Annotated in this window: 101 protein-coding genes and 1 tRNA gene (2 of these 102 cut by a window edge); 96 read left to right on the top strand and 6 right to left on the bottom strand. The window is 41.4% G+C overall.

The window, feature by feature from the left end; all coding sequences use genetic code 11:
- Positions 1 to 702, top strand: partial view of a cysteine desulfurase family protein gene (locus BLP87_RS05610; RefSeq protein WP_074461813.1) — the 3' portion only. The gene continues 456 nt to the left of window position 1, outside the view; only the last 702 of its 1,158 coding nucleotides appear in the window; its start codon lies off the left edge, out of view; its stop codon occupies positions 700 to 702.
- A gap of 25 nt (positions 703 to 727) precedes the next feature.
- Positions 728 to 1,930 (top strand): tRNA uracil 4-sulfurtransferase ThiI, encoded by a 1,203-nt coding sequence (gene thiI / locus BLP87_RS05605; protein WP_074461812.1) that lies wholly within the window; start codon positions 728 to 730, stop codon positions 1,928 to 1,930.
- A 72-nt stretch (positions 1,931 to 2,002) separates the two neighbouring features.
- Here the strand turns inward: thiI and BLP87_RS05600 are convergent, their stop codons facing one another.
- Complete coding sequence (locus BLP87_RS05600; RefSeq protein ID WP_026656571.1) at positions 2,003 to 2,233, bottom strand: HPr family phosphocarrier protein; 231 nt, start codon at positions 2,231 to 2,233, stop codon at positions 2,003 to 2,005.
- Positions 2,234 to 2,287: 54 nt separating this feature from the next.
- On the opposite strand from BLP87_RS05600, the gene mtaB reads away from it, so the two are divergent.
- The 13 genes from mtaB to BLP87_RS05535 all read left to right on the top strand — a co-directional run bounded on the left by mtaB (position 2,288) and on the right by BLP87_RS05535 (position 14,068).
- Complete coding sequence (gene mtaB, locus BLP87_RS05595; protein WP_074461811.1) at positions 2,288 to 3,640, top strand: tRNA (N(6)-L-threonylcarbamoyladenosine(37)-C(2))-methylthiotransferase MtaB; 1,353 nt, start codon at positions 2,288 to 2,290, stop codon at positions 3,638 to 3,640.
- A gap of 107 nt (positions 3,641 to 3,747) precedes the next feature.
- Positions 3,748 to 4,023, top strand: a complete 276-nt coding sequence (locus tag BLP87_RS05590; protein WP_026668302.1) for an IreB family regulatory phosphoprotein — start codon at positions 3,748 to 3,750, stop codon at positions 4,021 to 4,023.
- Between the two features lie 16 nt (positions 4,024 to 4,039).
- On the top strand, positions 4,040 to 4,462 hold the full coding sequence (gene ruvX / locus BLP87_RS05585; RefSeq protein WP_026656575.1) for a Holliday junction resolvase RuvX: 423 nt from the start codon (positions 4,040 to 4,042) through the stop codon (positions 4,460 to 4,462).
- A gap of 12 nt (positions 4,463 to 4,474) precedes the next feature.
- Positions 4,475 to 4,738, top strand: a complete 264-nt coding sequence (locus BLP87_RS05580) for a DUF1292 domain-containing protein (protein ID WP_026514412.1) — start codon at positions 4,475 to 4,477, stop codon at positions 4,736 to 4,738.
- 58 nt (positions 4,739 to 4,796) lie between these two features.
- Positions 4,797 to 6,476, top strand: a complete 1,680-nt coding sequence (locus tag BLP87_RS05575) for a ribonuclease J (RefSeq protein WP_026656576.1) — start codon at positions 4,797 to 4,799, stop codon at positions 6,474 to 6,476.
- A 43-nt stretch (positions 6,477 to 6,519) separates the two neighbouring features.
- Positions 6,520 to 7,059 (top strand): endolytic transglycosylase MltG, encoded by a 540-nt coding sequence (locus BLP87_RS05570; RefSeq protein ID WP_051199176.1) that lies wholly within the window; start codon positions 6,520 to 6,522, stop codon positions 7,057 to 7,059.
- Positions 7,052 to 7,693 (top strand): O-methyltransferase, encoded by a 642-nt coding sequence (locus BLP87_RS05565; RefSeq protein ID WP_074461810.1) that lies wholly within the window; start codon positions 7,052 to 7,054, stop codon positions 7,691 to 7,693. Before BLP87_RS05570 ends, BLP87_RS05565 begins: the two co-directional genes overlap by 8 nt.
- A 16-nt stretch (positions 7,694 to 7,709) precedes the next feature.
- A complete protein-coding gene (locus tag BLP87_RS05560) occupies positions 7,710 to 8,951 on the top strand; it encodes a peptidase U32 family protein (protein ID WP_074461809.1) in 1,242 nt (413 codons plus the stop codon).
- A 79-nt stretch (positions 8,952 to 9,030) separates the two neighbouring features.
- Complete coding sequence (locus BLP87_RS05555) at positions 9,031 to 11,142, top strand: glutamine synthetase III family protein (protein ID WP_074461808.1); 2,112 nt, start codon at positions 9,031 to 9,033, stop codon at positions 11,140 to 11,142.
- Positions 11,143 to 11,286: 144 nt separating this feature from the next.
- A tRNA-Gln gene (locus tag BLP87_RS05550) sits at positions 11,287 to 11,359 on the top strand.
- 61 nt (positions 11,360 to 11,420) lie between these two features.
- Positions 11,421 to 12,149, top strand: a complete 729-nt coding sequence (locus BLP87_RS05545) for an acyl-[acyl-carrier-protein] thioesterase (protein WP_074461807.1) — start codon at positions 11,421 to 11,423, stop codon at positions 12,147 to 12,149.
- Positions 12,150 to 12,229: 80 nt separating this feature from the next.
- The gene (locus BLP87_RS05540) at positions 12,230 to 13,063 is read left to right on the top strand and encodes a CvfB family protein (RefSeq protein WP_074461806.1); all 834 of its coding nucleotides are present in this window, start codon (positions 12,230 to 12,232) and stop codon (positions 13,061 to 13,063) included.
- Between the two features lie 3 nt (positions 13,064 to 13,066).
- Positions 13,067 to 14,068 carry a CPBP family intramembrane glutamic endopeptidase gene (locus BLP87_RS05535; RefSeq protein WP_074461805.1) on the top strand — a complete coding sequence of 334 codons (1,002 nt, stop codon included), beginning with the start codon at positions 13,067 to 13,069 and terminating at the stop codon, positions 14,066 to 14,068.
- An 81-nt stretch (positions 14,069 to 14,149) separates the two neighbouring features.
- Here the strand turns inward: BLP87_RS05535 and BLP87_RS05530 are convergent, their stop codons facing one another.
- Positions 14,150 to 14,338, bottom strand: a complete 189-nt coding sequence (locus tag BLP87_RS05530; protein ID WP_074461804.1) for a YjfB family protein — start codon at positions 14,336 to 14,338, stop codon at positions 14,150 to 14,152.
- A 248-nt stretch (positions 14,339 to 14,586) separates the two neighbouring features.
- Here BLP87_RS05530 and BLP87_RS05525 point away from each other — a divergent pair, with 248 nt between their 5' ends.
- The 30 genes from BLP87_RS05525 (at position 14,587) to BLP87_RS05380 (ending at position 47,856) form a co-directional block, all read left to right on the top strand.
- Positions 14,587 to 15,669: a PucR family transcriptional regulator gene (locus tag BLP87_RS05525; RefSeq protein ID WP_074461803.1), complete on the top strand. Its 1,083-nt coding sequence runs from the start codon at positions 14,587 to 14,589 to the stop codon at positions 15,667 to 15,669.
- A gap of 51 nt (positions 15,670 to 15,720) precedes the next feature.
- Positions 15,721 to 16,461, top strand: coding sequence for a cell division ATP-binding protein FtsE (gene ftsE, locus BLP87_RS05520; protein ID WP_074461802.1), 741 nt, complete (start codon positions 15,721 to 15,723; stop codon positions 16,459 to 16,461).
- A complete protein-coding gene (gene ftsX / locus BLP87_RS05515) occupies positions 16,451 to 17,347 on the top strand; it encodes a permease-like cell division protein FtsX (RefSeq protein WP_074461801.1) in 897 nt (298 codons plus the stop codon). The genes ftsE and ftsX overlap by 11 nt, the downstream gene beginning before the upstream one ends.
- A 29-nt stretch (positions 17,348 to 17,376) precedes the next feature.
- Positions 17,377 to 18,600 carry a murein hydrolase activator EnvC family protein gene (locus BLP87_RS05510; RefSeq protein WP_242871817.1) on the top strand — a complete coding sequence of 408 codons (1,224 nt, stop codon included), beginning with the start codon at positions 17,377 to 17,379 and terminating at the stop codon, positions 18,598 to 18,600.
- A gap of 23 nt (positions 18,601 to 18,623) precedes the next feature.
- Positions 18,624 to 19,901 (top strand): S41 family peptidase, encoded by a 1,278-nt coding sequence (locus BLP87_RS05505; protein ID WP_083334493.1) that lies wholly within the window; start codon positions 18,624 to 18,626, stop codon positions 19,899 to 19,901.
- A gap of 99 nt (positions 19,902 to 20,000) precedes the next feature.
- Positions 20,001 to 20,789 carry a PP2C family protein-serine/threonine phosphatase gene (locus tag BLP87_RS05500; RefSeq protein WP_074461799.1) on the top strand — a complete coding sequence of 263 codons (789 nt, stop codon included), beginning with the start codon at positions 20,001 to 20,003 and terminating at the stop codon, positions 20,787 to 20,789.
- On the top strand, positions 20,786 to 21,772 hold the full coding sequence (locus BLP87_RS05495) for a serine/threonine protein kinase (protein WP_074461798.1): 987 nt from the start codon (positions 20,786 to 20,788) through the stop codon (positions 21,770 to 21,772). Before BLP87_RS05500 ends, BLP87_RS05495 begins: the two co-directional genes overlap by 4 nt.
- Entirely contained in the window at positions 21,769 to 22,005 is a 237-nt protein-coding gene (locus BLP87_RS05490; protein WP_074461797.1) for a hypothetical protein, read from the top strand. Before BLP87_RS05495 ends, BLP87_RS05490 begins: the two co-directional genes overlap by 4 nt.
- Before the next feature lie 77 nt (positions 22,006 to 22,082).
- Positions 22,083 to 23,015: a glycosyltransferase family 2 protein gene (locus BLP87_RS05485; protein ID WP_074461796.1), complete on the top strand. Its 933-nt coding sequence runs from the start codon at positions 22,083 to 22,085 to the stop codon at positions 23,013 to 23,015.
- A 3-nt stretch (positions 23,016 to 23,018) separates the two neighbouring features.
- The gene (locus BLP87_RS05480) at positions 23,019 to 24,155 is read left to right on the top strand and encodes an ATP-grasp domain-containing protein (protein ID WP_074461795.1); all 1,137 of its coding nucleotides are present in this window, start codon (positions 23,019 to 23,021) and stop codon (positions 24,153 to 24,155) included.
- A 237-nt stretch (positions 24,156 to 24,392) separates the two neighbouring features.
- The gene (uvrB, locus tag BLP87_RS05475; RefSeq protein WP_074461794.1) at positions 24,393 to 26,384 is read left to right on the top strand and encodes an excinuclease ABC subunit UvrB; all 1,992 of its coding nucleotides are present in this window, start codon (positions 24,393 to 24,395) and stop codon (positions 26,382 to 26,384) included.
- Positions 26,385 to 26,408: 24 nt separating this feature from the next.
- Positions 26,409 to 28,175: a DUF6020 family protein gene (locus BLP87_RS05470; RefSeq protein ID WP_074461793.1), complete on the top strand. Its 1,767-nt coding sequence runs from the start codon at positions 26,409 to 26,411 to the stop codon at positions 28,173 to 28,175.
- Positions 28,176 to 28,234: 59 nt separating this feature from the next.
- Positions 28,235 to 31,114 (top strand): excinuclease ABC subunit UvrA, encoded by a 2,880-nt coding sequence (uvrA, locus tag BLP87_RS05465; RefSeq protein WP_074461870.1) that lies wholly within the window; start codon positions 28,235 to 28,237, stop codon positions 31,112 to 31,114.
- 287 nt (positions 31,115 to 31,401) lie between these two features.
- The gene (locus tag BLP87_RS05460) at positions 31,402 to 32,394 is read left to right on the top strand and encodes a rod shape-determining protein (RefSeq protein WP_026656599.1); all 993 of its coding nucleotides are present in this window, start codon (positions 31,402 to 31,404) and stop codon (positions 32,392 to 32,394) included.
- A gap of 84 nt (positions 32,395 to 32,478) precedes the next feature.
- Positions 32,479 to 33,309: a flagellar hook-basal body protein gene (locus BLP87_RS05455; protein WP_074461792.1), complete on the top strand. Its 831-nt coding sequence runs from the start codon at positions 32,479 to 32,481 to the stop codon at positions 33,307 to 33,309.
- An 85-nt stretch (positions 33,310 to 33,394) separates the two neighbouring features.
- Positions 33,395 to 34,225 (top strand): flagellar hook-basal body protein, encoded by an 831-nt coding sequence (locus BLP87_RS05450; RefSeq protein WP_074461791.1) that lies wholly within the window; start codon positions 33,395 to 33,397, stop codon positions 34,223 to 34,225.
- A gap of 16 nt (positions 34,226 to 34,241) precedes the next feature.
- Positions 34,242 to 34,667: a hypothetical protein gene (locus BLP87_RS05445; protein ID WP_074461790.1), complete on the top strand. Its 426-nt coding sequence runs from the start codon at positions 34,242 to 34,244 to the stop codon at positions 34,665 to 34,667.
- A gap of 94 nt (positions 34,668 to 34,761) precedes the next feature.
- The gene (locus tag BLP87_RS05440) at positions 34,762 to 37,023 is read left to right on the top strand and encodes an SF1B family DNA helicase RecD2 (RefSeq protein WP_074461789.1); all 2,262 of its coding nucleotides are present in this window, start codon (positions 34,762 to 34,764) and stop codon (positions 37,021 to 37,023) included.
- Positions 37,007 to 37,774: a ComF family protein gene (locus BLP87_RS05435; protein WP_074461788.1), complete on the top strand. Its 768-nt coding sequence runs from the start codon at positions 37,007 to 37,009 to the stop codon at positions 37,772 to 37,774. Before BLP87_RS05440 ends, BLP87_RS05435 begins: the two co-directional genes overlap by 17 nt.
- A gap of 19 nt (positions 37,775 to 37,793) precedes the next feature.
- Entirely contained in the window at positions 37,794 to 38,201 is a 408-nt protein-coding gene (locus tag BLP87_RS05430) for a flagellar protein (protein WP_074461787.1), read from the top strand.
- A gap of 9 nt (positions 38,202 to 38,210) precedes the next feature.
- Entirely contained in the window at positions 38,211 to 38,606 is a 396-nt protein-coding gene (locus BLP87_RS05425) for a hypothetical protein (RefSeq protein WP_026656605.1), read from the top strand.
- A gap of 1 nt (position 38,607) precedes the next feature.
- Positions 38,608 to 39,549 (top strand): hypothetical protein, encoded by a 942-nt coding sequence (locus tag BLP87_RS05420; protein WP_074461786.1) that lies wholly within the window; start codon positions 38,608 to 38,610, stop codon positions 39,547 to 39,549.
- 16 nt (positions 39,550 to 39,565) lie between these two features.
- Positions 39,566 to 40,426: a diadenylate cyclase CdaA gene (gene cdaA / locus BLP87_RS05415; protein ID WP_074461785.1), complete on the top strand. Its 861-nt coding sequence runs from the start codon at positions 39,566 to 39,568 to the stop codon at positions 40,424 to 40,426.
- Positions 40,423 to 41,748 (top strand): CdaR family protein, encoded by a 1,326-nt coding sequence (locus BLP87_RS05410; RefSeq protein WP_074461784.1) that lies wholly within the window; start codon positions 40,423 to 40,425, stop codon positions 41,746 to 41,748. The genes cdaA and BLP87_RS05410 overlap by 4 nt, the downstream gene beginning before the upstream one ends.
- Positions 41,749 to 41,762: 14 nt before the next feature.
- Positions 41,763 to 43,112: a phosphoglucosamine mutase gene (glmM, locus tag BLP87_RS05405; protein ID WP_026656609.1), complete on the top strand. Its 1,350-nt coding sequence runs from the start codon at positions 41,763 to 41,765 to the stop codon at positions 43,110 to 43,112.
- The gene (locus tag BLP87_RS05400; protein WP_074461783.1) at positions 43,113 to 43,376 is read left to right on the top strand and encodes an HPr family phosphocarrier protein; all 264 of its coding nucleotides are present in this window, start codon (positions 43,113 to 43,115) and stop codon (positions 43,374 to 43,376) included. It begins immediately after the preceding gene.
- A 128-nt stretch (positions 43,377 to 43,504) separates the two neighbouring features.
- Positions 43,505 to 44,380 (top strand): dTDP-4-dehydrorhamnose reductase, encoded by an 876-nt coding sequence (gene rfbD / locus BLP87_RS05395; protein WP_074461782.1) that lies wholly within the window; start codon positions 43,505 to 43,507, stop codon positions 44,378 to 44,380.
- Between the two features lie 24 nt (positions 44,381 to 44,404).
- Entirely contained in the window at positions 44,405 to 44,857 is a 453-nt protein-coding gene (locus tag BLP87_RS05390; protein ID WP_074461781.1) for a divergent PAP2 family protein, read from the top strand.
- A gap of 51 nt (positions 44,858 to 44,908) precedes the next feature.
- On the top strand, positions 44,909 to 46,711 hold the full coding sequence (locus BLP87_RS05385; RefSeq protein ID WP_074461780.1) for an LIC_10190 family membrane protein: 1,803 nt from the start codon (positions 44,909 to 44,911) through the stop codon (positions 46,709 to 46,711).
- 194 nt (positions 46,712 to 46,905) lie between these two features.
- Positions 46,906 to 47,856 carry a hypothetical protein gene (locus tag BLP87_RS05380; RefSeq protein WP_074461779.1) on the top strand — a complete coding sequence of 317 codons (951 nt, stop codon included), beginning with the start codon at positions 46,906 to 46,908 and terminating at the stop codon, positions 47,854 to 47,856.
- 103 nt (positions 47,857 to 47,959) lie between these two features.
- Here BLP87_RS05380 and BLP87_RS05375 read toward each other — a convergent pair whose 3' ends face one another.
- A complete protein-coding gene (locus BLP87_RS05375) occupies positions 47,960 to 48,901 on the bottom strand; it encodes a GDP-L-fucose synthase family protein (RefSeq protein WP_334292649.1) in 942 nt (313 codons plus the stop codon).
- Between the two features lie 24 nt (positions 48,902 to 48,925).
- Positions 48,926 to 50,017: a GDP-mannose 4,6-dehydratase gene (gene gmd, locus BLP87_RS05370; RefSeq protein WP_074461777.1), complete on the bottom strand. Its 1,092-nt coding sequence runs from the start codon at positions 50,015 to 50,017 to the stop codon at positions 48,926 to 48,928.
- A 184-nt stretch (positions 50,018 to 50,201) separates the two neighbouring features.
- Between gmd and BLP87_RS05365 the strand changes: the two genes are divergently transcribed.
- The 13 genes from BLP87_RS05365 to BLP87_RS05305 all read left to right on the top strand — a co-directional run bounded on the left by BLP87_RS05365 (position 50,202) and on the right by BLP87_RS05305 (position 64,975).
- Complete coding sequence (locus BLP87_RS05365; protein WP_074461776.1) at positions 50,202 to 51,134, top strand: glycosyltransferase family 2 protein; 933 nt, start codon at positions 50,202 to 50,204, stop codon at positions 51,132 to 51,134.
- Positions 51,134 to 51,880: a glycosyltransferase family 2 protein gene (locus BLP87_RS05360; protein WP_074461775.1), complete on the top strand. Its 747-nt coding sequence runs from the start codon at positions 51,134 to 51,136 to the stop codon at positions 51,878 to 51,880. The genes BLP87_RS05365 and BLP87_RS05360 overlap by 1 nt, the downstream gene beginning before the upstream one ends.
- A gap of 15 nt (positions 51,881 to 51,895) precedes the next feature.
- Positions 51,896 to 53,302 (top strand): sugar transferase, encoded by a 1,407-nt coding sequence (locus BLP87_RS05355; RefSeq protein WP_027209193.1) that lies wholly within the window; start codon positions 51,896 to 51,898, stop codon positions 53,300 to 53,302.
- Between the two features lie 61 nt (positions 53,303 to 53,363).
- On the top strand, positions 53,364 to 54,545 hold the full coding sequence (locus BLP87_RS05350) for a YveK family protein (protein ID WP_074461774.1): 1,182 nt from the start codon (positions 53,364 to 53,366) through the stop codon (positions 54,543 to 54,545).
- A 60-nt stretch (positions 54,546 to 54,605) separates the two neighbouring features.
- A complete protein-coding gene (locus tag BLP87_RS05345) occupies positions 54,606 to 55,418 on the top strand; it encodes a glycosyltransferase family A protein (protein WP_074461773.1) in 813 nt (270 codons plus the stop codon).
- Positions 55,415 to 56,593 (top strand): EpsG family protein, encoded by a 1,179-nt coding sequence (locus BLP87_RS05340; RefSeq protein ID WP_074461772.1) that lies wholly within the window; start codon positions 55,415 to 55,417, stop codon positions 56,591 to 56,593. Before BLP87_RS05345 ends, BLP87_RS05340 begins: the two co-directional genes overlap by 4 nt.
- A gap of 14 nt (positions 56,594 to 56,607) precedes the next feature.
- Complete coding sequence (locus BLP87_RS05335) at positions 56,608 to 57,516, top strand: glycosyltransferase (RefSeq protein ID WP_074461771.1); 909 nt, start codon at positions 56,608 to 56,610, stop codon at positions 57,514 to 57,516.
- Between the two features lie 2 nt (positions 57,517 to 57,518).
- Positions 57,519 to 58,808, top strand: coding sequence for a glycosyltransferase family 4 protein (locus BLP87_RS05330; RefSeq protein ID WP_074461770.1), 1,290 nt, complete (start codon positions 57,519 to 57,521; stop codon positions 58,806 to 58,808).
- A gap of 11 nt (positions 58,809 to 58,819) precedes the next feature.
- Positions 58,820 to 60,010 carry a glycosyltransferase family 4 protein gene (locus tag BLP87_RS05325; RefSeq protein WP_074461769.1) on the top strand — a complete coding sequence of 397 codons (1,191 nt, stop codon included), beginning with the start codon at positions 58,820 to 58,822 and terminating at the stop codon, positions 60,008 to 60,010.
- Between the two features lie 7 nt (positions 60,011 to 60,017).
- Positions 60,018 to 61,241, top strand: coding sequence for a hypothetical protein (locus BLP87_RS05320; RefSeq protein WP_074461768.1), 1,224 nt, complete (start codon positions 60,018 to 60,020; stop codon positions 61,239 to 61,241).
- Positions 61,234 to 62,241, top strand: coding sequence for a glycosyltransferase family 2 protein (locus BLP87_RS05315; RefSeq protein ID WP_083334491.1), 1,008 nt, complete (start codon positions 61,234 to 61,236; stop codon positions 62,239 to 62,241). The genes BLP87_RS05320 and BLP87_RS05315 overlap by 8 nt, the downstream gene beginning before the upstream one ends.
- A gap of 5 nt (positions 62,242 to 62,246) precedes the next feature.
- Complete coding sequence (locus BLP87_RS05310) at positions 62,247 to 63,857, top strand: hypothetical protein (protein WP_074461767.1); 1,611 nt, start codon at positions 62,247 to 62,249, stop codon at positions 63,855 to 63,857.
- A 161-nt stretch (positions 63,858 to 64,018) separates the two neighbouring features.
- Complete coding sequence (locus tag BLP87_RS05305; RefSeq protein WP_051625398.1) at positions 64,019 to 64,975, top strand: helix-turn-helix domain-containing protein; 957 nt, start codon at positions 64,019 to 64,021, stop codon at positions 64,973 to 64,975.
- A 95-nt stretch (positions 64,976 to 65,070) separates the two neighbouring features.
- Here the strand turns inward: BLP87_RS05305 and BLP87_RS05300 are convergent, their stop codons facing one another.
- The gene (locus tag BLP87_RS05300; RefSeq protein ID WP_074461766.1) at positions 65,071 to 66,537 is read right to left on the bottom strand and encodes a hypothetical protein; all 1,467 of its coding nucleotides are present in this window, start codon (positions 66,535 to 66,537) and stop codon (positions 65,071 to 65,073) included.
- A gap of 207 nt (positions 66,538 to 66,744) precedes the next feature.
- Positions 66,745 to 68,127 (bottom strand): MATE family efflux transporter, encoded by a 1,383-nt coding sequence (locus BLP87_RS05295; RefSeq protein WP_074461765.1) that lies wholly within the window; start codon positions 68,125 to 68,127, stop codon positions 66,745 to 66,747.
- Positions 68,128 to 68,339: 212 nt separating this feature from the next.
- Between BLP87_RS05295 and BLP87_RS05290 the strand changes: the two genes are divergently transcribed.
- The 38 genes from BLP87_RS05290 to BLP87_RS05100 all read left to right on the top strand — a co-directional run.
- Positions 68,340 to 69,548: an ATP-grasp domain-containing protein gene (locus BLP87_RS05290; protein ID WP_074461764.1), complete on the top strand. Its 1,209-nt coding sequence runs from the start codon at positions 68,340 to 68,342 to the stop codon at positions 69,546 to 69,548.
- Positions 69,545 to 71,467, top strand: a complete 1,923-nt coding sequence (gene pseF, locus BLP87_RS15715; protein ID WP_083334490.1) for a pseudaminic acid cytidylyltransferase — start codon at positions 69,545 to 69,547, stop codon at positions 71,465 to 71,467. Before BLP87_RS05290 ends, pseF begins: the two co-directional genes overlap by 4 nt.
- Positions 71,468 to 71,486: 19 nt before the next feature.
- Positions 71,487 to 72,554, top strand: coding sequence for a pseudaminic acid synthase (gene pseI / locus BLP87_RS05275; RefSeq protein ID WP_330389978.1), 1,068 nt, complete (start codon positions 71,487 to 71,489; stop codon positions 72,552 to 72,554).
- Between the two features lie 60 nt (positions 72,555 to 72,614).
- Positions 72,615 to 73,700, top strand: a complete 1,086-nt coding sequence (pseG, locus tag BLP87_RS05270) for a UDP-2,4-diacetamido-2,4,6-trideoxy-beta-L-altropyranose hydrolase (RefSeq protein WP_074461763.1) — start codon at positions 72,615 to 72,617, stop codon at positions 73,698 to 73,700.
- A complete protein-coding gene (locus BLP87_RS05265; protein ID WP_074461762.1) occupies positions 73,697 to 74,758 on the top strand; it encodes a glycosyltransferase in 1,062 nt (353 codons plus the stop codon). Before pseG ends, BLP87_RS05265 begins: the two co-directional genes overlap by 4 nt.
- Positions 74,759 to 74,761: 3 nt before the next feature.
- Positions 74,762 to 75,838, top strand: coding sequence for a glycosyltransferase family 52 (locus BLP87_RS05260; RefSeq protein WP_074461761.1), 1,077 nt, complete (start codon positions 74,762 to 74,764; stop codon positions 75,836 to 75,838).
- Between the two features lie 39 nt (positions 75,839 to 75,877).
- On the top strand, positions 75,878 to 77,656 hold the full coding sequence (locus BLP87_RS05255) for an ABC transporter ATP-binding protein (RefSeq protein ID WP_074461760.1): 1,779 nt from the start codon (positions 75,878 to 75,880) through the stop codon (positions 77,654 to 77,656).
- A 36-nt stretch (positions 77,657 to 77,692) separates the two neighbouring features.
- Positions 77,693 to 78,826: an acyltransferase gene (locus BLP87_RS05250; protein WP_074461759.1), complete on the top strand. Its 1,134-nt coding sequence runs from the start codon at positions 77,693 to 77,695 to the stop codon at positions 78,824 to 78,826.
- Positions 78,820 to 80,592: a hypothetical protein gene (locus tag BLP87_RS05245; RefSeq protein ID WP_074461758.1), complete on the top strand. Its 1,773-nt coding sequence runs from the start codon at positions 78,820 to 78,822 to the stop codon at positions 80,590 to 80,592. Before BLP87_RS05250 ends, BLP87_RS05245 begins: the two co-directional genes overlap by 7 nt.
- 9 nt (positions 80,593 to 80,601) lie before the next feature.
- On the top strand, positions 80,602 to 81,072 hold the full coding sequence (locus tag BLP87_RS05240; protein WP_074461757.1) for a GtrA family protein: 471 nt from the start codon (positions 80,602 to 80,604) through the stop codon (positions 81,070 to 81,072).
- A 34-nt stretch (positions 81,073 to 81,106) separates the two neighbouring features.
- Entirely contained in the window at positions 81,107 to 82,243 is a 1,137-nt protein-coding gene (gene rffA, locus BLP87_RS05235; protein WP_074461756.1) for a dTDP-4-amino-4,6-dideoxygalactose transaminase, read from the top strand.
- A gap of 18 nt (positions 82,244 to 82,261) precedes the next feature.
- Positions 82,262 to 84,046: a hypothetical protein gene (locus BLP87_RS05230; RefSeq protein WP_074461755.1), complete on the top strand. Its 1,785-nt coding sequence runs from the start codon at positions 82,262 to 82,264 to the stop codon at positions 84,044 to 84,046.
- A 2-nt stretch (positions 84,047 to 84,048) separates the two neighbouring features.
- Positions 84,049 to 84,585: a GNAT family N-acetyltransferase gene (locus tag BLP87_RS05225; protein WP_074461754.1), complete on the top strand. Its 537-nt coding sequence runs from the start codon at positions 84,049 to 84,051 to the stop codon at positions 84,583 to 84,585.
- Between the two features lie 48 nt (positions 84,586 to 84,633).
- Positions 84,634 to 85,584, top strand: coding sequence for a glycosyltransferase (locus tag BLP87_RS05220; protein ID WP_074461866.1), 951 nt, complete (start codon positions 84,634 to 84,636; stop codon positions 85,582 to 85,584).
- The gene (locus BLP87_RS05215) at positions 85,571 to 87,226 is read left to right on the top strand and encodes a DUF6020 family protein (protein ID WP_074461753.1); all 1,656 of its coding nucleotides are present in this window, start codon (positions 85,571 to 85,573) and stop codon (positions 87,224 to 87,226) included. The genes BLP87_RS05220 and BLP87_RS05215 overlap by 14 nt, the downstream gene beginning before the upstream one ends.
- A gap of 70 nt (positions 87,227 to 87,296) precedes the next feature.
- Positions 87,297 to 89,969 (top strand): O-antigen ligase family protein, encoded by a 2,673-nt coding sequence (locus tag BLP87_RS05210; RefSeq protein WP_083334489.1) that lies wholly within the window; start codon positions 87,297 to 87,299, stop codon positions 89,967 to 89,969.
- Between the two features lie 23 nt (positions 89,970 to 89,992).
- Positions 89,993 to 91,936 (top strand): polysaccharide biosynthesis protein, encoded by a 1,944-nt coding sequence (locus BLP87_RS05205; protein ID WP_074461751.1) that lies wholly within the window; start codon positions 89,993 to 89,995, stop codon positions 91,934 to 91,936.
- Positions 91,933 to 93,210 (top strand): DegT/DnrJ/EryC1/StrS family aminotransferase, encoded by a 1,278-nt coding sequence (locus tag BLP87_RS05200; RefSeq protein WP_074461750.1) that lies wholly within the window; start codon positions 91,933 to 91,935, stop codon positions 93,208 to 93,210. Before BLP87_RS05205 ends, BLP87_RS05200 begins: the two co-directional genes overlap by 4 nt.
- A gap of 33 nt (positions 93,211 to 93,243) precedes the next feature.
- On the top strand, positions 93,244 to 93,864 hold the full coding sequence (locus BLP87_RS05195; RefSeq protein ID WP_074461749.1) for a sugar transferase: 621 nt from the start codon (positions 93,244 to 93,246) through the stop codon (positions 93,862 to 93,864).
- 1 nt (position 93,865) lies between these two features.
- Entirely contained in the window at positions 93,866 to 94,861 is a 996-nt protein-coding gene (locus BLP87_RS05190) for an ATP-grasp domain-containing protein (RefSeq protein ID WP_074461748.1), read from the top strand.
- Between the two features lie 2 nt (positions 94,862 to 94,863).
- Positions 94,864 to 95,961: a glycosyltransferase family 4 protein gene (locus BLP87_RS05185; RefSeq protein WP_074461747.1), complete on the top strand. Its 1,098-nt coding sequence runs from the start codon at positions 94,864 to 94,866 to the stop codon at positions 95,959 to 95,961.
- Positions 95,962 to 96,087: 126 nt separating this feature from the next.
- Positions 96,088 to 97,404: a nucleotide sugar dehydrogenase gene (locus BLP87_RS05180; RefSeq protein ID WP_074461746.1), complete on the top strand. Its 1,317-nt coding sequence runs from the start codon at positions 96,088 to 96,090 to the stop codon at positions 97,402 to 97,404.
- Positions 97,405 to 97,445: 41 nt separating this feature from the next.
- Positions 97,446 to 98,420, top strand: a complete 975-nt coding sequence (locus tag BLP87_RS05175; protein WP_074461745.1) for an SDR family oxidoreductase — start codon at positions 97,446 to 97,448, stop codon at positions 98,418 to 98,420.
- Positions 98,417 to 99,160, top strand: coding sequence for a DUF2334 domain-containing protein (locus BLP87_RS05170; protein WP_074461744.1), 744 nt, complete (start codon positions 98,417 to 98,419; stop codon positions 99,158 to 99,160). Before BLP87_RS05175 ends, BLP87_RS05170 begins: the two co-directional genes overlap by 4 nt.
- Positions 99,161 to 99,166: 6 nt before the next feature.
- Positions 99,167 to 100,489, top strand: coding sequence for a glycosyltransferase (locus BLP87_RS05165; RefSeq protein WP_074461743.1), 1,323 nt, complete (start codon positions 99,167 to 99,169; stop codon positions 100,487 to 100,489).
- Entirely contained in the window at positions 100,489 to 101,688 is a 1,200-nt protein-coding gene (locus BLP87_RS05160; protein WP_074461742.1) for a glycosyltransferase, read from the top strand. Before BLP87_RS05165 ends, BLP87_RS05160 begins: the two co-directional genes overlap by 1 nt.
- Positions 101,688 to 102,623: a methionyl-tRNA formyltransferase gene (locus BLP87_RS05155; RefSeq protein WP_026656660.1), complete on the top strand. Its 936-nt coding sequence runs from the start codon at positions 101,688 to 101,690 to the stop codon at positions 102,621 to 102,623. Before BLP87_RS05160 ends, BLP87_RS05155 begins: the two co-directional genes overlap by 1 nt.
- 2 nt (positions 102,624 to 102,625) lie before the next feature.
- Positions 102,626 to 103,726 carry a glycosyltransferase gene (locus BLP87_RS05150; protein WP_026656661.1) on the top strand — a complete coding sequence of 367 codons (1,101 nt, stop codon included), beginning with the start codon at positions 102,626 to 102,628 and terminating at the stop codon, positions 103,724 to 103,726.
- Between the two features lie 16 nt (positions 103,727 to 103,742).
- Positions 103,743 to 104,504, top strand: coding sequence for a polysaccharide deacetylase family protein (locus tag BLP87_RS05145; RefSeq protein ID WP_026656662.1), 762 nt, complete (start codon positions 103,743 to 103,745; stop codon positions 104,502 to 104,504).
- A 9-nt stretch (positions 104,505 to 104,513) separates the two neighbouring features.
- Positions 104,514 to 106,457, top strand: coding sequence for an asparagine synthase (glutamine-hydrolyzing) (gene asnB / locus BLP87_RS05140; protein ID WP_026668050.1), 1,944 nt, complete (start codon positions 104,514 to 104,516; stop codon positions 106,455 to 106,457).
- A 24-nt stretch (positions 106,458 to 106,481) separates the two neighbouring features.
- On the top strand, positions 106,482 to 106,727 hold the full coding sequence (locus BLP87_RS05135) for an acyl carrier protein (protein WP_026656664.1): 246 nt from the start codon (positions 106,482 to 106,484) through the stop codon (positions 106,725 to 106,727).
- A 4-nt stretch (positions 106,728 to 106,731) separates the two neighbouring features.
- Positions 106,732 to 107,121, top strand: coding sequence for a VOC family protein (locus tag BLP87_RS05130; protein WP_026656665.1), 390 nt, complete (start codon positions 106,732 to 106,734; stop codon positions 107,119 to 107,121).
- Positions 107,108 to 108,319, top strand: coding sequence for a glycosyltransferase (locus tag BLP87_RS05125; protein ID WP_083334488.1), 1,212 nt, complete (start codon positions 107,108 to 107,110; stop codon positions 108,317 to 108,319). Before BLP87_RS05130 ends, BLP87_RS05125 begins: the two co-directional genes overlap by 14 nt.
- Before the next feature lie 17 nt (positions 108,320 to 108,336).
- On the top strand, positions 108,337 to 110,142 hold the full coding sequence (locus BLP87_RS05120; protein WP_330370452.1) for an HAD-IIIC family phosphatase: 1,806 nt from the start codon (positions 108,337 to 108,339) through the stop codon (positions 110,140 to 110,142).
- A complete protein-coding gene (gene asnB / locus BLP87_RS05115; RefSeq protein ID WP_026656669.1) occupies positions 110,130 to 112,019 on the top strand; it encodes an asparagine synthase (glutamine-hydrolyzing) in 1,890 nt (629 codons plus the stop codon). Before BLP87_RS05120 ends, asnB (BLP87_RS05115) begins: the two co-directional genes overlap by 13 nt.
- Positions 112,020 to 112,184: 165 nt before the next feature.
- Positions 112,185 to 113,642 (top strand): MBOAT family O-acyltransferase, encoded by a 1,458-nt coding sequence (locus tag BLP87_RS05110; RefSeq protein WP_242871816.1) that lies wholly within the window; start codon positions 112,185 to 112,187, stop codon positions 113,640 to 113,642.
- A 78-nt stretch (positions 113,643 to 113,720) separates the two neighbouring features.
- Positions 113,721 to 114,935: a hypothetical protein gene (locus BLP87_RS05105; RefSeq protein ID WP_074461741.1), complete on the top strand. Its 1,215-nt coding sequence runs from the start codon at positions 113,721 to 113,723 to the stop codon at positions 114,933 to 114,935.
- On the top strand, positions 114,932 to 115,343 hold the start of the coding sequence (locus tag BLP87_RS05100; RefSeq protein ID WP_074461740.1) for a hypothetical protein. 737 nt of this gene lie beyond the right edge of the window; 412 of the gene's 1,149 nt are visible here — the first part of the coding sequence; its start codon is at positions 114,932 to 114,934; the stop codon falls past the right edge of the window. The genes BLP87_RS05105 and BLP87_RS05100 overlap by 4 nt, the downstream gene beginning before the upstream one ends.

Here is a 115,343-nt window from a genome sequence, read left to right as displayed (position 1 = left end):
GGGACCATTGAACCTGTTGCAGAAGCGGGACAACTTATAAAGGCAATAAACAAAGACATTGTTTTCCATGTGGATGCGGTTCAGGCATACGGTAAAGTTCAGATCCGTCCAAGAGCAATGAATATAGACCTTATGTCCGTAAGCAGTCATAAGATACATGGACCAAAGGGAGTAGGTTTTTTATATATCAAAAAAGGAACCAAGATCGTGCCTATAAACTACGGCGGAGGTCAGCAGAAAGGCATGAGATCGGGAACCGAGAACGTTCCGGGAATCGCGGGGCTTGCCCTTGCAGCCAAGATGTGCCATGATGATTTTAAAAATCGTATCGGAAAGTTGTATGAACTTAAGAAATATCTCATTGATTCGCTTAATGAGAGAATAACCGATATTAAAATAAACGGACCTTCTTGTGAGGACGGAGCACCGCACATCGTGAGCCTTTCTATAAGAGGACTTGCGGCTGAGACAGTTCTTAACATGCTTAGCAGTAAGAAAATCTATGTTTCTGCGGGAAGCGCATGTTCATCAAACAATCCGCATGTATCGGATACGCTTGTTGCTGTGGGAGTTGAAAGAGAACTTCTTGAATCCACGATAAGGATTAGTATGTCAGTTATGACAACCAAGGAGGAGATTGACTTTTTCCTTGATACACTTTGTTCGCAGGTTGAGAATATGAGAATGTTCTATCGCCACTGACGTCTTTAGAAAATGAGGAGTAGATATGCAGTATCATGCTTTTGTAATTAAATATGCCGAGATCGGCGTTAAGGGAAAAAACAGATATATCTTTGAGGAAGCGCTTGTTAAGCAGATAGAGAGAGTTCTTTCAAAGTGTGACGGTGAATTTGAAGTTTCAAGAGTTGCGGGAAGAATGTACGTTGAAGCAAAGGACTTTGATTTTGACGAGACAGTCGGACAGCTCAAGACCGTGTTTGGTGTTACGGGAATATGCCCTGCAGTTTCAATCGAAAGAGACGGAGAGAACCGTCTTCCCGATGTTGACGGAGTTGCAAAGGCAGTGATTGATTTCGTTGACGGAGTTTATCCTGTAAAGAACAAGACATTCAAGGTTAAAGTAAGAAGAGTAGATAAGAGCTATCCCATGGATTCAATGGAGCTTGCTGCGGAACTCGGAGCAAGGATTCTTGATGCATACAGCGAGATGAAAGTTGATGTGCATAACCCGGATATTCTTATTAATGTTGAGATACGAGAGAAGCTCAACATTTTCTCAGAGGTTATCCCGGGACCCGGCGGAATGCCGATCGGAACTGCCGGAAAGGCAATGCTTCTTTTATCGGGAGGAATTGATTCTCCTGTAGCAGGATATATGATTGCTAAAAGAGGTGTTGATATCGAGGCTGTTTATTTTAATGCTCCTCCATATACAAGTGAGAAGGCTAAACAGAAAGTAATAGACCTTGCAGGTGTCATTGCAAAATATACAGGAAAAGTAAAACTGCATGTCATTAACTTTACAGATATACAGATGTATATTTACAAACAGTGTCCTCATGATGAGCTTACTATAATCATGAGAAGATACATGATGAGAATCGCCGATACGCTTGCTCAGAATTCAGGATGTATGGGACTTGTTACAGGCGAGAGTATCGGGCAGGTTGCATCTCAGACCATGCAGAGTCTTATGTGCACGGGCGAGGTTGTTACCGATATCCCTGTTTACAGACCTCTTATCGCATTTGATAAACAGGATATTGTGGATATCTCTTACAAAATTGATGCATATGAGACATCAATACTTCCTTATGAGGATTGCTGCACGATATTCGTAGCAAAGCATCCGGTTACAAAGCCCAGGGCTGATATTATCAGGAAACATGAAGAGAATCTCAGTGAGAAGATCGATGAACTTGTGAAAACTGCACTTGAGACAGATGAAGTGATTGTGATAGAGAAGTAAGTGCTCTGCGCAAAAAAAGGTCATCCCATGCGGGATGACCTGAATAATCTTTTTTGGGGATCTGATTTTTTATCAGATCAAATAAGGTTTTAAGATGTCGAGAACTTCGTCTGCACCGTCCTCAGCGTGGATATTAAGATCAATCGGCTTAGAAAGGTCGAGTGAAAAAATACCCATAATAGATTTTGCATCGATAACATATCTTCCCGAAACGAGATCGAAGTCATAATCAAACTTTGTGATGTCGTTTACGAAGGATTTTACCTTGTCGATAGAATTGAGTGAAATCTTAACGGTCTTCATTGCGCAAATACCTCCTTCTTTTCTTTATAGTAAACGTAGAAAGTGTAAAAGTCAATGCAAAAAAACATCAGAAACCTAAAGATTGCGTTGCATAATCTTGGGTGCAAAGTAAATAATTATGAGATGGATGTCATGAGCCAGAAAATCAAGGAAGCGGGCGGTATAATTGTGCCGTTTGGAGAGAAGGCAGACGTCTATATTATCAATACATGCACAGTGACAAATATCGCCGACAGGAAATCCAGACAGATGCTTCATAAGGCCAAAAAAGAGAATCCGGATTCCGTTGTTGTAGCAGTCGGATGCTATGTTGAGACCGGCATTGAAGGCGTCAAAAAGGATGAATGTATCGATCTTGCGGTGGGAAATAACAAAAAGGCAGAGATAGTCGAGATCCTTGATGAATTTCTTGAAGTAAGGAACGAGTATGACGACAAGACACTCGGCGGAACATCCATAATAGATATAAATAAGACTTCCGAATATGAAGATATGACACTTAGCGAACTTCCCGGAAGAACAAGAGCTTATATCAAGATTCAGGACGGATGTAACCAGTTCTGTACATATTGTGTCATTCCGTATGCAAGAGGCAGAATTCGCAGTAGGGATATGGATGACATTCTGGCTGAGATTGAAGGGCTTGTGAAGAAGGGCTGTAAGGAAGTTGTCCTTACCGGAATCCACATAAGTTCTTACGGTGTGGATAAGGGAGAGTCCGCGATCATTGATCTTGTGGAAAAGATAAATGGCATAGAAGGACTTGAGCGCGTAAGACTGAGCTCATTAGAGCCGAGAATCATAACAAGAGAAAATGCAAAGAGGCTTGGAGCACTGAAAAAACTTTGTCCTCATTTCCATCTTTCGCTTCAGAGCGGATCGGATTCTGTTCTTAAGAGAATGAACAGACATTATACGTCTGCAGATTTTAAGGCAGGAGTAGAGTATCTTCGTGAAGTGTTCGAAAATCCTGCGATAACAACCGATATTATTGTCGGCTTTCCGGGCGAGACAGAGGAAGAATTTGAAGAGTGCAGAAAATTTGTGGAAGACATTAACTTCTACGAAATACATGTCTTTAAGTATTCGCCGAGAAAAGGCACGGTTGCTGCCGGAATGAAGGAACAGCTCACTGACAGGCAGAAGAGTGAGAGAAGTGATGTACTTCTGGATCTTACAAAAGCACAGTCAAAGAGCTACCGAGAAGGGTTCATTGGCAAAGAACTTTCGGTTCTCTGGGAAGATACCGAAGAGATAAATAAGATTACATATGTTATCGGTCATACTGACAGGTATGTCAGAGTTGCGGTTCCCGAGAGCGAAGCAAACGCTTATGGTGCGATAAGCGGTGAGATTTCCAAGGTGATTCCGAGAAGATTTCTGAATACCGATACATTGCTTATTTGAATACAGTAGTGTAATATTAAGATATATAGTGAAATATCAGAATTTAAGCGGCCGGTTTATGGCAGCTTCAAAATATAAAATTTTTTATGATGAATGGAGATAAAAATATGGCAGAACAGAATTTGGGTAACACTCAGTTTTTTAAAGTCGAAGCTGATCCTGATACGGGTGTTAAAAAAGTTCTTTCGGTTGTTTATGATGCCCTGCTTGAGAAAGGATACAATCCGGTTAATCAGATCGTAGGTTACATTATGTCAGGCGATCCGACTTATATCACAAGCCATAAGGGAGCAAGAAGCCTTATTATGAAGGTTGAGCGTGATGAACTTGTGGAAGAGATGCTTACAGAGTATATCAAGAGCAACGAGTGGGCAAGAAAATAATAAGAGAGTAGTATCAATGCGAATAATGGGTCTTGATTACGGATCTCGAACTGTAGGGGTGGCTTTGAGTGATGAGCTGCTTCTTACTGCGCAGGGAAAAGAAATAATCCGTAGGAAAGAAGAAAACAAACTTAGAAGAACACTGGCACGCATAGAAGAACTCATAACCACTTACGGCGTAGAGAAGATAGTTTTGGGCCTCCCCGTCAATATGGATATGACGCCTTCTGAGCGTTCGCAGTTGTGCCTTGAATTCAAGGATAGAATAGAAAGACGTACCGATGTCCCCGTGATAATGTGGGATGAAAGACTTACAACAGTAGCAGCCGATGAGATTATGGACGAACTCGGAATAAAAGGTCGTGAAAGAAAAGAGTATGTCGATATGATCGCTGCGCAAGTTATCCTTCAGGATTATCTGGATAACAGAAAAGAATAATGGTGATTAATTTTGGAAAAGATTATATTTAGTCCCGACGGTGGTGAAGCTGTAGAGTTTTATTGCCTCGAGCAGACAGTGATAGGTGCAAAGACTTATTTACTTGTCACAGATGAAGAAGATGGTGACGGAGAGGCGCTGATTTTGCGCGACGACTCCGATATAAAAGATGAAGAAGCGGTTTATGTTATTGTAGACGACGACTTGGAACTGGATGCAGTTGCAGGTGTATTTCGTAAGCTGCTTTCTGAGGATGGCATAGATCTCGATATTTAACGGGCAAAAGGTTAATATCCGGTTCTACGCATCCGCCATAGAAGTGGAGGAATAATTATTGAGCAAGAAAAAAACTGAAAACGAGTCCAAACTGCAGATCATACCTTTGGGTGGTCTTGAGCAGATTGGAATGAATATCACTGCCTTCAGATATGAAGACAGTATTATTGTAGTGGATTGCGGTCTGTCTTTCCCTGATGACGATATGTTGGGAATCGACCTTGTAATCCCCGATGTTACTTTTTTACAGGAGAACATCGATAAGGTGAAGGGCTTTGTGATCACTCACGGCCACGAAGATCACATCGGAGCGCTTCCTTACATTTTGCATGAGCTTAATGTCCCTGTGTATGCGACAAGGCTTACAATGGGAATTATCGAGCACAAGCTCGAGGAGCATAATTTACTTAAGAGCACCAGAAGAAAAGTTGTAAAATTCGGACAGTCTATCAATCTCGGCCAGTTTAGAGTCGAGTTCATCAGAACAAATCATTCTATTGTAGATGCAGCGGCGCTTGCAATCTATTCGCCTGCTGGAACCGTGGTTCATACCGGAGATTTCAAGGTTGATTACACACCCGTCTTTGGAGATCCGATCGATCTTCAGAGATTTGCTGAGATTGGTAAAAAAGGCGTTTTGGCAATCATGTGCGATTCTACAAATGCTGAGAGACCGGGATTTACTGCTTCTGAGAAGACTGTCGGAAGAGCTTTTGACAATCTTTTTGAAGAACATGAGAATTCAAGAATAATTATCGCAACATTCGCATCCAACGTTGACAGAGTTCAGCAGATCATAAATACAGCACACAAGTGCGGAAGAAAAGTTGTTATTGAAGGCCGAAGCATGGTCAGCATCATTGATATTGCCCAGAGACTTGAGTGTCTTCAGATTCCGGATGACACACTTGTCGATATCGATAATATCAAGAACTATCCTGACAACAAGACAGTTATCATTACAACCGGAAGTCAGGGAGAGAGTATGGCTGCCCTCAGCAGAATGGCAAGCGGACAGCACAGAAAGATTTCTATCGGTGCCGGAGATACGGTTATTTTCTCATCTCATCCGATTCCGGGAAATGAGAAGGCTGTAACAAATATAATCAATGAACTTCAGATGAAGGGCGCTGATGTAATTTTCCAGGATGTACATGTTTCCGGACACGCGTGTCAGGAAGATATAAAGCTTATCTATACGCTTGTTAAGCCTAAGTATTCTATCCCTGTTCACGGTGAATACAGGCATCTTATCGCACAGAGAAAGATTGCAAAAGAACTTGGAATACCAAAAGAAAATATCTTCATATTGCATTCAGGTGATATACTTGAACTTGATGAAAATAGTGCTAAAGTAAAAGGAAAGGTTTCTGCGGGAGCAATTCTTGTTGACGGACTTGGAGTCGGAGACGTTGGAAATGTTGTCCTCAGAGACAGACAGCACCTTGCCGAGGATGGTATAGTAATAGTAGTATTCGGACTTGATAAGGCTAGCGGCCAGCTTGTTTCCGGACCGAGTATTGTTTCAAGAGGATTTGTATATGTAAGGGAGTCGGACAAGCTGATCGACGATGCAACGGATCTTGTTTTGGACGAAGTTACCGAAGCTCTTGAAAAGGGAGTGACTGACTGGGGCAAGCTTAAGAATATTGTTAAAGAAGTCCTCAGCGATTACATATGGAAGAAGACAAAGAGAAGACCCATGATAATGCCGATAATCATGGACACAAATTTCTGATACGAACGGGTTATTTGTCGTATCACTTAAGGGGAATAGCTATATGAATTCAAGAAAACTGGGATATGGAATTTTTGATTCCACAACAAAGATTGTTTTTGTAGTTGTAGTAGCGCTTATCATAATTGGAGGCGCAAAGACAGCTTATTACTACGGTTATCATCTTTTTAATCAGACAGCAGTGTATGACGGAGACGGTGACGGAGAAACAGTCAGCGTTACCATTGAAGACGGAGACGATGCCGGCGCTATAGCAGAGAAGCTTGCTGATGCAGGTCTTATAAAAGATAAGAGACTCTTTAAGATGCAGGAGAAGTTTTCTGATTGTAAAGGAAAAGAAAAAGCCGGTACATATGAGCTTAATACTAAGATGACTCCCGAAGATATGCTCAAGACAATGTCAGGCCTTGTACTTAGCGAGGATGGCAAGACATGGGTAGAAGCTACAACCGATTCGTCTTCAGGCGGAAACAAGGCATTGGAGGAAGAGGAAGATCTTGCTCCTGAGGAAGAGGAAGAGCCTGTAGAAACAGAAGGCGAAGATACCGAAGAAAGCGAAGGAGAAGAGAAAGAGAGTGATTGATCAGGATAGGATGACAGCGTTTATCAATTCGCTGGACAGAGGTAACACTCCATTTCTTGATGAACTAGAAAGAGAAGCGAAGGCCGGCGATGTCCCCATTATAAGGAAGGACACGCAGGCACTTCTTAAGTTCCTGATGGCGCAGGCCAAACCTAAAAATATTTTGGAAGTTGGCTGCGCTGTAGGTTTTTCGGCGCTTCTGATGGCGGAATATTCAGATGAAGATACCCGGATAACCACCATAGAAAAATACGAGAAAAGAATTCCCGTAGCAAAAGAGAATTTCAAAAAATACGATTCTAACAATAAAATCACACTTTTGGAGGGTGATGCGACTGAGATTTTGAAAACGCTTTCCCAAGGGTATGATTTTATTTTTATGGATGCGGCTAAGGCGCAGTATATCAATTTTTTACCCGAGTGCTTAAGGATACTTAACAAGGGCGGTCTGCTCGTTTCCGATAATGTGCTTCAGGACGGCGATGTTATAGAATCAAGATTTGCCGTTACGAGGCGTGACCGCACGATTCATGCGAGAATGAGAGAGTATCTGTATGAACTTAAACATAATGATTCGTTGAATACGGTTATTTTGACGGTTGGAGACGGGATGGCACTGTCTGTAAAGTTGTAAAGGTATGGAGATTAGAATGAAGAAACCAGAATTACTGATTCCGGCAAGCAGTTTGGAAGTACTCAAAACTGCGGTTATATTTGGAGCAGATGCTGTCTATATAGGCGGTGATGCGTTTGGACTCAGAGCTAAGGCGAAGAACTTTAGCCCCGAAGAGATGAAAGAAGGAATAGAATTTGCCCACGAGCACGGTGTCAAGGTACATGTCACCGTGAATATTTTGGCGCACAACTACGATCTTGACGGTGTAGACAGATATCTGCATGAGTTAAAAGAGCTTAAACCCGATGCTCTTATAATCGCAGATCCCGGAATATTTATGAAGGCGAGAAAGATATGCCCCGAGATAGATATTCACGTTTCAACTCAGGCCAATAACACAAACTACGAGACTTATAAATTCTGGTATGAGCTTGGCGCAAAGAGAGTCGTTGCTGCAAGAGAGCTTTCACTTAATGAGATAAAAGAGATAACCGAGAAAATTCCGGAGGATCTTGAGATGGAGTGCTTCATTCACGGAGCCATGTGCATCTCGTATTCCGGAAGATGTCTTTTGTCCAACTATTTTACGGGAAGAGATGCCAATCATGGAGCTTGTACTCATCCTTGCAGATGGAAATATGCGGTTGTTGAGGAAAAAAGGCCCGGTGAGTACCTTCCGGTTTATGAGAATGACAGAGGTACTTATATTTTCAACTCAAAGGATCTGTGTATGATCGAACATATTCCGGAGCTTGTGAATGCGGGTGTTGACAGCTGTAAGATCGAGGGGAGAATGAAGACGGCCCTCTATGTTGCAACAGTTGCAAGAACATACAGAAAAGCGATTGACGATTTCTTCGAATCGGAAGAAAAGTACAGGGAGAATATGCCCTGGTACAAAGAACAGATATCAAAGTGCACATACAGACAATTTACGACAGGTTTCTATTTTGGAAAGCCAAGCGATGAGACACAGATCTACGATGTCAATACATATGTAAATGAGTATATTTATCTTGGAATCGTAAATGAGATAGATAACAGAGGTTATGCTAAGATTGAGCAGAGAAACAAGTTTTCTGTAGGAGACGATATCGAGATAATGAAGCCTGACGGAACCGATGTGAAAGTTACCGTAAAGGCGATGTATACCGAGGACGGTGAGAGCGTGGAATCGTGCCCTCATCCCAAACAGGTTTTGTATGTGGAACTTTCTGAGCCTGCTGAAAAATATGACATACTCAGAGTCCCTTCAAAAGAAAATGAGAAAAAATAATAATATTTTGGTAGTAGTTTTTTAAAAGTTGATGTAAACTTTTAAACAGTTAAATTTTGCAGTATAGAAAGGGGCACTGATGAGCAATAGGGTGAACGTAGAAGAGATATTCGGACAGAACGTTTTTACTCTTGCAAAGATGAGAGAAAGACTTCCAAAGAATGTTTACAAAGAGGTTGTTAGCGTTACGGAGCATGGCGGAGAATTATCCAAGGAATCTGCCGATGTTGTCGCAAATGCTATGAAAGAGTGGGCTGTTGAGAACGGGGCAACACATTATACGCACTGGTTCCAGCCACTTACAGGTATTACAGCCGAGAAACATGATTCATTTGTTGGAAGCGCTGATAAAGACGGAAGGATGCTTACTTCTTTTTCAGGAAAAGAGCTGATTAAGGGTGAGCCTGATGCTTCATCTTTCCCGTCAGGTGGACTCAGAGCCACATTTGAGGCAAGAGGATATACGACATGGGATATTACTTCACCTGCATTCCTTAAAGAATCCGGAGCAGGCGTTACACTTTGCATTCCCACAGCCTTTTGTTCATATACAGGAGATGCACTTGATAAGAAGACTCCTCTTCTCAGATCGATGGAGGCTATTAACAAGCAGGCACTCAGAATCGTAAAACTTTTTGGAAATACTACAGCTACAAGAGTAAATGTATCTGTAGGACCCGAGCAGGAATATTTCCTTGTTGACTGGGACAAAGCAATGAAGAGAGAGGATCTTCTTTTCACAGGAAGAACCCTTTTCGGTGCCATGCCTCCCAAGGGACAGGAGATGGAAGATCATTACTTCGGAGTTATCAGAGAAAGAGTCGGTGAGTTCATGAACGACCTCAACGTTGAGCTCTGGAAACTCGGAGTTCCCGATAAGACACAGCACAACGAGGTTGCCCCGGGACAGCACGAGCTTGCTCCCGTTTACGAGACAGCCAATATTGCTGTAGATCACAATCAGATTATTATGGAGACGATGAAGCGTGTTGCTGAGCATCATCATATGAGATGCCTTCTTCACGAGAAGCCTTTTGCAGGCGTTAACGGTTCAGGTAAGCACGACAACTGGTCTCTTTGCACAGATGACGGTGTAAACCTTCTCGATCCCGGTGATACACCCAACAAAAACGTACAGTTCCTTTTCGTACTTGCATGTGTCTTAAAGGCTGTTGATACACACGCAGATCTTCTCAGACAGAGTGCGTCAGACGTTGGTAACGATCACAGACTCGGTGCCGATGAGGCCCCTCCGGCTATTATTTCCGTATTCCTCGGAGAACAGCTTGAGGACGTTGTAAGACAGCTGATCGAGACAGGCGTTGCAAAGTCCAGCAAGAAGGGTGGCAAGCTCAAGACCGGTGTTTCAACACTTCCTCAGTTTGAGAAGGATGCTACAGACAGAAACCGTACATCACCTTTCGCATTTACAGGAAACAAATTTGAATTCAGAATGGTTGGATCATCAGATTCAATGGCAAGCTCAAATACTACACTTAATACAATCGTTGCGGAGACATTCTGCGAAGCTGCCGATATCCTTGAGAAGGCTGAAGACTTCGATATGGCAGTACATGATCTTATTAAGGAATATCTCACAGAACACCAGAGAATCATCTTCAATGGTGACGGATACTCAGATGAGTGGGTAAAAGAAGCTGAGAAGCGCGGACTTCCCAATATCAAGTCTACGATTGAAGCAGCAGATACTCTCACAACAGATAAAGCTATCGAACTTTTCAACAGATTCGGCGTATATACTAAGACAGAGCTTGAATCAAGAAGAGAGATCATATTTGAATCATATGCCAAGACAATCAACATCGAGGCTCTTACAATGATCGACATGGCTTCTAAGCAGATCATTCCTGCAGTAATGAAGTATGCCGGAAGAGTTGCGACAGATGTTAATCAGATCAAGGCGGCAGGTGTTGATGCATCTGTTGAAGTTGCTGAGCTTAAGGAAATTCAGGAGCAGCTTGGCAAGATGAAAGAAGCACTTGATAAGCTTAAGGCAAGCGAAGAGAAAGCACGCAAGATCAAAGATCAGCGCGAACTTGCTTTCTTCTACAAGGATAAAGTTCTTCCTATCATGGAGGCACTCAGAACTCCTGCCGATAAGCTTGAGATGCTCGTTGACAAAAAGGATTGGCCTATTCCTACATATGCAGATCTTCTCTTTGAAGGTTGATCATACTTTATATCGGAAATGCTGATTTAATCAGCATTTCCGTAAAATATAGAGCTTTTGAAAAAAATTATGAAAAAAAGAAGAGAAATTTTCAAAAAGCACTTGCTTTTTGAAAAAACATCACGTATAATCATTTCTTGTCGGTGGGCTATCGCCAAGCGGTAAGGCAACGGACTCTGACTCCGTCATTACGTAGGTTCGAATCCTACTAGCCCAGCTATATTGAGAGAAGCGAGATTGGAGACAATCTCGCTTTTACTTTTTATCGGGAGAAACGTATGTATACATTTGAATCGAAGATAAGATACAGCGAAATAGACAGAAGCGGAGAACTCACGCTTGAGTCCCTTATAGATTATTTTCAGGATTGCTCGACATTTCAGACACAGGATGGACCGGCATCAATGGAATACCTCAGGGACAAGGGGATTGTATGGGTTCTTTCGTCATGGCAGATTGTTGTGAACAGATATCCCAAACTGTGTGAGGATGTTGTGATCGGTACGGTTCCGTACGATATGAGAGGCGCTATCGGATACAGAAATTTCTTCATGGACACAAAGGATGGGGAGAGACTTGCCGTAGCAAATTCGATTTGGACACTTGTGGATATAGAAAAAGGTTTTCCCAGTAGAATAACGGATGAAATTTTAAAAGCTTATCCCATTGAACCCAAAATTGAAATGGAGTATGAGGGCAGAAAAATTGAAATTCCGGAAGATGAAGAAAAATTCTGGGGAGAAGAGATACAGGTTAAGAGGCACAACCTTGATACCAACAATCATGTAAATAATGGACAGTATGTCAGGATAGCAATGGACTGTCTTCCCAAAAGAGATCTGAAAGTTGTTGCAATGCGTGCGGAGTACAAAAAGCAGTCAAGACTGGGAGATGTTCTTTGCCCTGTTGTTATTACCGGCAAAAAAGGTCATAATGATAAGTACATAGTAAGTCTTAACGGAGAAGACGGAAAACCCGTATGCGTGGTTGAACTTGTCGTTTCATGATACGGGAATGCATTTTTAGAGAAATAATATGACATTGCAGAAATGAGCACTGCATATACCATGAGGACGGAGGGACATAAATGATAAAACTTGGAGAAAAACAGGAACTTGAAATAATAAAGAAAGTTGATTTTGGCGTATATCTTGCTGAAAAGAGCGGAAGTGACGAAAAAGTTCTTTTGCCCGGAAAGCAGGTACCTGAAGGATGCGATATAGGAAGCAGATTGGAAGTGTTTATTTACAAGGATTCCGATGACAGACTTATCGCAACGACCAAAACACCTAAGATAATGCTTGGCGACGTTCGTATGCTCAAGGTAAAAGAAACGAGCAAAATCGGAGCGTTTATGGACTGGGGACTTGAAAAGGACGTTCTTTTGCCTTTTAAGGAGCAGACAAGAAAGGTAAAAGCCGGTGAAGAAGTCCTTTGTGCAATGTACATAGATAAGAGTAGCAGACTTTGTGTTACTATGAATGTATATAATTATCTTTTGGATAAGAGTCCTTATTCCAAAGATGATAAGGTTATTGGAACGATTTATGAATTAAGTGACAACTTTGGAGCATTTGTTGCGGTTGACGATATTTATTCGGGACTTATTCCAAAGAAGGAATTGTACGGAAATATTGAGATCGGAAGCACCGTAAATGCCAGAGTTGTATCGGTGAGGGAAGACGGAAAACTCAATCTGAGCATTAGGGAAAAGGCTTATCTTCAGATGGATACTGATGCGGAGAAGCTTCTTGATATGCTTGAAAAGGGCGGCGGAAAGATTCTTTTTAATGATAAAGCCGCACCTGCGCTTATTCGCGAAAAGACCGGTATGAGTAAGAACGAGTTCAAAAGAGCTGTAGGCAGACTCCTCAAAGAGGGCAAGATTGAGATTAAACCGGATTCAATTGTGAGGAAATAAAATATGAGGATGGATTACAAAAAAGCAAACGTAGCGTTCTTTTTCATGGTATTGTCAACGTTTGTGATTATGGTTTACATTTCTTTTTGGCAGGCGTTTACTGGAAGGGCGCTTTCACTTCCGGCAAATAACGCTCTTTGTGAGCTGATGATACTCATTCCTGCTGTTTCGGTCATAATGTACAGCGGTGAGGGAATGTGGTCTGTTATACCGTTCAAGAAGGTAAAGATCGGCTCGGCAATATTGTCGGTGCTTTATGTTATTACGTTGTTTCCACTTGTTGCGTTCGTAAATGCGATATCCATGCTGTTTGTGGATAATGCGGTGGCATCCGTAAGCAATCAGATAATTGAACATCCGGTTGTGTTGATGCTTGCTTCAATAGGCTTATTCGGACCGTTTGTTGAAGAGATAGTATTCAGAGGCGTTATCTATCAGAGTTACAGAAGAACAGGCAGAATACTTGCATCAATGATCCTATCGGCTGTTCTCTTTGGAATGATGCATCTTAACTTTAATCAGTTTGCATACGGCGCTGTTATGGGATTTATGTTTTGTCTCATGGTTGAAGCGACAGGTAGCGTCCTACCGTCGTTTATAGCACATGCGGTTTTTAACTCCATTGAAGTTATTTCGATATATGTGGGATCGGGTACAGCAGAGGAAATAGAAGATAGCGAGGGCGTAATGTCACAGTTTTTCCCCAATATGTCGGAAGGCGTGTATCTTGTGATCTTGTTGTGTGTACTGTGCGTGGCGGCTGTTATATCTACCGCAATTGCTATTATCATTGTTAATAAGATGGCGGCTATTGAAGGTAGAAAGAGTTATCTCGATAATTTGAAATTCCGTAAGAAGAATCAGGATCCGAACGTCATGAATGTTGCGGGAGAGGTTAAGGTTGCAGAAAAAAAGCAGTCTCTTTTCACCGCTCCTCTTGTGATCGTCATGATCTTGGCGATATGCTTTATGTTCTACAGCGCTGTGGCTTTGCAGGGCGTTTGATAAAATTCTCAAAAGAAACATGATAAGAAATAAAAGATGCCCGTAGCTCAAAGCCACGGGCAAGTTTTCTGATGGCGTATTTCACAGGCTTATATCGATATTTGAACCGATATTTGGGTTAACGGAAGTCTCCGATACAGATTCGATACCTGCGATCATATTCTGGCCGGCAGCTTCCATTGTGTCCAGATTCTTGGATAGCATTGCTACACCAACATCTGTAAGGACTCGATTTTGAGATAGAGCCATCGATAAGGAAGGTATGTCCATATAGCACCTCCTGTTTTAGTGTATAGAACACTTTTTCTTATTCTGTATATCGATAATATTACATCAAAAATTTAGCATTATTTCAAATAATATGCTACCAAAAAGAGTAATCTTTTTTGGTAATATTGACGAGCAAAACAAAAAAATGTACAAAAAATGGCATGTTAAAGGTAGATTTTATTGTACATATATATTAAAATGGCTATGTATATTATTCAGCGGCCGGAAGGCTGCGGAAAGAGTGGCAAATGATTTCAAATCAAATTCTCCAAAACACAATTGACGGACTAAAGAACATAGCACACGTTGAGCTATATGTTCTGGATATTGATGGAAAGGAAGTTGCGGCTACATCACAGGAAATCGGTAATGTTGCGGCTGTTGCCAGAGATTTTGTGAAGTCTCCGGCAGATTCACAGGAGATACAGGGATATCAGTATTTTAAGATATATGACGAACAGCAGCTTGAATATATTCTGATCTGTACGGGAACCGGCGAAAATATCTATATGCTCGGTAAGATGATCGCGTACCAGATTCAGAGTCTGCTTGTCGCGTACAAAGAGCGTTTTGACAAGGATAACTTTATCAAGAACCTTTTGCTTGATAACCTTCTTCTTGTTGATATATACAGTAGGGCAAAGAAGCTTCATATTCAGTCGGATGCGAAGAGAATCGCAATGATCGTTGAGACATCAAGCGGAAGAGACAGCAATGCGCTTGAACTTGCGAGAACTCATTTCGGAAATGCAAATGACTTTGTGACCGAAGTTGATGAAGACAACATCATAATCGTCAAGGATGTAAACGATTATACGAAACCGTCGGACATTTCTAAGATTGCTGAAGAGATGATAGCAACTCTTACGAAGGACGGGCTCACGGGAGTGAGAATAGCTTACGGTACGGTTGTCGGTGAGATCAAAGAGGTCAGCAGATCGTACAAGGAAGCGAAGATGGCGCTGGATGTAGGCAAGATCTTTTTTGACGAAAGAAAGGTTATCTGCTACAGCGAACTTGGAATCGGAAGACTTATCTATCAGCTTCCCATTCCGCTCTGCAAGATGTTTATCAAAGAAATCTTTGGCGGAAGGAACCCTGATGATTTCGATCAGGAGACACTTACGACCATTGATAAGTTCTTTGAGAACAGTCTTAACGTATCGGAGACTTCAAGACAGCTTTTCATTCACAGAAACACACTCGTTTACAGACTTGATAAGTTGCAGAAGAGTACAGGGCTTGACTTGAGGGTATTTGATGATGCGATAACCTTTAAGATAGCACTTATGGTTGTCAGATACATGAAATACATGGACAGAATTTCATAATCCTATTTTGGGTGATAGGATAATTTTTAACACAAATTTCGGGGAGATGCTATGGAAAAAGGATTTAGAAAGACGAAATCGGGTAGGCAGATACCCGAAGGCGAGGTTATTACCCTCGAACATGTGACAAAGTCGTATTCATCGGGTGCGCCGGCACTTAACGACGTCAGTCTTCACATTAAAAAAGGTGAGTTTGTATTTATTGTGGGAGATAGCGGATCCGGTAAATCTACGCTCATTAAGCTTCTTTTGAGAGAGCTTGTTCCTACAAACGGTGAAATTACAGTTTTGGGTTATAACCTGAATAAGATTAAGCACAGTAAGATTCCAAAGTTTAGGCGTAATCTCGGAATAGTGTTCCAGGATTTCAGACTTCTCAAGGACAGGAATGTATATGAAAATGTAGCATTCGCCCAGAGAATTGTTCAGACATCCACAAGGGAAATAAAAAGAAATGTTCCTTCTATACTTGCGACAGTTAATCTTGCGGGCAAGTATAAGAGCAAGATTAATCAGTTATCCGGAGGAGAGCAGCAGAGAGTTGCTCTTGCAAGAGCGCTTATCAATAAGCCAACGATTCTTTTGGCCGATGAGCCGACCGGAAATCTTGACCCCAATAACTCATGGGAAATAATGAAGCTTATGGAAAAGATCAATGAAAGTGGCACAACTGTTATTGTCGTTACACACAACAGGGAAATAGTAAATGCCATGAAGAAGCGAGTTGTAACCATGAAAAAGGGTGTTATCATAGAAGACGAGGAAGAAGGTACATACATCGATGAGGATTAATAGTTTCTTTTATACCATTGGACAGGGATTTAAGAACTTAGGTAGAAACAAATGGTATACTCTTGCTTCTATTGCAACAATAGGTGCATGTCTATTCCTGTTTGGTCTGGTTTTTTCAATAATCAATAACATTCAATACTTTGTTCATACGGCAGAGGAAGGTGTTTCTGTCACAGTTTTCTTTAACGAGGGAGTGAACGAAGATCAGATCCTTGCTGTAAAGTCGGATCTTGAAAAACGTCCCGAAGTCAGAGAAATTAATTATATAGATCCCGAAGCGGCATGGGAAGATTTCAAGAAGGATTACATCGGTGAGTATACAGACGGATTTACCGAGAATCCTCTTGCAGATTCAGCCAGCCTTGAGATTTATCTTAATGATGTTTCAATGCAGGCGGCGCTTGTTACATACATAGAGCACATTGACGTTGTAAGAACGGTCAACAGATCGGAGATTACCGCTGACACACTTAGCGGACTCAATAAGCTTATGGCATATGTTTCAATGGGAATTATAGTAATTCTCCTGCTTGTTTCAATTTTCCTTATCAGCAATACGGTAACTATGGGTATCGCTGTAAGAAAAGATGAGATAAACATCATGAAATATATCGGAGCGACGGATTTCTTTGTAAGAGCGCCTTTCGTGGTGGAAGGTATCATTATCGGAATCATAGGCTCGCTCATACCTTTGCTGATTCTCTATTATGTTTACGGTAGCGCGATTGATTATGTTCACACCCAGTTTGCAATGCTTTCAAATATCTTGCCGTTCCTGCCTGTTGAAAAGATATACAACGAACTGGTTCCCATATCTATGGCAATAGGAATCGGAATAGGCTTCCTGGGTAGCTTCACGACAGTTAGAAAACACTTACACGTGTGATCAGATGATTAGAAGGAAGATCAGATAAGTTGAAAAGATTACAAAAAGGCACGCTTAAATGGTTATTTCGAGTGCTGGCTTGTATCATGATCTTGATATTTACTTTTGAAGCCAATGGGATTATAGTGTCGGCAGAGGTTACGGAAGAAAGTATTAAAGCAAAAAAAGATCAGATCAAAAAGCAGAAAGAACAGCGCGATAGCCTGAATACAGCGAAGACCGATCTTGAAAAATTAAAACAGGGGCTTGAAAAAAACAAGTCGGACCTAAAAAAATATATTTCAGAACTTGATGCTTCCTTGACAGAAATACAGAAGAAGATAGATGCTCTTAATGACACCATTGGGAAAAAAGAAGCAGAGATTAAGAAAACGGCTGAAGACTTAGAAGAGGCTGAACGTACTCAGGAAGCTCAATATGAAGCCATGAAGAAGCGAATAAAGTTCATGTACGAGCGAGGAGATAAGCTTTATTTTGAGCTTTTTGTAGGCACGGGCAATTTTTCTGATATGCTTAATAAGGCTGAGTATATTGAGATGATCGCAGCTTATGACAGGAAAAAGCTTAACGAGTATGTGGCGACTACTGAGCTTATAGCGCTTAATAAGCAGGCTCTTGAAGAAGAAAAAGAAACTCTCGATCTGGCAAAGTCAAACAAAGAGGAAGAAGAAGGAAAAATGCAGACTCTTATTGACGCCAAGGGAGTTGAGCTCAATAACGTATCTACGGATATTAAGAGCAAGGAGGCTGCCATCGCTGAGTATGAGGCGGAGATAAAGGCCGAGAACGCGACGATTGCCGCTCTTGAAAAAGAAGTGGCTGCGGATGAGGCCGCGTTAAACAGCAGGCATAAGTATGACGGCGGAATGTTTACATTTCCTTGTCCGAATTATACCAGAGTATCCGATGAGTTTGGAATGAGAATACATCCTACGCTTGGGATAAGCAAGATGCATAACGGCGTGGATTTTGCAGCACCTGCAGGCTCGGCCATTTTAGCGGCTTATGCCGGAACGGTGGTTGCCGCCGACTATAACGGAACGATGGGTAATTATATAATGATCAATCATGGTGACGGTCTTTATACAATATACATGCATTGTTCGGCATTGTATGTTTCCAAAGGACAGGATGTCACTGCCGGAGCCAGGATTGCTGCAGTAGGTTCGACCGGAAGATCGACAGGTAACCATCTTCATTTCGGAGTAAGACTTAACGGAGCGTATGTTAGTCCATGGAATTATCTAAAATAAAATCGGACAGGAGATAAAAAACATTGGAAAACGAAAATATCGAGAACAATGTGCCGGTAAGTGAGCCGGCAAGTAAAGACACGGAAGCGGATAAGATGCTCAAAAGAAGATTTATAAGCGGAATGCTTATAGGAGCACTTTGTGCAATGTTTGTATTTTTTGCAGGTGCGATCTTCTTTATCTTAACAAACGGAGTTCATGCCGGCGGACAGAATGAAAACGGAGTCTTGAACAGCGAAACTGTAAAAAAGGTTAAAATGCTTGAGAATCTTGTTGATACCAATTACTACAAGGACGATGTGGATAAGAGCACAGAGGCTGAGGGAATCTACAAGGGACTTATAGAATCTTTGGGAGACCCCTATTCTGTTTATTACACTGCGGATGAACTTGAAGAACTCAAGGCCGTGACTAAGGGTGTTTATTACGGAATCGGTGCATATGTCGGAATGGATCAGGAAAAAAATGTGCCTGTGATAACAGGCATCATGGAAGGAAGCCCGGCTGCCGACTCAGGACTTATGGAAGGTGATATCATCGCTGAAGTCAACAAGGAAAGCATACAGGGACTTACTCTTGATGAAGTTGTTGCAAAGATCAAGGGTGAAAAAGGTACTTCCGTGCATCTTACTCTGATAAGAGACGGATCCGTAGATAACGTTGAAGTCGATGTTATCAGAAATGAGATACAGGTACCGACAGTTACGACCGAACTTCTTAAGGACGGAATCGGATATCTTAAGATTTCTGAGTTTGACGAGATTACAACAGATCAGTTCACAGAGGGTCTTGCTGAGCTTCGCGCAAGCGGTATCAAGGGACTTATGATCGATCTTAGAAGTAATCCCGGAGGAAACCTCGTAACAGTTTGTGATATTGCCAGACAGCTCCTTCCGAAAGGAAATATTGTATATACCGTGGACAGAGAAGGCAATAAGCAGGATTATACCTGTGACGGAACACGTCAGATAGATATTCCGGTTGTTGTTCTTATCAACCAGTATTCGGCAAGTGCTTCAGAGATACTTGCGGGTGCAATCAAGGATTACGGAATCGGTAAACTTGTAGGTGTTAAGACATTCGGAAAAGGAATCGTTCAGAGCGTATTCGATCTTAATGACGGAACCGCTGTTAAACTTACGGTAAGCGATTACTATACTCCAAACGGATATAACATCCACGGAATAGGAATCGAACCTGATGTAGAGGTTGAACTTGATATTGAAAAGGCTCAGAGAGACAAGATTGACAATCAGAAAGAGAAGGCAATCGAAGTCATGAAGGAGCTTATTGACAAATAAAAAAATAAATAGTATTATCTTGACCTGTGCTAATTCTATAGCACAGGTTTTTTCTTACTCATTTCGAGTATTATTTCCATTTTTGAAAGCAGGGAAGTTATGAAAGTCAAAGCGTGTATTTACACCGATGCGGGTAAAAGCCGTAAGGTAAATCAGGATTCGGTGCTGGTAAAAGTTGCAAATTCAGAGAAGCTTGGAAGGATTTCTTTTGTCGCAGTATGTGACGGAATGGGAGGTCTGCCTAAGGGAGAGGTTGCAAGCTGCAAAGTGGTCAGGTCGCTTGAAAACTGGTTTCATGAGGAATTGTCTCTGATGCAGGATCTTGAAACAGAAAGATTATGGGACGTTATAGAAGTGTCGTGGAGAAGACTGATCGCCAAGATAAGCGGTGAGCTTAGGCGATATGCAAGACACAGGAAGATTGATCTAGGGACGACACTCACAGCTCTTTTGCAGATAGGCGACAGGTACATGCTCATGAATATCGGGGATTCCAGAATTTATGTTGCATCAAAGGGAGAAGTTATAAAGCTTACAAAAGATCACAGCGTTTTGCAAAAGAAGCTGGATGAAGGAAAAATAACCGAAAAAGAAGCGTTAAATGACAGGGAAAAGAGCGTTCTATTAAGGTGCCTCGGTTCAATGAAAACTGCCGAGCCCGATATAACGCGGGGAGTTATTAAAAATGACTCGACCGTGATCGCATGCTCTGACGGATTTTGGAGAACAATGGAAAAGACGGAGCTTTACAGCATGCTTTGTCCGCAAATGTGCGTTACATCGGAAGATATGCTTGATGCATGCAAAAAACTTGTAAAGAAAGCATACGACAGGAATGAAACGGACAACATATCCGTCGCGGCACTCTGCATGGAGCTTGGCGCATGAAAGATTTAAAGAGATATAAGATATTAAAGAAAATAGGTGAAGGCGGAACAAGCGAAGTCTATGCGGCTTTTGATAAGCGTACGGGTAAAAAGGTGACGGTTAAGGTGCTTAAAGAAAGTGGAAAAGGCTTTTTTAAGGAAAGAGCATCTATGGAAAACGAGGCGTTGATGCTGAAAAGCCTAAAACACAGCGGAGTGCAGAAACTCATAGACTATGGCGAAGGCTTCATGGTCTTACAGTATATTTCGGGATGCAGTATTTCTGAAAAGCTTAGGGTGAACGGAGTTTTTTCCGAGAAAGAAACAGTTGAGATCGCGATTGAACTTATAAGGATACTTAAGTATCTGCACGGTCTGAAAGAACCTGTGATATACAGGGATCTCAAGCCTGCAAATATAATTATAGGCAGAGACGGCAAGGTATATCTTATCGACTTCGGAGCAGCGAGGATTTACAGAAAGGGCGAAAAGTCTGATACATCATATCTTGGAACGGTGGGATTTGCGGCGCCCGAACAGTACGGAACTCTTGGACAGACAAGCCCAAAGACGGATATATACTGTTTTGGCATGACTCTTTTGCAGATGACAACGGGAATAGATATCAAGAATGAAGCGGCTCTTGAAAACTTTAAGCTAAACGGCGCAACAGGGCTTTCTGAGGAATTTGCGAAGATAATAAATAAATGCATAAAGCCGGGACGCGATGACAGGTTCAGATCTTGCAGCGAGATAGAGAAAGCTCTTTTGGACAGCATTGTAAAAAGAAAACGTGGCATTGTGATCAGATACATGAAGAGAAGTCTTGTCGCAGCTACCTTGTCTGCAATGGTGTCGATGGCAATCATGTATGCGGAACCTGTCAAGAACTACGTTGAGAGTGATGCCAGGGAGCGAGTGCCTGCATTTAAAGGGCGATTATATAATGCAAAAGAGAGAATAGCGGAATTTATTGATAAAGAATTTTTTCAGGAGGGAAAATGATTATTTTTTTATATACATTTGGAGTGATATTCGTTGGAATTATGATGATAATCGGAGTTGCCGGCCTTCTTAAAAAAGGCGTCGCAAAGCCTGAGATTTCTGAAGGGGATGCAACCGCCGCAATGTGCACGACACAGCTTCTGGAACATATAGACAATAAGAGAAACTCCTTGTGCGATGATTTTGTAATAGAGCAGGACATGGTCTATACATATGATTCGTTTAATCTTTGATTGTAATATGATAGAATATACTGTGTTGATTTCATACTTAGGATTATGGAATACTAAAAGAAAACACGAGGATGTTTATGGATATTTCAGTAGTTATTCCTGTATACGGATGCAGGGAGGCAGTACCCGAACTATATAAGAGGCTTGTTGCGACTCTTGAAAAAGCAGGGAAATCTTTTGAGATAATCATGGTGGACGACCATTGTCCGCAAAAATCATGGGAAGAAATCGAGAAAATATGCACCAATGATAAGCGCGTTGTTGGAATCAAACTTTCGAGGAATTTTGGACAGATGCGTGCTATTACAGCAGGACTTGAGAAATCTGTCGGCGATCTTGTTGCGGTTATGGACTGCGACCTTCAGGACAGACCTGAGTTTTTACCGCTTTTTTTGGACAAGATTGACGAAGGTTACGATATCGTATATTCCAAGCGAAAAGACAGAAAGGATACCTTTATAGTAAAGGCATTATCAAGATCTTTTTACGCCGTTTATAATAAACTTTCAGATATGAAGTATGACTTTGAGGTGGGAAACTACAGCATTGCGAAAAGGAAAGTAGTGGACTCTTTTCTTAAGATGAAAGAGCAGAACAGAGACTATATCATGTTTCTTATGTGGCTTGGCTACAATGATACAACTATCGGGCTTGAGTCGGATGAAAGATTTGCGGGAAAGTCATCTTATACTTTCAGTAAAAAAGTTAATCTTGCTATCAGCCTTATTACCGCACAGTCCAATAAGCCGTTGTTTATGGCGGTTAAGCTGGGATTTGCACTTTCATGTGCGGCATTTTTGTATTTGAGCTATCTTGTTATCAGATATTATGTTGTAAAAGATTTTGATATGGGTTGGCCTTCGGTTGTTGCTTCGATATACATGATGGGCGGACTTATGCTGAGCGCATTGGGAATAGTCGGGATATATATCGGAAATATCTTTTCCGAAAGTAAAGGAAGACCTATTTATATTATTGACGAAATGCTAAACCGGCACGAAGAGGAGTAATACATGAAAAAACTGGCGATCATCGGCGCTTCATATCTTCAGAATCCGCTGATTTTAAAGGCAAAAGAAATGGGACTTGAAACTCATGTGTTTGCATGGGGCGTTGGAGATGTAGGAGAAGCTACGGCCGATTTCTTTTATCCGATAAGTATTGTTGAAAAAGAAGCTATCTGTGAGAAGTGCAAAGAGATTGGAATTGACGGAATATGCAGTATTGCATCGGATCTTGCAATGGTGACTGTAAATTATGTTGCCGATAAGATGGGGCTTTCGGGTAATTCGATTTCATGCACGTATAAGTCGACCAATAAGTTTGCAATGAGAAATGCCCTTACGGAAAAGAATGTTCCTTGTCCTAAATATGTTTTGGCCGATGATTCGGTAAATGTTGATGAGCTTGGGCTGGAATATCCGATAATCGTTAAGCCGACGGACAGATCGGGAAGCAGAGCAGTTACAAAGCTTAGCTCAAAGTCGGGAATCATGGCTGCGATAGCATCTGCAAGAGATGTGAGCTTTGAGAAGACTGCGATCATTGAAGAGTTTGTTGAGGGAAAAGAGTATAGCGTAGAATGTATCTCGTATAACGGGAAGCATACGCTTCTTGCTGTGACTGAGAAGTTTACCACGGGAAGCCCGAATTTCATCGAGACAGGACATTTTGAGCCTGCACCTGTCGGCGCCGAGACTTATGAAAATATCAGAAAAGTTATATATAATGCGCTTGATGCGCTCGAGATTGAGAATGGTGCGTCTCATTCCGAGATACTGATCCGCGAAGACGGCGTTATAAAGATTGTCGAGATAGGCGGAAGAATGGGCGGAGACTGCATCGGAAGTTCACTTGTGCATCTGACTACGGGAATTGACTTTGTAAAAGCAGTCATTGATGTTGCGCTTGGAAATGAACCCGATATTACGCCCGGTAGCAAGCACAAAGCCGCAGGGATCAAATTTGTTTTTGGCCGCGAAGATGCTGATTATTGTCAGGAGATTTGTTCAAAATATCAGGATCTTGTTATTGAGAGTAGTGTTGAAGAGATTACCGACAGAAAAGTTGTGGACAGCTCTTCCAGATTTGGATATTTCATTGTTGCGGGCAATGATGCGAAGCTGGTTCGTGACATTGTGTCGAGGTAAGCCAAGGAAGCCAAGGGGACGGTTCATCTGTCTTCTCGCAAAAGCTGAGAAGACAGATGAACCGTCCCCTTGGCTTCTCAACCTTGACTTGGTATGGCTGATACTGAAATTACAGATTAAACGAACATGTGTTTGAAAAAGTTATAGACGCATGATTTATGAGATGGTATACTGAAACAGCAGTATATCATCTCTTTTTTCTTTTTGCGAAAGATGTACTGTTGAGAGGGAAAAATAATGGATTTCAAATTACACTCTGAATTTAAACCTACAGGTGACCAGCCACAAGCCATAGAGGAGCTTGTTAAGGGGTTTAAGGAAGGTAACCAGTTTCAAACACTTCTGGGCGTTACAGGTTCCGGAAAGACGTTTACTATGGCAAACGTTATTGCGGCGCTTAATAAACCTACGCTTATTATAAGTCATAACAAAACTCTTGCAGGTCAGCTCTATGGCGAGATGAAAGAATTCTTTCCGGAAAACGCCGTAGAGTATTTTGTGTCCTACTATGACTATTATCAACCGGAAGCATATGTTCCTCAAACAGATACTTATATTGCAAAAGATTCTTCGATTAATGATGAAATTGATAAGTTGAGACTCTCTGCAACGGCATCACTTTCTGAGAGGAAGGACGTTATTGTTGTTGCCAGTGTATCTTGCATATATGGACTGGGAAGTCCCGATGAATTCAAGGGAATGTCAATCTCACTTAGACCCGGAATGCAGAAGGACAGAGACAAGACGATAGAAGAGCTTGTTGCTATACAGTATACGAGAAACGATCTTGAGCTCGGAAGATGCAATTTCAGGGTAAGGGGCGATACGATAGAGGTTTTTCCTGCAAATGCGGATGATTATCTGATAAGGATTGAGTTTTTTGGCGACGAGATAGACAGGATTACTGAGATTGAGCCTGTTACGGCCAAGGTCAGAAACGAACTTTCACACGTTATGATCTATCCCGCTTCGCACTATGTTGTACCTCAAGAGAAGATAAACATGGCGTGCGTGGAGATAGAGAAGGAACTTGAAGAACAGATCAAGTTCTTTAAGGGTGAGGACAGGCTTATTGAAGCTCAGAGAATATCGGAGAGAACCAATTTTGATATAGAGATGCTGAAGGAAACGGGCTTTTGCTCGGGAATCGAGAATTATTCAAGGCATCTTAATTTTATGGCGCCGGGAGAACCTCCGCTTACACTTTTGGACTTCTTTGACAGGGATTTTTTGATAATAGTGGATGAGTCGCATATGACTATACCGCAGGTCGGTGCCATGTATCATGGAGACAGGAGCAGGAAACTGACTCTTGTTGATTACGGATTCAGACTTCCGTCGGCGCTCGATAACAGACCTCTTAATTTTGAAGAGTTTGAATCACATATAGATCAGATGCTCTTTTGCTCCGCTACTCCCGGTAAATATGAGGAAGAACATGAACTTTTGAGAGCAGAGCAGGTTATAAGACCTACGGGGCTTCTCGATCCGGAGATTTCTGTGCGTCCGGTCGAGGGACAGATTGACAATCTAATCGGTGAGATCCGAAAAGAAATAGACAAGAAAAATAAGGTTCTTGTCACTACACTCACAAAGAGAATGGCTGAGGATCTGACAGAGTACCTTGCAGAGTCCGGAATAAGGGTAAAATACCTTCATTCAGACATAGATACGCTTGAAAGAGCAGAGATAATCAGAGATATGCGTCTTGATGTCTTTGATGTTCTTGTTGGAATCAACCTTTTGAGAGAGGGACTTGATATTCCGGAAATCTCACTTGTTGCGATAATAGATGCGGATAAAGAGGGATTTCTTCGTTCGGAGACATCGCTTATTCAGACAATAGGGCGTGCTGCGCGTAACGCGGAAGGCCACGTCATAATGTACGCCGATAACATGACTGATTCAATGAAGAAAGCCATTGATGAAACGGCGAGAAGACGTAAGATACAGGAAGAATACAATAAGGAACACGGAATAACTCCGCAGACCATAAAGAAGGCGGTAAGAGAACTTATCGCAGTTACAAAGGCTATTGCCAAGGAAGAGGTTAAATTTGAAAAAGATCCTGAGGCAATGGATAAGGATGAACTTGAGAAACTTATCGGACAGGTTCAGAAGAAGATGAAACGTGCCGCTACAGAGTTGGATTTTGAGACTGCGGCGACACTCAGAGATCAAATGATAGAACTTAAGAAGATTTACAACGATCTGACGGAAGGAAAATAACTGACAATAGGTGGGGAGACTTGTATGGAAAAAGATGTTGTAAAAAGAAGCGCAATATGTTTTGCGGTATCAATGCTATGGACAATCGCAGTTGGTTCATATATCAGTAAAACTGATGTTGTGGCAGTGGGAGATATGGTACTGTTTTTTGCATTTTTCATATTGACGATGCAAGAAAAACTGTATTGTAAGATACTGAATCCTAACAAAAGGGATATTGTTATATCCGCATTTTTTTCATTACTTTTATTGGTTGGAAAGACAATATACACAGAGCATGATCTGATGTCATTTTGTACCCATCCGTTTTATAATTTGGTGATTTTTGTTGTGACAGCCCATTTATTGGCAGTGTTTACACCATATGTCTTGGAAACATTGTATTCTTCGTTTTCCGGGAAGCTACCGGAAATAGGGCTGGGAAGAAAGCAACTTATAGTATTTTTCGCAATCGTAACGATTCTTGATGTAGTAGCTTTTCTGGTATTTTTTCCGGGAGTGGGTACGTATGATTACTTTACAATTTATTTTCAGGCAATAGGGGAACGTTCGCTTGATAATCAGCAGCCGATCTTTTATACGATTTTCTGGAAAGCGCTGTTTTATGTGGCAAACCTGCTTCACAACATATATATGGCTAATGTGATCTATTCGATAATCCAGATAGTTGTCGTAAATATCACATTTTGCTATGTACTGACCTGGCTGAGAAAGAAAAAAGCTCCTTCGGTTTTAATTCTGCTTTCGGGGATATACTATATCATCAACCCGATTTTTTGGCTTTTTTCATTTGTTACAACAAAGGATGTATATTTCGGATGCTGCTTAATAGTATTTTTAACATCGCTTTATGATTTGATGACTACGGAGAAAAGGGCATTTACATGCTTTATCAGTTGTTTGCTTGCATGCTTTTTCAGAAACAATATGATATATGCGATGGTTGTCTTATTCTTAATGGTGATTATTATTGCACCTGCACGGATAAAAAAGCTTGAGCTTATCAGTATTTTGCCGGCTCTTATAATATCGATCGTTACACCTGTCGTTGTTTATCCGGCCTTTGACATTCATTATACCGATTCGTCAGAATTTCTTTCAATACCGATTCAGCAGATCGCCGCAGTATATGCCAAGGAGGGATGTTTTAGCGAAGAAGAGAAAGCAACAATTAATGAATATCTTTCTTGTGTTGATGAATATAATTACCGCTTTGCGGATCCGGTAAAAAACTCATTGAATAATGGGCTTTATGACGAAAACAAGGAACCTTTCTGGGATATATATTTTAAGGGATTGAAGCGCAGTCCGATCACATATTTATGCGCTGCACTTGATACAAATGTAGAACTGTGGTACCCCGCATCAACCGGAAATGATGAGTTTGCCCAAAGAGAATATGTTGAAATCGGATTATATCCTGATTATTTCAGCGGTAGTGCAGATGCATATTATACTCATGGCATTTTTGAAATTATTCGCCCTTTTTATTATGCGATGGCAAGACTGGAAAGTAAGCTGAGCAATTTGCCTCTTATAAGTAATTTCCTGTCTTTGTCATTCCCGTTTTACAGCATGGTACTTTGCCTGATCATAATGATAAGAAGAGGAAAAAAATATGAGACTGTAATTCCGGTTGCGCTTTTGATACTGGAAGCAACATATTTACTTGGACCGGTTACTAATTACAGATATTTGCATCCGATGTATATTATGGTTCCGGTGTATTTTGCTATGGCGATAAAAAATAATGATGACAGTCAGGACAATGCAGCTGATAGTGTGAGCTGATTCTTGTGAAGGAAAAAGGATTAATGACAGGAGATAAACAGATGTCGGATAACAGCAGGATGACAAAAAAGAATACGACAGCAAAGAGAATACTTCCCACGGATATCCATGATTATATAAGGGTTCGTGGGGCGGATGAGCATAATCTTAAACATGTAAGCGTGAAGATACCTAGAGATACTTTGACCGTTTTTACGGGGCTTTCGGGATCGGGGAAATCTTCACTTGCTTTTGATACTATTTTTGCGGAAGGACAGAGACGATACATGGAGTCGCTCTCATCTTACGCGAGAATGTTCCTCGGACAGATGGATAAGCCTAATGTTGAGAGAATAGAAGGCCTTTCGCCGACAATTTCGATTGATCAGAAATCAACCAACAAGAACCCGAGATCGACTGTGGGAACGGTTACAGAGATTTATGATCACTTTAGACTTCTGTATGCAAGGATAGGTATACCGCATTGCCCGAACTGCGGACGTGAGATAAGAAGGCAGACCGTTGATGAAATGTGTGACCAGATCATGGCACTTGGTGACGGTACCAAGCTGCAGCTTCTTGCACCTGTAGTAAGAGGAAAAAAAGGTGAACACGCAAAGACTCTCGACAGAGCAAAAAGAGCCGGCTATGTAAGAGTCAGGATAGACGGAAGCCAATATGAGCTCTCGGAAGAAATTAAACTGGATAAGAATATTAAACACAGCATCGAGGTTATAGTTGACAGAATTGTCATAAGAGACGATAACGAGAACCTGAGGAAAAGACTTGCCGATTCAATAGAGAGCGCTTTGCAACTTGCTGACGGACTTCTTACAGTAGACGTAGTGGATGGAAAAGAGCTGAATTTCAGCCAGAATTTTGCGTGCCCTGATTGTGGCATCAGTATTCCTGAGATTGAACCGAGGAGTTTTTCGTTCAATAATCCTTTTGGTGCCTGTCCTGACTGTGCGGGACTCGGATATAAGATGGAATTTGACGAGGATCTTATGATCCCTGATAAGACTCTTTCCATAAATGACGGATGTATCGTTGTTATGGGATGGCAGTCCGCTAATAAGGAAGGAAGCTTTAGTAATGCGACGTTGAAAGCGCTTGCAAAAGCTTATAAGTTCAGCCTTGATACGCCTTTTTGCGACCTTTCGGAAAAGGTAAGGCATATGCTTATACACGGAGCTGACAAGACTGTCAATGTGCATTACAAAGGATCAAGAGGTGAAGGTGATTATCCGATTCTTTTTGACGGACTTATTAAGAATGTTGAGCAGAGATACAGAGAGACATTTTCGGAAACGGCGAAAGCCGAATATCAGGAGTTTATGAGAATTACGCCCTGTCAGCTGTGCGGCGGACAGAGGCTTAAAAAGGAATCGTTGGCGGTTACCATAGATGACAAGAACATCTATGAGATTACATCTATGTCTGTCGATGAACTGCAGAATTACCTTGAGAATCTTAAGCTGAGCGAGCATCAGGAGCTTGTCGGTGCACAGGTATTAAAGGAAATAAGAGCGAGAGTGGGATTCCTTGTGGATGTAGGACTTGGATATCTTTCTCTTTCAAGAGCGACGGGTACGCTTTCCGGAGGAGAGGCACAGCGTATAAGACTTGCAACGCAGATAGGGTCGGGGCTTTGCGGAGTATGCTATATTCTTGATGAGCCTAGTATCGGACTTCATCAGAGGGATAATGATAAGCTTCTAAACACTCTCAAGAATTTAAGAGATTTAGGAAATACTCTTATTGTCGTGGAACACGACGAAGATACTATGAGAGAGGCTGACTATATTGTTGATGTCGGACCGGGAGCAGGTTCCAGAGGTGGTAAGATTGTCGCTACGGGAACGGCTGAAGACATCATGAAAGTCAAAGAGTCTATAACGGGTCAATATCTTGCGGGTAAGCTCAAGATAGAAGTGCCGGAAACAAGAAGAGAACCAAAGGGCTGGCTTAAAGTGCTCGGTGCAAGTGAGAATAACCTTAAGAACATAGATATAGACGTTCCGCTGGGTGTACTTACGATAGTTACGGGCGTTTCGGGTTCCGGAAAGAGTTCTTTTGTCAATGAGATACTTTATAAACATCTTGCAAGAGACCTTAACAGAGCAAGATGCATCCCCGGAAAACACAAGGGGATAGAAGGACTTGATCAGGTTGATAAGGTTATTGCAATTGACCAGTCACCTATCGGAAGGACTCCGAGGTCAAATCCCGCGACGTATACGGGCGTATTTGACATGATAAGAGATCTTTTTGCAGGTACTCCCGACGCAAAAGCAAGAGGATACAAGAAGGGAAGATTTTCGTTTAACGTTAAAGGCGGACGATGCGAAGCCTGTGGCGGAGACGGAATCATCAAGATTGAGATGCATTTCCTTCCGGATGTATATGTTCCTTGTGAAGTCTGCGGAGGAAAGCGATACAACCATGAGACTCTGGAAGTCAGATACAAAGGAAAAAATATCTATGACGTTCTTGATATGACGGTTGAAGAAGCGCTTACTTTCTTTGAAAATGTAAGGACGATCAAAAGAAAGATACAGACACTTTATGATGTCGGACTTGGATATGTCAAACTTGGCCAGCCGAGTACGGAGCTCTCGGGCGGTGAGGCGCAGAGAATAAAACTTGCTACGGAGCTTAGTAAAGTCAGTACGGGAAAAACGGTATATATTCTTGATGAACCTACGACGGGACTTCACTTTGCCGATGTGCAGAAACTTGTAAAGATCATGCATGAGCTCGTTGAACAGGGGAATACGGTCGTTGTTATTGAGCACAACCTGGATGTGATAAAGACGGGAGATTACATCATAGATATGGGACCGGAAGGCGGTTCGGGAGGCGGAACCGTTGTTGCCTGTGGTACACCTGAAGAAGTAGCAAAGTGCAAAAAATCATATACCGGTGCATACATAAAACGTATGCTGAAGAAAAACTGAATATATATGCAGTTATCATTAAGTGAAAACGTGTTCTTATAAAAGTATAGAAATGTGCGTAATTTAGGCACTTGCGGCACTTTTATGAGAATATAAGGCTAAAATATGCACAATTTTTATTTGAGGCTTAAGTTTTGACAGTAAATGTCCGATATTAATAGAGGTAGCCCCTTTTAAATCTTTATAAGATGGTTTATAATGGCAATGTATTATTAACATTTTATTATCCGCACTTATGCGCTAAAATAAATGAATGACACACAGTTTTGAAAGGGGTACCTTAAATTATGCAGTATGCAGACATCGGAATTGATTTAGGAACGGCATCTGTTCTCGTTTACATAAGGGGAAAGGGAGTAGTTCTTAAGGAACCTTCTGTAGTAGCTTATGACAGAGACACAGAGGAGATCAAGGCAATCGGTGAGGATGCAAGGCTTATGCTTGGCCGTACACCCGGTAATATTGTTGCCGTCAGACCTCTGAGGCAGGGAGTTATCTCTAACTACAAGATTACTGAGCAGATGATGAGATACTTCATTAAGAAAGCTATCGGAAGAAAAATTCATAGAAAACCTTTTATCGCTGTATGTGTTCCCAGCGGCGCTACGGAAGTAGAGAAGAAAGCCGTTGAAGATGCTACAAGACTTTGCGGTGCAAGAGATGTTAAGACTATCGAGGAACCTATTGCGGCAGCGATCGGTGCAGGAATTGATATTACAAAGCCCTGCGGAAACATGATCGTTGATATAGGTGGCGGTACATCTGATATTGCGGTTATCTCACTTGGCGGAACGGTTGTGAGCACATCCGTTAAGGTTGCGGGAGATGATTTTGATGAGGCAATTGTTCGTTACATGAGAAAGAAGCACAATCTTCTTATCGGTGACAGAACTGCCGAAGATATAAAGATTAAGATTGGTTCAGCTTATCCCAGACCGGAAGATGATTTCCTGGATGTAAGAGGACGTAACCTTGTTACAGGTCTTCCCAAAACTGTAAGAGTATCTTCTGAAGAGACAGAAGAAGCTCTCAGAGAGCCTACATCCCAGATTATCGAGGCTATTCACAGCGTTCTTGAGAATACACCTCCGGAACTTGCGGCTGATATTGCTGACAGAGGAATAGTTCTTACAGGTGGCGGAGCACTTCTTCGCGGACTTGAAGATCTTATCTATTCCAAGACCGGAATCAATACAATGACAGCAGAGGATCCTATGACAGCGGTTGCTATCGGAACCGGTCGTTATGTTGAATTTATTGTTGGTTATCATCAGGATTGATGATCGGCAATGAAGATAGATATCAGGGATTAAACAATAAAGAATGTCCGGTGTTACGCACCGGAATGGTATGAGGGAAAGAGAATGGTAAAAGGTCTTTACACTGCTTACACAGGAATGATCAACGAGCAGCACAGGATGGATGTGCTGACCAACAATCTTGCCAATGCCAACACAAACGGTTTTAAGAAGGAAGGCACAACATCACAGTCTTTCAGTGATCAGCTTGCGCTTAAAATTAAAGATTATACTGATGCCCCGTTCACTGCGCGTGGACTGGGCATTATTAATCCGGGAGTAAAGATTGGTGAAGGCTATGTTGATTGGTCGGAAGGCCCAATGAAAGAAACCGGAAATAAGTATGATATGGCTATCGGCGGAAATGGTTTCTTTGGAATAGAATATACCAATAAGGCGAGGAATATCGAGAGAGATCTTCCGGGGCAGACCAATATAATGTATACCAGAGACGGAAACTTTACGGTTACCGCTGAGGGAGAACTTGTTACTCAGGATGGAGACTTTGTTCTTTCACAGGACGGAGGCCATATTGAGCTTGATCCGTCGCTTCCTGTCGAAGTGAGCATGAACGGTAATATTGTTCAGGATGGTGAGGTTGTTGCACAGATCGGAATATTTGATTTTGAGAAGACAACATATCCCGACGGACGTATCTCATATGACAATCTTGAGCACTACGGCGAAAATATGTATATCCCCGTTGACGGCACCAATCCAATAGAAGGAACGGGACGTGTATATTCGGGATTTTTGGAGCAGTCAAATGTTTCGGTTGTTGATGAGATGGTGAATATGATCGCGGTTCAGAGAAACTACGATACAAACCAGAGAATGATAACAACAATCGACGATACACTTGATATAGCAGCAAATCAGCTCGGACGACTTGGATAAATAATCCTCCGAAAAATTTTATTCTTTTTTTATAAAGTATTAGAGCCATTGTGCCGATACATACCAAAGAGAGGGAGGTATGTCTATGGTTAGAAGTTTATGGTCAGCGGCAACAGGAATGAATGCCCAGCAGACAAACGTAGATACTATATCGAACAACCTTGCAAATGTTAATACAGTCGGATATAAAGCTCAGGGAGCGCAGTTTAAGTCGCTTTTATATCAGGAGCTTCAGACAGTTACAACTACGGCAAACGGTGAACCTAAGCCGACCAATTCGCAGGTGGGCCTTGGTACCCGTACATCTACAATAAATCAGTTCTTTAAACAGGGATCCTTGCAGAATAATGAAAATCCTGCAGCTCTTGCTATAAGCGGTGACGGTTTCTTTGCTTATACGGCGGCTGACGGAGAGACTGTTCAGTACACCAGAAACGGTAATTTCACATGGGCTCTTCAGGAGACAGGCGGAACAACTCTTGAGCTTACAACAGCTGAAGGTAATCCGGTTCTTGGAATTGACGGCAATCCTATCGTGGTTGACGGTAATGCCTTAGCGAGCAGAATTGAGATTGGCGGAGACGGCAAGATCTATTATCCCGATGATGAGGGCGTTCCTCAGGCAATCGGACCTCAGATTGGCCTTTGGCAGTTCCGTAACAGGGAAGGCCTTGAGAGAGTGGGCGGAGCAGCTTGGCAGGAGACTGCAGCAAGCGGAGAACCTATTCTTGAAGCTGAGGCAGCCGGAGAGGTTAAGCTTAGCACAATTGAGCAGGGATACCTTGAAGGCTCCAACGTTAATGTTGCAACAGAGATGGTAAATCTTATCGTTGCACAGAGAGCTTACGAGATGAACTCAACAGCAATCCAGACGACAGACGAAATGATGCAGACTGCAAATGGTCTTAAGAGATAATTGATGGAGAACAGCCATGGCAGGATTTGATATCAGTGGTGTAAATGCAACGGGCATAACTGAATATGCGATGCGTGAGAGTAAGAATGCCTCTACAGAAGCTCTTAAAAATAAGCTCGAGCAGACAAACGAGAAGTCTTCCGATGACGAACTTTGGGCTGCATGTAAAGGCTTCGAGTCGTATTTCTTAGAGCAGATATTTAAGGAGATGCAGAAGTCTGTAGATGCTCTTAAACCTGAAAAGTCAGATAATTCAACATCTACTCTGGTTGATTTTTTCAAAGATCAGACACTTCAGGACGTATGTGCTACATCTGTTGATAAGCAGAGCAACGGATTTGCACAGATGCTCTATGAAAATCTTAAGAGGAACTATGATATTCCGGAAGCACCTGCCGAGAATAATTCAGAACCGGGAACGGAAGCAAGTTCAGAAACATAAGATATTTGATATACATATTGTAATGAGTACATGGGATTCAATTCTTAAGAAATCTTAAGAATCGGATCCTTTTTCTTATGCTATACTATTCACTATGGAAAAAGAAAACGTCAAAGGATATATTGAGCATTTCATTTACAGAAATGCGGAAAATGGATATTCGGTGGCTAACATTGTCACGGAAGATGATGAGATCACCTGCATAGGAAATTTCAAGGATGCGGATGTCGGAGATACTTTGGAGATGGAAGGGGTATATGTTGAACACCCTGTTTACGGCCATCAGCTCAAAGTAGAGTCTTATAAAATTGTCATACCCGACGATGCCGTCTCAATGCAGAGATATCTTGGATCCGGCGCGATAAAAGGGATAGGAGAAGCCCTTGCAGCCAGGATTGTCAAAAAGTTCGGAGCAGATACTTTCAGAATAATCGAAGATGAACCGGAGAGACTTGCTGAGATCAAGGGAATCAGCGAGAAGAAGGCGATTGATATATCTATACAGATGGCGGATAAAAGAGAAATGCGAGATGCAATGATCTTTTTGCAGCAGTATGGAATAACAAACGCTATGGCTGTCAAGATATATAACAGGTACGGAACGGGTATCTATGGGATTATTAAAGAAAATCCGTACAAACTTGCAGATGACATTGCGGGAATCGGTTTTAAGATAGCAGATGATATCGCTGAAAAAGTTGGAATACGCGTTGATTCAGAATATAGGATAAGGAGTGGCATCATGTACACTCTTTTGCAGGGAACGATGGATGGAAACACCTATCTTCCTATGAAAGAACTCGTGTATAAGACATCACTTCTTTTGCAGAATAATCCGGAGGATGAGATTGACACAGATGACATAATGACACAGGTTCAGAATCTTACAATGGATAAAAAACTTGTTTGTAAGGGCGAGGACAATGTCTATGCATCTTCGTATTATTACGAGGAGCAGGGCTGTGCCGCGATGCTTCACGGACTTAATATATCGGAAAAAATAGGGCCGAAAGAGGAAGAACTTTATAAGAACCGGATTCTGGAGATTGAGCACAGAAAAGGAATCGAGCTCGACAATCTTCAAAGAGATGCGGTCATAAAGAGTATTGCAAACGGTGTTGTTATAATAACGGGCGGTCCGGGAACGGGTAAGACCACTACGATAAATACAATAATTAACTACTATGCCTCGGAAGGGCTTGATATCATGCTTGCGGCTCCAACCGGACGCGCGGCTAAGCGAATGACGGAAGCTACAGGATATGAAGCCAAAACTATCCACAGACTTTTGGAAGTTACGGGGCAGGTTGATGAGGATGACGAGAAGCGTCAGGGCATAAAATTTGAAAAGAACAGAGATAATCCGCTTGAAACCGACGCGCTTATAATCGATGAGATGTCGATGGTTGATACGCATCTTTTTAATGCTCTTTTAAGAGCACTTGTGCCGGGAGTTCATCTGATACTTGTCGGAGACAGTTCACAGCTTCCGAGTGTGGGACCGGGACAGGTTCTCGGAGATCTAATATCAAGCGGAAAGTTTCCTACAATCTTTTTGAAAAAGATATTCAGACAGGCGGAGGAGAGCGACATTGTAATGAATGCGCACAGGATCCATAGGGGAGAGAAGCCTGTCCTTGACAATAAGAGTAAGGATTTCTTTTTTCTTGAAAGAAGTGACGCTGATGTCATATATAAGCATATGATCCAGCTGATAAGGGATAAGCTTCCGGGATATGTCAAAGCTACGCCATACGATATCCAGGTTCTTACCCCGATGAAAAAAGGCCCGCTTGGCGCCATGCAGCTCAATCTCGTGCTTCAGAAGTACCTGAATCCGCCGGAACCTTCCAAGAAAGAACATGCATACGGTGACCTTATCATCAGAGAAGGCGATAAGGTGATGCAGATAAGAAACAATTATCAGGCAAAGTGGGAAGTTGTAGGAAAATACAATATTACTGTTGATTCCGGAATGGGAGTGTACAATGGCGATATGGGAATTGTTAAGGAAATAAATGAATATTCGCAGGACGTTGTCGTTGAATTTGACGAACACAGAAGAGTAAGATATCCTTTTTCCGAACTCGATGAAATAGAACTGTCTTATGCAATAACAATACACAAGTCCCAGGGCAGTGAATATCCTGCGGTAATTCTGCCTATTCTCGGAGGACCGAGAATGCTTCTTAACAGAAATCTTCTTTACACGGCTGTGACAAGAGCAAGGAGCACGGTCTGCGTTCTCGGAAGCAGCAAGACGCTCTGCGAAATGGCAGAAAATGAAGAACAGCTTAAGAGATATACGGGACTTGCGGATAGGATAAAAGAAATATTTGATGCAGACAGTAACTAATGAGATAAAAGACATATTCTGTGTGGTGAAAGAAATTGTTTACCCCGGAAGATGCCCTGTATGCGATGGAATATTAAATACTTTTGAGATAAGAAACGGCAGGATAAGAAGAGGACGTCTTATTCATGATGATTGCAGAAAGAAGATCAGCTATGTAAAAGCTCCGACATGTATAAAATGCGGAAAAAGTCTCGGAGGCGAGGATGTTGACAGCGAATATTGCGATGACTGCGCTAAAATGAGACATTCCTACGACAGGGGATTTTCTCTTTTTCAATACAGGAGTATTTCCGGATCCATATACAGATTTAAGTACATGGGAAGGCAGGAATATGCGGATTTTTATGCAAAGGCAACCCAAAAGGCTCTCGGGAAGAAGCTTTCCGGTCTTGGGATCGATCTGATAGTGCCTGTTCCTATGTACCGGCGCAAGGCAGCGGAGCGAGGCTACAATCAGGCTGAAGTCTATGCGCGGAAAGTATCTGAAATTCTTGATATACCTATGTGCGCAGACCTGATTCAAAGAAGCAGAAACACATTGCCCATGAAGAATCTGGATGTCCGCGGGCGTCGTAATAATTTGAAAAAGGCTTTTAATATACAACGAAATGATGTAAAATTTAAGTGCATACTTATTATCGATGACATCTATACAACGGGAAGTACCATTGATGAGATTGCCCGTTTGTTAAGATTGGCCGGAGCTGAAAAAGTTTATTTTTTAACACTCGCAATCGGGCAAACAACATAGATTAGCGGAGGTCATGTATATGAACTTACGAAACTGTTCCAGATGTGGAAAGATGTTCAATCATATCGGTGGTCCTGCGATATGCGATCAGTGTAAAAAAGATATTGAAGAAGATTTTCAGAGAGTTAAGCAATATATACAAGACAACCCAAGAGCCACTCTTAGGCAGATTGCGGATGATAATAAGGTTTCCTCAAAGATGATTCAGCAGTGGATACGTGAAGAGAGGCTTATGTTTTCAGAACACTCACCGATTCAGCTTCAATGCGAGAATTGCGGAGAGTCAATTTTAACAGGAAGATTCTGTGCTAAATGTAAGGCATCGATGGCAAACACCCTGTCAAACAGCTTCGCAAAAACCAAAACGGGGATGCAGGAGCATTTCAAGAAGGATGACAGAGCCGGAATGCGTTTCCTGGATACTTAAGGAGCAAAGATGTTAAATGAAGAGAAAGTCATTTTGATGACCAAGATGGCTGCATTTATTGATCGAGAAGGAAAAAATAATGACGCAATAAACTCTTATTTTAAGAGTGATTACGTGGCTTTTAATGTTATAAAGTCGCTTATTAGTGCAACGATTGTTTTCGCGGTATTTATCGCGGCATATGTATTATACGATTTTGAAAAAGTGTTATCTGATGTATATAATACGGAAAATCTGATTGCAACCGGCAGGAGGTGGCTGATATACTACCTCCTGCTTGTTGGCGTGTATTCGCTTGCTTCATATATAATATACTCTTATCGTTATTCCAGAATGCGTAGGAGTATGAGAGCATATTATGAAAATTTAAAGAAACTGGCAAGAATGTACGAAAAGGAACAGTAACATGACTTCATTATTGGAATTAAAAATCTATATTAAAAAATTTTATATCAAAAACGAGGTGTACATTAGCTACGCGTGGAAATTCCTTTTGGCTCTTATCACTATCCTCATAATAAACGGCAAATTGGGATACATGGATAGTCTTAAGAATTTCGTGATAGTTCTGATGGCATCGCTTTTGTGTTCGATTCTCACGCCAAATTTTATAGTATTTATTGCGGCATTGTTTATCACCGGACATCTTTTTGAATTATCCACGGAATGTGCGCTTTTTGCACTGATAGTGTTTGTTCTGATGTTCCTGTTGTATTTCAGGTTCTCGCCTAAAGATACACTTGCGGTTCTTTTGACTCCGCTGTTTTTCTTTATGCATATACCGTATGTGATGCCTCTTGCTATGGGACTTTTAGGTGGTCCTACATCCATGGTGTCGGTATCTTTCGGACTTATCATTTCATATATGTTGGCGTTCTTCTCCAAGAACTCACAGTCTTTCGGAAGCGAAGGTGTGGAAGAGGTCGCCAATGCATTCCAGTCCGTAATTACAGGACTTCTTGGTGATAAAGCTATGGTTGTTTCGATAGTTGCATTTTCAATAACTATCGCTATTGTATATGCCATTCGCAGGTCTTCTGTTGATAAATCATGGAAGATTGCTATAATTGCCGGTGCGGTTTCGCTTATTATGTGTACTATGATTGGAGATCTTATCTATGACACGCAGATGTCTCTGGTCGGTGTTGTTATCGGAACAATTATTTCAGCGCTTTTTATGTTTGTGGTTGAGTTCTTTGCATTCAATCTGGATTACAGCAGAACTGAGAAAGTTCAGTTTGAAGACGATGAATATTATTATTATGTAAAGGCGGTACCAAAGGTTACAGTTTCTACGCCGGAAAGGAAGGTTAAGAAGATCAACCGTGCAATGGATCAGCATAGGTGATTTTTAAAGGATTGATATGGAAACAGTTCAGCAGTTTTTTGATCTTGAAGCGTTTCGTATACCTTCCGTGAGACCTACTGATATTCTGGAAATTCTTATTATCGCATTTCTGGTTTATCATGTTTTGTTGTGGGCAAAAAACTCCAGACTTTGGTCTATGCTTAAAGGCGTAATAGTCATTATGGCATTCATCTTGTTTGCGGAATTTTTCCAGATGAATACAATATTGTGGATTGTTGGAAATTTCTTTAATGTTATCATTACTGTAGTGGTCATTATATTGCAGCCTGAGCTTCGAAAAGCGTTGGAAGAACTTGGAAGAAAGAATTTCTTTTCCAATGCATTCTTTTTTGGAGATATGAAGTTTCAGGAGCGTTTTTCTGATAAGACACTTAATGAGATCGTAAGAGCCTGTGTCGAAATGTCTAAAGTTCGTACGGGAGCACTTATTGTGATTCAGCAGGATTTTTCACTTGCGGAATTTGAGAGAACAGGTATAGCTGTTGACGGAATTGTTACGAGTCAGCTTCTTATAAATATTTTTGAACATAATACGCCTCTTCATGACGGTGCCGTAATAATACGCGGAGACAGAGTTGTATCCGCGACATGCTACCTTCCTTTGTCGGACAACATGGGAATCGGTAAAGAGCTTGGAACAAGACACCGTGCGGGAATTGGTGTATCTGAAGTAACTGATTCACTTACCATCATCGTTTCTGAAGAAACAGGAAAGATAAGCGTTGCATATGAAGGCGAACTCGATAAGTCTGTTGACAGTGACAGACTTAGAGACAGGCTTAAAGTCTTGCAGAACAAGCATGCGGAAGAAACGCATATTAAGCACTTTGCCAGAAAGGCCAGGGTGAAGAGATGAAGAAGATTATGTCAAATTTTGGACTTAAGCTTGCTTCGCTGGTATTTGCCGGGGTCATATGGTTGTCTGTGACGAATAATCAGGATCCTCAAATTTCAAGGCAGATCAGAGATGTTAAGGTCAGTATTATTGATAACAGTAATTATTTAAAGAATAATAATCTTGTCGGATGGGCAGTGGATTCTTCTGATCTTAGTCAGAGTGTAAAGGTCAAAGGAAAGAAATCTATAGTTGATACTTTGACAAGCAATGACATTAAGTTGGTAGCCGATCTGAAAAATTTACCCGTTCAGGGTTCTGACGGCACAGTCAGATCAATACCTATTGAAGCAGTGGTAGAGAACAGCAACGGTACGGATATCGTAGATATAGAGCTAAGTAACGATAAGCTGGAGTATAACGTAGAAAAGAAGATAAGCAAGACGTTTGAACTTAAGCCTGTTCAGATTGGACATCCCGATGACAAATATATAGTCGGAGATAAGGCAATCGATCTTGATCAGGTTAAGATAGAAGGACCGGAATCGGTGGTTAACAGTGTTACGAAGGCAACGGCAGAGGTAGATGTTGCCGGATTGACACGAACAATGAATGTAACAGCCAATATAGTTCTTCGTGATAAAAATGGTGAAGCTATCGAGACAAATGATGCCGATGCTTCGCGTATAAAGATTGTAAACAATAATGGAAAACCGACTGTAAGGGCAGAAGTTGAGATACTTGAAGCTAAGTTTGTCCCGATAAAGTGCGTTGCATCGGGAGAACCGGCAGACGGTTATGCAGTTACGGGAACGGTGAGCACTCCCGATAAGATTCAGATAGCCGGTGATTCAAAAGTTATATCCAAGATAAAAGAAATCACCATAAACGACTCTGAACTTGATGTAACAGGCAGAACACAGGATCTTAACTATACGGTGGAACTTGATAAGTATTTACCTGACGGAGTTCGTTTCGGCGAGGATTCGAAGGCAAAGGCAACGGTAGTGGTAAGTATCGGTAAATTATCATCCAAGAACTTTGCGGTTGATATAAAGAATATTGCTGTTGAGAATCCTATCCAGGGATATGATATTAAAGTTGATACCGATGAATATGATTCCGTAGCACTTACTCTTCTCGGTATGGATTCTGCGCTTGCGGCTGTTGATGAGAATGCTTTAAAAGGTTCTGTCGATACTGCGCAGTTCATTAAAGAGAGCAGCACAGAAGCGCTGAAAGACGGTGTGTACAGTGCAAAGGTTAAATGGAACAACCTTCCTGAAGGGGTTAAAGCTTCAGGCGACGTTGAAGTATACGTTCGTGTTTCTAAAACTAATTAAATGAGGTTAATTCGATGGGCAGATTATTTGGAACAGATGGTGTAAGAGGCGTAGCAAATGATGAGTTGACACCGCTTCTTGCAATGCAGCTTGGACAGGCAGGAGCCTATGTTCTTTCTAAGGAAGTTAACCACAGACCGACCATTATGGTGGGATGTGATACAAGATTATCGGGAGATATGCTTGCAAGTGCGCTTATGGCAGGTGCGTGTTCTGTAGGAGCAGATGTAGTAAATGTCGGAGTTATTCCCACTCCCGCTGTTGCATATCTTACAAGAAAATACAGAGTTGATGCCGGTGTAGTTATTTCGGCTTCACATAATCCTATGGAATTTAACGGGATAAAGTTTTTTGATGCAAACGGTTATAAGCTACCGGATGAACTTGAGGATGAGATTGAGGCACTTATCAAGAACAATATGGAAGGCGTTAAGATGCCTACAGGTGCCGGAGTCGGCAAGATCAAGAACAGAAGTGATGCAAAAGAAGAATATATAAATCACAATCTTAGAGCAGTTGATATCAGTCTTGCGGGAATGAAAATCGTAATGGATTGCGCAGAGGGCGCTTCATACTATACATCTGTTGAGGCAATCAGACAGTTGGGTGCAGAAGTTGTTGTGATCCATAATAATCCTGACGGAACCAACATTAATGCCGGATGCGGCTCAACTCATATGGAAGAGCTTATGGGACGAGTTGTTACAGAGAAGGCCAATATAGGACTTGCCTTCGACGGAGATGCCGACAGATTCCTTGCAGTAGATGAAAAGGGCAAGATGGTAGACGGCGACGAGATAATGGCAATTATCGGTAAATTCATGAAGGATAACGGTAAACTTGCCAAAAATACGATAGTTGCCACTGTAATGAGTAACCTTGGATTCTTTAAGATGGCAGAGAGAGAAGGCATTCAGGTTGATAAGACTAAGGTGGGTGACCGATATGTGCTTGAGCATATGAAAGAGATCGGTGCAAACCTTGGAGGAGAGCAGTCGGGACATATTATTTTCCTCGATGACAATACTACCGGAGACGGTCTGTTATCGGCTTTGCACCTTCTTGAAGTTATGGTGGTTACAGGTAAGCCGCTTTCAGAACTTTCACAAGTTATGGAGGTAATGCCTCAGGCACTTGTAAACGCGCATGTTCCTACACACAAGAAGGACGCGTTCATGGAATATCCTGAGATTGCAAGTGCTATCGCAGAACTTGAAAAAGAATTTGCCGGTGACGGTCGTGTGCTTATTAGACCTTCGGGAACAGAACCGCTTGTCAGAGTAATGATCGAAGGTAAAGAGCAGACTAAGATTGATGAAGAAGCTAAGAAGCTTGCGAAGTTGATCGAGGAGGTTATGTTATAAATGGTTAGCAAGAGAGTAGTCATTTCAAATCCTACAGGTTTGCACTTAAGACCTGCAGGGAACCTTTGTAAAGTGGCTATGAATTTTAAATCACATATAACTTTTTCGTATGGTGACAATGTTGCCAATGCAAAAAGTGTTTTGAGTGTTCTCGGCGCTTGCGTTAAATGCGGCGATGAACTTGAGTTTAAATGTGAAGGCCCCGATGAAGAAGAAGCTATGAGTGCAATGGTTGAAGCTATCGAGGGTGGACTTGGAGAATAAGCCGAACATGTGATAGGATGTGTCACATGCGCAGATTGACAAGGATATAAGGCGGACGGCAGTAATTGCCGTCCGTTTACTGAGTTAAATATATAAATTATCTATACAGGAAGTAAAAGGGAGTAGTAATGGATAAGATAATTGTTACCGGATGTAACGGACAGCTTGGAAGAGCAATAAATAAGGAACTTGGAGTAACAGGAAAATATGAGATCGTAAATACCGATGTGTTTGAGGGAGAAGGAATCATTCCTTTGGACATAACGAATGTTGATTCTGTAATAAAGCTTGTTAAGGATGTTAAGCCCAAGGCAGTTATAAATTGTGCGGCTTATACAGCCGTAGATAAGCAGGAGAGCGACGTTGATCTCTCATATAAGATCAATGCCATTGGTCCCAGAAACCTTTCTATAGCAGCTACAGAGGTTGGTGCAAAGCTTGTACATGTGTCCACTGACTATGTATTTGCGGGAAATGCAACAAAACCTTATACAGAGTTTGATGTTACAGGTCCCGTGAGTGTATATGGTAAGACAAAGCTTGCCGGTGAAGAGTTCGTAAAGCAGTTTGCGAAAAACTATTTTATTATCAGAACCGCATGGCTTTACGGAGATGGTAAGAACTTTGTAAAGACAATGCTTAAGTTGTCTGAGAATCATGATGAGATAAGCGTTGTAAACGATCAGCTCGGTAATCCCACAAGTACAACCGAACTTGCAAAAGCTATTCATTATCTTATGAATACAGAGAATTACGGCATATTCCACGGAACTTGCGAGGGTGATACAAACTGGGCAGATTTCACAGAAGAAATTTTCAGGATCGCAGGAAAGAAAACTAAGGTCAACCATGTGTCTACAGCGGAATATCAGGCAAAAAATCCTCAGTCTGCACCCAGACCGGCATACAGCATCCTGGAGAACTATATGTTGAAACTTACAACAGACTTCATGTTTGCAGATTGGCATGATGCTATTGAGCAGTACCTTAAGGAACTTTTGTAAAAATTTAGCACGATAGAGGTTTGAATGCAGTTTTGGAATGACATACTTGGCAACAAAGTATTGGTTGCTGCTTGCAGCGGATGGTTTGTTGCTCAGGTACTTAAGACAATATTATATGTAGTTGTAAATAAGAGCTTTAATCCCGAGAGATTAATGGGTGACGGCGGAATGCCAAGTTCGCATTCTGCGACAGTCATGGCGGTTGTTTCATCAACGTGCGTGTTGTACGGAGCAAGTTCTTTTGAGTTTGCCATTTCGGCAGTCCTTGCGCTCATCGTAATGCATGATGCAATGGGAGTTAGATGGGAGACCGGCATTCAGGCTAAGGTTATTAACAATATGATGGATTGGTTCCTTCAGCTTGATAAGGATATACCTGTAGAAGAGAAACTTAAGGAGTTTGTCGGACATACTCCCATGCAGGTTCTCTTTGGCGCATTGCTTGGAACATTGATAGGCTATTTGATGGCTATTTGATGATTGAAAAGTAGATTTGATTTTTCTGATGGATCGGGGGCTAGTTGCAGCATGTTATCAGTTATTCTTATTTGGTTGTATGTCATTGTAACAACATACCTGATAGGATACGGTTTCATAAATATTATGCTGGCTTTTTCAAAGCGTGGCAGAGCTACGCAAAAAGGCAGTGAAAAAGCCTACCGATTTCATTCTCACACCGGCTATATAATGAGCGGTGTCTTGATATCAACAGTCTATGCACAGATCTGGAGTATATTTGACAAAGTTGAGTTAAATTGCCATATTTTTCTAATGTTTTTCGCTTGTATCTTTGGTGTAGTCTATAGGGACAAAATGAGTGAAGAACTCAGGATGCTTCTTCGAATTATCCGTTCATACAAAAGCAGAATACTTTACCTGGTCGTTTTCTTTTTGATGGCTTACGGAACTTCAAACGGTATCATGCATTATGATTCCGACCTTTATCATGCTCAGGCTATCAGGTGGATAGAAGAGTACGGAGTGGTAAAGGGGCTTGGAAATCTTCATGTCAGACTTGCATATAACAGTGCCGCATTTCCGCTTTCTGCGCTGTTTAGCATGAAGTTTCTCCAGCTTGACAGATCTTACCATGTTATGGCGGGATTCTTTGCTCTTGTGCTTGCATGGGAATGCGTTGAATTAAAGAGTATCATACGAAGAGGAAATATCATAATATCTGACTTTGCAAGACTTGCTGCTATCTACTATCTTTTTGGGATATTTGATGAGATGGTTGCTCCTGCGTCAGACTATTTTGTTGCAACATTGGTATTTTATATCGTGATCAAATGGCTCGATCTGTATGTAAGACGCGAGCATTCTTATGTTCCATATATTTTCCTGACCTTTTTAAGTGTTTATGCGACAACTATAAAGCTGGTTGCGGCGCCGCTTATGCTGGTGGCAAGCATTCCGATATACAGACTTTTAAATAACAGAACAAAGCACAAGCTTCAGGTGTTCTATGCATCAATTCTGGGAGCGCTTACCATTGCGGTTCCGTTTTTCGTGAGAAATGTGATCATATCGGGATGGCTTATCTATCCGGCGACTGTGATAGACCTGTTTAATGTTCCGTGGAAGATCCCAAAGGGCGTTGCGGAATATGATGCACTTGAGATAAAGACATTCGGAAGAGGCTTTTCGGATGTGCCGAATCATGCACATATGTCATTTCCAGAGTGGTTTCCGAAGTGGTTTTCGGAGCTTTCATCCTTCAACAAAATGGTAATTATTCTTGATATTCTTGCCATTTTGATATATGTACTTCTTTCAGTCCATTATATTTTAATTGATTCAAAAGAAAGAACAGTCGGAGATAAAAAGATTACGGAAAAGATTTTTGACATCAACATGCGAAGCATGTTAAGAACCGGAGACTTTTTTGCTATAGGCGGAACGATGATAACTTGTTTTCTCTTCTGGATGGCAAGTGCACCGCTTATCAGATACGGAATTGTATTCGCCCTTTTGACGGCAGTAGTCATACTTGGAAGAGTAGTCATATTGCTCATAAATAAATTTGATAAGCGCAAAAAAGAAGTATTTTTCAAGAGCTTTACCGCCATCGTGCTTTTATGGCTTGCATTCAAAGGTGTCAATCTGGTCGCCGAAGCAGAAAAAAGATTTAATCCCGATTATCTCTTAAAACAGCAGGATTACGGAGTATACGAAGTTAAGCCCTACGAAGTAAACGGAGTTACATTCTATTATCCTTCGGAAGGTGACAGAGTAGGATATGAGCCATTCCCTTCATCTCCTGAAAACCTTAGCGGTAAGTTACAATTTATAGGGGGAAATCCGAAAGACGGATTTGTAAAAATTAAATAAAAAAATCAACGGGCTGCCATGTGACAGCCCGTTGATTATATACAGGTAATAAGAAGTGATTGATAAAAAAGGTGAGATATCACACCGGACACACCATGTCAGGTGCTTAAATACGGCATTTCTCGCTTTATGTCGTGTTCATTTGATACTTTATTTGTTAGTGTATAGTCTATGTCCGAGGAGGAGTAGCATTAATGAATCCTAAAAAGATAGGAATGTTCTTACGTCAGTTACGTAAGGAAGTGAGAGATGTTGCCGCAAAGATGGCAGATTATGCAAGTGAGGAAAAAAGAAAATTGTTAAGAACAATACAGGTAATCAGTCTTGTCGGAGATCTGATTCTTGTGTTGTCTATCATATGGAAGATAATCACCACGGATTTTAAAAGCGAGAACAGGCTGAGCGGTATTTTTTCAATTTATGTTTCGGTTGTATTACTCATTATTATGGCAGTAATCACACTGTATGTCACTGGCGCTTTAGAAAAGATCAAAAAACAACGGTTATTATATACCGGGATTAAGGTGGTGACCATCGGAAGCATTATAATTGGTGCTCTTTATCTGATAGTGCTCCCGACAGTGATCATAGGAATGTTGTTTTTCAGTGTTATAATCGAAAAACCTGAGGTGTATGAGGATATCACGAAATATAATGAGTATATGTCATTCTCAATAGAGAAGACATATGATGAAGAATATTATAAATGGAGTAAGCTTGGCATGGATGAGACCATATGGCCTTCACAAATAACAGATTCAATGAATGTAGCGGATTATAAAATGGTCTATTATAACCCGTGGGATGAGCAGTTTTTAGGATATATGGTTGTGGATTATCCCGCTGATGAGTACGCAGAAGAGGTTAAGAGATTAAAAGAATACAAGTCTACCGAATATATAGGATATTACTGCGTTAAAGAGGAGAAAACTTATGAGCTTCTTGCGGTAAACGCAGATTCTTACTATGGTTTTGTGTACGCCCTTACTGACGGGAAAGGCAGAATAATATATGGAGAGCAGCTATTCTGTAACTATTTCATGGATCTTGATTATTCGAAGTATATTCCGAAAGAATATCTGCTTGATGGTTTTGATGCAACTACAAAATCTGATTACTATAAAAAATGTGTGGGTGATAAATAAGTTTGTACGATTATATCTAATATCGATTTACTTGCAATATAAAACGGGTAGTCAGACCTAAAAAGTACAAATCTACTTTTCGGGTCTGGCTACCCGTTATGTATCAGCGCTCTGCACGCATAGGATTTTCAAGGAAATCTTTGTATGCGAGTTTGATACCGTCATCAAGCTCTGTCTTATATGTCCAGCCAAGTGCCTTAGCCTTTGATACATCAAGAAGCTTTCTGGGAGTTCCGTTTGGCTTTGAAGGATCCCATCTGATCTCGCCTGTGTAGCCGATGATGGAGGCAACTTTCTCTGTGAGCTCTTTTATTGTAAGCTCTTTTCCCGTACCTGCATTGACAGTCTCGTCACCGCTGTAGTTATTCATAAGGAATACACAGAGGTTTGCAAGATCGTCAACATATAAGAATTCTCTCAAAGGACTTCCGTCGCCCCAACATGTTACATAGGGAAGATTTTGCTCCTTCGCCTCATGGAATCTTCTGATAAGAGCAGGAAGAACATGAGAGTGAGTGGGATGATAGTTATCATTTGGTCCGTAAAGGTTTGTGGGCATTACGGAAATATAATCGGTGCCATACTGCTTGTTGAGGTACTCACAGTATTTAAGACCTGAAATCTTTGCAAGAGCATATGCTTCGTTCGTCTTTTCAAGAGCGGATGTCAAAAGACAATCCTCTTTCATAGGCTGAGGAGCCATTCTTGGATATATACAAGATGAGCCTAAGAACTCAAGCTTCTTACAACCGTTTTTCCATGCTGCGTGGATAACGTTCATCTCAAGGATCATGTTCTCGTACATGAAATCGGCAAGAGCTTCCGAGTTACCCATGATTCCGCCAACTTTGGCGGCTGCAAGGAAAACGTAATCCGGCTGTTCCTCTGCAAAAAACTTCTCAACAGCATCCTGCCTTGTCAGATCGAGCTCTTTGTGTGTTCTTGTGATTATATTGAAATAACCCTGGTTTTTGAGCTCTCTGACAATTGCGGAACCAACCATTCCTCTGTGGCCCGCAACGTATATTTTGTCATTTTTCTCCATCATGATATGCGCCTCTTTCTCTAATTACTTATCAATACCTTTTTCAAGAAACTCTGCGAGATTAAATTCAACATGCTCGTTTGCTCTTTCAACCGCAACCTTGGCCATGTCGTGTTCGACCATGATCTTAACGAGCTCTTCAAAAGATGTTGTCTGAGGATTCCAGTGGAGTTTTTCTTTTGCCTTGGTAGGATCGCCCCAGAGGTTAACAACGTCTGTAGGTCTGTAGAAATCGGGTGATACTTCAACAAGTACCTTGCCTGTTGCTTTGTCATAGCCCTTTTCTTCAGCGCCTTCGCCCTTGAATTCAAGCTCGATTCCTGCATAGTGGAAAGCAAGCTGAGCAAATTCACGGACTGAGTGCTGTACACCTGTTGCGATAACAAAATCTTCGGGTTTGTCATTCTGAAGAATGAGCCACATACATTCTACGTAATCTTTTGCATAGCCCCAGTCACGAAGGCTTGAGAGATTACCGAGATAGAGCTTGTCCTGTTTGCCCTGAGCAATACGTGATGCGGCAAGAGTGATCTTACGTGTAACGAATGTCTCTCCGCGGCGCTCTGATTCGTGGTTAAAGAGGATTCCCGAGCAGCAGAACATGTTGTAAGCTTCTCTGTACTCTTTTACAATCCAATAACCGTAAAGCTTGGCAACAGCGTATGGGCTGTATGGATGGAAAGGAGTGTTCTCGTTCTGGGGAACTTCCTCAACCTTTCCGTATAATTCTGAAGTTGATGCCTGATATATTCTACATGTATCTGCAAGACCACACTGACGTACAGCTTCAAGAACTCTTAATACGCCGGTTGCGTCAACATCTGCCGTAAACTCAGGCGAATCAAAAGACACCTGCACATGTGACTGTGCTGCGAGGTTGTATATCTCGTCAGGTTTTACTTTAGAAACAACGCCAAGGATACTCATTGAATCTCCGAGATCTCCGTAGTGAAGATGGAAGTGAGGCTTTCCTTCAAGATGTGCGATCCTTTCACGGAAATCTACGGAAGATCTTCTGATGATACCGTGTACATCATATCCTTTCTCCAAAAGAAATTCTGCAAGGTAAGAACCGTCCTGTCCTGTTATACCTGTGATAAGTGCTGTTTTACCCATGTGTACTCCTAAATTTTTTGATAAATTCTTCTTATTAAGTGTTTATTTTATCATAGTTTATCACTTTTTAACATGGGACATCAAATTTTTGTTCGTTGAAAGACAGGCGCTTTAAGTGTAAAATATTGAATAGGACTGCGCATTTATACATATTGTGGGCAAGAATGATTTGGAGAAAAGAATTATGAAACTTTTGAGCGTTATAGTTCCTTGTTATAACGAGCAGGAAAATATACGGGATTTTTACGACGAACTAATGAAGAACGAAGCTTTTTTCAAAGAGCGGGATGTCGATATTGAGCTTGTCTATGTAAATGACGGTTCGACGGATAAGACTGTAGATATGGTAAAAGAGCTCAATAATAAGGACAAACGTGTTAAGCTTGTCAGCTTTTCAAGGAATTTTGGAAAAGAGGCGGCTATATATGCGGGACTTGAAAAGACGGCGGGAGACTACGTTGTTATAATGGACTGCGATCTTCAGGATCCGCCGGCGCTTCTGCCTGAAATGTATAAGGCTGTTGAGGAAGAAGGATATGACAGCGTAGCTACAAGGAGGGTAAACAGAAAAGGTGAGCCTCCGATCAGATCATTTTTTGCAAGGATGTTCTATAAGATGATAAACAGAATGTCCAAGACTGAGATTGTTGACGGTGCAAGAGATTATAGATTTATGACAAGGCAGTTTGTTGACGCGGTGCTGTCTGTTAAGGAATATAATCGTTTTTCCAAGGGAATATTCGGATGGGTAGGCTTTAAGAATAAGTGGATTGAGTTTGAAAATGTGGAGAGAAGAAAGGGTGAGACTAAGTGGTCTTTCTGGAAGCTCTTTATATATGCGGTTGACGGAATAATGGCGTTTTCAACGATACCGCTTTCGTTTGCGGCATTTACGGGATTGTTTTTCTGTTTGTTTTCTTTTGTCTTCATAATATTTACGATATGGCGAAAGTTGGCATTTGGCGATGAAACAAACGGATGGCCTTCGCTTGTGTGTATAATCTCACTTATAAGCGGAATACAGCTTTTTTGCATAGGAATTGTAGGTCAGTATCTTTCCAAGACCTATACCGAGGTGAAAAAGCGTCCTTTATATATAGTTAAAGAGGAAATTTAATGGTAAGTATAGTAGTACCCGTTTACAATGCGGCGAGATATATCAGGAAAACTATCGACATGGTATGTGAGCAGACCTACAAGGACTGGGAACTCATCCTTGTTGATGACGCATCGCCCGATAACAGTGCGGAGATTATATCCGATATAATAGAATCAAGCGGAAAGAGAATAAGACTTATCAGAAAAGAGAGAAACGCCGGAGCTGCAGAAGCCCGTAACACGGGAATTGATGCATCGGCGGGAAGATATATCGCATTCCTGGATGCGGATGATGTCTGGATGCCGGATAAGCTTGAAAAGCAGATAGCATTCATAGAGAAAACAGGAGCGGCATTTGCTTTTCATTCATATGAGTTTGGCGACGGACTTGCAAGACCTACGGGAAAGATAGTTCATGTTCCCGAGACAATGAATTTCAGACAGGCACTTTCAAGAACGGTTATATTTACAACTACTGTCATGTTCGATACGGAAAAGATCGACATGGAGATCATACATATGCCGGATGTTCCGAGTGAGGACACAGCCACATGGTGGAGAATACTTAAGAGTGGAATAGTCGGTTACGGACTTGATGAGAATCTTGCAATATACAGAAGACCACCAAAGTCGCTTTCATCTAATAAGTTTATTGCAATAGAGAGAATCTGGTTCCTTTACAGGAATATAGCTAATCTGTCGGTTTTGGAGTCATTATTTTATTTTGGAGGATGGGCGCTGCGAGCAACGCTGAGAAGGCTTTAAGTGTCTGTGGATTATATGAAACACATTGAATCTGTAAAAAGAATTATGGTTTTACTGTTGGGGGGTATAGGACTTGCCATGCAGACTGCTGTGTATGCGTGGTTTTGGTTTGCTACTTATTATCCGATTCTGAGCTCTAAAAGAGTGAGTAAAGATGGATGGGATTTTGGTCCCGGTATTAAATATGCTTTTTGGGGGCATGTTGTAACCCTGGCGCTTTATTTCATATTGCTTTTGTTCTTTTCTAATGCCTATGGCGGTCTTAAGATAGGCTATCTTAAGCCTATGGATGTTTTTTTGTCTCAGATTTTTGCATTATTCATAGTTAATTTTATTACATATTGTCAGTATTTGTTTGTAAGGAACTGGTTAATAGATCCGATTCCTTTGGTTGCGGTATTTTTAATACAGCTGTTTATTTCTTTTGCATGGGCACACATAACAAACTATATCTACATGTCGATATTCCCGCCGAGAAAACTCCTTCTCATAAACGGAGAATATGCGGCTGATGACATCATTGCGAAATTCAATACAAGAAAAGATAAATACAGGATCATCAAGAAGATGAACATTTCTGAGGGCATAGAAAAGATATATAAAGAATGCCTTGAAGATTATGACGGAGTTATTATCTGGGATGTTCCAAATCAGTATAGAAACGGGATTGTTAAATTCTGCTATGGGAATAACAAGAGAATCTATGTCATGCCAAAGATAACAGACGTTCTTCTTAAAGGCTCGACACAGCTTCATCTTTTTGACTCTCCGGTTTTCCTTTTAAGAGACTATTCAATTAAAGTGGAGCAGAGATTTATAAAGAGAATCATGGATATTGTGCTTGCTCTTGTACTTATAGTTCTCAGCTCACCTTTTATGCTTATCACCGCTATTGCTGTAAAAATGTATGACGGAGGCCCCGTTCTGTATAAGCAGGTTAGATGCACGATAAACAGACGTGAGTTTAAGATAATGAAATTCAGAAGTATGCGTGTCGATGCTGAGAAAGACGGTGTTGCAAGACTTGCTTCCAAGAATGACTCAAGAATAACTCCCGTTGGAAGTTTTATCAGAAAATGCAGATTGGATGAGCTTCCGCAGTTATTTAATATTTTAAAAGGTGACATGTCATTTATCGGCCCCAGACCTGAGAGACCTGAGATCATTAAGCAGTATCTTGAGGATATGCCTGAGTTTGCCTTTAGGACAAGGGTAAAAGCGGGACTTGCAGGTTATGCGCAGATTTACGGCAAATATAATACCACGCCTTATGACAAGCTTAAGCTTGATCTTACTTATATAGAGAATTATTCTATCTGGCTTGATATTAAGCTGCTTCTTCTTACCGCAAAGATCATGTTCACGCCGGACAGTACCGAAGGTATTGAGGATGATCAGACAACAGCTATGAAGAACTCATAATGCGCAGAGAAACTGCGGATTACAGGGCAGATTGTGTAACTGCATACGGAGACAAGAATACATGGACACAAATAAAGTTAAGTATACCGATGAGACCTTGAATCTTAGGAGTTTTTACCTGAGGTTCCTAAAAAAAATATGGATTCTTCCGGTTGCTGCGTTTATCGGCGCAATCCTTGCAGGAGGAATCTATTATCTTGTGACGGTAACTTTCGGACCGGAGAGAAGATATGAGGCACAGGCAAGATTCTATCTGACTTACTCAGATGATGCGTATATTCGAAATGCTGAGGGTGAGAGAGTTCTTGACTGGTATAACGGGGCTACATGGACCAATTTTATTTTTAACGACCACGATTTCCTTCTTGAACTTGTTAAGACTATGAAAGAAGAGGGAGTGGATATATCGCAGGAAAGGATGAAAGTCCTTGAAGCCGCCGGCGGACCGGATATTTCCAATCAGTTACAGGCTTTGGAAGAAGCCGGAGTTGATGTTATAAAGGATGAATCCAAGATAAATGTAAAAGGAGACATAATCTCAAACGAGCGCTTTCTCCTTGTTACGATAAATGAGACTGATAAAGAACTCGTAGAAAAATTGACTGATGCATTCATCAAAAGCCTTGAAAGCTACCCGACTTACAATGAGTCAAAAGCTTTTGAGTCAATAGTATGTATGTCAAAAAGTGATGTCTACCTTGAGAAGGCTGACAACAGGATGGGTGTGGCGATTGTATTTGGTGCAATCCTTGCGGTTGTTTTGGCTTTTTTGGCAATTCTTTTGATTGATGCCGTTGATGAAGCAATCTACGTACCCGAAGAATGCGAGAAAAGATACGGCATAAGAGTGCTTGGAACCGTATTTCAGGGAAATGAAGCATGTGACCTGTTAAGAGGCGAGCTTGCCAAACTTTACGATAAATATGTTGCAGATAAAGAGAATATAGTTTTGATCTCATCCGATGCGGCAGATAATGCATCTTTTTCCGAAAAAGACCTTGAATCGGTTAAGAAGACTCTCGGAAGTGATTATGATGAAAAGCTTTCCAAGATAAAAGCAATTTCGGCTTCGGATATAGGGGCAGCAGAAGGCGCAATACTCGCGGTTCCTTACGGAAAGAAAAATGCGGCAATGACGGAGCATTTGATTTCACAGCTAAAAAAGATTGAATGCCCGGTGCTCGGAATTGTATTTACACGTGCGGATCTTAAATTTATTAAGAGATACTACGGAATCAAATGATGAAGGTGGCAAAAAGTAAATTTTGACACCGTATGATATATGAATTAAGCGAAAGAGACTATGTCAGGAAGATTGCAGATATTGGTGTCATCCGTTAATAAGGATGTGCACGAGCTCCCGGATAAAATGAATATTGAGACGGATGCAGTAATAGTAAATCAGCTTGTTGGAACCAAAGGGGAATCAAAAGATGAGACCTTCGAAGCGGGAACAAAGATGATACGCGCATTTATAAGATGTGAAAAAGGTGTAGGACTTTCGAGAAATACCGCTTTATCCAAGGCTGACAGCGAACTGATCCATTTTGGCGATGATGATATTATCTATGACAAGGGCTATTCGGATAAGATCGTAAAAGAGTTCGACGATCACCCTGAGGCCGACATGATTCTTTTTAACGTAAAGGCTCAGGAGGGCAGAGAAACATATTGGAATGTCGATTTTGCTCCCGTTACATGGAAAAATTACGGTAGATATCCCGCGTACGCGATCGCTGCAAGGAGGGAGAAACTTCTGGAAAGCGGAGTAAAGTATTCTCTTTTATTCGGAGGCGGAGCGCCTTATATGAACGGCGAGGACAGCCTTTTTTTACATGATTGTTTAAAAGCGGGACTTAAGATATACAGGACTACTGTGGCTTTGGGACATGAAGAAGCCGGAAAGTCCACCTGGTTTAAGGGATATACGGATAAGTTTTTTTATGACAGAGGTGTCTTGTATGCGTTTTTGTACGGAAGCCTCGCTGATATTCTCGGTTTTAGATTTCTTTTCAAATATAGAAAAGAAATGTGTGCGGAGAAGGGATTGTTTAAGTGTTTCAGGCTTCTTTCCGACGGCATCGGAAAGGGAAGGGAACTTAAGAAGGCAAAATGATAGTATATTTTACATTGACGGTAGCTGTGCTTGCGCTGCTTCTTTTGGTAAAAAAGAATACCGTATCCGAATGTGCGGACTGCGGACGTATCGGTCTGTACAGGGGGATGACAAGGCAGGATGCCATAAATGCCATCGTACTTGCGGCAATATTTCTGGGGCTGTTTGCTGTGTCGGCACTTAGGCTGAACGTAGGAAACGACTACGCAACGTATGTTGAGCATATGCATCTTATCAACTCAAAGTCAGACGGCTGGACTCCAAAAGTTCCGGAAGAAGAGGGGTTTAAAGCCTTAACATATGTTATTTATAAGCTCTGCGGATTTGAGAACTATGTTTTGGTATTTGCCATATTTGCTTTTCTTACAGTTCTTTTTTTTATGAAAGGGATATGGAGGCAGAGTAAGTGGTTTGAATTGTCATTTGCAATGTTTATGTTGCTGGGCTTTTATTTTCAGTCATTAAGTACCGTTCGTTATTATTTCGGGCTGGGTATAGCCTTGCTTTCAATAGAATATCTGGTGAAAAAAGATTACCCAAGATTTGTTCTTATGATCATTGTGGGAGCTCTTTTTCACAAATCTCTTCTGATAATCTTGGTGCTATATCCGATCGCGGTGATAAACTGGAAGAAATGGATGTATGTTTTGGGAGCTGCTTTGGGAGCTTCGTGTTTCTTTTTAAGACCGATTTATGCGAAGATTGCGGTTAAGATCTATTCGGACTATCAGGGAACGGCAACTTATGACAGGATGGTCGCAGGCCCGATACATTACAGTTATATAAGTATTGCAAGGTGCGCACTTATTCTTGCGGCATCAATCTATTTGTACAAGGATGAGATAAAGGGTAACAGGGAGAACATTTTCTTTTTCCATTGTAATGTAATGTCGCTTGCGCTTTATGTATTTGCGGCATTTTTGACGGATGAGGTGATCTCAAGAATATCTTATTATCTTACGATAACGCATGTATTGTTTGTTCCGGCGCTTTTGCTTGGAATCAAGGATCCTAAGAAAAGAAAGATCTGCTCGATGCTGGTTCTTGCCGGATGTTTTATGTATTTTGTGATATTTATGAAGAGAATAGCGCCTGCAAACGGAACGAGAATACTTCCGTACACGACGATAATGTTTGACGAAATGCCGCCGATTCTTTCTGAGACAGGGTATTAAAGAGTATGAATGAAATGAAAAAAACTTTTTTTAATATAATAGTGGTTTCATATAACGCCGGAGATAAGCTTATCGATACGATTGAGAGTATCAGAAGGCAGACTTTTACGGAGTATCGCATTCTTGTTAAGGATGGAATGTCCACGGACGGCTCGATAGAGAAATTAAAATCCAAGTACGAAGTCGGCAAAGATCTGATCCTTGTGGAGAGCTGTGACAGCGGAATTTACCACGCTATGAATATTGCCGCATCTTATCTTGAGGAAAAGATAATAAGCATGCGTGCGATAGACCAGGATGCGGAGAATATTGATGAAGTTAAGCTCCTTAGAGCGGGTGAAGAGCCTGCGTACATTTTCTTTTTAAATTGCGGAGACACATTCAGGGATGAGAACGTTCTTAGGGACGTTCATGATGCGATAATAGAGCGCAATTCAAAGGAGGGAACGACACTTCCCGCAATCTATTACGGAGATATATTTGATTGCTCGACGGGCAACAGGATCCATTCAAATCCAAAGATCGACGATCACGCATGTTACAGGAATCTTCCGTCGCATCAGGCTTGTTTCTATGATGAGAGACTTGTATACAAAAATCCTTTTGAGCTCAGATACAAGGTAAGGGCTGATTATGAGCAGTTCCTTCGTTGTTATTACAGAGATAAAGCAAGCACTTTCTATATTCCGCGAATAGTTGCCGACTACGAGGGTGGAGGGTTCTCGGATCAGAACAAGAAGCTTTCCGAAGAAGAGAGAAAAGAGATCATAAAGCTTTATCTGACCGGAGCGCAGATAAGAAAGTATGACCTTATCAGAGTTCTGACTCTTTCAAAATTAAGGACAGCCCTTGCGGAAAATAAAATCACAGCCGGTATATATAATAAGATAAAAAGTGCAATATACAGGCTTAAGGAGAAATAAATTTGAAAATATTATGGGTCTGTAACATCATGCTCCCTGCCTATGCCAAGGCGCATGGAATTGAATACTCGGTCAGGGAAGGATGGCTTACAGGCTGCCTTGACAGGCTTCAGAAAGAAAAGAATACGGCAGCCGAAGAAAAAATAACTCTCGCTATTGCATTTCCTTCGGAAGAATCTGTGTCGGAGGGAAAAGAAACTGTTGAGGGAATAACTTATTACGGATTCAAAGAGGACCTTGGACATCCGGAAAACTACGATGAAAGCCTGGAATCAAGATTTAAGCAGATAATCGAAGATTTTGTGCCTGATATTGTTCATGTTTTCGGAACCGAGTTTCCGCACGCTCTTGCGGCGCTCAGAGCTTTTGGAAGACCGGAGAGAAGTCTTGTAGGGATACAGGGCGTATGTACGGAGATCGCCAAAGCTTATATGGCGGGGCTTCCAAAGAAAGTACAGGAGTCCACAACTTTCAGAGACAGACTGAAAGAGGATTCGCTTATTCAGCAGCAGGAGAAATTCAAGTTAAGAGCCGAAAATGAGAAAAAAGTTCTTTTGCTCACGGGAAATGTGACGGGAAGAACGACGTTTGACAAAGAGGCGTCGCACAGCATCAATCCGCGTGCAGAGTATTTTGCCATGAACGAGACCATGAGACCCTGCTTTTATTCGGGAAAATGGGAAGAGAGGAAAGCTATTCCTCACAGCATTTTTCTTTCTCAGGGCGATTATCCGCTTAAGGGATTTCACTTTTTGCTTGAGTCAATGCCGCTTATACTGAAGAAATATCCCGATGCGCATGTGTATGTTGCGGGAAATAACATAATCGGCAGAGGTAAGAGCAAGTATCCGTATTTTATGCGCGCCAGTGCTTACGGCAAGTATCTTAAGAGGCTTATCGCAATGAACAGGCTTAGGAAGAAAGTTACGATGGTCGGATCTTTGTCGGATGTCGAGATGAAAAACCGCTTCTTGATGAGCAGTGTGTTTGTATGTGCTTCTGTTGTTGAGAATTCACCCAATTCCGTTGGGGAAGCGATGCTTCTGGGAGTGCCTGTCGTTGCGGCCAATGCCGGCGGTATTCCGGACATGATAACGGACGGGATGGATGGCATAATATTTGACAACATGGACTACAAGAAACTTGCGGAAGCAATTTTGCAGATGTGGGATGAACCCGTTATTGCAGCCGTTTACGGAGACAATGCAAGTAAGCGCGCAGCGAAGACTCACAATGCCGATATCAATTACAAGAGACTTCTTGAGATTTATGATGCAATCTGCAGAAAATAAGGGAGAAATCTGTGGTAATAACATTTGTGTCCAACTACATAAATCATCATCAGATTCCGTTTTGCGATGCTATGAGCAGCCTGTTTGAGGATGTTGACTTTCACTTTGTCCAGGCGATGCCCATGGAGGAAAAGAGAATCAACATGGGATGGGCGGTTGATCCGAAGGACTATCCGTATGTCTCTCTTTTTTACGAGGATGAGAAATACTGCGAAGAGCTTATTCTTAACAGTGATGTCGTAATCTTCGGCTGGACGGAAGGAATCACGTCAGAGCTTGAGAAAAAGAGGCTGTCTTCAGGAAGGCTTTCTTTTCGCGTAAGTGAAAGAATCTACAGAGGAAGCAGGATCAAGTGGCTCAGCCCGCGCGGACTTATGAAAAAGTACAACGAGCATATCAGATACCGGAAAAAGCCTGTTTATCTCTTGTGCGCGGGGGCTTATGTTTCTGCGGACTTTAAGCTTATTCATGCATATCCCGATAAGATGCTCAAGTGGGGATATTACCCGGATGTAAAAGACAGAAGTTTCAGAGTGAGTGAGACTGATAATAAGATAAGGCTTTGCTGGGCGGGAAGATTTGTAAAACTCAAACACCCCGAGTATGCGATCGAGCTTTGCAAAGAGCTTGAGAAATTCGGATATGACTACGAGCTTAAGATGATAGGCGATGGATACATGAGAGAAGAACTTGAAAAATCCGTGTCAGACGCCGGACTGTCAGCAAATGTTAGCTTTTTGGGAAATCTTAAGCCTGAAGAAGTTACAATGCACATGAAGGATTCGGATATATTTCTTTTCACCAGTAACTACCTTGAAGGGTGGGGAGCTGTAGTGAATGAAGCCATGCAGTGCGGATGCGCGGTTGTTGCATCAAGGGAAGCCGGAGCCGTGCCTTTTCTAATAACGGACGGAGAGAACGGGTTTTCTTACAGGAACGGCGATTGTGAAGATTTTAAGAAAAAGGTATTGTCTTTATTTCAAGAAAAGTATAAAATTTTGCAGTTCGCGAAAAACGGATATGATACTATAGAAAAGGTCTGGAATGCGAAAAATGCTTCCATGGAGTTTGTCAGATTTTGCAGAGAATATATTGACGGAGCCGTTCCGAGACCTGCAGATATCGGACCTATGAGCAAAGCGGAGATTATAAAACCTGAGAGCATCCTTCGAGCCATGACTGAAGGAAATTGTCTGGAATGAGGAAAATATGAGATTTATAGATGACTTTTTTACGACGGAAATAAAAATATTTAAACATAAGATCCCTATCTTTGACATGTTGTTTTTTACCATACTTACATGTCTTGGATTATATTTCAGACTGACGCTTTTCACTGTAAAGTCGGGAGATTATGTGAAGGCATTTGCGGATTGGATGAGAGAGTGCCACGCTGCCGGAGGATTTGCTTATCTTGGCATCAAGCCCGGTGTGTCGGAAGCGAGTACGTTTGACTACAATTGCCTGTTTCAGTATGTGATAGTTATTCTTCACTACATCGGAGGCAGTATTCCCGATATTTATCTGGTAAAGAGTGTTCCCGTATTGTTTGATTTTATCTGCGCGATCACAATCTTTAGGATTGTATATCACGTTACAGACAATAATCTTACCAAATCAATGATGGCTTACGCTGTTATGATGTTCCTTCCGACAGCTGTGCTTAACAGCGCCGCCTGGGCACAGAACGATTCAATCTACACAGCGTTTGTGCTTCTTTCATTCCTTCATATTCTTAAAAGAAATGACAACAGAGCATTCATTTATCTGGCTTTTGCCTACAGTTTTAAACAACAGGCGATATTCTTTGTGCCGTTTGTTGTCCTTATATGGTTAAAAAACAAGATCAAGATCAGATACGTTTTCTGGATACCCGTTATACATGTGCTTGCAATGGTTCCTGCAGCTATTGCGGGAAGAAGCTGGGGAGACCTTCTTGGAACCTACGGAAGACAGGTTCAGATGTTCTCAAGACTTACGATGAACTATCCCAGTATCTATACGATCGTTGCGAGCGACTTAAGCGGTCCGGTAAGGAAGGTGCTGATTTCTGCAGGTACCATGGCGACAGTAATAATCATGGGAATACTTGCATATTATATTTATAAGAAGAACTTCGACCTGACCGGAAAATATATGGTGACTTTAGTGGTATTTACCGCGGAAGTGTGCTGTTTCTGTCTGCCTGCAATGCATGAGAGATACGGTTATATTCCCGAAGTCATGGCGGTTATCTACGGAATTATAAGTATTAAGCGCGTTCCTGTTTGCGTTGCTTTACAGGTGATAACAATGATAACTTATACAAGATATCTTTTTGGTTCGACAGTCCTTACATTGTGGCCTTTGTCAATCGCAATGCTTGCAGTTATCATGATTGTCGGATACGATCTCTACCTTCAGATGAGAGAGCGGGAGGTTACAAGTGCCTGAATCTATGCCCAAGATAACGGTTGTTATACCTGCATATAATATAGAGACACTGCTTGAGAAGTGTGTCGGCTCCGTTGCAGAGCAGGATTATCCAAAGGATAAACTTGAGGTTATCATAGTGGATGACGGTTCCACAGATTCAACGGGAGAGCTTTGTGATAAGCTTTCTTCCGTATATGAGAATGTAACTGCTCTTCACAAGGAAAACGGAGGCTCCAGCAGTGCCAGAAATCTGGGAATGGCGCATGCAACAGGTGATTATATAGGTTTTGTCGACAGTGATGATTTTGTCGATAAGGGAATGTACAGAGCGCTTGCGGAGGCTGCGGTCAAATATGATGCAGATATGGTGCAGATTTCAAGAGATGAGATTTCAGAGGACGGCAAAAGACTTCCGGATGTAGTTATTCCTCCTTCGGATATCACGGAGCTTTCTTCCGAAGAACAGCTCAAAAAGCTGCTTCTTCACACCGGAGATGCCTCTTTTTGTACCAAGATAACAAGGAAAAGTATTTTTGACGGAGGCCTGAAATTCCCTGAAGGAGAGCTAAACGAGGATTTTAGACTCATGCTAGATGTTCTTCCTAAGGTAAATAAGCTTATCGTTCTTCCCGAGCAGTACTATCATGTTTTCTACAGACTTGGAAGTAATTCGAGAAAAAAAGCGGAAGATAAAGAGTATTTTCCTTCCGTATTTACAGATATAGTGCGCAATGCAGACGTAGCACTTGATATTGTAAAAGAAAACTACAAGAATCTCATACCTATTGCTGAGAGATTCGGTTATTATCAGAGACTTGATTATCTCTTGCATATTCCCGTAAGTAAGATGACAAGTGATAATTTATTCTATATTGATGTTGTAAAAAATATCAGAAAGAATATACTTGGTATTATTACTAATAAGTATTTGACCGGAAAAAATAAGGCTTACCTGTGCATACTTGCACCTGCACCACGTTTGGTGCGCAGCCTTCATGCAGCATTAAGAGGACTTTGAGGTTTATGAAAAAAAGCATAGTATATATAATTTTGATCGTATCTGTTCTTCTCAGTATTTTCTACGGCTTTCAGAAGTCGGGCTTCCATGAAGATGAGTATTATACATATTTTTCTTCGAACAGAAGTCAGGGACTTTATCAGCCGGACAGAGAGTGGCAGGACAAGCAGACTGTCTTTGACGAGTTTAGCGTAAAGCCGGGAGAAGGCTTTAATTACGGGCTTGTGAAGCTTGTTCAGTCATGGGACGTTCATCCTCCTATATACTATTTTATTTTCCATACCTTGTGTTCAATGGTTCCTTCTACATTTACCAAGTGGACGGGACTGATTACCAATTTAATTGCGTTTGTTATTTCATTTTTGGCGTTGTTTGCTCTGATGAAGAGGCTTCGCCTTCCATATTATGTGATGCTGTTTGTGCTTGGTTTCTGGGGACTCAATCCTCAGACAGTGTCATGCAACATGCTTATCAGGATGTATGCATGGCTCACGGCGGCAGTATTCATCTGTGCATATCTGCATGTTAGATTCGTTCAGGAATATGATTCATATAAAGATGATCTGAAAAATTTCTGTGTTAAACTGTTGCTTCCTATCGCAGTGGTTTCATACATTGGAGTTCTGATCCAGTATTTCTATATATTCTTTTTTGGTTGCATAGGTTTTGCCCTTGCAGTGTGGATGTTCTTTAGGAAAAAAGATTTCAGAAATACCGTGGTTTATGTTATGGGATGCGGGTTTAGCATGGTTCTTGCGGTTCTTACATATCCCGCTATGCTTCATCACCTTCTTGGAGGCTACAGAGGAACCGGAGCTACGGGAAGCATGTTTGATGTAAAGAATACATTCATGCGTCTGTCGTTCTTTACAGGACTTTTGAACGACTTTGTTTTCGGCGGAGGACTTACAGTTCTGGCAATAATGCTTGCGGTGGGAGTGGTATATCTTGTTGTAACCCGCAAGGAATGTTTTGATAGAACACGTTTTAATATAAGCGCTGAAGTAGCTATTCTTACGGCGGGAACGGTAGGATATTTCTTCCTTACGACTAAGGCGGCTCTTTTGGTGGGAAGTGCGTCAAACAGATACGAGATGCCTATATACGGACTTATAATCTTACTTGTGATGTGGGCTCTTTACTACGTGGCTGAGAAGATTGGTAAAGACAGGGTATGCGTTCCCATCGTAACGATTGTTATGCTTGTCTTCCTTATAAAAGGACATGTTACAGGCAATAATGTTCTCTTTTTATACAAAGAGGATGTGGATAAAATAAATTATGCTCAGGCGAATAGCGGCGAAGTTGCGGTTGTAATGTTCAATCCCGCAACGCCTCACAATGTATGGCGCCTTACGGATGAGCTTTTGCAATACGACAGAGTCTTTTACATGGATGAGGAGAATCTTGATCCGCTTACAGAGCAGGGCGTTGTGAATGCGGGAAAGATCGTGCTTTATGTTGCGGATGATGATTATAAGAATGATGCGATCTGTAACCTCGTCAAGAGTTGTGAAAAACTTGATTCTATAAGAGAAGTTGATTCGGAAGACATGTGGACCACTTGTGAGATAAGCGGTATCACAGAGCATCGCTTTGATACACCGAGAGAATAATACGGAGAGGAAAATGCTGATTTTACCGGCGTTTTCCTTTCTTTTATGTGGGGCAACATTTGAGCGACATGGAATTTCGAGGTGTTGCTTGTAGTTTCTGCGGGCATATCGGATACTAAAATTACACTTGCAGGTGACATTTTGAAAGGAGCGTAGGTAATATGGTCGAATTTGGCGAGCAGTTAAGACGGGCCCGCGAGAAGACGGGACTGACACAGCAGACATTGGCGGAAAAGTTATATGTAACAAGGCAGACGGTTTCGCACTGGGAATGCGGTGACAGATATCCCGACCTTCTTACGACAAAGAGATTATCAGATATTCTGGAGGTGAGCCTTGACGACCTGTTATCCGGGAATGAAATGGATAAAGTTGTTGAAAGAAATCCTGTAGTAGAGAATAGAGTAGCAAATAATGTAATGATCTTTTTTTACGCGGTAATAATATTTTCATTGGTATCAATTATAGGCAGGGAAGTTTTGACTACAGATTGGAAATATATAACCGGATGGGCTGTAAGATGTAATGACGTCGCGACGGTAGTCAGGACTGTATGTGAAATAGTATGCGGAACTTTACAAGTGCTGATTTTTACTTATGGATTGGTTCATTCTATAAAAGTTACTCTTTCGCCAAAAAAGATAGGAGCGGTCATAGCGGCGTATTATGCTATCTTTTTTATTGAAAGTCTTGTGATTGCAGCTAATGATATAACGATGGTTCAAAGAAACAGCGCTTCTATGGTCGGAACTCCTAATTTTGTACCGTATTATTTTGATTGCTTATTGGGAATAATAGGAGCGGTGGCAGCAGTTTTATACTTTATTCGTAAAAATGAGAAAGTCATTGTACCTGTTATGCTTGTAGGAGTTTCGGTATGGAAAATGATCGATGCCATAAAAGAATTTGTTGAATATGTAATCTATATGGCCGGTAGATTTAACGAAGCTAATCAGTTTCATGATGCAATACCATATCAGGGTAAGCTGTTTATTTATCGTGTTGCATTTGGAAGCGTTTCGGTGTTGCTGATCTGCGGTATGATAATATATCAGGTTGTAACACTTCATAGAAAACGTAAAATTGCATCTGAGATAACAGCTGACGCAACCGCATAGAAATTGCATATGCCATGAAAAAAGGTACCCTCAACAGTTTAGATGTTGGAGGTACCTTCTATTTTTATAAACTCTGATATGGCTTAGATATTATATTACAGTCCGAGTGCTTCGATTTTTGAAAGTATTGTGTCGTAGTCCATGCTACCTTCAAGCTTCTCCCAGTGTGTATCTGCCAATATTCTATTGGCATCTTCCTCTGTAAGTCCTGAATGTGACAGCGCCATATAATTATTCTTTCCGCTAGTTGATCTGCGAAAACTCTCGCCCATATTCGCTTCTCGACGCGGAGCATCTGCATCTCCTGAAGGTACTACTTCAGCTACTTTAGGCCAGAACGGTAAGAAGTTATACGAACAATCACAAATAATCGTTTCTTCTCCGGCATAGTGATCAATGTATGCAAGGCAGTTGTTGGTGTTCTCAAGGAATCTGTTTTCATAAGGTAAGTAGCAATATGATGTTGTTCCATATCCCTGAGAGCTTACACCATAACGCCAATCTGAAATCATGGTAATAAGTTTTCCGTTTTCAAAAGTATACAAAGAAACAGATTTTCCCGGATTGTCTACAACAAGTTCGGGTGTCTGATCTTTGGTTAAATAAAGAAGAGCATATTTGGCGTTGCTGTTTGCATCATGCGATTTTTTTGCAACTTCGGCAAATGCTTTTCCGCAGCTTCCGGAAATATCTGTTTTGGGTGCTGTCTGTTCGGCGGATGCTACAGGTGCAGTAGTGCTTGCCGCAGAAGCAGCAGTCTCAGCGGAAGCAGCAGTTGCAGCAGCCTCTGACGCCTTTGCCTTTTCAGAATCTTTTTCTGCTTTGTTTTCAGCTTCCACATTGGTTGTATTATCAATTTCATAGAATACTACAGTGTTTTTCTCTGTGCTTATGTAGAACCAGATAGAGAATTTATCAAAATTATATTTGTAGTAATATGTATTTTCGGCCTTTTTCGATGGATCGCTTTTTTCTGATGGATTGCCGTATGCAGCTACAAGTTTGTCTTTTGTATCGCCTACGCCGATATTACGTGATGTCGTAGCACCTTTCTTAGAAACATCAATTCCAAGAGGAAGTTCTTTTCCGTCGCAAAGGTAAGTTGAATATTCAATACCGGAAGCTTCATAAGTATAAAAAAATTCAATTGGCGAAGCGGTTATTTTTTTGTCATAAGCTCCAAGATCTGCAAGTGTCTTTGATGAATCATTGAATACAGAAAGAGCTTTGCCGTTATACAGAACCTCGTGATCGGCTTGTTTTACGGGAGTAGCCTCTGCAGATTTATCGGTTGAAGCAACTGCTGAAGCGGCAGTTTTGTTGTCAGAAGTTGCAGTTGTAGCAGCATCACTTGATGTAGCAGCTTCGTTAACCGATGAAGCTACAGAAGATGCTTCTACAGCAGCGACCATTTCTGATTTCGCAATCTCTCTTTTTTCCTCCTCGGTCATTTCCATTTCACTGCTTCCTTCGGAAGCACTCGTTTCTGCTCCACTACAGCCTACAATCGAGAGTGCCATAGAAGATGCAATAAGTATTGCCAGAGCCTGTTTTTTCTTCATGTCATTTTCCTTTCTCTGTGAACTCTTAGAAATACATTGTTTACATGTACTAATACAATGGTAACACGAAAATTTGAATTTTCTGTGTATTCACAATTAATTATGTCCCGGCTTTTTATGTAGTGGATGTAGATAGCTCATTCGGAAGCGCTTCAAACAGATATGAGATGCCTGTATACGGACTTATGATACTTATCGTATTCTGGGCTATGCCATTAACCTTTTGTTATCGCACCAGTACCAAACATACAATAGGATTGCCCTTAGAATATTATCTGAAATCATGCATATCCATGCGATCTCTATTCCATATCCAAGGATATGCACAAAAACAAATACTCCAAGCACTCTTACAAACCATTGTGTAAAGCCGGATACTAACAGCGGAATCTTGGTTTTCCCGATTCCGTTAAATACATTCTGCAATACTATAGAGATTCCAAACATAGGCTCATTGATCGCGACAATTCGTAATAGCCTCGGAGCTTTCGTCAATGCAATTTTATCTTCTGTGAAAAAGGCTATTATATCATCTGCACACAACAATAGAATTGAGGTTGCCATCAACATGATGATCACTATAATTCCACAAACAAGATGGGTCTGCTTGTTTAGCTTTTTTATATCACCTTCTCCTCGCACATTTCCCGAGAGAGAGGCTACTGCGCTTGCCATTCCCACCGCCGGAATGAAAAAAGCCGATTCTGCCGTAAATGCGATTGAATGAGCGGCGTATATCGCTGTTCCGAGCGGGACAATCATGGCGGTAAAGATTACTCTTCCAAAGCTTGTCACAACTGACGTCAAAAATGCCGGAAGACCCACAAAGACGTATTTTCTTACAATATCTTTTCCCTCAGTCTGCAAAAGACTTTCTAAGATTCCGTTCATTCCCTTTACCGAGGTATCCATATGACGTTCATTTAGAACAACCATCAGTATTCCGCCAATCAAGGTTGCAATGGCCGTGCCGTAAGCTGCACCTATAACGCCGAGATTACATCTTCTTATATTCACTTCAATTCCAAAGAGATTAAATGCTTTGTCCGGATATATCAAAAACCAGTTCAGTACCACGTTAAGAATATTCATAAATCCATTTACCAGAAGTGGTGTCTTCATGTCCTTATCAGCTTTTCTGATACTTCCTGCAGTTACATTGAAAGAGAAGAAAACTCCCATGGACGAACATATGGAAAAATACATAGAGGCAGGCTTTCTGATAATTTCATCCGCCCCTAGGAGAGTTGGCAGATACGGACTTATCAGAAGTGGAAATGCAGTTGTGAATACGCCCATAATAAGCGCCAAAAAATAAGCGTGTAACGTTGCATTTTTTAGATACTTACGATTACCCGCACCGATTTCTCTTGCCATATAGGCTAAAACACCCACGCCCAGTGCATTGACTCCTGCCTTAATAAGGAAGGTCACTTCATTGGTGATTCCAATAGTTGCCGACGATTCTATTCCCAGTTTTCCAACCATTATAAAGTCAGCATAATTCACAAGAGCCTGAAACGAATATTCAATTATAGCCGGTATTATCAGAAGTATAATCTCTTTAATCAGTTTCCTGTTCCCTGTCATAAATAAGCCATTCTGTGTTTTTACTAAATACTAACATCCGGCTACCAAATGTAAATTAATAAAAACTTATAGCCTGATATAAAGAAATCCGATTGCAAGCGCATACCCCCTATGTATGTCACCTCACTTTTTTGACCTTTGCTCCGCCATATATTATAATCAATACGTCTAAATATGCGCGATTTAGCACCTTTTGAAGGAGGCGTAAACATATGACAGCAGCAGTAATCGGAGCAAGCTCCGAATCAATTTATGTGATAAATAAGGCAAAAGAGCTCGGACTTAAAGTAGTGGCTCTTGACGGAAACCCGGAAGCACCTGGTCTTAAAGCGGCCGATGCTTCCTTTGTTGTAGATATAAGAGATCCGCAGAAGGTCTTTGAGATATTGGATAGGGATGGAAATAAGCCTGACGTGGTTCTTCCTGTTCCAATCGGAAGGTATCTTACGACTACAGGCGCTGTAAATGACAAATACAATATTTGCGGTGTTTCTTTTGATGCGGCAAATGTATGCACGGATAAATACGAGTTTCATAAGATACTCGCGGAAGAAGGACTTAGAAATGCAGAACTTTACCTGATTCCAGCAGGAGAAGAAAATACCGATATTGATGAGATTAACACGATTTATCCCGTGATAGTAAAACCCAGATTTGGATCGGGAAGCCGCGGAGTAGAGATGTTCAATACTCCACAGGAACTTAAAGAGAAATTCCTTTCAGGTCAGCCCTACGATGAGGATTATTGCGTTGAGACCTGTGTTCAAGGAACCGAGTACGGCGTGGACGGAGTTTTTGTGGACGGAGAGTTTAAACTCATTCTTCTTAGGGGAAAAAAGAATACCCCGCCCCCGTACAGGGAGTGCGTCGGATATTATTCCGTTATCGAAACCGATAAAAACGCAGAATTTTTCAAAAAGACAAAAGAGCTTATCGCCAGAGCAGGAGATGCGATAGGCTTTAAGAGCAATATCATTCACGCGGACATAATCAAGGACAATGACGGTAATCCCTTTATAATTGAAATTTCCGCAAGACCTTCGGGACATAATCTTCATAACCTCTTCACACCACTTGCAAGCGGCGTTGATGAAGTTACAGAGTTTATTAAATTTGCCGTTCCCGCGCTTAATAAATCTTATTCTTTTGAACCTAATGTGGAAAAGAACATGCTCATAAGATATTTTGATTTTGAAAATGTCAGAGTCAATAAAGTTCCCGATGAAAAGGAGCTTTTCAAGAAATATCCGTTAAAGGCGTGGTGCTGTAATCTCAAAAAAGGCATGTTTCTTGGGAAAGTAACGAACGGAGCTTCTGTCATGGGAAGAGGATATTTCTGTGTTGAAGCGGATTCACCTTTTGAACTTGACGGATACGCAGATGCGATACTTAGTGAATTTGAGCTGGAGGATAATAGATGAGCTCTGTTGCGATAATAACCGCGCGAGGCGGAAGTAAAAGAATACCGGGTAAAAATATAAAGAACTTTTGCGGAAAGCCTATAATAGCGTATTCGATAAGAGCAGCGATTGATAGCGGCGTGTTTGATACCGTAATGGTATCTACGGATGATGAGAAGATAGCTGAGATTGCCAAGGCAGCAGGTGCCGAGATTCCTTTTTTCAGATCTGATGAAACTGCGGGTGATTATGCCACGACCGATCAGGTTATTGCGGAAGTTCTGAATACTTATAAGGAAAATGGAAAGAATTTTGATAAGTTCTGCTGTATATATCCAACGGCGCCATTCATAACGTCCGGTAGGCTTAAAGAGGCAATGGCTAAGCTTGATGAACATGAGTCGGTAACGCCTGTTTGCCTGTTCTCTTATCCTCCGCAGAGAGGGTTTGTTGTGGAAAACGGCAGACTTGTGAGAAGATATCCCGAATTTGCTACGGTGAGATCTCAGGACCTTGAGAAACTTTATCATGACAGTGGGCAGTTCTATGCATGCAGGACAGATGCTTTTTTCCGCGACGGAACAACTGATGTTGAGGATATGGTCCCTTTGATCCTTGACGAGGACGAGGTTCAGGATATAGATACACCCAAAGATTGGGAGATAGCCGAGGAGAAGTTTAAGAGACTTTGCAGAGAGGGAAAAAGAAGCATATCATCAGACAGCTCTTTTACCAAATTTGATGATACTACTCTTAAAACTCCGTATTACAGAGTTGACGAGTCTAAACTGGATGCTGATATTGAACTGCTGAAATCCGCTCTGGAAAAGGGATGGAATAATTACATCTGTTCTTTTTCCGTAAAAACCAATTCACTTCCATGGCTCCTTAAGCACTTTAAGGATAACAGCTTTTATGCGGAAGTTGTATCTAAGGAAGAATATGAGCTTTCAAAAAGGCTTGGATACAGAGCGGATCAGGTGATATTTAACGGCCCGATCAAGGATAGAGAAGCATTTGAAGAAGTACTTCTGGGCGGAGGAATAGTTAATCTTGATTCAAACTATGAGCCTGAGTGGGTAAAAGAGATTGCTGCAGCAAACAAGGATAAGACGATCAAAGTCGGACTCAGGGTAAATTACAATATCCAAAAGCTCATCCCCGAAGAAGTACTTGCCGATGAAGAGGGAAGTAGATTCGGATATTGCTATGAAAACGGAGCTCTTAAGGATGTAATAAAGAAACTTAAGGCAAATGAGAATGTTAAAATAGTAGGACTTCATCTTCATTCTTCAACAAAGTCCAGAACGATCAACGCATTCAAAGCTCTTGCGAAAGTCGCTGTAATAGTTTCGGATGAGTATGGTCTTAATCTTGAATATATAGATATGGGCGGCGGTTACTACGGCGGAGTAAAAGATAAGCCTGATTTTAGAGACTATGTTCCGGCAATTGCGGAAGTTCTTTCGGAAAAATTTGATGTGAGCAAGACAAAGCTTATTATGGAGCCCGGAGTTTCTATGGTTTCATCGAGCTTTGATTTTGTGACGAGTGTTATTGATACTAAGAAAGTCAGAGAGCACACATATGTAGTGATTGACGGAAGCAGGGTAAATCTAAATCCACAGGTCACAAGAAGAGTGTATCCTCACAGACTTGAATATAGGAATGATGATAACAGAGAAGTTATCTCTACGCAGATGATATGCGGCGCAACCTGTATGGAATACGACAGATTGTTTCCGGCAGATAACGAGCGTGAGCTTAAGACGGGAGACAGAGTTATCTTTACAAATGCGGGCGGATACACTGTTTGTCTGACACCTCTGTTTATTCATTATTTTCCCGCTGTCTATGTAAAGAAGAAAGACGGAAGTTTGTTCGTTGCCAGGGAGCCGTGGACAAATGATGAGTATATAACAAAGAATCATTATGAGTAATTTTTGGAGGACATAGGAAATGTCTATGTTTGAACTTAATCAGAGGATCAAGCTCGCAGATCACTATATCGGAGCGAACGATCCCGTATATATTATTGCTGAGATGTCAGCCAATCATCTTCAGGATTATAACAGAGCGATTGAAATAATACATGCTGCAAAAGAGGCGGGCGTGGATGCTATAAAACTGCAGACTTACACGGCTGATACAATAACGATTGATTCCGATAAGAGCTATTTTCAGATCACAGGCGGAACAATCTGGGATGGAACAACGCTCCATAAACTATATGAGGAAGCGTACACTCCTTGGGATTGGCAGCCGGGACTTTGTGAAGAAGCCAAGAAACTTGGACTTGATTGCTTTTCATCACCTTTTGACAGTACGGCTGTTGATTTTATGGAAGAGATGGATATGCCGGCTTACAAGATCGCGTCTTATGAGATAACGGATATTCCGCTTATAAAACAGTGCGCATCCAAGAAAAAGCCTATGATCATCGCTACGGGAGTAGCAAGAGAGAGCGATATCAGACTTGCTATCGAGGCTTGTCTTGCAGAAGGTAATAAAGATATTATCCTGCTCAAGTGCACATCTGCTTATCCGACGCCATATGAAGATGTGAATCTTAATATGATACCTACGCTTGCGCAGGAATACGGCTGCGTTATGGGGCTTTCCGATCATACTATGGGAAGTGCCGTTGCGGTAGCTTCGGTTGCGCTTGGAGCAAGAATGATAGAAAAGCACCTTACGCTTAAGAGAAGTGACGGTGGTCCTGACGGAGCTTTTTCAATGGAGCCGCAGGAATTTGCAGAGCTTGTTAAGAATGTCAGAATGGTTGAAAAAGCGCTTGGAAGCAAGGAATACAAGCTTACTCCCGTTCAGGAGACGGAGCGAGAAGGAGCAAGATCTCTTTTTATTGTAAAAGACATCAAACAGGGCGAAGTGCTTACTTCTGAGAATATCAGATCGATCCGTCCGGGTAACGGGCTTCCGCCTATAGAATATGACAATATTGTCGGAAAACATGCTTCGCATGATCTATACAGAGGAGAGCCGCTTAAATACGAAGATTTCAAGTGATATTTTCTCAGAATGATAGAGTACAGACAGATATCGTAAGTTTCGGATCGGGAGGAAGAAATGGGAAAAAAGGTCTGGATCAAGGCAAACGGCAATGGAATAATTGCTACAGGTCATATACGAAGGTGCATGACAATCGCAAAAGAACTGTCGGATCTTGGGGCTGATATAGAGTTTATTCTTTCGGATGAGACCAGTGCAGACCTATTAAAAACCTTATCGGAAGAAGACGGAGTTTATTATAATGCAAGGATACTTCACTCTGTTTTTTCCAATCCGATTACAGATTTTCCAGCTCTTGACGGGATGCTCAGAGATGAAAAACCTGATTTTCTTCTGATAGATTCGTATTTTATGACAGAGGAGTATTTTAATCTTCTGAGAGCATCGGTAAAAGAGAACAGTCCGGGTACAAAAACGGGATATATAGATGATCTGTGTAAGTTTGACTATCCTGTTGACATTGTTGTCAACTATGACCTTATCTATAATGATGAGATGTACAGTGCACCGATAAAACTTCTTGGCGGAGAGTATGCTCCTCTTAGGAAGCAGTTTGATAATATTGAATATAATGTAAAAGATACTGCAAAGCATGCGTTTCTTTCAACGGGAGGAACCGATCCGTATCATGTCATAGGGGATATTCTTAACAGAGTCTATGAGGAAAAAGGAATCGGAAGCAAGGTTCTGTGCAGTTTACATAAAATATCATGTGATGTGATCGTGGGAGCTCTTTTTGAAGATGAATACAAGAAGGAATTGGCAGAGCTTGCCAAAAAGCATCCGGAGATTACACTTCACGAATATGTGACGGATATGTCAGAACTTATGAAGGATGCTGATTTCGCAGTAACTGCGGGAGGAACTACGCTTTATGAACTTTGCGCGATTGGAGTTCCGACAGTAGTGTTCAGTATGGCGGATAATCAGGTGGATTTTGTAAAAGGCTTTGATAAAGTCGGAGCCGCAAAATACGCCGGAGACGTGCGTGAAGATGACAAAGTGATACGTAAGATCGTAACATGGGGAGTTGCTTCACTTGATAACAGCTCTTTTAGACAGAAGATGAGCGATACGGCCAGAAGTATAGTCGGAAGAGACGGGGCAAAAAAGATAGCTGAGGCAATTTTGGAGCTTACATGAAAAAACTTAGTATAATAGTGCCTGTTTACAACATGGCAGCAGAAGGAAAACTTGATTATTGTTTAAAAAGTCTTGTGGCACAGACGCTGGATCCTAAGGACTTTGAGATAATAGCGGTCGATGACTGCTCGACGGATAATTCTTATGATATACTTCTTGATTACAGCAAGAAGTATCCGGAGAATTTCTTTGCACTTAAATCAGAAGTCAATCACCATCAGGGCGGAGCCAAGAATATCGGACTTGCTGCAGCTCAGGGTGAGTGGCTTGGATTTATAGATGCCGATGACTGGATTGTTCCCGATTACTACGAAAGGCTTATTAAGAAGGCCGAAGAGACGGGAGCTGACATGGTCGGATGTGACTACTGCTTTGTGGATAAACATACCTTCGAAGTCGGAAAGGTAGTCCACAACAACAATTTTTCCCAAACAGGCGTTATGGATAAAGAGCGCTACAAGAACCTCCTGATAGAGACGGGAAGTCTTGTGGTAAAGGTTTATAAAAGAGAGATCATAGTCGGAGATTATGTTCCGGGAACAAAAGTAAAACTTGATATCTTCCCCGAAGATATTTTTTACGAAGACAATGCGGTAAGTAATACCTGGATGATAAGATCCAAGCATTTCGAATATATTGAAGAGCCGCTTTATTTTTATTATCAGCACAATGCTTCGACGGTTCACAGTATTTCCGAGAAGAACCTCGAAGACCGAATGACCGCCGGAAGACAGATACTTACGGAAGCTAAGGAAAACGGCTACTTTGACGACTATAAAGATGAGATTGAATTCCAATACACCGTGTTATTTTATGTGAACACACTTTTTTCCGTAATGCCCAGGAAATCAGGGATTAAGAACAGCTACGGCTTTGCAAAGAAGCTTGCAGAAGAGATGAAAGAGACTTTCCCGGGGTTTCAGAACAACAAATATTATATTGAAAAAGTTCATGCGGAAGAAAAGAAGCTTATTAAGATGCAGATGAAGTCACACCTTCTGTTTTATATTTATTACAGACTGTTGTGGTTTTACAGAGATCTAAGGAACGGAAGATAAGAGATGTTCGATAGAATTTATGTCTGTCACACTTTTTACCATGTGTATGTGGCATGCTTAAAAGAATTTTATATTGCTGACGGCGGAAAAGCTTCGCTTGTTCTTTCCAAGATGTCCAATAAATTCGGAAATATGGTGGAGAGAGCAAAGAAGAGCGATATCTTTGAGGAAGTCTTTGAGTACGACGAGAAGGAAGATACTTTTTTTCCTGAGCTCAAAGAGCTTAAGACTGATTCGGGAAATATTGCGGCGAACATGATAAAGAGAATGAAGTTCTGCAGGAAATTCGGCAAGCTTCAGGAGAAGTATATTCCCGTTGATTTCAGGAAATACAAAGATATTTATGTTTTCTGCGATTCAGATCCGATAGGCTATTATCTTAACTACAAGAAGATAAGATATCACGCTGTTGAGGACGGACTCGATTGCATAAGATATTACGATACGGCCAGATATGATAACAGAGGTCATTTTAAGATCAAAGCATTTATCGCATCTCTGGGACTTATCCATATCCAGAACGGCTATGGAAGATATTGCATAGACATGGAAGTTAATAACATATCGGTGCTTCCTTATCCTTGTAAAAAATATGTCGAACTTCCGAGGAAGATGCTCACGGACAGACTTACTTCGCAGGAAAAAGAGAAGATGCTGGAACTCTTTGTCGATGATATTAAGGGACTTAGGGATAAGCTCTTTAAGGAAAAAGACGGAAAGACACTTCTTGTTTTGTCAGAGCCTCTGTGCGATCTGGAGACCAGAGAGCGTATATTCAGAGACATTATTGACGCCTATGGTAATATAGATGGAAGGGATGCTGTGGTAATGATAAAACAGCACCCGAGAGATTACCTCGATTATACCAAGGCATTTCCCGATTCGATCGTGCTTGACAGATCATTTCCCATGGAGATGCTTAACTTTATAGAGGGACTTTCGTTCGACAGACTTGTGTCGGTGTATACTGTTGTGGATTCTATCGGTTTTGTAAAAGAGAAGCTGTATCTTGGGGACGATTTCATGGATAAGTACGAAGCGCCCGAGATTCACAGACAGAATGAGGCTATAACAGATTAAAGCATAATGTAAATAAGTCGGAAGGGTTTAATTGATTTTATGCGTAAGATTTATAAGAAACTGATGCTCTTGCTCGATGCAAGACAGAAAAAGCAGATGGTCGGCATTGTTTTTATGATGCTTATCGGAGGTTTGCTTGAAACATTCGGAATTGCTCTTATAGTACCTTTGATGGAGGCTATTTCTAAGCCGGAAGATTTACATAAAAGTAGAAAATTCCGTGTGCTCTGCGACCTTTTGAATCTTGATGTTTATGATCTCAGTAGCAGTGATCTGATAAAGCTCACAGCTGTAATAATGTTTTCGATTATGGTGATTATTGTCATAAAGAACATCTTTTTGTTTTTTATGAATAAAGTACAGCTTAGGTTTGTATATACAAATCAGTTTGCAACTTCAAGAAGGATGATGATTAATTTTATGCAGCGTCCTTATGAGTATTATTTGAATGCTGACACCAGTGTTATACAAAGAAATATAACGTCTGACGTTAATAATATGTACGGGCTTATACTCAGCTCATTGCAACTTATAAGTGAGATCATCGTGTTCGTGAGTCTGGTGATTTATCTTTTAATGGAAGATGCTAAAATGACTGTTTCATTGGCCTCACTCCTTGTTGCAATGCTCCTTATTATCAAGTATAAGATAAAACCTATTATGTCAAAAGCGGGACAGGAGAATCAGGATTACTACAGTGGTCTTTATAAATGGATTGATGAATCAGTCACGGGAATAAAAGAGATCAAGATTGCAAATAAAGAGAACTTTTTTATAAACGGATATGCTGATTGCGGTGCAGGTTATGTCAACGCAGTTCAGAAATATAATCTCTACAACTCAACGCCCAGACTTTTGATCGAGTCTGTTGCCATTGTTGGAATGATCGGATATATGCTTATTTCTATTTTGTATTGGCATGTTGATGTGAAAGATCTTATCTCTCCGCTTACCGTACTTGCTGCGGCAGCGGCAAGACTTCTTCCAAGTGCAAACAGAATCAACAACTACCTCACAAGTATCGCTTATTTCGAGCCTTTCCTCATGAACGTAAGCGATAATCTTCAGCAGGAGATAAACGACAGTTCAATCTCGTACAACAGCGATGATTATAAGAAGAAGCTTGAAGTTGAGAAGATTCCGGTTAATGAGACAATTTTGCTCAAGGATATTACTTATAAGTATCCGAATTCAGATAAATATGTTCTTGAACACGCAGATATGGAAGTGCCTGTGGGCAAATCTGTAGGTATTGTAGGTACATCAGGTGCCGGTAAGACTACTATCGTAGACGTAATGCTTGGTCTTTTGCAGACGGAGAGCGGACATATCTACGCAGACGGAACCGATGTAATGAGTAATTACCCCGGATGGCTCAAGAATATAGGATATATTCCTCAGACAATCTTTATGCTTGATTCAACAATCAGGAAGAACGTAGCATTTGGATATGCGGATGAGGACATTGATGATGAAAAAGTATGGCAGGCACTTAAGGAAGCGTCTCTTGATGAGTATGTGAGATCACTTCCCGAGGGGCTTGATACAGGTATAGGAGAGAGAGGTATTCGTCTCTCAGGCGGACAGAGACAGAGAATCGGTATCGCGAGAGCTCTTTTTGAAGATCCGGAGGTACTTGTTCTCGATGAAGCAACTTCAGCTCTCGATAATGAGACTGAGGCAGCTATCATGGATTCAATAAACAAGCTCCATGGAAGAAAAACACTTGTTATTATCGCACACAGACTTCAGACAATTGAGAAGTGCGATATGGTTTACAACATCAAAGACGGCAAGGCTGTCGTAGACAGAAAATAAAGATATAAGATCGACTGAAATATAAACGGAGGTGCAATGGACAGTCAGAGTATTACGAAAAAAAAGAGAGATGCGAATATCGAACTTCTCAGAATCGTAGCCATGCTTATGATCATCACTCTCCATTTTAATTATCGATCAAATGCACTGCTTGTACTCGGGGAGCCTGCTTCGAATGTGCAGTTATTTGCAACGATACTTGAAGCCATTGCGATCACCGGTGTCAATGTATATGTGCTTATCAGCGGATATTACCTGTCTTCTTCAAAAGTGAGATTAAGTAAGGTATTACTCCTTATTTTGCAGGTTTATTTCTATACACTGCTTATTTCGGGTGCTATGATGATTGTCGGAGCATATTCTGTTAAGCCTGAAGATAAGCTCGACAGGGCTTTAAGATATCTTTTCCCAATATCGAGTGAGCACTACTGGTTTGTGACGGCGTATGTGATCATGTATGTGCTGGCACCTGTTATGAATGCGGCGGTGAATACTCTTAAGAGAAAACAGCTTAAGACAGTTATAATAGGACTTCTTACATGGTTTTGCTTTATTAAGAGCATTGTTCCCGTAAAGTTTGGTACGGACAGAATGGGATATGATTTCGGGTGGTTCATTTGTCTGTATCTTATCGCTGCATATATCAGAAAATATAATATTGTTCTTTTCAGAGATGCCAAGAAAAGCGCGCTTGTTTATCTGATATCGGTTGTTGTTATAGCGGCGTTCAGCCTGGTATTTTATAAGATCAATTTTGATACGGGCAATTTTAATTACTATGCAGAGGTTCCGTGTCACTATAATTTCTTTTTTGCCCTTACCGGAGCACTTGGGCTCTTTTCGGTATTTAGATTTATGAGGTTAAAAGAAAATCTTCTTGCCGAAGTGATAAGGATAATAGCGCCGTACACTCTGGGCGTGTATCTTCTTCATATGCATTTTGAGATAGCGGACAGATGGGTTGAGTGGATCGAGCATATCATCGGAGAGACACCGCTTGATAACGTGCTTATGTTCTTTATTCATCTGGTTGTTTCGGTTCTTATAGTATTCTTTGCAGGAATCTTTGTGGACTGGATCAGAAAGTATATTTTTAACTTTTTTGGAAGAGTGCTTGGTGATACCCGCTTGTTCAGATTTATCAAACGTGTGGATGATGACTTATGCTAAAAAAAATCAAAAGCTATTTTATGGAATTCAAGGGATTGCAAAGTCTGCCGGAAAGATATTTCTTTCCGGTGGTTCTGTTGTTATATCCCTTTTTTGGTATAACGAAAGGACTTGATATTGTTGATACCACTTATAATCTGGGAAATTATGAGTTTATGGGAAATGTCGATCCCATGTGGCTTTTTTCAACGTTCCTTTCAAATCTTTTTGGAAACATCATTATGAAATTTCCGGGAGCCGGAACAATACTTGGTTTCTCTGTATATTGTACTTTTATTATAAGTGCGATGGCGCTTGTGTCTTACTATGTGCTTCAGAAGTGGATACCCGGCAGGATGGTATTTATAGGAGAGATTATTGCGGAAAGCCTTTGCTGGGCGCCCAGAGTCATTCTTTATCATTATCTTCCGTATCTGCTTGTGACGGTTGGAACATTGCTTCTGATCCGCGGTGTCTTTTCCAAGGAAAAGCAGGAAATCTTGCTGTTTGCGGCGGGTGTGTGCCTCGGACTTAATGTACTGATGCGCTTTCCGGCGATTATTGATTGCGTGCTCATCCTGGTATTGTGGTTTAATTCCTTTATTGCGAAAGATAAGTTTGCGGATGTTGCCAAAAAGACAGGTATATGTATCGGTGGATATGCTGCAGGCTTTGGAGTGCCGCTTTTTCTAATTTCTTTAAGATATGGATTTAATGCTTATCCGGATGCGATAAGTAAACTTTTTGCAATGACAGGCGAAGCTACCGATTATTCATCGGGCGGAATGATCGCCGACATTCTGGAAGCGTACACGCATACGCTTGGAAATATGCTGATAATGATTCCGTGTCTTGCTGCGGGAACTGTCATGTTTCTTGTGGCAAAAAAGAACTATGTATTACTTAAAAAGTTCCTTTATATCGCAGGGCTCCTTTTACTTGCTGTCTACTATGTGAAAAAAGATGTCTTCTCAAGAAATTATTATTACTATGAATCGATGTTTCAGGCAGTAATGATGTTTTTGATAATAACTGTTATCCTTACAATTGCTGATGTAAGCGGTTTTTTTAATGGAGGAGTGGAAGAACGGACTATATCTTTTGCGGCTCTTATGCTTATATTTATACTTCCGATCGGAAGTAACAATCGCACAATGCCGCTTGTAAACTGTCTTTTCTTTGTTGCCCCGGCAGGATTGTGGATAATACAAAGATTTTTACAGAGGTTTGTGGATAATGAGTGGATTTTTGCATGGCAAGCCATGATAACGGGAGTTATCGTTGTGCTTCTGGTGCAGGGCGCTATTTTCCATGCGAGATTTTCTTTTGCGGATCATAATGAAGCCACGCCGGAATTAAAGCTCGACACAAAGGTTACTGATATTGCCAAAGCAATCGGACTTGTGACGACGAAGGCTAATTATGACACGCTAAGCGAACTTAAGAACTGTATTGAAAGTAACGGGCTTACGCAGGGTAAGGTTTTGACATTTGGAAATGTTCCGGGAATATCGTATCTTTTCGATATTGAACCTGCCATAGATACGACCTGGCCGGATCTTGACAGCTATTCTACGGTAAGATTTGCAAGTGCGCTTGAAAAGCTTGATTTGTCGGATAATCCGAATCCGACAGTTGTGATCGGGAAGCTTGATGATATTATGTCAGCAAATCCCAATGTTACAGAAAAAAATAATATGTTATTGGACTATATTAAGAAACACGATTATAATATAATCTTCGAGAGTAATAGATTTACGGTCTATGCCGTTGAAAGTGAGGAGTAGCGTTTTATTATGGAGAATGCCGAGAAAAAGGATATTTTTGACAAGATTATGTCATTACCTGTTTTAAATATTTTCGAACCATTTTATAAAAAATATAAAGAAGGTCTTTTATATTTGTTCTTTGGAGGATTGACTTTCTTTTTGAGTATTTTCCTGTTTTGGTTTATGGATGAAGTCATGCACATCAATGAGCTTATCAACAATACCATTGACTGGGTAATCTGTGTGGCGTTCCAATTTTTTACAAACAGAACATGGGTATTTGACGGTAAAGTTGACACCAAAAAGGATTTCCTTAAACAGGCCGGTTCATTCACGCTTGGAAGGCTTTTCACACTTGTAGTTGAGGATGCGTTGATATTTATCTTTATTACAAAGATGGGATTTGCGAAGATGCCTGTAAAGCTTGTAGCAACATTTGTTGTGATAGTGCTTAATTATGTTATCAGCAAACTGATAGTTTTTAAGAAAAAAGACTGAGTGGGATTAGATACACGGTCTTGGAGGAGTGAATATGCGTATAAATTTTAATGTACCCCCTTATACGGGCAAAGAATTCGAATATATAAAAGAGTGTGTCGAAGCACAGAAGATCTGCGGAGACGGTAAGTATACAGATCTTGACAATAAGTGGATTGAGAAAAAGACAGGCGTTTCAAAAGCGCTTCTTACCACATCATGCACACATGCAACCGAGATGGCTGCAATTCTTGCGGGAATAAAAGAGGGCGATGAAGTTATCATGCCTTCTTACACATTTGTTTCAACTGCAAATGCATTTGTTCTTAGAGGAGCTAAGGTCGTGTTCGTTGATATCAGGCCCGATACAATGAATATCGATGAGAAGCTTATCGAGCAGGCAATAACACCTAAGACAAGAGCTATAGTACCTGTGCATTACGCTGGTGTCGGATGCGAGATGGACACTATCATGGATATCGCCAAGAGACATAACCTTCTTGTTATAGAAGATGCCGCTCAGGGCGTGATGTCAACATATAAAGGCAAGGCACTTGGCGCGATCGGTGACTTTGGTAATTACAGTTTCCATGAGACCAAGAACTACAGCATGGGTGAGGGCGGAGCACTTCTTCTTCGCGATGAAAAGTACGTTGATGACGCCATCATCATAAGAGAGAAAGGAACAAATCGTACTCTCTACAAACTTGGCAAAGTTGATAAGTACAGCTGGATAATGCCCGGATCTTCATTCCTTCCGAGTGATATGAATGCAGCATATCTGTATGCTCAGCTCAACATGGCGGATGAGATCAACAACGACAGATTAAAGAGCTGGAACAGATATTATGAGGAGCTTACACCGCTTGCGGAAAAAGGACTCATAGAACTTCCTTATATTCCGGAAGAGTGTGTTCATAATGCGCACATGTTCTACATCAAGTGTAAAGATTTTGAAGAGAGAAAGGGACTTATCGGATATCTTACATCAAACGATATTCTTCCCGCTTCTCATTATGTTCCTCTTCATTCCTCAAAAGCAGGAGTTAAGTACAGTATATTTAGTGGAGAGGATAAATATACAACCAAGGAGAGCGAGAGACTTCTTCGCCTTCCTATGTACTACAAATTATCAGAAAGCGATCAGGAAGAGGTTATTGCAAGGGTTAAGGAGTATTATAAATTTAACTGATAAAAACGGAGTATTTGCATGAAAAAAACTAAAAATACATACGACTTTATAATTTCATTGCTTTTGACATTTATTGCAGTTCTTTTCATGGGATATATTGGAGATTACTTTTTTGATCTTAATGACGATGTTCTGATGAAGGACATGCTTTCGGGAGCGTACACGGGCGCTCCCGAAGCTCATAATATACAGATGCTGTATCCGATAAGTGCTTTTATATCTATGTTTTACAGAGTGGTAAGAGGCTTTGACTGGTATGGCTTTTTTTTGTGTACCTGCCAGTATCTTTGTGTTTTTCTCATTTCCTACAAAGCGTTGAAGCTTAGCAGGAAAGACGAGCACAAAGTTTTGACTGCGCTTTTTGTGCTGATGTTCTCACTCGGAGTGATCGGGGCACATTTTCTTTTTGTCCAGTATACATTTACTTGCGGATTTTTGTCGGCTACCGCGGCCTTTCTCATTCTTACACATAAAAAAGATGCCGACCATAACTTTGGCATTGCATTTTGGCTTATTCTTACGGCATTTCTTTTAAGATCGGAGATGCTGCTTCTGACGTTCCCGCTGGTATGTGTTGCAATTTTTATCAGATGGATGCTGAACATGAACAAAGAAGAGTTCTTTGAATGCCTTAAGTTGTTTGGCATTATAGTTGCTGCACTTGCGCTTGCGCTCGGAATACATAGATTTGCATTTTCACTGCCGGAATGGAAGGAATACAGCGATATTTTTGATGCGAGAACTGAGTTGTACGACTTCCAATATGTGCCGGAATATGAGGCAAATAAGGATTTTTACGACAGCCTGGGCATTGATAAGAGCGAGTATAGGCTTATAACGTTTGAAAATTATAATATAGGTCTGGACGATGAGATAGATGCGAAAGTTTTGAACGAAGTAGCTGAATATGCGAATAAGTTAAGGTCTGATGAAGAGCCGTTTGCGGAGCGGCTTAAAGCTGCATTTTCAAAGTATATTTACGGTCTTCATAATTTTTCACGTCAGAATACTTATGAGATTGATTCTGAGAATTACTGTCCGTGGAATCTGATAGTAATATTGCTTTACATCGGGGTGCTTGCTTCTTACATATTTCCGAGGCAGGACAGCAGCCAAAAAGAAATTCTTCGTATAGTCGGTGCACTTGCTCTTTTGTTCATATGCAGGACAACGCTGTGGATTTATATTATTATGGGACGAAGAGCACCTATAAGGATCACTCATCCTCTGTATCTTATCGAGATACTGGTGCTGTTTGCGATTCTTTTAAGGCGCGCGGATAAGAGCAGAGCTTTGCCTTATAAGGTAGTATTTGCGGTAATGCTGATCTCTCTTTTATTTGTTCCTGATCAGAAAAAAGTGATCGACTCGGAAATGCAGGCAAGAGAGCTTATGCGAAAACACTATGATGCACTTTATGACTATTTTGCCGAAAATAGTGACAATTTTTATTTTATTGATGTATATACATCAATTTCGTGTGAAAATGATATGGAAGAAGGCGAAGCTACATTCTCGGAAAAGCTTTTTGACAGAGTGAACAACGAATATGCAAATCACGATCTCATGGGCGGCTGGGGAGTAAAGAGCCCTCTTACGATAAAGAAATATTCGAGAGCCGGATACAGCGATATGCAGTCGGGACTTTTGGCGCAAAATGCATATGTGGTACAGTCTGAGTCGGATGAAGACGGAATAGGATGGATCATCGATTATTACAGAGATAAGGGAATTGAAGTTACCGTGGATCGCGAGAAGATCATAGCGGATGCTTTTGCGATATATGCGGTCAGGGAGAAATAGTTATGGGAAAAGAAATACACGACTATGTAATTTGTGGAGAGAAGGTATCTCTCAGAAAGATTACCCCGGAAGATACTGAGCTTATTGTAAAATGGAGAAACAATAAAAGAGTCAGGGAAAACTTTGTTTTCAAGGAACCTTTTACAAAAGAACTGCATGAGAACTGGTATAAAACGAGGATTATTCCCGGTTTCGTTGAGCAGTTTATTATTTGTGAGAATGGCAATGAGCACAGACCTGTGGGAAGCGTGTATTTCAGAGATATCGACAAGGAAAAAAAGTTTGCGGAATATGGTATATTCATCGGTGAGGATGATGCGATCAGTAAAGGCTATGGCAATGAGACTGCGATTCTGGCACTTACTTATGCTAAAGTGAATATAGGTCTTAAAAAAGTTTTCCTGAAAGCATTTGCTCACAACGAAGTTGCGATAAAGAGCTACTCAAATGCAGGATTTGTGAAGACTAAAGACCTTGCACAGGTTGAGTGCAGTGATGGGCAAAAAAGTGATATGATACTTATGGAAAAAATGTTATAAAATAGCTCTGCCATGGATGCAGATCATAAGTCGAAAGGTTTAGATAGAATGCAGAAAAAATCGGTAAGTTTCATAATTCCATGCTACAGATCCGAAAATACGCTGGGTGTGGTCGTTGATGAAATTATAGATACAATGAAGGATTCAGGTGAGTATACTTATGAGATCGTGCTTGTAAATGACGGATCTCCCGACAATACATGGGGAGTTATCAATGAGATTGCGGCTAAACATTCCGAGATTGTGACAGGAATCAATTTTGCCAAGAATTTCGGACAGCATGCTGCTCTTATGGCGGGACTTAATGCATCGAAGGGCGATTATGTGGTATGTCTTGACGATGACGGTCAGACTCCCGCAGGCGAAGTGTTCAAGCTTCTTAATGCGCTTAGAGACGGTGCGGATGCCGTATATGCAAGATATGCGCACAAGCAGCACAACAGTTTCAGAAATTTCGGAACGGCAATGAATGAGTGGATGGCGGAAGTTATGCTTGGAAAGCCAAAAGAACTCTTTGTTTCCAGTTATTTCGGTGTAAGGAGATTTGTCGTTAACGAGATGATCAAGTACGACAGCTCTTTTCCTTATGTTATTGGACTTGTCTTGAGGACAACAAGCAATGTAGTAAATGTTGATGTCAATCACAGAAAAAGAGAAGTCGGACAGAGCGGATATAATCTTGCAAAGCTCTTTATGCTATGGATAAACGGATTTACCGCGTTTAGTATCAAACCGCTCAGACTAGCGACTATGGTCGGATTTCTTTTGTCTGTAGCCGGATTTTTGTTCGGTATTTATACGATCATTTTGAAATTTGTTTATCCGTATGCATCAAATTATAAAGGATATTATGCTCTTATGTCCGCATTGGTATTTATCGGCGGAATGATACTTTTCATGCTTGGAATGGTGGGAGAGTATGTTGGAAGAACATACATTGCGCAGAACAAGAATCCTCAGTATGTAATTCGAGAGACAACACGTGATGATAAAGAGTAATATGGGGCCTGAAAAAATAAATAATAAAAAACAAAACGTAATAGCCTGGCTTATGTCAGGCTTATTTGGCATTTTATCGGGTATTTTTCTGGTATTCGGATATCAGCTTGAAAAGTATGACAACGTAAATTTTAAAGATGCGGGAACTTATGCGCTTATCTTATGTTTTGCCGTAATTCTTACCATAGATGTCCGCTATGTCTGGAGAAATTATGACGGAGCAAGGCAGGGCAAAAAACTTTTCGGCTTTGTGACTTTAGGTGGCAGAACAGAGCCTAAAGAGGAAAAGAATTTCATGATTAAGAGTTGGGCGATCATGGTAGTTCTTAATACTATAGTTATCCTTGCCGAGTTTCCCGGTTTTTTTGTATATGATGCGCAGGATGAACTGAATGAAGTTCTTACCAGAACATTTTCAACGCATCATCCTCTTTTGCATGTGCTTCTTCTTGGTGGCACGATAGCAGTCTTCCATAAACTCACGGGCAGTTGGAACGGTGGAATATTTATATATACTTTTTTCCAGATGCTTGTGATCACACTTATCCTTGCATATGTCATGGATTACATGAGAAAAAAAGGTATCGGAAAACGTTCGCTTATAGCATGGAATTTGTACTACGGAGTTTTTCCCGTCATCGTGATGTACAATCTATGCTCAAGTAAAGACGGACTTTTTACCGCATTTCTGCTGTACGTGACATTATCGCTTATAAAACTTGTTGAGGACAGAGAAGCTTTTTTAAAGAGCAGATTTTCTGTCATAAGCTTTATTGCCTCGGCGGTTCTTATGCCGCTCTTTAGGCACAACGGCTTTTATGCATATCTTGTATTTTTACCTTTTGCATTTATATATTTCAGAAAAGAACTTACGAAGCGCTTAGCGCTTGTTCTTGCCGTGCCTGTAGTTGCATATCTTGTGATAAATGCGGCGCTTGGGGCAATTTTTTCAACAAAAGGAACAGATCATCAGGAAATGCTTACGGTACCTATAATGCAGATGGCAAGGGTATATACCTATGAAAAAGAATCTATGTCACCCGAAGATATTGCTACGCTTAAGACATACATTCCTGAGGATAATCTTGCGAATTATACGCCACGCGTGTCAGATCTTGTGAAGTATGGATTCAACAACGAATTATATGAAAAAAATAGCGGAGATTTTTGGAAACTCTGGATAAGGCTCGGGGCGGGACATCCGGCTACGTACATGAATTCATGGTTTCTTACTTCGTACGGATACTGGTATCCGCCGGCGCTTATCAATGTATATAAAGGAACATCGGTATTTACCTTTACATATACCGACAGTTCTTACTTTGGATATGAAGTGGAACAGCCGGGAGAGCGAAACAGCTATATTCCTGTGATTGACAAGCTTTACAGATATATATCCATCGGGACATTCCACAAGGATGCACCGGTGTTGGCGCTTCTTTTTTCGCCCGGATTTTATATGTTTATCTACCTTTTCGTTATGTTGTACCGCTTGTCAAAAGGAGAGTTTGGAAGGGTTCTGCCGTTTCTGCCATTAATACTGACATGGCTGACGGTTCTTTTGGGCCCCACATACCTCGTCAGATATGTGGTCATATTGTGGTATGCGTTGCCACTTTTATCAGTACGCGAGCCTGTTTGATTAAGGTGGACAGGTATGATAATATTTATCTTGGTTTAGTGCCTAACAAAAGAGGGAAAAGCACACTTGTATGAGAAAAATAATAGATAGAAAAACAGCGTATAGAGCGGTGTTGCTTCTTGTTGCCCTGGTAACCGTTTTGAGTATATGGCCGGCCCGCCTATGGACGGAGGTTATGGATACTTCCGCAGGCGGTGACAGGATAGAAGAAGACAAGCTCGTAAATTTTGAGAATTTTTATTCGCAGAAATTTGTTGCAAGATATGACAGATTAAGTTCTGTGGATATATACATCTCCAAAATGGAGAAGGGAAGATATATTGATGTCACCGTGTGTGACATTGGCGGAAGGGAACTTATAAAGACTCTTGTCGATACCGGAGACAAGGAACTTCCGGGCTATGTGAGAGCGACACTTGAATATAATGTCGAAGTCGGGGAAGAATATATCCTATATGTAAGGGGATGCAGATCAAAGTTTGATATAAACTTGGAGACGGTACCCGAGAATCCCGAATATGTCGGAAGTTTGTATGAACATAGCGCTTACAGTGAAGGCAGCGGTATCACGGAGATTCCAGGAATGCACATTGCGGCGGGATACAACTACAGAATCCCGATATCAAAGAAAATCTCGCTTGCAATTATTGCGGTTATAGCAGCAATTACAGCTTTTTTATACGGACTTATCGGGCTGTATTTTGCAAAGCGCCCCGGCAGAAACGGTTTAATAACTGTCGAGAAGTGCGTGAAATGCGTTGCTAATCCGATTGCCGCGGTTATTTACCCGGCACTTATGATAATGGTCTTTCCTCTTAAAGTCTTTGACGTAAGGGCTGCAGACATTATCTTTTATGAAATAGGACTTATTGTGGCAGCGGGAATAACCTTCTATGCCATTAATCATAAAGCGGTAAAGAGTGAACTGGGTATTTCATTTATTGACGGAATAGCTTCCGGAGACAGAGTGAGATACTTTCTTGTGATGCTTTCAATGGCTATGGGTATCTGGTACTCATGTGCCTGTATGAATGATGATTATGATACATTCAGGCATCTTTCGGAAAGAAAAATGGCGATTTCATTCATTGTAATGATGCTTCTTACGTTTACCGCAAAAGAGGCGTTTAATGTACTTAACATTGTTTGGCTCGTTGTTTCGGGAATAGGCGGAGTTTATTACTATAACCGCAATCTGTTTCCTGAATCGGAGGCTGATTTCACGGAAAAAAATACAGCTATAAAATATGCCGTGATAATCTTCATGCTGAGTGGTTTGGTGGCTATAAATCTCATTAAGCTTCTTGCGGGATATATTAATGAGAAGCTCAATAAGAATATCCGTGTTAATGAAGAACGCGCAAGCGTATCACGCTTCGGTGTTTTTGTATACGTTTTCTTTGTTGTACTCATAGTTATGAGAAACGGCAGCTGGTGGGGCGTTGCACTTGCAGCTACATTCTCCTGTCTGTATTTAAGAGGCCTTGTCTGGAAAGGAAGAAAAGACTGGCTGAGTATACTGGCAGGCGGTCTCATGCTTAACTTTGGTATTTCATTTGTTTATTGTCTCATGTACAGATGCTTTGCGGGCTATGTGAGCGGAAGATACGGTTTCTTGTTCCATACACAGACGGTAACAGCCGAATATCTGACGGTTATGGGAGCGGTCTCGGCAGTTCTTTTGGCTGTAAAGATTGTCGCTCTTCCTAAAGATTCGGGAGCAAAGGAACTTATAAAAACGGCATGGAAAGAGCTTATACTGTTTGGAGTTATTTCTGTTTACGCAATTTTCACCGTTTCAAGAACGGCTTATATTTCACTTTTCATTTGCGCTTTTTGTGTGCTTATGAGTTATAAAAAGAGATTCGGAAAGATACTGATCGCCATGATCGTTTCGGTGGTTGTTTGCTTTTCACCGGTATTTACGCTTCAGAGAATAATCCCTGCAATGGTTGGAAATCCCGTACTGATGGCAAACGATGATACAGATCCTTTTGTCAGAGGCGGAGCTGCATGGGGAAGCACCAATTACATGTGTGTTGAGAGATTTGTCAATCTGTTTGCCGGCAAGATCCTCGGACTTGATATGGGAACGTATGATTATCCTCATGATGTATATAATTACGATCTCGAGACGGGAAAACCACTTTTGGATGAATACGGCGATCCTATTGATGAAACCGTAGAAGAGAATGAATCATTTGGAATGACTGCACCAAATGCAGACAATATGCTTGCTTCAACGCAGTTTACAGATGCAGAGGCAATGATGCTTCTTACTGCGGCAGACGGTGTTGAGAATGAAGCGGAAGAGATTGAGGCCGAAGAAGGTGAATCCGAAGGAGAAAGCACTCTTCTTGATAAGCTTGACAGTATTTCCAATAACAGGATTACTATATACAGAACCTATTTAAAAGAGATGAATCTGACGGGACATACAGATCAGCCAATACTTCCTGACGGAATGGCTGCATATCATGCGCACAACACTTATCTTCAAGTTGCGTATGACAGTGGAGTTCCTGCGGGAATAATGTTTGTGGTATTTGTATTTGGAAGTATTTTTGTTGGATTTAACTATTTTAAGAAGAATAAAGATAAACAGCCGCTGGCGCTTATTCCTTTTGTAATTGCGATCGGATTTATGGTTGCGGGAATAAGTGAATCGGTATTTGAATTCAGTTATCCGATGACACCGGCACTTATGCTTTCAATCTTTCCTTTGATGCAGAATAACAAATGATATCTTAAAAACAGAGAATGGCTATGGATAAGAAAAAAGAACCTTTTAATTATCAGAAATTATATAGGCGTGCGGTACTTATTATTTACGATGTGATAAGTGTAATCCTTGTGAGCTTTATACCTGTACTTATGAGATACGATCTCGATCTCGATCAGGTCGAAGAGCATTTCCTTACGACAACCATCACTTATTTGCCTATAAATATTGTCGTAACCCTTATTGTATTTTATGTTTTTAAGCTTTATGACAGCTTATGGGCATACGCGGGAGAAAGAGAACTACAGAACCTTGTAATGGGCTGTGCCGTTTCAAGCGGTATTACGGCAGTGGGACTTCAGTTTTTCAGAGTTCCCGGACATCAGGCTGAGCCGAAAACCTATTATTTCCTTTATCTGGTTCTGCTCATTGCGCTTATATTTGCAAGCAGATTTTCATACAGATTTTTGCGAAGCGCCAAGCACCATGCTGAGAAGAACAAAAATGCCAAAGCGGTAATGGTCATAGGTGCGGGTGAAGCTGCCAATATTATCATTAAGGATATTATCAAGAGCAATTACAACACAATGTCCATCAAATGTATCATTGATGATGATTCGGACAAGTGGGGCAAATATATTCAGGGTATACGTGTTGTCGGCGGAAGAGACAGGATCGTTGAGTGCGCTGATCTCTATGATATCGATGAGATCATCGTTGCCATTCCTTCCGTTTCAAGACAGGAACTTAAGAAGATACTTGATATCTGTAAGAATACACATTGTAAGATGCGTGCACTTCCCGGAATGTACCAGCTTTTAAGCGGTGAGGTAAACGTATCGCGACTTCGTGATGTGGAAGTTGAAGACCTTTTGGGAAGAGATCCCATTGCTGTAGATATAGATTCCATCGCCGGATATGTCAGCGGAAAGACCGTTATGGTAACGGGCGGAGGCGGTTCTATCGGATCGGAGCTCTGCAGACAGATTGCAGGACATAAGCCGAAGAGACTTATAATAGTTGATATTTACGAGAACAATGCTTACGACATTCAGCAGGAACTCAAGACAAAGTATCCGAACCTTGACCTTGTTGTTCTCATTGCGTCAGTAAGAAATACGCTCAGGATCAATATGATCTTTGAGAAATATAAGCCTGAGATCGTATATCATGCGGCTGCGCACAAGCATGTGCCTCTTATGGAGGACAGCCCGAATGAAGCTATCAAGAACAACGTATTCGGAACGTGGAAGACAGCTATGGCGGCAGCAATGAACGGAACTGAGAAGTTCGTTATGATCTCAACCGATAAGGCTGTAAATCCCACGAACGTAATGGGTGCAAGTAAGAGAATCTGTGAGATGATCGTTCAGACAATGAATAAGCACTATAATACGGAGTTCGTTGCGGTAAGATTTGGTAATGTACTTGGTTCAAACGGCTCTGTTATACCGCTTTTTAAGAAACAGATTGCGGCAGGCGGTCCCGTTACGGTTACAGATCCTAACATCATCAGATATTTTATGACAATTTCCGAGGCGGTCTCACTTGTGCTTCAGGCAGGAGCATTTGCGAAGGGCGGCGAGATATTCGTACTTGATATGGGAGAACCCGTCAAGATACTGGATCTTGCGGAGAACCTCATTAAACTTTCCGGATACAAAGTCGGAGAGGATATCAGAATTGAATTTACGGGACTTCGCCCCGGTGAGAAGCTCTATGAAGAGATGCTCATGGATGAAGAAGGACTTCAGGATACGGCAAATAAGATGATCCACATCGGAAAACCTATTCAGCTCGATGAGATGAAGTTTTTCTCGGGACTTGAGAGGCTGAATATTGCGGCAAAAGAAGAATCACCCGAAATTAGAACTCTCGTAAAAGAGATAGTTACAACATACCATCCCGCCAATAATGAAGCGGACAGTACGGAAGAACACAAAGAAATGCTTAAGCAGCTTGCTGAAAAAATCAATACGGAGGAATGATCGTGGAAATTAGACCCTTTGAAAAGAAAATCTGGCTTTCATCCCCGACAATGCACGGCGATGAGATCAAGTACGTGCAGGAGGCATATGACACCAACTGGATGTCAACCGTCGGAGCAAATATAAATGAGGCAGAGAAACTTATATGTGAAAAAGTCGGATGTAAGGAGGCTGTTGCACTTTCATCAGGAACTGCCGCGCTTCATCTTGCGATAAAACTTGCGGGTGAAAGGCTTTACGGACAGCCGAAGGTCGGTCACGGAACACTTGAAGGAAAGAAAGTATTCTGCTCGGATCTTACTTTCGATGCTACGGTAAATCCCATTGCCTACGAGGGCGGTGAGGCAGTATTTATCGATACTGAAGAAGATACATGGAACATGGATCCCGAATCTCTTGAAAGAGCATTTGAGACATATCCTGATGTAAAACTTGTAGTTGTTGCACATCTCTACGGAACTCCCGGAAAGATAGACGGTATCCAGAGAATCTGTCGTGCGCACAATGCACTTATAGTCGAGGATGCGGCTGAATCTTTCGGTGCAACATATAAGGGAAAGCAGACGGGACTTTTCGGCGATTACAGCATTCTCTCTTTTAACGGAAACAAGATAATAACGGGATCTGCGGGAGGAGCATTTCTTACAAACAGTACCGAAGATGCTCATAAGGTGCGTAAGTGGTCAACTCAGGCAAGAGAGGACGCTCCCTGGTACCAGCATGAGGAACTTGGCTATAACTACAGAATGAGTAATGTTATTGCCGGAATCGTAAGAGGACAGATTCCTTATCTTGAAGAGCATATCGCTCAGAAAAAAGAAATCTTCATGCGTTACAAAGAAGGACTCAAGGGGCTTCCCGTAAGGATGAACCCTTATGATAAGAAGAACAGTGAGCCAAACTTCTGGCTTTCATGCATGATCATAGATGAAGATGTAATGTGCAGACAGGTTCGCGGAGAAAAAGAAGTTCTCTATAATCCCGAACCCGGAAAGACATGTCCCACGGAAATCCTCAGCGCCATTGCCGAGAATAACGCAGAGGGACGTCCGATCTGGAAACCCATGCACATGCAGCCTATTTACAGGTCAAATGCTTTTATCACAAAGTACGGAAACGGAAGAGCGCGCAGTAACGCTTATATTGAAGAGGAAGGCTTTAAGGATGTTGGAGCCGATATCTTCAACAGAGGTTTATGTCTTCCAAGTGATAACAAGATGACAAAAGAGCAGCAGGATATGATCATCGAGATCATAAGAAGATGCTTTGACTAAATGTTTTGAATACGACATATTTCGGAGTAGCTGATGATATATTCAAAATGTATTAAGAGATTGATAGATATAATACTGTCTTTGCTGGTACTTATACCTTTTTGCTGGTTGTATCTTATACTTGCGATACTCGTAAGAGTTAAGCTAGGAAGCCCTGTTATTTTTAAGCAGCCAAGACCCGGAAAAGACGGAAAGGTTTTTAACCTTTATAAATTCAGGACAATGACTGATGCGAAAGATGAAAACGGAAATCTTCTTCCCGATGAAGACAGACTTCCCGAGTTTGGCAAAAAGCTCAGAGCAACCAGTCTTGATGAACTGCCTGAGTTTATCAATATTTTAAAGGGTGATATGAGTTTTATCGGCCCAAGACCTCTTCTTGTAAAATATCTTCCTCTTTATAACGAGGAACAAAGGCACAGGCATGATGTAAGACCGGGACTTACCGGGTGGGCGCAGGTAAACGGAAGAAATCTTCTCAGCTGGGAAGACAGATTTGAGAAAGATGTATATTACGCAAGGAATATTTCTTTTCTTTTCGATCTTAAGATTTTCTTCATGACCATAGCGGTCGTATTTAAACATGATGATATAAACAGTGCCACGGATGCGACGATGGAGGCATTTACAGGCACAAAACCAAAGGAGCGGTAAGATGAACATTTTATTTTGCAGTGTCGGAAGACGCTGTGAACTTTTAAAAGATTTCAGGAAAACTCTTGGAGATAAGGTTCACATGGTTGTTACTGATAACAGCGTATATGCACCTGCTCCGGCTTTTGCGGATGTTTGCTATAAAGTTCCGCTTATAACAGCACCTGAGTATATTCCGACTATTCTCGATATCTGCAGGAAAGAGAAGATCGATGCGGTAACGACGCTTATCGATCCCGAGATCGCGATTCTTGCAACACACAGAAAAGAGTTTGAAGAGCTTGGAGTTGAAGTTCTTGCACCCTACGAAGAAACCGCAAAGTTGTGTTTTGATAAATTTGAGATGTACAAATATCTCTCATCAAAGGGAATAAGAACGGTTAAAACTTACGGTACGTTTTCTGATTTTGACAAGGACTACAAGGAAGGCAAAATAAAGCTTCCCGTCTTTGTTAAGCCAAGAACCGGAAGCGGAAGCGTCGGTGCCCGCAAGGTTGATACCTATGAACTTCTCAAGGAAGTTACAGAGAAAGATCCGGGGCTTATTATTCAGGAACTTATGACCGGAAAAGATATGGATGCCGACATCTATGTCGATACAATAAGTCACAAGCCTGTTGCAATCTTTTCCAAGAAAAAGATTTCTACCACGATCGGTGGAGCGAACAAGACTATTTCGTTTAAAGACGATAAACTTTTTGCATTTGCGCAGAGAGCACTTGAGGTATTTAAGTTTAACGGACCTCTTGACATGGATCTTTTTTATCAGGACGGAGAGTATTACCTCTCTGAGATAAATCCGAGATTCGGAGGAGCTTATCTTCATGCCTACGGCGCGGGAGTCGATTTCCCGTCATTTATTTACAAAAATGTTGTGGAGAAGGAAGAAAATCCTCAGCAGATCGGGCAGTATGACGAGAATGTCGTTATGATGATGTATGACAGCGTTGTCATAGATACATTGGATAACCTTGAGAATCGAATGAGAGAAATCTGATAATGACAATTTTGATTTTGGCAAACTATGCAAACGGTCTTTTTCTTTTTAGAAAAGAGCTTCTTGAATCCTTTAAAAAGGCTGGGCATAAAGTGATAGTATCGGTCCCGTTTGATGAGAATGTGCACAAGCTCCGCGATATGAATGTGGAACTTGTGGATACGCATCTTGAAAGACACGGGATGAATCCGTTAAAAGACCTCAAACTGTTTGCAAGTTACATGAAAATAATGAAGAATACGCGCCCCGGCGTGGTTCTTACATATACGATAAAGCCCAATATTTACGGGGCTATGGCTGCTAAGTTTTTAAGAATCCCGTATGTCTGCAATGTTACGGGACTTGGAACCGCGATAGAAGGCGGAGGGATGCTGAGTAAGATCCTTGTAAAGATGTATTCGTTTTCTATGAGCAGGGCCAAAAAAGTTTTTTTCCAAAACGAGAGAAATCTTGAATTCATGAAAAATAAAGGAGTTGCGGCGAAAAATGCAGCTCTTTTGCCGGGATCGGGAGTCAATCTTACGGAACACCCTTTCAGGGAATATCCTTCGGAGAATGACGGAATACGTTTCCTTGCAGTAATAAGGATAATGAAGGATAAAGGAATCGAGGAGTATCTTGAGGTTGCGGAAGCAATAACATCCGAGTATGATAATGTTTCTTTTGACCTTGTCGGAGAGTACGAAGAGGATGAGAGAGCAAAGTATGAACCGATGATACAGGCGCTTGAAGAAAAGGGCTCGATAAGATATCACGGACATCTTGATACCGTTGAACCTGTCATGGCAAACAGCCATGTGATAGTGCATCCTTCTTATCATGAGGGACTTTCCAATGTGCTTCTTGAAGCGGGAGCGTGCGGAAGACCTGTTCTTGCAAGTGATGTAAACGGATGTAAGGAGACTTTTGAAGAGGGCGTTACGGGAATGGGCTTTAAGCCCGGCGATTCATCGGCACTTCGGGATGCCATAAGAAAGTTTCTGGCACTTTCGGAAGATGACAGGAAAGAAATGGGAAAAAAAGCCAGATTATTTATTGAGAAAAATTATGACAGAAAAATTGTCATTTCAACTTATGAGCAAACGCTTAAAGAACTGTAAAAATATGATTTTTACAGATGTTTGACAGGCGTAGTATAATAAATGTGTTCTTGAATTTTTTATTTAAGAATCTATAATTATGTAAAAAACTTTAACATTGAAATGTTAATGATTTGGAGGATTCAAATGGGTTTGTATGAGAAACTTCTCGCCGGAGAAGAAAAACTTTCATTGGTTGGACTTGGTTATGTAGGCATGCCGATCGCAGTGGCATATGCCAAGAAGATAAAGGTAGTCGGATATGATTTTAACGCTGCCAAGGTAGAACTTTATAAGAAGGGAATCGATCCCACAAGAGAAGTCGGCGATGAAGCCATTAAGAATACAAGTGTTGAGTTTACAGCAGATCCCGAGAAGCTTCGTGAGTGTAAATTCCACGTAGTTGCGGTTCCTACACCTGTAAATGACGATCACACACCGGATCTTTCACCTGTTGAGGGTGCCAGCCATACACTTGGTAAGTATCTTACAAAGGGAAGCATCGTGGTATACGAGTCAACAGTATATCCGGGAGTAACAGAGGATATCTGTGTTCCCATCCTTGAGCAGGAATCCGGACTTAAGTGCGGAGTAGACTTCAAGGTAGGATATTCTCCCGAGCGTATCAATCCCGGTGATAAGGTTCACAGACTTGATACCATTACAAAGATTGTTTCAGGAATGGATGAAGAAACTCTTGAAGAGGTTGCAAACGTATACAGCCTTGTTGCACTCGCAGGAGTATATAAGGCACAGTCCATCAAGGTTGCCGAGGCTGCAAAGGTTATCGAGAACAGCCAGAGAGATATTAATATAGCATTTATGAACGAGCTTTCTATGATCTTCCACAAGATGGATATCGATACAAAGAGCGTTCTCGAGGCTGCCGGAACAAAGTGGAATTTCCTTAAATTCTTCCCCGGCCTTGTAGGTGGTCACTGCATCGGTGTTGACCCTTACTACCTCACATATAAGGCAGAAGAACTCGGATATCATTCACAGATCATTCTTTCCGGAAGAAGAATTAATGATGATATGGGTAAATATATTGCAGAGTCTTGCGTAAAGAATCTTATCGCAAACGACATTGCCGTTAAGAATGCAAAGGTTGCCATTCTTGGATTCACATTCAAGGAGAACTGCCCTGATACACGTAACACCAAGATCATCGACATTTACAATGAGCTTGGCGAGTACGGAATCACTCCCGTAGTGGTTGATCCCGAAGCTGATGCCGACGAGGCTAAGAGACTTTACGGTATCGATTTCGATTCATTGGATGCCGTTAAGGATATGGATGCGGTTATCGTTGCTGTTGCTCACAAAGAATTCGAGAGCTACAAGCCGGCCGATATTGCAAAATTCTTCAATGCAAAGCATAAGACAAAAGTATTCATGGATCTTAAGGGAATCTATGACATGAACGAATATACCGCGCCTGAATATAGCTACTGGCGCTTATGACTTCCTTACTATTTTAATATGAGATTGGTGGTAATAGATAAATGGGTTTTAAAGAGCTTAAATTTGATGACGACAGTTTATTTCTGGTAACCGGCGGAGCAGGCTTCATCGGTTCCAATATTTGTGAGGCGCTTCTTGATATGGGCTACAAGGTAAGATGCCTTGATAACCTTTCAACAGGACATATCGAGAACATTCAGCCTTTAATGGAAAACAAGAATTTTACCTTTATCGAGGATGATATCAGAGACCTTGATGCTTGTATGAAAGCAACGGAAGGTGTTACATATGTTTTGAATGAAGCTGCATGGGGAAGCGTTCCCAGAAGCATCGAGATGCCCCTTCTTTATGAGGAGATCAATATCAGAGGAACTCTTAATATGATGGAGGCATCAAGACAGAACGGAGTTAAGAAGTTTGTTTATGCTTCAAGCTCATCTGTTTACGGAGATTCAACGATTCTTCCGAAGAAAGAGGGACAGGAAGGAAATGTTCTTTCTCCTTATGCACTTACAAAGAAAGTAGACGAAGAGTACGGAAAGCTTTATAAGAAGCTCTACGGACTTGATACATACGGACTTCGTTATTTCAACGTATTCGGAAGAAGACAGGATCCCAACGGCGCATATGCTGCGGTTATTCCCAAGTTCCTTAAGCAGCTTATGAACGGAGAGACTCCTACAATCAACGGTGACGGTAAGCAGTCACGTGACTTTACTTATGTTGATAACGTAATTGAAGGAAACTTAAGAGCTTGCCTCGCATCATCTGATGCAGCGGGCGAAGCTTACAATATCGGTGCAGGCGGAAGAGAGTATCTTATCGATGTTTATCATCATCTTACAGATGCACTCGGACTTGATGTAGAGCCCAACTACGGACCCGCAAGAAAGGGCGATATCAGAGATTCAAACGCAGATATCTCAAAAGCAAGAAAGAACCTCGGATACGATCCTTCATATGATTTCAAAGCAGGTATTGAGCTTGCCATTAACTGGTACAAAGAAAATCTATGAAAATAGCGATACGAATGGATGATATTACTCCTGCAATGGACCGGGAGAAATTTTACAGGTTTAAAGAACTTCTCGATAAGCATGGCATCAAGCCTCTTATCGGGGTTGTTCCGGAGTGTAAAGATGAAAAGCTTGATATTTCGGAGCCTATCGAAAATTTCTGGAACTTTGTAAAAGACCTTCAAAACTCAGGCTGGGTTGTGGCAATGCACGGTTTTAACCATGTATATACCACAAAAGAGGCAGGAATCTTTCCGATAGGAGGAAAGTCTGAGTTTGCCGGTGTTCCTTACTACAAGCAGGATGATATGCTAAGAGTCGGAAAGCGCATTTTGAGGGAGAATGGCATATTAACGGATATTTTTATGGCACCCTCACATTCGTTTGACAAAAATACTGTCAAAGCTCTTAAGAAAAACGGTTTTTCCTGTATTACCGACGGTTTTGGAAGAGCGCCGTATAAGCGCTCTGGAATTGTTTACTATCCAATTTCTTCAAGGCGTTCCAAGACCCTTTCTGATAAGAGGGACGGAATAACCACTTTTGTGTATCACACCAACACAATGGATGAAAAAGAGTTTGCAGATTTTGAGAAACTTTTGGAGACAGCGAAGGTTGTGTCGTTTTCTGAATTAATGGACATGCAAGCTACACAGCAGGGGATACTCGGATATATTTGTGAGTATATTTTAGCTAAGGCCAAATACAATATTGTTAATCTGAGGAAAAGCATAAAGTGAGGAGTTATGGAAGATAACTACGGACAGATAAGAGTATTACACGTCTTAGGGGGACTTGGAGTAGGCGGAGCTGAATGTCGCATAATGGATTTATATCGTAATATGAATAGGGACAGGATACAGTTTGATTTTCTTGTCCATTATTCACCTGATAAGACAGGAAAAAAGAGTCCGACTTCTGATGAACTGATGGCAGTTCGAGAGCCGGACTATTTTGATAATACGGTATATTCATTGGGCGGAAGAATATTCTGCCTCCCCAAATTTGTGGGAACCAATCTGCTTGATTACAAAGCTGCGATCAGGAATTTTTTTAAGGAACATCAGAATGAGTGGAAAGTGGTACAGGGGCACATGACAAGTACCGCGGCCATCTATCTTCCGATTGCAAAGAAAGCGGGTATTCCAATTTGCGCAGCCCATGCAAGAAGCGCGGGTGTAGATAAAGGCGTTAAGGGTATTGCCACAAACATTTTTAGGACTCCGCTTCGAAAAGAGGGAGTTACAGATTTTAATTTTGCCTGCTCAAAAGAAGCGGGAGTGGCGGTATTTGGAAATACGCTTGTGGAGCAGGGGAAAGTTAAGATAATTCCCAATGCCATAGACTTAAAGAATTTTGCTTACAATGAAGAAAAAAGAAACAGGATAAGAAAAGAACTTGGAGTAGCCAACGCCATTGTCATAGGACATGTCGGAAGTTTTAGGTATGCCAAGAACCACGAATTTCTTATTCAGGTTTTTTTCAATATCATTAAGATGCTTGAAAATGATGTTGAGAACAAATACTGTATGCTTCACGGTATGCGGATAAAGCTTTTGATGCTGGGCACAGGACCGCTTATGGATAATGTGAAAAATCTTGCGGACAGGCTCGGAATATATGACAAATGTATCTTTGCGGGAAATAAGAGTAACGCAGCCGATTATTATCAGGCGATGGATTATTTCTGCTTCCCTTCAAGATATGAGGGACTTCCCGGAAGTGTTGTCGAAGCGCAGGCAGCAGGACTTCAGTGTCTTGTATCAGACTCCGTGACGCCGGAAGTTAATGCAACGAAACTTGTTACCATGATGAGCATTAACCTTGATGCGGGAGAATGGGCAAAAAAGATCCTAGACGATCTTATTCTTGATGACACCGAAGTTTTGGATGCAAGCACCGATGGATATGAGCCGCTTGCAGAGGGCAACAACAGCATAGGTAAGTGTTCTGTGGGTGACAGAGCGGGAACGTCGGAATATATTTTAAACGAATTAAGAGATGCCGGTTTTGATGTAAAACTTCAGGCAAAGCAGATGGCATACTTTTATGAAAGAGGACATTTTTAATGGCAGATAGTAAAAAGAACCTTATGCTCATGGTTCCCATGCTTCATCAGGGCGGATTTGAGCGTGTTTGCATAAAGACTGCAAGATTGATGCAGGAGTATTACAACGTATACATACTTATATTCAGCTCCAAAGATATCAACTTTGACGTAACGGGACTTGAAGTGATCGATATTGATGTGCCGGCTAAGAAGGGCACGATAAATAAAGTATTCAATGTAATAAAGAGAGTCATCAAGACAAGAAAGATTAAGAAACAGCTTGGAATCGACATTGCCTACAGTTTCGGAAGTACAGCGAATTATGTAAATGTTCTTTCAAAGGGAAAAGAAAGAGTGCTTACCGGACTTCGTTGTCAGACTGATATGGAAAGTCCAAAGAAGATAAAGATGTTCTGCAACGGATCAGATCAGGTTCTTTCCTGTTCAAAAGAGATCGTAAGGCAGCTTCTTCGCGACTTTAATTATAATAAAAGTACTTACATCTACAACCCACTTGATGTTGAGGATGTAAAGGCAAAGGGCAGTGAAGAGATAGCGGATATGCCTTTTAAGGGAGAAGATGTAAAGACCATATCCTGTATGGTGAGAAACGATTACATAAAGGGTGTATGGCATCTTGTAAAAGCTTTTTCACTTGTTTATAAAAAGCATCCCGAGGCAAGACTTATAGTTCTTGGCGCGGGAAATTGGTCAGAGTACGAAAAGCTCTCTGAACAGCTTGGAGTTAAAGGGAAAGCTTGTTTCCCCGGAGTAAAAAAGAATCCTTTTTCTTATGTATCTTCTTCAGATATTTACGTGTGCAGTTCCAATCATGAGGGATTCCCCAATGCGGTACTTGAAGCAATGGCGCTCGGAAAACCTGTTATTTCTGCAGACTGTAAGACGGGCCCTAGAGAGATTCTTTTGAGCGAGAGTGAGTACGATAAGCTTATAAAAGAGATACCAAACGGAGACAGCACAAAAGACGCGATTGAGGGAACATACGGAATACTGGTGCCCGATCTCGGCGAAAATGTGGATATGGATCCAAATAACATAACAGGGGGTGAAAAACTCCTTGCGGAAAAGATAATAAGCCTTTTGGATGATGAGGACAAAGCTTCAAGATATGCAGAAAAAGCCTATGAGAGAGCGATGTTCTACGCGCCCGAAAAATATAAAGAAAGTATACATGAGATTTTCAAGAGGTATGAATAATGCATTATAAAGTTGTAGTCTTCGGTGTAAAAGATACATCCGAGAACATAATAGATTTCATAGAAAAAGAACTATGCAAGGTTGACCTTGTAATGACCATTGCACCCAAGGTTCTTGAACATAATCAGGTTTCAGGATTCAAGGGACTCAGCTTCCTGACAGAGAAGTACGGAATTCCAGTTTTCGAAGCAGAGAGCTATTTCCTTAACGATGAAAAGACAAAGAAGTTTATTGAGGAAAATACTTTTGACCTCGGAATCGTAATGGGATGGCAGAGACTTATTCCCAAGGAAGTTCTTGATGCATTTAAGAGCGGAATATACGGTTTCCACGGAAATTGTGGATATCTTCCCTTCGGAAGAGGAAGATCGCCCCTTAACTGGTCGGTTATTCTCGGAGATACGAGATTTAATCTCAATCTTTTCAGATATGATGAGCATGCGGACAGCCCAAATGTATTTGCAACGGAGATGTTCCAGATAAATGAGCACGACGATATCAGAACGGCTCAGTACAAGAATATGATCTGTTCCAAGAATCTTATCAGAAAGCTTGTCACAACATATATGGAAAAAGGTGAGATTCCCATTCACACTGATTCAAAAGATTATGATTCATGGTACAATAAACGTACCGCCAAAGACGGAAAGATTGATTTCAAAGACAGAACAAGAAATATCTATAATCTTATAAGGGGCGTTGCGGCACCTTTCCCCGGAGCATTCTGCTATGCGGGATCCGAGGATGAGAAGAATAAGGTTACTGTCTGGGAAGCACATCCTTTTGATGAGATGATAGATTTTTCCGGATTTGCTCCCGGTGAGATCGTGGATATGTTCGACGGAAAGCCGATTGTCCGCACAGTTGACGGATCCATAAGAATAGACAGATATGAATCTGAAGCAGAATTAAAAGTAGGAACGGTACTTTTGTAATTATGAAAACAATAGCATTTCACTTGAACTGCCTTGTACAGGGCGGTGCCGAGCGCGTGGTATCAAACCTCGCCAATCAATTTGCCAAGGAAGGCTATAAAGTGTATGTCGCCACTGAGTGGGTGGATGAGAATGAGTTTGCTCTTGATGAGAGAGTCACAAGAGTGCACGTAGGTCTTCGTGAAGGCGATGAGAAAAAGAACAGGATAACAAAGTTCTTTTTACGTGTGAAATATCTCAAAGAATTTGTGAAAAATTATCATCCGGATGTACTTATAGCATTTGCGCAGAGAGCCAATTACAGAGCGCTCATGGCAGCAGGCAAAAGTGACGTGCCTGTCGTAATATCCATAAGGACAGACCCGGTTGGACATTATGACGCATTTTCTGATAAAGTACAGATAAAGTGGTTGTTCCCGAGGGCAGCAGGTTGTGTATTCCAGACAACCGGACAGAAGGAGTTCTTTAAACCATACCTTCAGGATAATTCAGCCATTATATTAAATCCGATAAATCCCAAGTATTTTGGCCTTAAGAAGCCTGAGAGCAGGGATAAATCGGTGGTACATCACGCTAGGCTTGTAGACTTCAAAAATCAGCCTATGCTGTGCGAAGCTTTTATTAAGGTGCATGAGAAGCACCCCGACTATGTTCTTAAGATCTACGGACCCGATTCATTTGACGGGACAAAAGAGATACTTGATAAGATCATTGCGGATAACCACGCGGAAGACTACATTCTTCTCATGGGCGGAAGCGATGAGCTCGAAAAAGAAATACCAAAGGGCGCGGTTTATGCCTTTTCATCGGATTGGGAAGGACTTCCGAATTCGCTTCTTGAAGCAATGGCGATGGGAATGCCCTGTGTTGCAACGGATTGTCCGTGCGGTGGTCCAAGAACCGTTATAAGAGACGGTGAGAACGGACTTCTTGTTCCGATAAAGGATCCTGATGCGCTTGCCGAGGGTATATGTAAGCTTATCGAGGACAGAGAACTTGCGGAGCGCCTTGGAGATGAAGCTTCCAAGATAGAACAGATTGCCAATTCCGAAGCTGTATTTGTGCAGTGGAGAGATTATTTAGAGAAGATTATTAGAAAATAACAGGAGAATAAGGGTAATGTTTTCATTTGATGATTACAGAGAGATTGTCCGTGCCATTAAAGCTACGGGCCGTTATGCCACATATGAAGAAGCACTTGATAAAGACAGCTTTGTCATTATGAGACACGACGTTGAGTATTCGGTTGAGAGAGCGCATGCTCTTGCCAAGGTCGAAGAGAGTATGGACTTCAGGTCTACATTCTTTTTCCAGTGGACAAATAATTCATATAATATCCTGTCCAGAAAAAACAGGGATATTCTTTCCGATATGCATGAGAGAGGCCAGCATATAGGTCTTCACTTTGCATTAAACGGAATGACAGATATGAGAGTTATACGAGAGAGGATTAAGCAGGAAATCGATATGCTCAGCAATATGCTCGGCTTTGAGATCAACTCTTTTTCCATTCACAGACCGTCACCTGACGTTCTTGCTGAGAATATCAAGATTTCAGGAATTATCAACGCATATCAGGATGATTTCTTTACATTTGATCCGAAGGCAACACCCGAGTCAGATCTTGATGTAAAGTATATGTCTGATGCCAACCATGTTTGGAGATACGGCTATCCCGATGAAGAAACAATAAATAAATATGATAAGGTTCAGATTCTGACACATCCTTTTGCATGGACAAAGAAGGGATATGACAATCTTGAGAACTATAAGACACTTGTTAATGAGAAATATGTCGAGCTTATCGATTCTATTGATAATGAGTGCAAGGATTTCGGTGCTCTTCGCGATAACTTCGAAAAACTACCTGTGGAGCTGTAAATATAAATAATGTGCGGAATTTGCGGATATATTTCAAAAAAGAGAATAACTGAAGAACAGCTGAGGATCATGAATGATACCATGTATCACAGAGGGCCCGATGACAGCGGTGTTGAGATCTATTCAGGAGCAGATGATTATGTCATAGGCTTTGCTCAGAGACGTCTTTCAATCCTGGATCTGTCTCCTTTGGGACATCAGCCGATGCACTCCGAGAACGGCAGATTATCTGTTGTCTATAACGGAGAGATATTCAACTACCGTGAACTCAAGGAAGAACTCTCTGACTATGAGTTTAAGTCGAATTGTGATACGGAAGTCATAATCGCTGCGTACCTCAAGTGGGGAATAGATATGGTGGATCACATCCACGGAATGTTTGCGATTGCAATATATGACAGAGAGACATCCGATGTTTATCTTATAAGAGACAGAATAGGTAAGAAGCCGCTTTTTTACTGGTTTGACGGAGAAAACATTGTTTTTGCTTCAGAGCTTAAGCCTATTATGAAGTGCCCCGGATTTAAGCCGGAGATAAGAAAACAGGTTATTTCAAGATTTCTTCTTCAGCAGTATATTGCTGCTCCCGATACTATCTTTACCGATGTGTATAAGCTTGAGGCAGGTTCATATCTTAAGTTTTGCGCAGGTAAGATTACCAAGAAGAAGTATTGGGATATAAAAGAAGTATACAAAGAGATGTCGAAAGATCCCGTAAGAAGCTATGCGGAAGCAAAGGAAGGACTGAAAGAGAGACTTAAGAAGTCCGTTGCATCCAGAATGATAGCCGATGTTCCTCTCGGAACTTTCTTGTCGGGCGGATATGATTCATCTCTTATAACGGCAATTGCCCAGGAACATTCAGACAGGCCGGTAAAGACATTCTGCATAGGTTTTGATGTTCCCAGATATAATGAAGCGGAGTATGCCAAGGAAATCGCAAAACACCTTGGAACCGATCACACAGAGCTCTATATTTCAGAAAAAGAGATGTTCGAGCTTGTAAGTAGTATTCCGCAGTACTACGACGAACCTTTTGCGGATAACTCAGAGATTCCTTCGATGCTTGTAAGTAAACTTGCGAAACAGGATGTCACCGTAGCTCTTTCGGGTGACGGAGGAGATGAGTTTTTCTGCGGATATAATGTATATGATAACGTGAGAACGGCGCAGCTTCTTGATATTCCGGGAGCTATTGTACACAGTCTTTCGCGTATTAAGAGCGGAGACGGAACGCTCCTTGATAAGATGCCGTTCAGGGTTAAGGTTGTTGCAAACAACAGAGATCCCGAAACCAAGACACAGCTTGTATCAGAAGGATATGTAAGAGCTTCGCATGCCTTTATATCAGGCAATGAGGACATGGATATCCCGATGAGTGCGGCTCAGTATCTTGCGACGGATTACAATGTCGGAAGCAATATGCAGCCTGTTCTGTATCCTGTGGAGAGCCTTTACGGAGTAAATAATTTCCAGATAAGAAGAATGCTTCTTGATATGGATACATACCTTCCCGAGGATATTCTGGTTAAGATGGACAGGGCGTCCATGAAATATTCGCTTGAAGCAAGATGTCCTATCATGGATACGGAGGTTATGGAGTATTCGTTCAGGATACCTCACAGATTCAAGTATAATAGGGGCGATAAGAAGCATATCTTAAAAGATATTGCTTATGACTATATACCTAAAGAGCTTTTGGAAAGACCAAAGACAGGTTTCGGCGTGCCTATGGATGAATGGCTTCGCGGACCTTTAAGAGAGCAGCTTCTTGATTACAGCAGCACATCTTTCCTTAGCAAACAGGATATTTTTGATGTAAACTATGTTTCAAACTTTATAAACGATTATGTTGTAAAAGGAGACGGAGGCCCCGCAACGGGAGCTAACTACAGCAAGATTGCGTGGTCATTCTATATATTCCAGCAGTGGTATAATTTCCACATGATCTGACAGAAGTGAAAAGAGGAGAAATAAATGACAAGAGAAGAAGTATTTGAGAAATTAAACGAAGTGTTCAGAGATGTTTTCGAAGATGACGACATCACCGTTGAAGATGCTACAACGGCAGCAGACGTAGACGGATGGGATTCACTTGAGCACATCAATCTTATAAATGCCATTGAGCAGGAGTTTGATATCAAATTCAACATGGGACAGATCGTATCCATGAAAAATGTAGGTGAGATGGCAGACATTATCATCAGCAAATTACAGGGATAATAAGATGAAAATACATCATGTAGGATACCTTGCCAAGAGCATAGACAAGACGGAAAAGAAATTTTTTGAGCTTGGCTATGAAGTTGAACAGGCCACCAAGTACGATGAGATAAGGGATATTAAGATCGAGTTTCTGAAAAACGGAGATTACAGAGTTGAGCTCATTGAGCCCATGGGAGAGAATTCCCCGATGTATCCGCTTTTGAAGCGCTTTAAGAATACCCCTTATCATTTTTGCTATGAAGTGGAAGATATGGACAAGGCTGTAAAAGAGCTTGAGAGCAAACACTACACCGTCATACATGAGCCTACTATCGCGCCTTGTATAGACGGCAAGAAAGTTGCCTTTTTGAATAATATCAGTATGGGGATAATCGAACTTGTCGAATTCTGAGAATAAAAAACATATCGCCATGTATATAGGTTCGCTCGAAAAGGGCGGAGCGGAGAGAGTAATGTCTAATCTTGCCGATTATTTTTTTGAGCAGGGTTATAAAGTTACTCTCGTTACTACATATCTGGCGGCAAATGAATATGAAGTAAAACATGCAGCATGGAAGCGTGTTCCCGCGGGGGCACCCAATGCAGTCCATGTCGCAGATCTTGATGAAAACCCTGTGTGGGTTGACCTTGAAGGCGGAGAAAAGGGCGGTATCAGAAGAGTCTTTTCCGCACTTCTTAAAGAAGAACAGGCAGGCAGAGCGGCAAATCTAAAGAACAGATACGAGAAACTCCGTAATATCTGGAAAGACCTTAAACCCGATCTGGTTCTGAGTTTTCTTGGAAAAAACAACATAATGGCTCTTTCAACCGCGACAAGGGAAGGAATCAAAGTTGTTGTATCCGTGCGTGCCGATCCCGATATGGAATACGGTACTGTGGGGCTTAAGTCGGCTATGCTCGCGACTTTCGGAAAAGCGGCGGGAGTTGTTGTTCAGTCTAAGGGCGCAAAGGCCAAATTCCCCAAATATATTCAGAAAAAATGTATAATACTTCCAAACTCCCTCAATCCTTCTTTTATCAGAAAGCGCTATATCGGCGACCGTGAGAAGAAGATTGTGATGGTTGCAAGGATTAACAGTAATAAAAATCAGGAAATGGTAATGAGGGCGTTTAAAGACGCAGCAGGCGAAGCTTTTCCCGATTATTCACTTGTTTTTTACGGAGACGGTCCGGACAGCATTAAGCTTCAGAGGCTTGCATCCGAACTTGGGATAAGAAAAAGAGTTGAGTTTAAGGGAAATGTAAGCAATGTGGCGGAGCATATCGAGAAGGCTGCGCTTTTCATACTTGCATCCAACCATGAAGGTATGCCGAATTCTCTTATTGAGGCGATGTCACTGGGACTTCCCTGTATATCGACGGATTGTCCCTGCGGCGGACCGAGAGACCTAATTGATGACGGGGTAAACGGACTTCTTGTTCCCGTTGGAGACAAAGATGCTATGGCACGTGCCATTACAAAGGTACTGTCAGATAAGGAACTATCTGAGAAGCTCGGAGCAGAGGCTACCAAGATTCAGGAAATATGCAGTCCCGATGTTACCAATGCCAAGTGGAAAAAGTATTTTGATAAGATAATGGAAGGATAATAGAGGATAAGTTTTTTATGATGAAAGAACTGGAATATCCATTTGACAACAGTTACATAATGAAAAAGTCCAAGTCGATAAAGAAGGCTCTTCTTGCTGACGGTTCGGACAGGATAAAGAAAAAGATAGCGGTGCTCGGAGGCTCCACAACTCACGATATCATTAGGATTCTGGAGCTCTTTTTGCTTAACTATGATATAGAGCCTGTTTTCTATGAGTCGGAGTACGGACAGTACTGGCAGGATGCCATGTTTCCTTCGGATGAGCTAAAAGAGTTTGCTCCTGACATTATCTTTATCCACACAAGTAACAGGAATATTATCGAATATCCTACTATGGATGACAGCGAGGCAGCGGTACAGGATAAGCTTGATAATACATTCAGGCACTTTGAGACGATGTGGCACAATCTGCATGAACTCTATCATTGTCCGATTATCCAGAATAATTTTGAGGCGCCTTTTTACAGGCTTATGGGAAACAGGGACGGATATGACATTCACGGAAGGCTTTCTTTTATCAACAGGCTTAATTTCATGTTTTCCGAGTATGCAGGAAAGGCTTCGGGAGATGAAGGAAGCTTTTTTATAAATGATATAAATTATCTTTCAACCTGCTACGGACTTGATGCGTGGTCAGATCCTCTTGCATGGCATATGTACAAGTATGCGCTCTGCATTCAGGCTATACCTACGCTCAGTTTTAATGTGGCAAATATAATCAAGTCGATTTACGGAAAGAACAAGAAGGGACTTGTTCTTGACCTCGACAATACACTGTGGGGCGGCGTTGTAGGCGACGACGGTCCGGACGGAATCGAGATAGGACAGGAGACCAATTTAGGTCAGGTTTATCTTGAATTCCAGAATTATATCAAGGCTCAGAAGGAGCTTGGTATCGTGCTTGCGGTTGATTCCAAGAACGATGAAGAGAATGCACTTGCGGGGCTTAATCATCCCGACGGAGCGCTTAAACCCGATGATTTTGTATTCATAAAGGCAAACTGGGAACCCAAGAGTGAGAATATGAAGGCGATTGCTTCAGAGCTCAATGTGCTTCCGGAATCACTTGTCTTTGTGGATGACAATCCGGCTGAGAGAGCGATTGTTACGGGACAGATTCCTAAGGTGAATGCGCCCGAGATCGATACTCCCGAGCACTATATAAGAATTCTCGATCACTCGGGATTTTTTGAGACAACATCCATTTCTGAGGATGACAGGAAAAGAAATGAGATGTACATGGCAAACAGGAAGAGGACAGAGCTTCAGGAGAGCTTCAAGGATTACAGCGAGTACCTTAAGTCTCTTGAGATGAAGGCTGTCATAGCTCCTTTTGAAAAGATGTACATTCCAAGGATTGCCCAGCTTACAAACAAGAGCAATCAGTTTAATCTTACAACAAAGAGATATACTCCCGATGATATCGAGAAGACCGCAAACGACAGCAGTAACATCACTCTTTACGGCCGTCTTGAGGATAAGTTCGGGGATAACGGAATAGTTTCGCTTGTAATAGGCAAGCAGGATGGCGAAGAGCTTCATATCGACCTCTGGCTTATGAGCTGCAGAGTTTTGAAAAGAGATATGGAATTTGCCATGATGGATACGCTTGCAAAGAAAGCAAGTGAGAGGGGAATAAAGACTGTCTACGGATATTATTACCCCACAGCCAAGAACAAGATGGTCAAGGACTTCTATTCACTTCAGGGATTTGATCTTGTGAAGGAAGATGAAGAGGGGAATAAGACCTACAAGCTTGATCTTGATGGATATACAAATAAAAACAACGTTATAGACGTGGAGACAGTATGTGCGGAATAGCAGGACTTATCGGGTTTAGAGGCGACCTTAAGGAAAACATCGGGAAGATGAATCACAGGATGCTTCACAGAGGCCCCGACGATGAAGGAATCTATATAAGTGATGACAAAAAAGTGGCGCTTGGGCACAGGCGCCTTTCTATTGTGGACTTATCCAAAAAGGGCGCTCAGCCCATGATGTCACATTCCGGACGAAAAGTTATCGCATATAACGGCGAGATCTACAATGCATCCGTGGTAAAAGACAAGCTTATCGCGGAGGGGAAAGTTACTGAATTTAACGGAACTTCCGATACTGAAATTCTTATAGAATCGATAGATGCTTATGGCATGGAAGAGACTTTGACCATGTGCAAGGGAATGTTTGGAATAGCCGTTTATGATATGGACAAAAACACTGTTACCTTTGCGCGTGACAGAGTCGGAGAAAAGCCTTTGTACTACGGAAACGTTGGCGGAGCTTTTGCATTTGCTTCGGATATCGGATGCCTTCGCGTGATAGACGGCTTTGACAATGAGATAAACACAGAGGTTCTTGATATCTATTTTACGGAAGGATATATTCCTGCGCCCTATACGATTTACAAGGGCATCTATAAGCTAGAAGCGGGATGTATCATGACCGTAAATGTCGACGATCTTTCTTCCGAGACAAAGAGCTATTTCTCGATGACGGAAACTGCCGTAAAAGGGCAGCGCAATCTTTTTAAAGGTAGCAAGGAAGAGGCGGCGGAAGAACTTGAGAGACTTCTGAAAGAATCGATAAAAGGCCAGATGGTTGCCGATGTTCCTTTGGGAGCTTTTTTGTCAGCGGGAATAGACAGTAGCACGATCGTTGCACTTATGCAGTCGGTTGCGCCCGGCAAGGTAAGAACATTTACCGTCGGAATGGAAGATAAGAAGTTCAACGAGGCCGAGCAGGCAGGCGAGATAGCAAGGCATCTGGGAACAATTCATACCGAGGAATATATAACAGAGAAGGATGCAAAAGAAGTAATTCCGCAGCTTTCCTTTATGTTTGGTGAGCCTTTTGCGGATTCTTCACAGATTCCGACATATCTTGTTAGTAAGATGACAAGAAAGCATGTTACCGTATCGCTTTCGGGCGACGGCGGAGATGAGCTTTTTGCGGGATACAGATCCTATGAGTCTGTTGAAAGAGTGTGGGGGAAGGTTGGAAAACTTCCGTACTTTATAAGAAAACCCGCATCAATCCTTATGCTTAACAGCCCATATTCAAAGAGCGAAGCGGGGATGGCAAAGGCCATGTACATGGGAGCAAAAGGTCCCGGAGATGTGCACAGGCTTGAACATGAGGGTGACCCGATTGTAAAAAAGATTGCGCTTAAGAACGGAGCAAAGCCTCTTTCTTACAAATATACGGAGATGGATACGAATTTACTTGCAGATCCTTGTCACAATGCGATGCTTATGGATATGCTTGTTTATCATCCGGATGACATACTTGTCAAAGTCGACAGGACAGCAATGGCGGTCTCTCTTGAAACCAGAGTGCCGATGCTGGACAGAGATATACTTGAATTTGCGTGGAGCCTTCCAAGGAATTACTTAAGAGAAGGGAATGTCGGAAAGCAGGTTCTTCGAAACGTGCTCTATAAGTACGTTCCCAAGGAGATGGTCAACAGGCCGAAAAAAGGTTTTTCGATTCCGATAGACAAATGGCTCCTTGATGATAAAATAAGGCAGTGGGCAGAAGCTCTTCTTGATAAAGATAAGATAAGGCAGCAGGGTATACTTGATCCCGATGTTGTAGAGAAAATCTGGACCGACTTCACACAGCGCGGAATTTACAGGATACAGATATGGTATATCCTTATGTTCCAGCAGTGGTATGAAAAAGAGTATATGATCAAGTAATAAAAGAATTATATTTAGTGGCAGGCGCCTGTTTTATAAGAAGGGTGCGTGTTATATGAAAGATTTTTTATGGGTATAACTTCGTTTTATTTTCTGTGCTTTTTTGCACTTGTGTTAATTGCATATTATACGATTCCTCTTTTGTTCAAAAAAAGAGGTCAGTGGGTGGTGCTTTTATTTGCGAGCATCATCTTCTATTTGTTTTCCGTAAATGGGAACTATGTGCAGATTGTATTTCCGCTTGCAGCCTCGTTTACGACATGGGGGCTTTTAAAGCTTTTGGCCGGGACAGAAGAAAAAGAGCTTCTAAAAAGAAGGCTGATTCTTGTTGCGGAGCTTGTTGTTCTTCTTGGAATACTTATCGTGTTTAAGTTCTATAAGTTCATAACAGGTGGCGGTATTACACCTCCTACGGGACTTTCATTCTATACTTTTATTCTTTTGGGATACTTTATTGAAGTTTATAACGGCATCGGAGTAAGAAGGGACAGCCTTCTTGAGACAACTCTCATCGGTATGTTCTTTCCGCTTGTGGTTCAGGGACCTATTATAAAAACCCGTGAACACAGTGGGCAGTTGTTTGAATATCACAAAGCTGATTTTAAGAATCTTACATTCGGAGCGCAGAGAATGCTCTGGGGCTTCTTTAAGATGCTTGTTATCTCGCAGAGACTTCGCACTGTTGTTGATAAGATTTACGCCATTGATGCAGAGTACACGGGAGCATATATCTGGCTGGGTACTGTGTGTTTTGCTTTTGAGTTATATACGAATTTTTCGGGTGGAATAGATATTGTGATCGGTTTGTCCGAGATGCTTGGAATCATTCTTCCAGAAAACTTTACGACTCCTTTCTTTGCTAAGAACATAAGCGAGTATTGGAGAAGGTGGCACGCTACGCTCGGAATCTGGATGAAGGACAATGTCTTTTACCCGCTTCTTCGTACCAAGATGATAATGGGACTTGGAAAAACGCTTAAGAAAGTCTTTGGTAAAAAGAAAGGTAAGCAGCTCACTACTTACGTTGCAATGTTCATCTTATGGTTTTCTGTAGGTTTATGGCACGGAGGAGAGGCAACTTTTGTTATCGGTTCAGGTCTTTTGCACTGGGCATATATCGTGCTCGGAGAAGTGACACTTCCGTTCTTTACATGGATTTTTGAAAAGAAGATGCACATCAATCTGCAGAGTAAATTTGCAAACGGATTCAGGGTTGTGAGAACATTTTTCTTTGTATGCATCGGAGATCTGTTTTTTAGATCAAAGAGTATTCCGCATGCGCTTGGATTGCTTAAAAGAAGCGTGAGTGCGTTTAATCCGCAGATCTTTATTGACGGTAGCTTGTTGAATCTCGGACTTAGTATTTACGAGTGGGGAGTGCTTCTTGTATCACTTGCGGTGCTCATTACGGTTTCAACTATTCAGTACAGAATGGAGCTATCACGTGACGGTAAGATCACAGGCAGCAGATTTGAAGGATATTCAAGCTTAAGAGAGTATATTGCGTCCAAGAAGCTTGTGATCAGATGGCTTGTATATTTTGCCCTGTTTTTCACAGTACTTTTACTTGCCGAGTACGGACCGGGATTTAATCCTGCGGATTCGATATATGATGACTTCTAAGTTTTAATAGCGCGGTTTGCATGCGATTAAGGGAAGTATTATAGGTTGTTGGTTTATAAGGATTTCAGATAAAAAACTATGAGTAAGAAACAGATATTTAAGATAATAATTTTCATAGTGGCGGTTATGTGGCTTATCCCTCATATCACTTACTGTATCAGAACCCCCAGTGATGCGAAGGATAGGTTTGTCGGTTTTTATGCGGAAAAAAAGAATACGATAGATGCTGTTGTTATCGGTTCAAGTCCTGTTCCTTATTGTATTGCTACACCAAGAATCTACGGGGATATGGGGATAACCATGTATCCTCTTTCTACAAACATGCAAAGACCGGTTGCAGCAAAGTATCTTGTGGAAGAGGCTCTTAAGACGCAGGATCCGGATCTTTTTATCTTTGAGATGAAGATGTGGCAGGCAGAGGATGAGCAACTTATAAATGAAGATAAAGATAAGCACATGGGTCACACAAGGGAAGTTACGGATAACATGAAGTATTCTCTTAACAGGATTCGCGCCATAAATGCGATGGTAGATGAAGATTATGCAGATGATGCAGAAGATTCTGAGAATGATGAAGATAATGCAGAGAATGCTGTGAGTGGCGATGATGGCAAAGTTAATGAGGATATGAAACGCATTAACTTTTACTTTGATATTTTTAAGTATCATTCAAATTGGAAGACACTTGTAATGTGGAGCCAGCTACGTACGTTTTTTTATGAGTATCCTGATGATCTGAAAGGTTTTACGTCTTCTGATGAGGTTGGACCTGCGGAAAAAGAGAATTGCCATAATGCTACGGATGTAGTGAAGATGCCTGCTGAGCAGGAAGAATATTTGGCGGATCTTATTTCATGTCTTAATAAGCATAATAAGGATGCGCTCTTTATTATCACTCCGTTTACCGTAAGCGAAGAGGAGCAAAAGAAAATCAATTACATCAGGGATTATGTGACAGAGAGAGGCTACAATTTCCTTGATATGAATCAGCATCTAGATGAGATTGGCTTTGATGAGGCTACCGATTACAAAGACGGTGGAACTCACACGAATATTGTCGGCGCCGATAAAGTGACGGTTTGGTTTGAAGATTACTTGTCAGAGAACTACGTTAAGACCGGTAAACTCGGTAAGCACGACAGAAGACACGGCCGTGAGTACAATTCCTGGAAGAAGTCCTACGACCTTTGGATGGAAGAACTCTCCCGCAGCGAAGATAAGATCCGTGAACGAATCGCGAACGGAGATTATTGGAAATCGGAAGTAAATGACGAGAATGAAGAGGCAGAATGAAGGTAGGAAAAATATTTTTAGTAATGTTGTGTTTATTACTGACAGCATGCGGTGATAATAAAGAACCAGTTTCAGGTGATATTTGCAGTGACGTATCGATCGAGGAGGCAACAAATACATATAAGGCTGTACGAACGAACTTGGATAATCCAATTGCTCCGTCTTGCAGTGAAAAAGAAGATGACGAGAGGTATAGATCATTTTTTGAAAAAGAATTTGTAGATACGGCTTCAAATTTATGGGGGCAACTATGGATGCCGAGTTTTCTTTTTACTTATGTAGATTTTGATAAAAATGGTTCTGATGAGCTTGTTATTGGAGATGGTGAGGGAAGCTATTTTGTTATTACCGAAGTTAATGGAAAATATAATAAATCAGGTTCCTACGGGTGGCTTCAAAATTATGGAC

Source organism: Butyrivibrio hungatei (assembly GCF_900101605.1).
Taxonomy (GTDB): Bacteria; Bacillota; Clostridia; order Lachnospirales; family Lachnospiraceae; genus Butyrivibrio; species Butyrivibrio hungatei_B.
Note: the sequence above shows the minus strand (reverse complement) of the source record. Positions and strands in the feature narration are given on the sequence as shown.

Coding starts and splice junctions, on each gene's coding strand:
- thiI (WP_074461812.1), top strand. CDS start 728: ATGCAGTATCATGCTTTTGTAATTAAATATGCCGAGATCGGCGTTAAG.
- BLP87_RS05600 (WP_026656571.1), bottom strand. CDS start 2,233: ATGAAGACCGTTAAGATTTCACTCAATTCTATCGACAAGGTAAAATCC.
- mtaB (WP_074461811.1), top strand. CDS start 2,288: ATGCAAAAAAACATCAGAAACCTAAAGATTGCGTTGCATAATCTTGGG.
- BLP87_RS05590 (WP_026668302.1), top strand. CDS start 3,748: ATGGCAGAACAGAATTTGGGTAACACTCAGTTTTTTAAAGTCGAAGCT.
- ruvX (WP_026656575.1), top strand. CDS start 4,040: ATGCGAATAATGGGTCTTGATTACGGATCTCGAACTGTAGGGGTGGCT.
- BLP87_RS05570 (WP_051199176.1), top strand. CDS start 6,520: ATGAATTCAAGAAAACTGGGATATGGAATTTTTGATTCCACAACAAAG.
- BLP87_RS05560 (WP_074461809.1), top strand. CDS start 7,710: ATGAAGAAACCAGAATTACTGATTCCGGCAAGCAGTTTGGAAGTACTC.
- BLP87_RS05555 (WP_074461808.1), top strand. CDS start 9,031: ATGAGCAATAGGGTGAACGTAGAAGAGATATTCGGACAGAACGTTTTT.
- BLP87_RS05545 (WP_074461807.1), top strand. CDS start 11,421: ATGTATACATTTGAATCGAAGATAAGATACAGCGAAATAGACAGAAGC.
- BLP87_RS05540 (WP_074461806.1), top strand. CDS start 12,230: ATGATAAAACTTGGAGAAAAACAGGAACTTGAAATAATAAAGAAAGTT.
- BLP87_RS05535 (WP_074461805.1), top strand. CDS start 13,067: ATGAGGATGGATTACAAAAAAGCAAACGTAGCGTTCTTTTTCATGGTA.
- BLP87_RS05530 (WP_074461804.1), bottom strand. CDS start 14,338: ATGGACATACCTTCCTTATCGATGGCTCTATCTCAAAATCGAGTCCTT.
- BLP87_RS05525 (WP_074461803.1), top strand. CDS start 14,587: ATGATTTCAAATCAAATTCTCCAAAACACAATTGACGGACTAAAGAAC.
- ftsE (WP_074461802.1), top strand. CDS start 15,721: ATGGAAAAAGGATTTAGAAAGACGAAATCGGGTAGGCAGATACCCGAA.
- ftsX (WP_074461801.1), top strand. CDS start 16,451: ATGAGGATTAATAGTTTCTTTTATACCATTGGACAGGGATTTAAGAAC.
- BLP87_RS05500 (WP_074461799.1), top strand. CDS start 20,001: ATGAAAGTCAAAGCGTGTATTTACACCGATGCGGGTAAAAGCCGTAAG.
- BLP87_RS05495 (WP_074461798.1), top strand. CDS start 20,786: ATGAAAGATTTAAAGAGATATAAGATATTAAAGAAAATAGGTGAAGGC.
- BLP87_RS05490 (WP_074461797.1), top strand. CDS start 21,769: ATGATTATTTTTTTATATACATTTGGAGTGATATTCGTTGGAATTATG.
- BLP87_RS05485 (WP_074461796.1), top strand. CDS start 22,083: ATGGATATTTCAGTAGTTATTCCTGTATACGGATGCAGGGAGGCAGTA.
- BLP87_RS05480 (WP_074461795.1), top strand. CDS start 23,019: ATGAAAAAACTGGCGATCATCGGCGCTTCATATCTTCAGAATCCGCTG.
- uvrB (WP_074461794.1), top strand. CDS start 24,393: ATGGATTTCAAATTACACTCTGAATTTAAACCTACAGGTGACCAGCCA.
- BLP87_RS05470 (WP_074461793.1), top strand. CDS start 26,409: ATGGAAAAAGATGTTGTAAAAAGAAGCGCAATATGTTTTGCGGTATCA.
- uvrA (WP_074461870.1), top strand. CDS start 28,235: ATGACAAAAAAGAATACGACAGCAAAGAGAATACTTCCCACGGATATC.
- BLP87_RS05460 (WP_026656599.1), top strand. CDS start 31,402: ATGCAGTATGCAGACATCGGAATTGATTTAGGAACGGCATCTGTTCTC.
- BLP87_RS05455 (WP_074461792.1), top strand. CDS start 32,479: ATGGTAAAAGGTCTTTACACTGCTTACACAGGAATGATCAACGAGCAG.
- BLP87_RS05450 (WP_074461791.1), top strand. CDS start 33,395: ATGGTTAGAAGTTTATGGTCAGCGGCAACAGGAATGAATGCCCAGCAG.
- BLP87_RS05445 (WP_074461790.1), top strand. CDS start 34,242: ATGGCAGGATTTGATATCAGTGGTGTAAATGCAACGGGCATAACTGAA.
- BLP87_RS05440 (WP_074461789.1), top strand. CDS start 34,762: ATGGAAAAAGAAAACGTCAAAGGATATATTGAGCATTTCATTTACAGA.
- BLP87_RS05435 (WP_074461788.1), top strand. CDS start 37,007: ATGCAGACAGTAACTAATGAGATAAAAGACATATTCTGTGTGGTGAAA.
- BLP87_RS05430 (WP_074461787.1), top strand. CDS start 37,794: ATGAACTTACGAAACTGTTCCAGATGTGGAAAGATGTTCAATCATATC.
- BLP87_RS05425 (WP_026656605.1), top strand. CDS start 38,211: ATGTTAAATGAAGAGAAAGTCATTTTGATGACCAAGATGGCTGCATTT.
- BLP87_RS05420 (WP_074461786.1), top strand. CDS start 38,608: ATGACTTCATTATTGGAATTAAAAATCTATATTAAAAAATTTTATATC.
- cdaA (WP_074461785.1), top strand. CDS start 39,566: ATGGAAACAGTTCAGCAGTTTTTTGATCTTGAAGCGTTTCGTATACCT.
- BLP87_RS05410 (WP_074461784.1), top strand. CDS start 40,423: ATGAAGAAGATTATGTCAAATTTTGGACTTAAGCTTGCTTCGCTGGTA.
- glmM (WP_026656609.1), top strand. CDS start 41,763: ATGGGCAGATTATTTGGAACAGATGGTGTAAGAGGCGTAGCAAATGAT.
- BLP87_RS05400 (WP_074461783.1), top strand. CDS start 43,113: ATGGTTAGCAAGAGAGTAGTCATTTCAAATCCTACAGGTTTGCACTTA.
- rfbD (WP_074461782.1), top strand. CDS start 43,505: ATGGATAAGATAATTGTTACCGGATGTAACGGACAGCTTGGAAGAGCA.
- BLP87_RS05390 (WP_074461781.1), top strand. CDS start 44,405: ATGCAGTTTTGGAATGACATACTTGGCAACAAAGTATTGGTTGCTGCT.
- BLP87_RS05385 (WP_074461780.1), top strand. CDS start 44,909: ATGTTATCAGTTATTCTTATTTGGTTGTATGTCATTGTAACAACATAC.
- BLP87_RS05380 (WP_074461779.1), top strand. CDS start 46,906: ATGAATCCTAAAAAGATAGGAATGTTCTTACGTCAGTTACGTAAGGAA.
- BLP87_RS05375 (WP_334292649.1), bottom strand. CDS start 48,901: ATGGAGAAAAATGACAAAATATACGTTGCGGGCCACAGAGGAATGGTT.
- gmd (WP_074461777.1), bottom strand. CDS start 50,017: ATGGGTAAAACAGCACTTATCACAGGTATAACAGGACAGGACGGTTCT.
- BLP87_RS05365 (WP_074461776.1), top strand. CDS start 50,202: ATGAAACTTTTGAGCGTTATAGTTCCTTGTTATAACGAGCAGGAAAAT.
- BLP87_RS05360 (WP_074461775.1), top strand. CDS start 51,134: ATGGTAAGTATAGTAGTACCCGTTTACAATGCGGCGAGATATATCAGG.
- BLP87_RS05355 (WP_027209193.1), top strand. CDS start 51,896: ATGAAACACATTGAATCTGTAAAAAGAATTATGGTTTTACTGTTGGGG.
- BLP87_RS05350 (WP_074461774.1), top strand. CDS start 53,364: ATGGACACAAATAAAGTTAAGTATACCGATGAGACCTTGAATCTTAGG.
- BLP87_RS05345 (WP_074461773.1), top strand. CDS start 54,606: ATGTCAGGAAGATTGCAGATATTGGTGTCATCCGTTAATAAGGATGTG.
- BLP87_RS05340 (WP_074461772.1), top strand. CDS start 55,415: ATGATAGTATATTTTACATTGACGGTAGCTGTGCTTGCGCTGCTTCTT.
- BLP87_RS05335 (WP_074461771.1), top strand. CDS start 56,608: ATGAAAAAAACTTTTTTTAATATAATAGTGGTTTCATATAACGCCGGA.
- BLP87_RS05320 (WP_074461768.1), top strand. CDS start 60,018: ATGAGATTTATAGATGACTTTTTTACGACGGAAATAAAAATATTTAAA.
- BLP87_RS05310 (WP_074461767.1), top strand. CDS start 62,247: ATGAAAAAAAGCATAGTATATATAATTTTGATCGTATCTGTTCTTCTC.
- BLP87_RS05305 (WP_051625398.1), top strand. CDS start 64,019: ATGGTCGAATTTGGCGAGCAGTTAAGACGGGCCCGCGAGAAGACGGGA.
- BLP87_RS05300 (WP_074461766.1), bottom strand. CDS start 66,537: ATGAAGAAAAAACAGGCTCTGGCAATACTTATTGCATCTTCTATGGCA.
- BLP87_RS05295 (WP_074461765.1), bottom strand. CDS start 68,127: ATGACAGGGAACAGGAAACTGATTAAAGAGATTATACTTCTGATAATA.
- BLP87_RS05290 (WP_074461764.1), top strand. CDS start 68,340: ATGACAGCAGCAGTAATCGGAGCAAGCTCCGAATCAATTTATGTGATA.
- pseF (WP_083334490.1), top strand. CDS start 69,545: ATGAGCTCTGTTGCGATAATAACCGCGCGAGGCGGAAGTAAAAGAATA.
- pseI (WP_330389978.1), top strand. CDS start 71,487: ATGTCTATGTTTGAACTTAATCAGAGGATCAAGCTCGCAGATCACTAT.
- pseG (WP_074461763.1), top strand. CDS start 72,615: ATGGGAAAAAAGGTCTGGATCAAGGCAAACGGCAATGGAATAATTGCT.
- BLP87_RS05265 (WP_074461762.1), top strand. CDS start 73,697: ATGAAAAAACTTAGTATAATAGTGCCTGTTTACAACATGGCAGCAGAA.
- BLP87_RS05260 (WP_074461761.1), top strand. CDS start 74,762: ATGTTCGATAGAATTTATGTCTGTCACACTTTTTACCATGTGTATGTG.
- BLP87_RS05255 (WP_074461760.1), top strand. CDS start 75,878: ATGCGTAAGATTTATAAGAAACTGATGCTCTTGCTCGATGCAAGACAG.
- BLP87_RS05250 (WP_074461759.1), top strand. CDS start 77,693: ATGGACAGTCAGAGTATTACGAAAAAAAAGAGAGATGCGAATATCGAA.
- BLP87_RS05245 (WP_074461758.1), top strand. CDS start 78,820: ATGCTAAAAAAAATCAAAAGCTATTTTATGGAATTCAAGGGATTGCAA.
- BLP87_RS05240 (WP_074461757.1), top strand. CDS start 80,602: ATGGAGAATGCCGAGAAAAAGGATATTTTTGACAAGATTATGTCATTA.
- rffA (WP_074461756.1), top strand. CDS start 81,107: ATGCGTATAAATTTTAATGTACCCCCTTATACGGGCAAAGAATTCGAA.
- BLP87_RS05230 (WP_074461755.1), top strand. CDS start 82,262: ATGAAAAAAACTAAAAATACATACGACTTTATAATTTCATTGCTTTTG.
- BLP87_RS05225 (WP_074461754.1), top strand. CDS start 84,049: ATGGGAAAAGAAATACACGACTATGTAATTTGTGGAGAGAAGGTATCT.
- BLP87_RS05220 (WP_074461866.1), top strand. CDS start 84,634: ATGCAGAAAAAATCGGTAAGTTTCATAATTCCATGCTACAGATCCGAA.
- BLP87_RS05215 (WP_074461753.1), top strand. CDS start 85,571: ATGATAAAGAGTAATATGGGGCCTGAAAAAATAAATAATAAAAAACAA.
- BLP87_RS05210 (WP_083334489.1), top strand. CDS start 87,297: ATGAGAAAAATAATAGATAGAAAAACAGCGTATAGAGCGGTGTTGCTT.
- BLP87_RS05205 (WP_074461751.1), top strand. CDS start 89,993: ATGGATAAGAAAAAAGAACCTTTTAATTATCAGAAATTATATAGGCGT.
- BLP87_RS05200 (WP_074461750.1), top strand. CDS start 91,933: ATGATCGTGGAAATTAGACCCTTTGAAAAGAAAATCTGGCTTTCATCC.
- BLP87_RS05195 (WP_074461749.1), top strand. CDS start 93,244: ATGATATATTCAAAATGTATTAAGAGATTGATAGATATAATACTGTCT.
- BLP87_RS05190 (WP_074461748.1), top strand. CDS start 93,866: ATGAACATTTTATTTTGCAGTGTCGGAAGACGCTGTGAACTTTTAAAA.
- BLP87_RS05185 (WP_074461747.1), top strand. CDS start 94,864: ATGACAATTTTGATTTTGGCAAACTATGCAAACGGTCTTTTTCTTTTT.
- BLP87_RS05180 (WP_074461746.1), top strand. CDS start 96,088: ATGGGTTTGTATGAGAAACTTCTCGCCGGAGAAGAAAAACTTTCATTG.
- BLP87_RS05175 (WP_074461745.1), top strand. CDS start 97,446: ATGGGTTTTAAAGAGCTTAAATTTGATGACGACAGTTTATTTCTGGTA.
- BLP87_RS05170 (WP_074461744.1), top strand. CDS start 98,417: ATGAAAATAGCGATACGAATGGATGATATTACTCCTGCAATGGACCGG.
- BLP87_RS05165 (WP_074461743.1), top strand. CDS start 99,167: ATGGAAGATAACTACGGACAGATAAGAGTATTACACGTCTTAGGGGGA.
- BLP87_RS05160 (WP_074461742.1), top strand. CDS start 100,489: ATGGCAGATAGTAAAAAGAACCTTATGCTCATGGTTCCCATGCTTCAT.
- BLP87_RS05155 (WP_026656660.1), top strand. CDS start 101,688: ATGCATTATAAAGTTGTAGTCTTCGGTGTAAAAGATACATCCGAGAAC.
- BLP87_RS05150 (WP_026656661.1), top strand. CDS start 102,626: ATGAAAACAATAGCATTTCACTTGAACTGCCTTGTACAGGGCGGTGCC.
- BLP87_RS05145 (WP_026656662.1), top strand. CDS start 103,743: ATGTTTTCATTTGATGATTACAGAGAGATTGTCCGTGCCATTAAAGCT.
- asnB (WP_026668050.1), top strand. CDS start 104,514: ATGTGCGGAATTTGCGGATATATTTCAAAAAAGAGAATAACTGAAGAA.
- BLP87_RS05135 (WP_026656664.1), top strand. CDS start 106,482: ATGACAAGAGAAGAAGTATTTGAGAAATTAAACGAAGTGTTCAGAGAT.
- BLP87_RS05130 (WP_026656665.1), top strand. CDS start 106,732: ATGAAAATACATCATGTAGGATACCTTGCCAAGAGCATAGACAAGACG.
- BLP87_RS05120 (WP_330370452.1), top strand. CDS start 108,337: ATGATGAAAGAACTGGAATATCCATTTGACAACAGTTACATAATGAAA.
- asnB (WP_026656669.1), top strand. CDS start 110,130: ATGTGCGGAATAGCAGGACTTATCGGGTTTAGAGGCGACCTTAAGGAA.
- BLP87_RS05105 (WP_074461741.1), top strand. CDS start 113,721: ATGAGTAAGAAACAGATATTTAAGATAATAATTTTCATAGTGGCGGTT.